This window comes from Streptomyces sp. NBC_00433 (assembly GCA_036015235.1).
Taxonomy (GTDB): Bacteria; Actinomycetota; Actinomycetes; order Streptomycetales; family Streptomycetaceae; genus Actinacidiphila.
Map to the genome: position 1 here is coordinate 7,172,760 of CP107926.1, position 115,343 is coordinate 7,288,102.

The 115,343-nt window shown below is 72.4% G+C and carries 98 protein-coding genes, 1 tRNA gene and 4 pseudogenes (2 of these 103 cut by a window edge); 61 read left to right on the plus strand and 42 right to left on the minus strand.

Annotated elements, in window-relative coordinates; translation table 11 throughout:
• Positions 1-481 carry the end of a SidA/IucD/PvdA family monooxygenase gene (locus OG900_30615; GenBank protein WUH94050.1) on the plus strand. Its footprint begins 986 nt before the window's first position, so only the last 481 of its 1,467 coding nucleotides appear in the window; the start codon falls outside the window, past its left edge; it ends in the stop codon at positions 479-481.
• Here OG900_30615 and OG900_30620 read toward each other — a convergent pair.
• The gene (locus OG900_30620) at positions 450-2,276 is read right to left on the minus strand and encodes a 5'-nucleotidase C-terminal domain-containing protein (GenBank protein WUH94051.1); all 1,827 of its coding nucleotides are present in this window, start codon (positions 2,274-2,276) and stop codon (positions 450-452) included. The two genes, OG900_30615 and OG900_30620, sit on opposite strands and share 32 nt — an antisense overlap.
• Before the next feature lie 289 nt (positions 2,277-2,565).
• Between OG900_30620 and pyk the strand changes: the two genes are divergently transcribed.
• The 6 genes from pyk (at position 2,566) to OG900_30650 (ending at position 10,334) form a co-directional block, all read left to right on the plus strand.
• Entirely contained in the window at positions 2,566-4,002 is a 1,437-nt protein-coding gene (gene pyk, locus OG900_30625) for a pyruvate kinase (GenBank protein ID WUH94052.1), read from the plus strand.
• A gap of 523 nt (positions 4,003-4,525) precedes the next feature.
• A complete protein-coding gene (locus OG900_30630) occupies positions 4,526-5,797 on the plus strand; it encodes a branched-chain amino acid ABC transporter substrate-binding protein (protein WUH94053.1) in 1,272 nt (423 codons plus the stop codon).
• 137 nt (positions 5,798-5,934) lie between these two features.
• Positions 5,935-6,864, plus strand: coding sequence for a branched-chain amino acid ABC transporter permease (locus tag OG900_30635; protein ID WUH94054.1), 930 nt, complete (start codon positions 5,935-5,937; stop codon positions 6,862-6,864).
• Positions 6,865-6,899: 35 nt separating this feature from the next.
• Positions 6,900-8,750 carry a branched-chain amino acid ABC transporter permease gene (locus OG900_30640; protein ID WUH95992.1) on the plus strand — a complete coding sequence of 617 codons (1,851 nt, stop codon included), beginning with the start codon at positions 6,900-6,902 and terminating at the stop codon, positions 8,748-8,750.
• A 7-nt stretch (positions 8,751-8,757) separates the two neighbouring features.
• On the plus strand, positions 8,758-9,621 hold the full coding sequence (locus tag OG900_30645; GenBank protein WUH94055.1) for an ABC transporter ATP-binding protein: 864 nt from the start codon (positions 8,758-8,760) through the stop codon (positions 9,619-9,621).
• Positions 9,618-10,334 carry an ABC transporter ATP-binding protein gene (locus OG900_30650; GenBank protein WUH94056.1) on the plus strand — a complete coding sequence of 239 codons (717 nt, stop codon included), beginning with the start codon at positions 9,618-9,620 and terminating at the stop codon, positions 10,332-10,334. The genes OG900_30645 and OG900_30650 overlap by 4 nt, the downstream gene beginning before the upstream one ends.
• 64 nt (positions 10,335-10,398) lie before the next feature.
• Here the strand turns inward: OG900_30650 and OG900_30655 are convergent, their stop codons facing one another.
• Positions 10,399-10,974, minus strand: coding sequence for a response regulator (locus OG900_30655; GenBank protein ID WUH95993.1), 576 nt, complete (start codon positions 10,972-10,974; stop codon positions 10,399-10,401).
• A 192-nt stretch (positions 10,975-11,166) separates the two neighbouring features.
• Between OG900_30655 and OG900_30660 the strand changes: the two genes are divergently transcribed.
• A tRNA-Leu gene (locus tag OG900_30660) sits at positions 11,167-11,239 on the plus strand.
• Positions 11,240-11,253: 14 nt separating this feature from the next.
• Here OG900_30660 and OG900_30665 read toward each other — a convergent pair.
• Entirely contained in the window at positions 11,254-11,727 is a 474-nt protein-coding gene (locus OG900_30665; protein ID WUH94057.1) for a hotdog fold thioesterase, read from the minus strand.
• A gap of 84 nt (positions 11,728-11,811) precedes the next feature.
• The gene (locus OG900_30670; GenBank protein ID WUH94058.1) at positions 11,812-14,097 is read right to left on the minus strand and encodes an FdhF/YdeP family oxidoreductase; all 2,286 of its coding nucleotides are present in this window, start codon (positions 14,095-14,097) and stop codon (positions 11,812-11,814) included.
• A 163-nt stretch (positions 14,098-14,260) separates the two neighbouring features.
• On the opposite strand from OG900_30670, the gene polA reads away from it, so the two are divergent.
• Positions 14,261-16,975: a DNA polymerase I gene (polA, locus tag OG900_30675; protein ID WUH94059.1), complete on the plus strand. Its 2,715-nt coding sequence runs from the start codon at positions 14,261-14,263 to the stop codon at positions 16,973-16,975.
• Between the two features lie 313 nt (positions 16,976-17,288).
• Complete coding sequence (locus OG900_30680) at positions 17,289-18,581, plus strand: lytic transglycosylase domain-containing protein (GenBank protein WUH94060.1); 1,293 nt, start codon at positions 17,289-17,291, stop codon at positions 18,579-18,581.
• Positions 18,582-18,591: 10 nt separating this feature from the next.
• Here OG900_30680 and hrpB read toward each other — a convergent pair whose 3' ends face one another.
• Positions 18,592-21,195 (minus strand): ATP-dependent helicase HrpB, encoded by a 2,604-nt coding sequence (gene hrpB, locus OG900_30685; GenBank protein WUH94061.1) that lies wholly within the window; start codon positions 21,193-21,195, stop codon positions 18,592-18,594.
• Positions 21,192-22,010 carry a class I SAM-dependent methyltransferase gene (locus OG900_30690; protein WUH94062.1) on the minus strand — a complete coding sequence of 273 codons (819 nt, stop codon included), beginning with the start codon at positions 22,008-22,010 and terminating at the stop codon, positions 21,192-21,194. Before OG900_30690 ends, hrpB begins: the two co-directional genes overlap by 4 nt.
• 283 nt (positions 22,011-22,293) lie before the next feature.
• Here OG900_30690 and rpsA point away from each other — a divergent pair, with 283 nt between their 5' ends.
• The 5 genes from rpsA to OG900_30715 all read left to right on the plus strand — a co-directional run bounded on the left by rpsA (position 22,294) and on the right by OG900_30715 (position 27,061).
• Positions 22,294-23,796 (plus strand): 30S ribosomal protein S1, encoded by a 1,503-nt coding sequence (gene rpsA / locus OG900_30695; GenBank protein WUH94063.1) that lies wholly within the window; start codon positions 22,294-22,296, stop codon positions 23,794-23,796.
• A 156-nt stretch (positions 23,797-23,952) separates the two neighbouring features.
• A complete protein-coding gene (locus OG900_30700; GenBank protein ID WUH94064.1) occupies positions 23,953-24,891 on the plus strand; it encodes a PAC2 family protein in 939 nt (312 codons plus the stop codon).
• Positions 24,892-24,929: 38 nt separating this feature from the next.
• Entirely contained in the window at positions 24,930-25,532 is a 603-nt protein-coding gene (gene coaE / locus OG900_30705) for a dephospho-CoA kinase (GenBank protein WUH94065.1), read from the plus strand.
• A 115-nt stretch (positions 25,533-25,647) separates the two neighbouring features.
• Positions 25,648-26,010: a tetratricopeptide repeat protein gene (locus OG900_30710; protein ID WUH94066.1), complete on the plus strand. Its 363-nt coding sequence runs from the start codon at positions 25,648-25,650 to the stop codon at positions 26,008-26,010.
• Between the two features lie 124 nt (positions 26,011-26,134).
• The gene (locus OG900_30715; GenBank protein WUH94067.1) at positions 26,135-27,061 is read left to right on the plus strand and encodes a slipin family protein; all 927 of its coding nucleotides are present in this window, start codon (positions 26,135-26,137) and stop codon (positions 27,059-27,061) included.
• Positions 27,062-27,173: 112 nt separating this feature from the next.
• On the opposite strand, the gene OG900_30720 is transcribed toward OG900_30715, so the two are convergent.
• Positions 27,174-27,701, minus strand: a complete 528-nt coding sequence (locus OG900_30720; protein ID WUH94068.1) for a methylated-DNA--[protein]-cysteine S-methyltransferase — start codon at positions 27,699-27,701, stop codon at positions 27,174-27,176.
• Positions 27,702-27,840: 139 nt separating this feature from the next.
• On the opposite strand from OG900_30720, the gene uvrB reads away from it, so the two are divergent.
• The 5 genes from uvrB (at position 27,841) to OG900_30745 (ending at position 34,913) form a co-directional block, all read left to right on the plus strand.
• Positions 27,841-29,934, plus strand: coding sequence for an excinuclease ABC subunit UvrB (gene uvrB / locus OG900_30725; GenBank protein ID WUH94069.1), 2,094 nt, complete (start codon positions 27,841-27,843; stop codon positions 29,932-29,934).
• A 110-nt stretch (positions 29,935-30,044) separates the two neighbouring features.
• The gene (locus OG900_30730; GenBank protein ID WUH94070.1) at positions 30,045-30,623 is read left to right on the plus strand and encodes a tellurium resistance TerZ family protein; all 579 of its coding nucleotides are present in this window, start codon (positions 30,045-30,047) and stop codon (positions 30,621-30,623) included.
• A gap of 61 nt (positions 30,624-30,684) precedes the next feature.
• Entirely contained in the window at positions 30,685-32,703 is a 2,019-nt protein-coding gene (locus OG900_30735; protein WUH94071.1) for a TerD family protein, read from the plus strand.
• Positions 32,704-32,787: 84 nt separating this feature from the next.
• Positions 32,788-33,822: a TerC family protein gene (locus tag OG900_30740; GenBank protein ID WUH94072.1), complete on the plus strand. Its 1,035-nt coding sequence runs from the start codon at positions 32,788-32,790 to the stop codon at positions 33,820-33,822.
• A gap of 80 nt (positions 33,823-33,902) precedes the next feature.
• The gene (locus OG900_30745) at positions 33,903-34,913 is read left to right on the plus strand and encodes a cytochrome c oxidase assembly protein (GenBank protein ID WUH94073.1); all 1,011 of its coding nucleotides are present in this window, start codon (positions 33,903-33,905) and stop codon (positions 34,911-34,913) included.
• Between the two features lie 64 nt (positions 34,914-34,977).
• On the opposite strand, the gene OG900_30750 is transcribed toward OG900_30745, so the two are convergent.
• On the minus strand, positions 34,978-35,931 hold the full coding sequence (locus tag OG900_30750) for a WYL domain-containing protein (GenBank protein WUH94074.1): 954 nt from the start codon (positions 35,929-35,931) through the stop codon (positions 34,978-34,980).
• Positions 35,932-35,970: 39 nt separating this feature from the next.
• On the opposite strand from OG900_30750, the gene OG900_30755 reads away from it, so the two are divergent.
• The 3 genes from OG900_30755 (at position 35,971) to OG900_30765 (ending at position 37,404) form a co-directional block, all read left to right on the plus strand.
• Positions 35,971-36,450, plus strand: coding sequence for a hypothetical protein (locus OG900_30755; GenBank protein ID WUH94075.1), 480 nt, complete (start codon positions 35,971-35,973; stop codon positions 36,448-36,450).
• The gene (locus tag OG900_30760) at positions 36,447-36,896 is read left to right on the plus strand and encodes a hypothetical protein (GenBank protein WUH94076.1); all 450 of its coding nucleotides are present in this window, start codon (positions 36,447-36,449) and stop codon (positions 36,894-36,896) included. The genes OG900_30755 and OG900_30760 overlap by 4 nt, the downstream gene beginning before the upstream one ends.
• A gap of 76 nt (positions 36,897-36,972) precedes the next feature.
• The gene (locus tag OG900_30765; protein ID WUH94077.1) at positions 36,973-37,404 is read left to right on the plus strand and encodes a hypothetical protein; all 432 of its coding nucleotides are present in this window, start codon (positions 36,973-36,975) and stop codon (positions 37,402-37,404) included.
• Between the two features lie 21 nt (positions 37,405-37,425).
• On the opposite strand, the gene OG900_30770 is transcribed toward OG900_30765, so the two are convergent.
• On the minus strand, positions 37,426-38,082 hold the full coding sequence (locus OG900_30770; GenBank protein ID WUH94078.1) for an MBL fold metallo-hydrolase: 657 nt from the start codon (positions 38,080-38,082) through the stop codon (positions 37,426-37,428).
• A gap of 4 nt (positions 38,083-38,086) precedes the next feature.
• The gene (locus OG900_30775) at positions 38,087-38,821 is read right to left on the minus strand and encodes a maleylpyruvate isomerase family mycothiol-dependent enzyme (GenBank protein WUH94079.1); all 735 of its coding nucleotides are present in this window, start codon (positions 38,819-38,821) and stop codon (positions 38,087-38,089) included.
• Positions 38,822-39,051: 230 nt separating this feature from the next.
• Between OG900_30775 and uvrA the strand changes: the two genes are divergently transcribed.
• The 12 genes from uvrA (at position 39,052) to pgi (ending at position 53,818) form a co-directional block, all read left to right on the plus strand.
• Positions 39,052-42,030: an excinuclease ABC subunit UvrA gene (gene uvrA / locus OG900_30780; protein WUH94080.1), complete on the plus strand. Its 2,979-nt coding sequence runs from the start codon at positions 39,052-39,054 to the stop codon at positions 42,028-42,030.
• Between the two features lie 67 nt (positions 42,031-42,097).
• A complete protein-coding gene (locus OG900_30785; protein ID WUH94081.1) occupies positions 42,098-42,517 on the plus strand; it encodes a Rieske (2Fe-2S) protein in 420 nt (139 codons plus the stop codon).
• Positions 42,518-42,613: 96 nt separating this feature from the next.
• Positions 42,614-44,695, plus strand: coding sequence for an excinuclease ABC subunit UvrC (uvrC, locus tag OG900_30790; GenBank protein WUH94082.1), 2,082 nt, complete (start codon positions 42,614-42,616; stop codon positions 44,693-44,695).
• A gap of 29 nt (positions 44,696-44,724) precedes the next feature.
• Entirely contained in the window at positions 44,725-45,618 is an 894-nt protein-coding gene (rapZ, locus tag OG900_30795) for an RNase adapter RapZ (GenBank protein ID WUH95994.1), read from the plus strand.
• A 2-nt stretch (positions 45,619-45,620) separates the two neighbouring features.
• A complete protein-coding gene (yvcK, locus tag OG900_30800) occupies positions 45,621-46,637 on the plus strand; it encodes a uridine diphosphate-N-acetylglucosamine-binding protein YvcK (protein WUH94083.1) in 1,017 nt (338 codons plus the stop codon).
• Complete coding sequence (gene whiA / locus OG900_30805; GenBank protein WUH94084.1) at positions 46,628-47,605, plus strand: DNA-binding protein WhiA; 978 nt, start codon at positions 46,628-46,630, stop codon at positions 47,603-47,605. The genes yvcK and whiA overlap by 10 nt, the downstream gene beginning before the upstream one ends.
• A gap of 404 nt (positions 47,606-48,009) precedes the next feature.
• Positions 48,010-49,014 (plus strand): type I glyceraldehyde-3-phosphate dehydrogenase, encoded by a 1,005-nt coding sequence (gap, locus tag OG900_30810; GenBank protein WUH94085.1) that lies wholly within the window; start codon positions 48,010-48,012, stop codon positions 49,012-49,014.
• Positions 49,015-49,164: 150 nt separating this feature from the next.
• Complete coding sequence (locus tag OG900_30815) at positions 49,165-50,388, plus strand: phosphoglycerate kinase (protein ID WUH94086.1); 1,224 nt, start codon at positions 49,165-49,167, stop codon at positions 50,386-50,388.
• Positions 50,389-50,396: 8 nt separating this feature from the next.
• Positions 50,397-51,179, plus strand: coding sequence for a triose-phosphate isomerase (gene tpiA / locus OG900_30820; GenBank protein ID WUH94087.1), 783 nt, complete (start codon positions 50,397-50,399; stop codon positions 51,177-51,179).
• 111 nt (positions 51,180-51,290) lie between these two features.
• Positions 51,291-51,527 (plus strand): preprotein translocase subunit SecG, encoded by a 237-nt coding sequence (secG, locus tag OG900_30825; protein WUH94088.1) that lies wholly within the window; start codon positions 51,291-51,293, stop codon positions 51,525-51,527.
• 182 nt (positions 51,528-51,709) lie between these two features.
• On the plus strand, positions 51,710-52,045 hold the full coding sequence (locus OG900_30830; GenBank protein ID WUH94089.1) for an RNA polymerase-binding protein RbpA: 336 nt from the start codon (positions 51,710-51,712) through the stop codon (positions 52,043-52,045).
• Positions 52,046-52,159: 114 nt separating this feature from the next.
• On the plus strand, positions 52,160-53,818 hold the full coding sequence (pgi, locus tag OG900_30835) for a glucose-6-phosphate isomerase (protein WUH94090.1): 1,659 nt from the start codon (positions 52,160-52,162) through the stop codon (positions 53,816-53,818).
• A 215-nt stretch (positions 53,819-54,033) separates the two neighbouring features.
• Here the strand turns inward: pgi and pgl are convergent, their stop codons facing one another.
• Genes pgl through tkt form a run of 5 tightly spaced genes read right to left on the minus strand, consistent with a single transcriptional unit; the run spans position 54,034 to position 60,640 of the window.
• Positions 54,034-54,813: a 6-phosphogluconolactonase gene (pgl, locus tag OG900_30840; protein WUH94091.1), complete on the minus strand. Its 780-nt coding sequence runs from the start codon at positions 54,811-54,813 to the stop codon at positions 54,034-54,036.
• The gene (gene opcA, locus OG900_30845; protein WUH94092.1) at positions 54,810-55,856 is read right to left on the minus strand and encodes a glucose-6-phosphate dehydrogenase assembly protein OpcA; all 1,047 of its coding nucleotides are present in this window, start codon (positions 55,854-55,856) and stop codon (positions 54,810-54,812) included. The genes pgl and opcA overlap by 4 nt, the downstream gene beginning before the upstream one ends.
• On the minus strand, positions 55,853-57,397 hold the full coding sequence (gene zwf / locus OG900_30850; protein ID WUH94093.1) for a glucose-6-phosphate dehydrogenase: 1,545 nt from the start codon (positions 57,395-57,397) through the stop codon (positions 55,853-55,855). Before zwf ends, opcA begins: the two co-directional genes overlap by 4 nt.
• Position 57,398: 1 nt before the next feature.
• Positions 57,399-58,517 (minus strand): transaldolase, encoded by a 1,119-nt coding sequence (gene tal, locus OG900_30855; protein ID WUH94094.1) that lies wholly within the window; start codon positions 58,515-58,517, stop codon positions 57,399-57,401.
• Between the two features lie 35 nt (positions 58,518-58,552).
• On the minus strand, positions 58,553-60,640 hold the full coding sequence (gene tkt / locus OG900_30860; protein WUH94095.1) for a transketolase: 2,088 nt from the start codon (positions 60,638-60,640) through the stop codon (positions 58,553-58,555).
• Positions 60,641-60,957: 317 nt separating this feature from the next.
• On the opposite strand from tkt, the gene OG900_30865 reads away from it, so the two are divergent.
• From OG900_30865 to OG900_30875, 3 genes are all read left to right on the plus strand, one after another.
• Positions 60,958-61,902 (plus strand): heme o synthase, encoded by a 945-nt coding sequence (locus tag OG900_30865; GenBank protein WUH94096.1) that lies wholly within the window; start codon positions 60,958-60,960, stop codon positions 61,900-61,902.
• 526 nt (positions 61,903-62,428) lie between these two features.
• Complete coding sequence (locus tag OG900_30870; GenBank protein ID WUH94097.1) at positions 62,429-62,746, plus strand: hypothetical protein; 318 nt, start codon at positions 62,429-62,431, stop codon at positions 62,744-62,746.
• Positions 62,747-62,811: 65 nt separating this feature from the next.
• The gene (locus tag OG900_30875; GenBank protein ID WUH94098.1) at positions 62,812-63,876 is read left to right on the plus strand and encodes an amidohydrolase; all 1,065 of its coding nucleotides are present in this window, start codon (positions 62,812-62,814) and stop codon (positions 63,874-63,876) included.
• Here the strand turns inward: OG900_30875 and OG900_30880 are convergent.
• The 3 genes from OG900_30880 to OG900_30890 form a co-directional block, all read right to left on the minus strand.
• A complete protein-coding gene (locus OG900_30880; protein ID WUH94099.1) occupies positions 63,772-64,845 on the minus strand; it encodes a COX15/CtaA family protein in 1,074 nt (357 codons plus the stop codon). The genes OG900_30875 and OG900_30880 overlap by 105 nt on opposite strands.
• Positions 64,846-64,934: 89 nt before the next feature.
• On the minus strand, positions 64,935-65,735 hold the full coding sequence (locus OG900_30885; protein WUH94100.1) for an ABC transporter permease: 801 nt from the start codon (positions 65,733-65,735) through the stop codon (positions 64,935-64,937).
• A complete protein-coding gene (locus OG900_30890) occupies positions 65,732-66,658 on the minus strand; it encodes an ABC transporter ATP-binding protein (protein WUH94101.1) in 927 nt (308 codons plus the stop codon). The genes OG900_30885 and OG900_30890 overlap by 4 nt, the downstream gene beginning before the upstream one ends.
• A gap of 134 nt (positions 66,659-66,792) precedes the next feature.
• On the opposite strand from OG900_30890, the gene OG900_30895 reads away from it, so the two are divergent.
• The 8 genes from OG900_30895 (at position 66,793) to OG900_30930 (ending at position 73,582) form a co-directional block, all read left to right on the plus strand.
• A complete protein-coding gene (locus OG900_30895; GenBank protein WUH94102.1) occupies positions 66,793-67,590 on the plus strand; it encodes a transcriptional regulator in 798 nt (265 codons plus the stop codon).
• Positions 67,587-69,008, plus strand: a complete 1,422-nt coding sequence (gene sufB / locus OG900_30900) for a Fe-S cluster assembly protein SufB (GenBank protein ID WUH94103.1) — start codon at positions 67,587-67,589, stop codon at positions 69,006-69,008. The genes OG900_30895 and sufB overlap by 4 nt, the downstream gene beginning before the upstream one ends.
• Before the next feature lie 198 nt (positions 69,009-69,206).
• Positions 69,207-70,376: a Fe-S cluster assembly protein SufD gene (sufD, locus tag OG900_30905; GenBank protein WUH94104.1), complete on the plus strand. Its 1,170-nt coding sequence runs from the start codon at positions 69,207-69,209 to the stop codon at positions 70,374-70,376.
• A complete protein-coding gene (locus OG900_30910; protein ID WUH94105.1) occupies positions 70,373-70,702 on the plus strand; it encodes a non-heme iron oxygenase ferredoxin subunit in 330 nt (109 codons plus the stop codon). The genes sufD and OG900_30910 overlap by 4 nt, the downstream gene beginning before the upstream one ends.
• Positions 70,703-70,709: 7 nt before the next feature.
• Positions 70,710-71,501 carry a Fe-S cluster assembly ATPase SufC gene (sufC, locus tag OG900_30915; protein ID WUH94106.1) on the plus strand — a complete coding sequence of 264 codons (792 nt, stop codon included), beginning with the start codon at positions 70,710-70,712 and terminating at the stop codon, positions 71,499-71,501.
• On the plus strand, positions 71,498-72,766 hold the full coding sequence (locus OG900_30920; protein WUH94107.1) for a cysteine desulfurase: 1,269 nt from the start codon (positions 71,498-71,500) through the stop codon (positions 72,764-72,766). Before sufC ends, OG900_30920 begins: the two co-directional genes overlap by 4 nt.
• A 16-nt stretch (positions 72,767-72,782) precedes the next feature.
• Positions 72,783-73,247: an SUF system NifU family Fe-S cluster assembly protein gene (locus OG900_30925; protein WUH94108.1), complete on the plus strand. Its 465-nt coding sequence runs from the start codon at positions 72,783-72,785 to the stop codon at positions 73,245-73,247.
• The gene (locus OG900_30930; protein WUH94109.1) at positions 73,244-73,582 is read left to right on the plus strand and encodes a metal-sulfur cluster assembly factor; all 339 of its coding nucleotides are present in this window, start codon (positions 73,244-73,246) and stop codon (positions 73,580-73,582) included. Before OG900_30925 ends, OG900_30930 begins: the two co-directional genes overlap by 4 nt.
• Before the next feature lie 192 nt (positions 73,583-73,774).
• On the opposite strand, the gene OG900_30935 is transcribed toward OG900_30930, so the two are convergent.
• Positions 73,775-74,158, minus strand: coding sequence for a hypothetical protein (locus tag OG900_30935; protein WUH94110.1), 384 nt, complete (start codon positions 74,156-74,158; stop codon positions 73,775-73,777).
• On the opposite strand from OG900_30935, the gene OG900_30940 reads away from it, so the two are divergent.
• Positions 74,151-74,723: a TetR family transcriptional regulator gene (locus OG900_30940; GenBank protein WUH94111.1), complete on the plus strand. Its 573-nt coding sequence runs from the start codon at positions 74,151-74,153 to the stop codon at positions 74,721-74,723. The genes OG900_30935 and OG900_30940 overlap by 8 nt on opposite strands.
• 126 nt (positions 74,724-74,849) lie before the next feature.
• The gene (locus tag OG900_30945; protein ID WUH94112.1) at positions 74,850-76,655 is read left to right on the plus strand and encodes a DUF2264 domain-containing protein; all 1,806 of its coding nucleotides are present in this window, start codon (positions 74,850-74,852) and stop codon (positions 76,653-76,655) included.
• A 5-nt stretch (positions 76,656-76,660) separates the two neighbouring features.
• Here OG900_30945 and OG900_30950 read toward each other — a convergent pair whose 3' ends face one another.
• The gene (locus OG900_30950) at positions 76,661-77,056 is read right to left on the minus strand and encodes a cupin domain-containing protein (GenBank protein ID WUH94113.1); all 396 of its coding nucleotides are present in this window, start codon (positions 77,054-77,056) and stop codon (positions 76,661-76,663) included.
• Positions 77,057-77,148: 92 nt separating this feature from the next.
• Here OG900_30950 and OG900_30955 point away from each other — a divergent pair.
• Both OG900_30955 and dapD read left to right on the plus strand, forming a co-directional pair.
• Positions 77,149-77,514, plus strand: a pseudogene (locus OG900_30955) (hypothetical protein).
• Positions 77,511-78,491, plus strand: a complete 981-nt coding sequence (gene dapD / locus OG900_30960; GenBank protein WUH94114.1) for a 2,3,4,5-tetrahydropyridine-2,6-dicarboxylate N-succinyltransferase — start codon at positions 77,511-77,513, stop codon at positions 78,489-78,491. Before OG900_30955 ends, dapD begins: the two are co-directional and overlap by 4 nt.
• Positions 78,492-78,514: 23 nt before the next feature.
• Here the strand turns inward: dapD and OG900_30965 are convergent, their stop codons facing one another.
• Together OG900_30965 and OG900_30970 are read right to left on the minus strand one after the other, a co-directional pair.
• The gene (locus OG900_30965; GenBank protein WUH94115.1) at positions 78,515-79,132 is read right to left on the minus strand and encodes a pyridoxamine 5'-phosphate oxidase family protein; all 618 of its coding nucleotides are present in this window, start codon (positions 79,130-79,132) and stop codon (positions 78,515-78,517) included.
• A gap of 80 nt (positions 79,133-79,212) precedes the next feature.
• Positions 79,213-80,472, minus strand: a complete 1,260-nt coding sequence (locus OG900_30970) for a hypothetical protein (GenBank protein ID WUH94116.1) — start codon at positions 80,470-80,472, stop codon at positions 79,213-79,215.
• Between the two features lie 748 nt (positions 80,473-81,220).
• Between OG900_30970 and OG900_30975 the strand changes: the two genes are divergently transcribed.
• Complete coding sequence (locus OG900_30975; protein WUH94117.1) at positions 81,221-82,696, plus strand: hypothetical protein; 1,476 nt, start codon at positions 81,221-81,223, stop codon at positions 82,694-82,696.
• Between the two features lie 187 nt (positions 82,697-82,883).
• Positions 82,884-84,392, plus strand: coding sequence for a PhoX family protein (locus OG900_30980; protein WUH94118.1), 1,509 nt, complete (start codon positions 82,884-82,886; stop codon positions 84,390-84,392).
• 79 nt (positions 84,393-84,471) lie between these two features.
• On the opposite strand, the pseudogene OG900_30985 reads toward OG900_30980, so the two are convergent.
• The 6 genes and pseudogenes from OG900_30985 to OG900_31010 form a co-directional block, all read right to left on the minus strand.
• Positions 84,472-84,741, minus strand: a pseudogene (locus OG900_30985) (hypothetical protein).
• Between the two features lie 269 nt (positions 84,742-85,010).
• On the minus strand, positions 85,011-85,541 hold the full coding sequence (locus OG900_30990; GenBank protein WUH94119.1) for a hypothetical protein: 531 nt from the start codon (positions 85,539-85,541) through the stop codon (positions 85,011-85,013).
• Between the two features lie 118 nt (positions 85,542-85,659).
• On the minus strand, positions 85,660-86,184 hold the full coding sequence (locus tag OG900_30995; protein WUH94120.1) for a hypothetical protein: 525 nt from the start codon (positions 86,182-86,184) through the stop codon (positions 85,660-85,662).
• Between the two features lie 232 nt (positions 86,185-86,416).
• Positions 86,417-87,637: a TerD family protein gene (locus OG900_31000; GenBank protein ID WUH94121.1), complete on the minus strand. Its 1,221-nt coding sequence runs from the start codon at positions 87,635-87,637 to the stop codon at positions 86,417-86,419.
• A gap of 35 nt (positions 87,638-87,672) precedes the next feature.
• Positions 87,673-88,374, minus strand: coding sequence for an alpha/beta fold hydrolase (locus OG900_31005; protein ID WUH94122.1), 702 nt, complete (start codon positions 88,372-88,374; stop codon positions 87,673-87,675).
• 26 nt (positions 88,375-88,400) lie between these two features.
• Positions 88,401-89,210 carry an NAD(P)-dependent oxidoreductase gene (locus tag OG900_31010; GenBank protein ID WUH94123.1) on the minus strand — a complete coding sequence of 270 codons (810 nt, stop codon included), beginning with the start codon at positions 89,208-89,210 and terminating at the stop codon, positions 88,401-88,403.
• Positions 89,211-89,481: 271 nt separating this feature from the next.
• On the opposite strand from OG900_31010, the gene OG900_31015 reads away from it, so the two are divergent.
• Both OG900_31015 and OG900_31020 read left to right on the plus strand, forming a co-directional pair.
• Entirely contained in the window at positions 89,482-90,414 is a 933-nt protein-coding gene (locus OG900_31015; GenBank protein WUH94124.1) for a 5-dehydro-4-deoxyglucarate dehydratase, read from the plus strand.
• Position 90,415: 1 nt separating this feature from the next.
• Positions 90,416-91,609, plus strand: coding sequence for a hypothetical protein (locus OG900_31020; protein WUH94125.1), 1,194 nt, complete (start codon positions 90,416-90,418; stop codon positions 91,607-91,609).
• A gap of 204 nt (positions 91,610-91,813) precedes the next feature.
• On the opposite strand, the gene OG900_31025 is transcribed toward OG900_31020, so the two are convergent.
• The 4 genes and pseudogenes from OG900_31025 to OG900_31040 form a co-directional block, all read right to left on the minus strand.
• On the minus strand, positions 91,814-92,716 hold the full coding sequence (locus OG900_31025) for a hypothetical protein (GenBank protein ID WUH94126.1): 903 nt from the start codon (positions 92,714-92,716) through the stop codon (positions 91,814-91,816).
• A gap of 218 nt (positions 92,717-92,934) precedes the next feature.
• Positions 92,935-93,423 (minus strand): annotated as a pseudogene (locus tag OG900_31030) (SigE family RNA polymerase sigma factor).
• A gap of 146 nt (positions 93,424-93,569) precedes the next feature.
• Positions 93,570-94,364, minus strand: a complete 795-nt coding sequence (locus OG900_31035) for a class I SAM-dependent methyltransferase (GenBank protein WUH94127.1) — start codon at positions 94,362-94,364, stop codon at positions 93,570-93,572.
• A gap of 50 nt (positions 94,365-94,414) precedes the next feature.
• Positions 94,415-95,185 carry an IclR family transcriptional regulator gene (locus OG900_31040; protein ID WUH94128.1) on the minus strand — a complete coding sequence of 257 codons (771 nt, stop codon included), beginning with the start codon at positions 95,183-95,185 and terminating at the stop codon, positions 94,415-94,417.
• A 127-nt stretch (positions 95,186-95,312) separates the two neighbouring features.
• Here OG900_31040 and OG900_31045 point away from each other — a divergent pair, with 127 nt between their 5' ends.
• Positions 95,313-96,827 (plus strand): aldehyde dehydrogenase (NADP(+)), encoded by a 1,515-nt coding sequence (locus OG900_31045; protein WUH94129.1) that lies wholly within the window; start codon positions 95,313-95,315, stop codon positions 96,825-96,827.
• Positions 96,828-96,895: 68 nt separating this feature from the next.
• Here OG900_31045 and OG900_31050 read toward each other — a convergent pair whose 3' ends face one another.
• Genes OG900_31050 through OG900_31060 form a run of 3 tightly spaced genes read right to left on the minus strand, consistent with a single transcriptional unit; the run spans position 96,896 to position 98,138 of the window.
• Complete coding sequence (locus OG900_31050; protein ID WUH94130.1) at positions 96,896-97,402, minus strand: ATP-binding protein; 507 nt, start codon at positions 97,400-97,402, stop codon at positions 96,896-96,898.
• Positions 97,399-97,716, minus strand: a complete 318-nt coding sequence (locus tag OG900_31055) for a hypothetical protein (GenBank protein ID WUH94131.1) — start codon at positions 97,714-97,716, stop codon at positions 97,399-97,401. The genes OG900_31050 and OG900_31055 overlap by 4 nt, the downstream gene beginning before the upstream one ends.
• Positions 97,713-98,138 (minus strand): ATP-binding protein, encoded by a 426-nt coding sequence (locus OG900_31060; protein ID WUH94132.1) that lies wholly within the window; start codon positions 98,136-98,138, stop codon positions 97,713-97,715. Before OG900_31060 ends, OG900_31055 begins: the two co-directional genes overlap by 4 nt.
• A gap of 207 nt (positions 98,139-98,345) precedes the next feature.
• Here OG900_31060 and OG900_31065 point away from each other — a divergent pair, with 207 nt between their 5' ends.
• Together OG900_31065 and OG900_31070 are read left to right on the plus strand one after the other, a co-directional pair.
• Positions 98,346-99,209: a helix-turn-helix domain-containing protein gene (locus tag OG900_31065; protein ID WUH94133.1), complete on the plus strand. Its 864-nt coding sequence runs from the start codon at positions 98,346-98,348 to the stop codon at positions 99,207-99,209.
• Positions 99,209-99,430 carry a DUF397 domain-containing protein gene (locus tag OG900_31070; protein ID WUH94134.1) on the plus strand — a complete coding sequence of 74 codons (222 nt, stop codon included), beginning with the start codon at positions 99,209-99,211 and terminating at the stop codon, positions 99,428-99,430. Before OG900_31065 ends, OG900_31070 begins: the two co-directional genes overlap by 1 nt.
• Positions 99,431-99,738: 308 nt before the next feature.
• Here the strand turns inward: OG900_31070 and OG900_31075 are convergent, their stop codons facing one another.
• Together OG900_31075 and OG900_31080 are read right to left on the minus strand one after the other, a co-directional pair.
• Complete coding sequence (locus OG900_31075; protein ID WUH94135.1) at positions 99,739-100,617, minus strand: glycosyltransferase family 2 protein; 879 nt, start codon at positions 100,615-100,617, stop codon at positions 99,739-99,741.
• Between the two features lie 185 nt (positions 100,618-100,802).
• Positions 100,803-102,202: pseudogene (locus tag OG900_31080) on the minus strand (MFS transporter).
• Between the two features lie 71 nt (positions 102,203-102,273).
• On the opposite strand from OG900_31080, the gene OG900_31085 reads away from it, so the two are divergent.
• From OG900_31085 to OG900_31100, 4 genes are all read left to right on the plus strand, one after another.
• Positions 102,274-103,245, plus strand: coding sequence for a DJ-1/PfpI family protein (locus tag OG900_31085; GenBank protein ID WUH94136.1), 972 nt, complete (start codon positions 102,274-102,276; stop codon positions 103,243-103,245).
• Between the two features lie 26 nt (positions 103,246-103,271).
• Positions 103,272-104,351: an amidohydrolase family protein gene (locus OG900_31090; GenBank protein WUH94137.1), complete on the plus strand. Its 1,080-nt coding sequence runs from the start codon at positions 103,272-103,274 to the stop codon at positions 104,349-104,351.
• 369 nt (positions 104,352-104,720) lie between these two features.
• Positions 104,721-106,022, plus strand: coding sequence for a hypothetical protein (locus OG900_31095; protein ID WUH94138.1), 1,302 nt, complete (start codon positions 104,721-104,723; stop codon positions 106,020-106,022).
• A gap of 219 nt (positions 106,023-106,241) precedes the next feature.
• A complete protein-coding gene (locus tag OG900_31100) occupies positions 106,242-109,334 on the plus strand; it encodes an ABC transporter substrate-binding protein (protein ID WUH94139.1) in 3,093 nt (1,030 codons plus the stop codon).
• Here OG900_31100 and cobC read toward each other — a convergent pair.
• The 5 genes in view from cobC to cbiE are tightly spaced (each overlapping or abutting the next) and all read right to left on the minus strand, a layout consistent with a single transcriptional unit that may run on beyond the window.
• Positions 109,309-110,394, minus strand: a complete 1,086-nt coding sequence (gene cobC, locus OG900_31105; protein ID WUH94140.1) for an Rv2231c family pyridoxal phosphate-dependent protein CobC — start codon at positions 110,392-110,394, stop codon at positions 109,309-109,311. The two genes, OG900_31100 and cobC, sit on opposite strands and share 26 nt — an antisense overlap.
• Complete coding sequence (locus OG900_31110; protein WUH94141.1) at positions 110,378-111,277, minus strand: sirohydrochlorin chelatase; 900 nt, start codon at positions 111,275-111,277, stop codon at positions 110,378-110,380. Before OG900_31110 ends, cobC begins: the two co-directional genes overlap by 17 nt.
• On the minus strand, positions 111,274-111,873 hold the full coding sequence (locus OG900_31115) for a precorrin-8X methylmutase (GenBank protein WUH94142.1): 600 nt from the start codon (positions 111,871-111,873) through the stop codon (positions 111,274-111,276). The genes OG900_31110 and OG900_31115 overlap by 4 nt, the downstream gene beginning before the upstream one ends.
• Positions 111,870-114,251 carry a precorrin-3B C(17)-methyltransferase gene (gene cobJ / locus OG900_31120; protein ID WUH94143.1) on the minus strand — a complete coding sequence of 794 codons (2,382 nt, stop codon included), beginning with the start codon at positions 114,249-114,251 and terminating at the stop codon, positions 111,870-111,872. The genes OG900_31115 and cobJ overlap by 4 nt, the downstream gene beginning before the upstream one ends.
• Positions 114,248-115,343 carry the 3' portion of a precorrin-6y C5,15-methyltransferase (decarboxylating) subunit CbiE gene (gene cbiE / locus OG900_31125; protein WUH95995.1) on the minus strand. 143 nt of this gene lie beyond the right edge of the window, so only the last 1,096 of its 1,239 coding nucleotides appear in the window; the start codon falls outside the window, past its right edge — the gene reads right to left on this strand; the stop codon is at positions 114,248-114,250. Before cbiE ends, cobJ begins: the two co-directional genes overlap by 4 nt.

Below are 115,343 nucleotides of genomic sequence, written 5' to 3' on the forward strand. Positions count from 1 at the left end.
GGTGCTGACCCCCGGGGTGAGCGTGCGCACCGCCGGCCGGATCGGCACCACCGGCGTCGAACTGCACCTGGAGCACGCCGACCAGGGCACCCGCACCCGGATGGTGACCAGCGCGGTGGTGCTCGCCACCGGTTACCGCGAGCGCCCGCTCGACCATCTGCTTGGGCCGCTGGACCCTTACGTGCTGCGGGACTCGGCGGGCCGGCCGCGGATCGACGCACGGCACCGGCTCGGACTCGACCGGCGGATCACCGGCCGGATCTACGTCCAGAACGCCGAACGCCACACCCATGGCGTCGGCGCCCCGGACCTCGGCCTCGCCGCCTGGCGGTCCGCGGTGATCCTCAACGACCTGACGGGGCTGCTGACCGGCGCGGAGCACTATCCGCTGCCGGCCAGGACAGCCTTCACCACCTTCGGCCTCGACGGCGCGGGCGCCTGCGACGTGCCTACGAGAACAGCGGCACTCCGGCGCGGGTGAGCCGCCACTGGTCGCCGCCGAAGGTCGCCGGGTCGATCGTGCCGTGCGCCTGCACCCAGGCGATGATGGTGTTGCGGATCTCGTCGGAGCTGGACCACACCTTCGGCGCGGTGGCCACGTGCGGGTAGTTGCTGCCGCCGCTGGAGCGGTAGTTGTTCACCGCGAGCACGAACTGCGCGGCCGGGTCGACCGGGGCGCCGCCCGCGGTGAGGTTGACGATCCGCGAGCCGGCCGGCTGCGAGATGTCGATGTCGTACGAGACCCCGCTGAGCACGTCGTAGCTGAAGTCGGGGGTGTTGTTGGCGTTGGTGATCTTCGTGACGTCGACCGGGGCGTCCGGCGCGGTCTGCACGAAGTAGGCCGCCGACCACTCCAGGTAGTCCTTGACCTGGGCGCCGGTGAGGAGCTTGGCCTCCAGGGTGTTCTCGTAGACGTAGAGCCCGGCCACGTCGCGCAGCGAGACCTGTCCGGCGGGGATCGCGGCGGTCCGCGAGAAGGGCGACGCCTCGGACAGCACCGGCAGCGACGCGTACGAGGTGCCGGCCAGCGCCGCCTTCACCGTGTCGGACTGCACCAGGTTGAGGAAGTCGATGATCGGGGTGTCCTTGTACGTGGCCTCCGCCGCCGACATCGCCACCGTGCAGGTGCCGACGACCTGGTTGACGTAGTCCACGACCTTCTGGTGCTCGGTGCGCACCAGCTTGGCGACCTGCGGGTCCTCGGCGACGGTGTTGGCGTTGCGCACCTCGGCCTTCACCGAGGAGACGTGCCAGCGGCCGTGCTCGAAGGCCAGGTCGATGTCGAAGACCGACAGCCGCATGCCCCAGTACAGCGGCTCGGAGAGCACCACGGTCCTGCCGGTCTGCTCGTTGACGACCAGCGTCTGCGGGCGCTCGACGTGGGTGTGGCCGACCAGGATCGCGTCGATGCCGGGCACCTGGGCGGCGACCTGCGAGGACGCGTTCTCCGGGTAGGGCACCGCGTCGCCGTAGGAGGTGGTGCCGTCAAGGCCCGAGTGGTCGGTGCAGATCACCACGTCGCAGCCGAGGGCGCGCAGCTTCGGCACGTAGACCTTCGCCTGCTCGACCAGGCCGGGGAAGGCCATCTTGCCCTGCACGTTGGCCTTGTCCCACACCGCGATGCCGGGGTTGGTCAGGCCGAGGACGCCGACCTTGACCGGGCGGCCGCCGTGCACCTCGATCTCCTTGACCAGGTAGGGGGGGAAGGCGGGCTTGAGGGTCTTGGCGTCGACGGCGTTCGCGGCCAGCAGCGGGAAGTCGCACTGGTCCTGGAAGGCGCGCAGCAGCGGGATGCCGTAGTTGAACTCGTGGTTGCCCAGCGCCGCCGCGTCGTACTTCATGTGGTTCATGGCCAGCGCCATCGGGTGCTGCGGGCCGCGCCGGGCGCCGGTGATCGGCTCGACCCGGGCGAAGTAGTACGACAGCTGGGTGCCCTGGATGATGTCGCCCGCGTCGATCAGCAGCGTGCGGTCGTGGCCCTTCTCGGCGCGGGCCTGCTCGACCAGGGTGGCGATCTTGGCCAGGCCGACGTCGTTGTGGGTGGCGTCGTCGTATTCGGCGTTGGTGAAGTAGTCCCAGTTCAGGGCGTGGCCGTGCAGGTCGGTGGTGCCGAGCACGCGCAGGCTGAAGGTCTTGGGCTGGTGGCCGTGCCCGTGGTGCTGCTCGGCGGCCTGCGCGGGACCGGCCGCGGCGACCGCGCCCGCGGTGCCCGCCAGCGCCACGCCGGCGCCGGTGGCGGCCGAGCGGTTGATGAAGTCCCTGCGGTTGAGCGGCATTTCGTCTCCTTGACGGTCACGGGCGGGCTGGTGTCCACGGCCGGCGTGCACGAGCCGCTGCGGACACGACGCGCGTAGATTGTGGACCAGGTGGGCACCCGCGCAACAGACCCCGCAGGTTAACGACTGCTGTCGACCGGTCGGGCGCGTCCGCCGGGACCCGCCCGAACGCTCATCCGAGCAGGTGCCCGCACAGTTCGAGAGTTGTCAACAACCGTTAACCCAGACGTCGTTGGGCAGTTGCCTCCAGTGGCCACGGCTACCAACGAGTAAGTCATACGCTCGACACATGCGCCGAGCCAAAATTGTCTGCACACTGGGTCCCGCCACCGACTCCTACGACCAGATCAAGGCACTGGTCGAAGCCGGCATGGACGTGGCACGCCTGAATCTGAGCCATGGAAGTTACGCCGAGCACGAGGACCGCTACCGACGGGTGCGCAAGGCGTCCGACGAGACCGGCCGCAGCGTCGGCATCCTGGTCGACCTTCAGGGCCCGAAGATCAGGCTCGGCCGTTTCGCCGAAGGACCGGTACTGCTTGAACGCGGTGACGAGTTCACCATCACCGCGGACGACATCCAGGGTGACCAGCAGATCTGCGGCACCACCTACAAGGGGCTCCCCGCCGACGTGGCGCGCGGCGAGCGCATCCTGGTGGACGACGGCCGGGTCACCCTGGAGGTGACCGACGTGGAGGGGCCGCGGGTGCACACCATGTGCATCGAGGGCGGCATGGTCTCCGACAACAAGGGCCTGAACCTGCCGGGTGTCGCGGTCTCCGTGCCCGCGCTGTCCGAGAAGGACATCCGCGACCTGCGCTGGGGCCTGCGCACCGGCGCCGACGTGATCGCGCTGTCCTTCGTCCGCTCGGCCCGGGACGTCGACGACGTCCTGCGGATCATGGCGGAGGAGGGCCGCAGGGTCCCGGTGATCGCCAAGATCGAGAAGCCGCAGGCGGTCGACAACCTCGAAGAGATCGTTGACGCCTTCGACGGCATCATGGTCGCCCGCGGCGACCTGGGTGTGGAGATGCCCCTCGAAGCGGTCCCGATGGTGCAGAAGCGCGCCATCACACTCGCCAAGCGCAATGCCAAGCCGGTCATCGTCGCGACCCAGATGCTGGAGTCGATGATCGACAACTCCCGTCCCACCCGCGCGGAGGCCAGCGACGTGGCCAACGCGGTGATGGACGGCACCGACGCGGTCATGCTGTCCGGTGAGACCAGTGTCGGCAAGTATCCGATCGAGACGGTCAAGACGATGTCGCGGATCGTGGCCGCGGCCGAGGAGAGCGTCCTCACCGCCGGGCTGCCGCCGCTGACCGAGCTGAACAAGCCGCGCACCCAGGGCGGCGCGGTGGCCAGGGCCGCCGCCGAGATGGGCGACTTCCTCGAAGCCCGCTTCCTGGTCGCCTTCACCCAGTCCGGCGACACCGTCCGCCGGCTGTCCCGCTACCGCTCGCCGATCCCGGTGCTGGCCTTCACCCCGGAGCCGGCCACCCGCTCGCAGCTGAACCTGACCTGGGGCGTGGAGACCTTCCTCGGCCCGATGGTGCAGACGACCGACGAGATGGTCCAGCAGGTCGACGAGGAGCTGCTGCGGATCGGCCGCTGCAAGAAGGGCGACGTCGTCATCATCACGGCGGGCTCGCCGCCCGGTATGCCGGGCACCACCAACATGGTCCGGGTCCACCACATCGGCGAGGACGACGCGCCGCACGCGTAGGACGCCCCCACGCGTAATGCGTCACCGCGACAACGGTCCTGACTTCACCGCGCCCCCGACGGCAACAGCCGCCGGGGGCGCCGTCTTTCGGTCACCCCGGGAAATGTCTTTCGACAGCAATTAACGCTGCGTAACACGTACGCAATAGGGAAACCCGTTCGGGGCACCAGTGGCCCCTACCCCGGGCGTCCGCCGATATTCCGACCGCCCCGATCCGCCGGGTTCGGGCCGGATCAGGACGGTGACCGGCGACAAGTCGGCTACGCGGCACCGGAAGTGCGGGTTCTCAGCATCCGGACAGGGGAGCAATGTACCCATAAGCCGTGCTCAATCTCAAGAGAAGCTCAAGAGTTTCCGTTTGGCATAACAAGACAGTCACACTCTTCCCCGCACCTCTGCCTCACCCCCCGAACCGGGCCTAGAGTCACGGCCAGTCACCGCGCCACCGGATTTGTCAGTTCGGGTTCCAGCGCGCGACTCGGCCTCTCATCAGAGACGGCCGCGCCAGGGGAAAGGACTGACCGTGCGACACCGTTCCTTGCTGATTCTGACCTCCGTACTCACCACAGGAGCCCTTACTCTCACCGCTTGCGGCTCACGCAGCGACGACGGCGACAAGGGTGGCAGCACCGGCGGATCAGGCGGCAGCGCCACCAGTGCCGCGAAGAACGTCACCGTGGTGATCGGCGTCGACGCCCCCCTGACCGGTCCGAACTCGGCCACCGGCCTCGGGCTCCAGTACGGCGCCCAGATCGCGGTCGACGACGCGAACACCAAGAACCTGGTTCCCGGTGTCACCTTCAAGATCGCGCCGAAGGACGACAAGGCGCAGCCGGCCACCGGCCAGCAGAACGCCACCGCCTTCACCTCGGACGACAGCGTCATCGCCGCGATCGGCCCGCTGAACTCCAGCGTCGCCGTGTCGATGCAGCAGGTCTTCGCGACCGCCAACATGGTGGAAATCTCGCCGGCCAACACCAACCCGGCGCTGACCCAGGGCAAGGACTGGGCCACCGGCAAGAAGGTCCGGCCGTTCCCGACCTACTTCCGCACCGCCACCACCGACGCCAACCAGGGCGGCTTCGCCGGTGACTACGCGTTCAACACCCTGAAGAAGAAGAGCGCCTTCGTCGTCGACGACAAGCAGACCTACGGCGCCGGCCTCGCGGCCATCTTCAAGCAGAAGTTCAACAGCCTCGGCGGCAAGATCGCCGGCACCGACCACGTCAACACCGGTGACACGGACTACTCCACGCTGGTCACCAAGATCAAGAACTCGCACGCCGACCTGGTCTACTACGGCGGCCAGTACGACGAGTCCGAACTGATCACCAAGCAGCTCAAGGCGGCCGGCGTCAAGATCCCGCTGATGGGCGGCGACGGCATGTACTCCGACACGTACATCAAGACCGCGGGTGCCGCCGCGGAAGGCGACCTGGTCACCTCGGTCGGCGTCCCCGTCAGCACCCTGCAGACGGCCACCGACTTCATCAACACGTACAAGTCCAAGGGCTACCCGGGCGACTACGGCACCTACGGCGGCTACACCTACGACGCCACCACCGCGATCATCAAGGCGGTCAAGGTCGTCATGGACGCCAACGGCGGCAAGCTGCCCGCGATGCCCGACGCCCGCAAGGCGCTCATCGACGCCGTCCAGAAGACCGACCTCGACGGCGTCGCCGGCCACGTCTCCTTCGACGAGTTCGGTGACACCACCAACAAGCAGCTGACCGTCTACCAGGTCAAGTCCGCCAAGTGGGTCGCCGTCAAGTCCGGCACCTACACCGGCTGACCTCGCAGCACCCTGGGCCGCGCGGCCGGACGACCTCCGGCCGCGCGGCCCGCCGCACCCCCCCGCGTGTCCCCCTCAGGGGCGCCGCACCACCGTCCCCGCTCCCCACCTGCTCCCAGCGACATGGAGGCCATGCGGTGCACACCCTGCCGCAACAGCTGGCCAACGGGCTGTTCATCGGCTCGATGTACGGGCTCATCGCCATCGGCTACACGATGGTGTACGGCATCGTCCAGCTCATCAACTTCGCCCATGGCGAGATCTACATGACCGGCGCCTTCGGCGCCCTCGCGGTCTACACGAATCTCCCGGACAGCATGTCCATCTGGGCCGCCCTGCCCCTCATGCTGGCCGGCGGCGCCCTCGTGTCCGTGCTCATCGCGGTCGGCGCCGAAAGACTCGCCTACCGGCCGCTGCGCAACGCACCGCGGCTGGCACCGCTGATCACCGCCATCGGCCTCTCGCTCGCACTGCAGCAGGCAGTCTTCCTGTGGTATCCCAACGCCACCAGCGGCAAGCCCTTCCCGCAGCTGCCCGGCGGCCCCTTCCACGTCGGGTCCGTGGACATCCAGAGCGGTGACATCTTCCTGGTCGTCGCCGCCGTGGTCTGCATGGCCGCGCTCGCCGCCTTCGTCCGCACCTCCCGCACCGGCCGCGCCATGCAGGCCACCGCGCAGGACCCGGACACGGCGCAGCTCATGGGTATCGACACCAACCGCATCATCGTGATCGCCTTCGCCATCGGCGGCTTCTTCGCCGCCGTCGCGGGCCTCGCCTCCGGCCTGAAATACGGCCAGATCAAGTACGACATCGGCTTCCAGGCCGGTCTGAAGGCGTTCACCGCCGCCGTGCTCGGCGGCATCGGCAACATCTACGGCGCCATGCTCGGCGGGCTCGTCCTCGGCATCGCCGAATCGTGCGCGTCGGCGTACATCTCCAACATCCCCGGCATGGAACAGCTCGGCGGCGGCAGCTGGAACACCGTCTGGGCCTTCGTGCTGCTCATCATCGTCCTGCTGGTCAGGCCGCAGGGCCTGCTGGGCGAGCGCGTAGCGGACAGGGCGTGATCGCGATGACCGACCTCTCCACCGACGCGGCGGCCATGACCGTCACCCCGCCCGGCGCGCGCAGGACCGAGCGTTACATCCCGCTGCCGCTCAACACGGCGCGGCTGGTGACCCTGGCCGGCGTGGTCGCCTCGATCGCCTCGACCTTCATGTCCTGGACGTACACCACCGACTTCCCCGGCGACCTCACCGTCAGCGGGTATCCCGGCGGCCTCCAGATCATGACGCTGATCGGCGCCGTCATCACCGGCGTCATCGCGCTCGGCGCCTTCCGGGTCAAGGGCCTCGGCTGGCTCAACCCCAGCCGCTCGAACAACTCGGTGCTGCTGCTGGCCCTCGGTGTGCTGGGCACCACCTGGTACACGGTGATCGACATCGCCGCCAAGCTCGGCGGCCTGGCCAACCTCGACCCCGGTGCCTTCGTCGCCGCGATCGGCAGCCTGGTGCTCCTCGCCGGCGCCCTCGCCCTGCCGATCGACCGGCACCCGCGCGAGGAGGAGGACGCCGAATACATCGAACTCGGCTCCCTCGGCGGCGTCGCACCGGTCGCCGCCGCCTACCGCCGGCTGCGCGAACTGCGCTTCAGCCACAGCGACACCACGGTCCCCGACCCGCGCCGGCTCAACGTGTGGCTGCAGCGGCTGGCCATCGTCGTGGTCTTCGCCGCCGGCCTGAAGATCCTCACCTACGGCCTGGCGACCACCTACAGCGACATCTTCCTCGGCTACATGATCGTCGTGTCCTTCGGCTTCTGGGGCCTCGGCGCGTCGGGCCTGCTGCGCCAGTTCCAGCAGCTCACCAGGGAGAACCGGGTCTTCTCCTCCAGCGTCGGCCTGCTGGCGGCCATCGCCTACCCCTTCGCGCAGAACAACGAGCACTGGGCCAACCTCGGCGTCAGCGTCCTCATCGTCGGCACCGTCGCGCTCGGCCTGAACATCGTCGTCGGCCTGACCGGCCTGCTCGACCTCGGCTACGTCGCCTTCCTCGGCGTCGGCGCCTACACCGCCGCCCTGGTCTCCGGCTCCCAGTACTCGATCTGGTCCGGCGTCCAGTTCCCCTTCTGGGCCGCGGCCCTGACCGGCGCCGCCGCCGCCCTGGTCTTCGGCGTCCTGATCGGCGCCCCGACCCTGCGGCTGCGCGGCGACTACCTGGCCATCGTCACCCTCGGCTTCGGTGAGATCTTCCGGATCGTCGTGCGGAACCTCGACGGGGACAGCGGCCCCAAGGTCACCAACGGCCCCAACGGCATCGCGCAGATCCCCGACCTGTCGATCTTCGGGTACAACCTCGGCGAGCAGCACGCCATCGGCTCCTTCACCCTCGGCCGGTTCGCCAACTACTACCTGCTGATGCTGGTCATCACCGTGATCGTGGTGCTCGTCTTCACCCGGGCGTCCGACTCGCGGATCGGCCGCTCCTGGATCGCCATCCGGGAGGACGAGACCGCGGCCACCGCCATGGGCATCAACGGCTTCCGGGTCAAGCTGGTCGCCTTCGCGCTCGGCGCCTCACTGGCCGGCCTCGCCGGCACGGTCAGCGCCCACGTCACCAACAGCGTCGTGCCCGACCCGTACGTCTTCTCCGGCTCCGTACCCCCGAACTCCGCCTTCCTGCTCGCGGCCGTCGTCCTCGGCGGCATGGGCACGGTCAGCGGCCCGATCCTCGGTGCGGCACTGCTCTACGTGATCCCGGAGAAGCTCGACTTCCTCGCCAAGTACGAACTGTTCGCCTTCGGCATCGCGCTGGTCCTGATCATGCGCTTCCGCCCCGAGGGCATCATCGCCAACCGCCGCCGGCAGCTGGAATTCCACGAGGACGAGGCCACCGCGCCGGGCAAACGCACCCTCGGCGACGACACCGTCCCCGCCGGCACGGCAGGGGCGTGAGGACACCATGACCACCACCATTCCGCACCAGCCCACCCCGGAGCAGGCCCCCGACGCCGGCCCGCTGCTCCAGGCCAGCGGCGTCATCATGCGGTTCGGCGGCCTCACCGCCGTCCGCGACGTCGACCTCACCGTCAACACCGGCGAGATCGTCGGCCTGATCGGCCCCAACGGCGCGGGCAAGACCACCTTCTTCAACTGCCTCACCGGCCTGTACGTCCCCACCGAGGGCACCGTCAGCTACCAGGGCACCGTGCTGCCGCCCAAACCGCACCTGGTCACCAAGGCCGGCATCGCCCGCACCTTCCAGAACATCCGGCTGTTCGCCAACATGACCGTGCTGGAGAACGTGCTGGTCGGCCGGCACACCCGCACCCGCGAAGGCCTGCTGTCCGCGCTCATCCGCGGCCCCGGCTACCACCGGGCGGAGGCCGCCTCGCGGGCCAAGGCGATGGAACTGCTGGAATTCACCGGCCTGGCGGCCAAGGCCGACCACCTGGCCCGCAACCTGCCCTACGGCGAGCAGCGCAAGCTGGAGATCGCCAGGGCGCTGGCCAGCGAGCCAGGACTGCTGCTGCTCGACGAACCCACCGCGGGCATGAACCCGCAGGAGACCAGGGCGACCGAGGAACTGGTCTTCGCGGTACGCGACCAGGGCGTCGCCGTCCTGGTCATCGAGCACGACATGCGGTTCATCTTCAACCTGTGCGACCGGGTCGCCGTCCTCGTCCAGGGCGAGAAGCTGGTCGAGGGCACCTCCGAGGTCGTACAGCAGGACGAACGGGTCATCGCCGCCTACCTCGGCGAGCCCTTCGAAGGCACACCCGGGGACGGGCCGACGACGACCGGTGAGCAGGAGAACGACCGATGACCGCACTGCTCGAAGTGGAGAACCTGCGCGTCGCGTACGGCAAGATCGAGGCCGTCAAGGGCATCTCCTTCTCCGTCGAGGCCGGCCAGGTGGTCACCCTGATCGGCACCAACGGCGCCGGCAAGACCACCACCCTGCGCACCCTCAGCGGCCTGCTCAAGCCCACCGGCGGCCGGATCGTCTTCGACGGCAGGCAGCTCAGCAGGGTGCCCGCGCACAAGATCGTCTCCCTCGGCCTGGCCCACTCGCCCGAGGGCCGGCACATCTTCCCCCGGCTGACCATCGAGCAGAACCTTCAGCTCGGCGCGTATCTGCGCAAGGACTCCGCCGGCATCGCCAAGGACATCGCGCGCGCCTACGAGCTCTTCCCGATCCTCGGCGAGCGCCGGCGGCAGGCCGCGGGCACCCTGTCGGGCGGCGAGCAGCAGATGCTCGCCATGGGCCGCGCGCTGATGTGCCAGCCGAAACTGCTCATGCTCGACGAGCCCTCGATGGGCCTGTCGCCGATCATGATGCAGAAGATCATGGCCACCATCGTGGAGCTCAAGAGCCAGGGCACCACGATCCTGCTGGTCGAGCAGAACGCCCAGGCGGCGCTCTCGCTCGCCGACCACGCCCATGTGATGGAGGTCGGCTCCATCAAGATCTCCGGCACCGGCCAGGACCTGCTGCACGACGAGGGCGTCCGCAAGACCTACCTCGGCGAGGACTGAGCCCCCGACCCACGCGTGAGGGGCCGCACCCGGCACCGGGTGCGGCCCCTCACGCATGCCGGGACTACTTGTCCGTGACCTCTTCGATCACGGCCTGCGCGACCGCCTGCATCGACATCCGCCGGTCCATCGACGTCTTCTGGATCCAGCGGAAGGCCGCCGGCTCCGTCAGGCCGTACTTCGTCTGCAGCACGCTCTTCGCGCGGTCCACCAGCTTGCGGGTCTCCAGCCGCAGCGACAGGTCCGCGATCTCCGCCTCCAGCGCCCGCAGCTCCTGGAAGCGGCTCACCGCCATCTCGATGGCCGGCACCACGTCGCTCTTGCTGAAGGGCTTCACCAGATACGCCATCGCCCCGGCGTCCCTGGCCCGCTCCACCAGCTCCCGCTGCGAGAACGCGGTCAGCATCAGCACCGGCGCCAGCTTCTCGCCGGCGATGCGCTCGGCCGCCGAGATCCCGTCGAGCACCGGCATCTTCACGTCGAGGATCACCAGGTCGGGACGGTGCTCCTCGGCGAGCTTCACCGCCGTCTCGCCGTCCCCGGCCTCTCCGACGACGGAGTAGCCCTCTTCCTCCAGCATCTCTTTCAGGTCCAGCCGGATCAGCGCCTCGTCCTCGGCGATGACGACCCGGGTGGTCAGTGGAGGTACGTGTGACTGCTCGGACTGCGCGGACTGCTCCGGCTTCTCGTCGGGCTGCGTCTCGTGCTGAGCGGCGGACTCGTCGGGGGCGCTCACGGTGCTCCTCGTTTCAGGCGGGGTGCTGCTTCTAGAGCCTACCTAGCTCCGCTAAGGTTGGACCACGGAGGCCTGCCGAAGGCCTCCTTCGAGAAGGCCCCGGTAGCCCAGCGGAAGAGGCAGTGCTCTCAAACAGCATCCAGCGTGGGTTCGAATCCCACCCGGGGTACTCCAGCTCGCAGGTCAGGCGGTCGCCGCGGGAGCGGCGGGCCGCAGCATGCAGGTGAGGCGGGCGGTGCAGACCCGCTTGCCCGAGGCGTCGTCGGTGATCACGACCTCGTAGGTGGCCGACGAGCGGCCGCGGTGCACCGGAGTGGCGGTGCCGGTGACCAGGCCCGAGCGCATACCGCGGTGGTGCGTGGCATTGAGGTCGACGCCGACCGCGATCTTGCCGGGGCCGCCGTGCAGCATCGCGCCGACCGAGCCCAGGGTCTCCGCCAGTACGGCCGAGGCGCCGCCGTGCAGCAGTCCGTAAGGCTGCGTGTTGCCCTCGACGGGCATCGTGCCGAGCACCCGGTCGGGGGAGGCCTCCAGGATGCGGATGCCCATCCGCTCACCGAGATGGCCGGCGGAGAAGAGCGCCTGCAGATCGATGCCGAGCCCGGCGTACTGCTCCAGGATCTCCTGCGGGAATCGGGTGACGGTCTGCTCGCCCATACGGTCGGCTCCGATCGGCCTCGGTCGCTGCGGTGTTCGGTGTACCGGACAGCTTTCTACCGGCTTTCTACCGCACCGGCCGGATCAGCGGTGCGTGGGGTCCGCCCGTTCCAGCCGGATGACGACCGACTTCGAGGCGGGGGTGTTGCTGGTGTCCGCGGTGTGGTCCAGCGGGACCAGCACGTTCGTCTCCGGGAAGTAGGACGCGGCGCAGCCCCTCGGGGTGGGGTAGTGCACCACCCGGAAACCCTCGGCCCGCCGCTCGCCGCCGTCGGTCCACTCGCCGACCAGGTCGGCGAGGTCGCCGTCGCCCAGGCCCGCTGCGGCCGCGTCGTCCGGGTGCACCAGGACCACCCGGCGGCCGCCCTTTATGCCGCGGTAGCGGTCGTCCAGGCCGTAGATCGTGGTGTTGTACTGGTCGTGCGAGCGGAGCGTCTGCAGCAGCAGCCGGCCCTCGGGCACCTTCGGGTATTCCAGCGGCGAGGCGGTGAAGTTGGCCTTGCCGGTGGCGGTGGGGAAGGTGCGCGAGTCGCGCGGGCCGTGCGGCAGGGTGAAGCCGCCGGGGCGGCGCACCTTGGCGTTGAAGTCGTCGAAGCCCGGCACGACCCGCGAGATGCGGTCCCGTATCAGGTCGTAGTCCGCCTCGAAGTCCGCCCACGGCACCTTGCTGCGGTCCGCGAAGACCGCTCGGGCCAGCCGGGAGACGATGGCCGGCTCGGACAGCAGGTGCGGGGAGGCGGGCGCCAGGCCGCCGTGCGAGGCGTGCACCATGCCCATGGAGTCCTCGACACTGACGAACTGCTCGCCGCCCGCCTGCCGGTCCTTCTCGGTACGCCCCAGCGTCGGCAGGATCAGCGCGCGGGCGCCGGTCACCACGTGCGAGCGGTTCAGCTTGGTCGACACGTGGACGGTCAGCCGCGCCCGGCGCATCGCGGCCTCCGTCACCGCGGTGTCGGGGGAGGCGGCCACGAAGTTGCCGCCCATCGCGAAGAAGACCTTCGCGTCGCCGTCACGCAGCGCGCGTATCGCCCTGACGACGTCGAAACCGTGCTCGCGGGGCGGCTCGAAGCCGAACTCCGCGCGCAGGGCGTCGAGGAAGGCCGGGGCGGGCCGCTCGAATATGCCCATCGTGCGGTCGCCCTGCACATTGCTGTGCCCGCGCACCGGGCACACCCCGGCGCCGGGGCGGCCCACATTGCCGCGCAGCAGCAGGAAGTTGACGACCTCGCGGATGGTGGGCACCGCGTGCTTGTGCTGGGTCAGGCCCATCGCCCAGCACACCACGGTGCTCTTCGCCCCGCGCACCAGCTCGAACAGCCTGTCGATGTCGGCGCGCTCCAGGCCGGTGGCGCGCAGCACCTCGTCCCAGTCCGCGGCGAGGGCCGCGGCCTCGTAGCCGGCGAAGCCGTGGGTGTGCTCGGCGATGAAGTCCCGGTCCAGGGCGTCCGCCTCGATGAGCAGCCGGCCCAGCGCACGGAAGAGCGCCTGGTCGCCGCCGAGCCGCACCGGCAGGAACAGGTCGGTCAGCACGGTGCCGGCGCCGACCAGCCCCGCGGCGTTCTGCGGGTTGCGGAAGCGCTCCAGGCCCGCTTCGGGCAGCGGGTTGACGGTGACGATCGTCGCGCCGCCGCGCTTGGCCTTCTCCAGCGCCGAGAGCATCCGTGGGTGGTTGGTGCCCGGATTCTGCCCGGCCACGATGATCAGCTCGGCCTGGTAGAGGTCGTCGAGCAGCACGCTGCCCTTGCCGACGCCCAGCGTCTCGGTCAGCGCGGAGCCCGACGACTCGTGGCACATGTTGGAGCAGTCCGGCAGGTTGTTGGTGCCGAACTCCCGGGCGAAGAGCTGGAAGAGGAAGGCGGCCTCGTTGCTGGTGCGGCCCGAGGTGTAGAAGACCGCCTCGTCGGGGCCGCCGAGGGCGTGCAGCTCGTCGGCGACCAGCTCGAAGGCCCGCTCCCAGGGCACCGCCTCGTAGCGCTCGGCGCCCTCGGCCAGGTACATCGGCTGGGTGATCCTGCCCTGCTGGCCCAGCCAGTAGCCGCTGCGGCGGGCCAGGTCGGCGACCGGGTGCTCGGCGAAGAAGTCCGGGGTGACCCGGCGCAGCGTCGCCTCCTCGGCGACGGCCTTGGCGCCGTTCTCGCAGAATTCGAACGTGTGCCGGTGCTCCGGCTCGGGCCACGCGCACCCGGGGCAGTCGAAACCGCTCTTCTGGTTGACCTTGAGCAGTGTCAGCGCCGCCCGCCCGGCCCCCATCTGCGCGCCGGCCGCCTTCACGCTGTGCCCGACCGCCGGCAGCCCGGCGGCAGCCCGCTTCGGCGCGCTGACACGCGGTGCGTCCTGTACGGGGTCCCCTACGGGCGGCTTCTTTGCCATGGGCGCCATTATCGCCCTCCCCCCGACCGTGGGAGCCGGGGCGTCGGGTGCCGGCCGGAAGCCGGTAGCCGGCGAGCCGAAGGGCGCGTCGACACCGGGTCGAAAGCGCCCGGAGGCGAGCCGGCGCGATATAGCTGTCAGTGGGGCGTGGGAGGATCGCTGTGTGGCAAAGAACGCATCGAAGACGACGACCGACCGCCCCCGGCTGATGCTCCTGGACGGGCACTCGCTGGCGTACCGGGCGTTCTACGCGCTGCCCGTGGAGAATTTCAGCACCGCCACGGGCCAGCCGACGAACGCGATCTACGGCTTCACGTCCATGCTGTCGAATACCTTGCGTGACGAGCAGCCGACGCATCTGGCGGTCGCCTTCGACGTCTCGCGCAAGACCTGGCGCTTCGACGAGTATCCGGAGTACAAGGCGACGCGCTCCAAGACGCCCGACGAATTCCGCAGCCAGGTGGAGCTGATCGGCGAGCTGCTGGACGCGATGGGCGTCAACCGCTTCGCCGTCGACGGCTACGAGGCGGACGACATCATCGCCACGCTCGCCACCCAGGCCGAGGAGCTGGGGTACGACGTCCTGATCGTCACCGGCGACCGGGATGCGTTCCAGCTGGTCAGCGACCATGTCACCGTGCTGTACCCGACCAAGGGCGTCTCCGAGCTGACGCGTTACACCCCGGAGAAGGTCGAGGAGAAGTACGGCCTGACCCCGCGGCAGTATCCGGACTTCGCGGCGCTGCGCGGCGACCCGTCGGACAATCTGCCCGGCATTCCCGGCGTGGGGGAGAAGACCGCGGCCAAGTGGATCACCCAGTTCGGGTCGTTCGCCGACCTGGTCGAGCGGGTCGACGAGGTCAAGGGCAAGGTGGGCGAGAATCTGCGGGCCCACCTGGACGCGGTCAAGCTCAACCGGCGGCTGACCGAGATGGTGCGGGACGTGGCGCTGCCGCTGACCCCCGAAGGCCTGGCGCGGGTGCCGTACGACCGGGAGACCCTGGTCGGGGTGCTCGACGTGCTGGAATTCCGCAATGCCAACTTCCGGGAGCGGCTGTTCGCCGCCGACCCCGGCGCCGAGGAGGAAGTGGTCGAGGTCGCCGAGGGCGTCGCCGTCGAGGGCACGGTGCTCGCGGCCGGCGACCTGCCTGACTGGCTGGCCGCGCACAGCGGGGCGCCGCTGGGCCTCGCCAGCGTGGACACCTGGGCGCTGGGCGCCGGGAGCGTCACCCAGATCGCGCTGGCCTCCGCGGAGGACGCCGCCTGGTTCGACCCGGCCCAGCTCGACGAGGCCGACGAGCGGGCCTTCGCCGAATGGCTCGCCGACCCCGAGCTCCCCAAGGTGCTGCACAACACGAAGAATGTCGCCCGGGTCTTCGCCGAGCACGGCTGGTCGGTCGCCGGCGTCTCGATGGACACCGCGCTGGCGGCGTATCTGATCAAGCCGGGCCGCCGCTCCTTCGCGCTCGACGTGCTGTCGGTGGAGTATCTGGGCCGCGAGCTGGCGCCGGTGGACTCCGGCAGCGGGCAGCTGGCCTTCGGCGAGGAGAGCGCGGACGAGGGCGCGGCCGCCGCCGGCGCGCTGATGGTCCAGGCGCGGACCGTACTCGACCTCGGCGAGGTCTTCACCGAGCGGCTGCCCGAGGTCGGCGCGGCCGAGCTGCTGCATGACGTGGAGCTGCCCACCTCGGCGCTGCTGGCCCGCATGGAGCGGGCCGGGATCGCCGCGGACCGGGCCCATCTGGAGGGCCTGGAGCAGCAGTTCGCCGCCGCGGTGCAGCATGCGGTGGGCGAGGCGCACTCCTCGGTGGGCCACGAGTTCAACCTGGGCTCGCCCAAGCAGCTCCAGGAGGTGCTGTTCGGCGAGCTGGCGCTGCCCAAGACCAAGAAGACCAAGACCGGTTACACGACGGACGCCGACGCGCTGGCGTGGCTGGCCGCCCAGACCGACCACGAGCTGCCGGTGATCATGCTGCGGCACCGGGAGCAGGCCAAGCTGCGGGTCACCGTGGAGGGCCTGGTCAAGACGATCGCCCCGGACGGGCGGATCCACACCACCTTCAGCCAGATCGTGGCCGCGACCGGCCGGCTGTCGTCCACCGACCCGAATCTGCAGAACGTACCGGTCCGCACCGACGAGGGCCGGGCGATCCGCCGCGGCTTCGTCGTCGGGGAGGGGTACGACTCGCTGCTGACCGCCGACTACAGCCAGATCGAGCTGCGGGTGATGGCCCATCTGTCCGAGGACGAAGGCCTGATCGCGGCCTTCACCACGGGCGAGGACCTGCACACCACGGTCGGCTCGCAGGTCTTCGGGGTGGGCAGGGACGCGGTCGACGCGGAGATGCGCCGCAAGATCAAGGCGATGTCGTACGGCCTGGCGTACGGTCTGTCGGCCTTCGGGCTGTCCCAGCAGCTGGGGATCGAGGCGGCCGAGGCGCGGGTGCTGATGGAGACGTACTTCGAGCGGTTCGGCGGGGTGCGGGACTATCTGCACCGGGTGGTGGAGGAGGCCCGCGCCACCGGCTACACCGAGACGCTGCTCGGCCGCCGCCGCTATCTGCCCGACCTCAACAGCGACAACCGGCAGCGCCGCGAGATGGCCGAGCGGATGGCGCTGAACGCACCGATCCAGGGCTCCGCGGCCGACATCGTGAAGATCGCGATGCTGCGGGTGGACGAGGCGATGGCCAAGGAGGGCCTGGCGTCCCGGATGCTGCTCCAGGTGCATGACGAGATCGTGCTCGAAGTGGCCCCCGGCGAGCGGAAGACCGTCGAGGCGCTGGTGCGCCGCGAGATGGCCGGGGCGTATCCGCTGCGGGCGCCGCTGGACGTGTCGGTGGGTGACGGCGCGGACTGGGAGTCGGCCGCGCACTGACCGCGGCGCCGCCGCCGGCCGGTGGCCGGAAGACGCGGTGGCGCGGGGCGTTCGCGAGGGCACGCCGCCCTGCCGTACGGGCACCGCATGCTGCCCGTACGGCGCCGGTCCGTGATCCGGCCGCGGCCGGAGCACGGGCTGTCGACGCGCGGATGACCTGCGGGGAAACGCTGCGCGGTGACAAGCGGAGACTGCCCGTTTGCGCATATTTTGAGCGTGTCGGCGCGGTGGTCACGTGGTCCAAGTTGCCGTAGGGTCGACCGAGTTGTGGCGCCGGAAACGGCGCGTTCGGGCACTGGGAGGGGACCGCTCTATGGCAGCGCGGCGTTATGGCCGGAGGCTACGCAGGGGAGCGGCGGGCACCGCGGTGGCCGCGGCGGCGATGGCGGCGCTCAGCGCGTCGCAGGCACCGGGCTTCCTGCCGGTGGCCCACGCCGCCGCCGAGCAGCACGAGACCGCGCCGGCGGTGGCGCCCCCGCCGGGAGCGGCCATAGACGGCGGTTCGCCGTACATCACCGACCTGCCGCCGCTCAACACCCCGACAGGACCGCCGCTCGCCTCCCCGTCGGCCACCCCCGGCAGCCCCGGGGCCACCGTGCCGGGCAGCAGCGGCGGACTGCCCGCCACCGTGCTCGCCGCGTACCAGCGCGCCGAGGCGTCCGTCGCCCAGAGCGACCCCGGCTGCCACCTGCCGTGGCAACTGCTGGCCGCCATCGGGCAGGTGGAGTCGGGACAGGCCCGCCACGGCGCGGTCGACGCGAACGGCACCACGTACACCCCGATCCTCGGGCCGGTCCTCAACGGCGACGGCTTCGCGAACATCAGCGACACCGACGGCGGCCGCTACGACGGCGACGCGGTGCACGACCGGGCGGTCGGCCCCATGCAGTTCATCCCCTCGACGTGGGAGCACTGGGGCGCGGACGGCAACGGCGACGGGGTCGACAACCCGAACAACGTCTTCGACGCCGCGCTCGCCGCCGCCCACTACCTGTGCGCCGACGGCCGCGACCTGGCGGTGCCGAAGGAGATGGACCGGGCGATCCTCGGCTACAACCACTCGCAGGCCTACCTGGCCCTGGTGAGGTCCTGGTACGAGCACTTCGTGCAGGGCGGCGCCGTGTCGGTGCCCGACAGCCCGCCCACGCCCGTCAACAGCGGCAATCCCATCTCGCCGACCGGCACTCCGACCGCGCCGCCCACCGCGCCCGGCCTGCCGGGGCCCACGGTGAGCCAGCCGCCGGCCGTGCCCGGCACCCCGCCGTCGACGCCGCCGACGACCGGCGGGCCGTCCACGCCTCCGACGACCCCGCCGACGACCGGCACGGGCGAGCCCTCCACGCCGCCGACCGACCCGTCGACGCCGCCGACCGGGACACCCACGGACCCGCCCACCGACCCGCCGACGACGCCCGGTTGCCCCACCGAGTCGCCGACGCCCACGCCGAGCGACACCGCCACGCCCACGCCGACGGACACCCCGACGGACACGCCCACCGGCGACCCGTGCGGCACGCCGACCCCGACCCCCTCGGACTCGGCGACGCCCGACCCGGCGGCCGGCGGCGCCGCCACGCCCGATGAAGCGCTGACCCCGGCACCCTGACGGACCGGGGTCAGCTCCGCCGCGCGTTGGTGCGGCGGGTCGGCGCGGCCGTCGACGGATCCTCCGGCCACGGGTGCCGGGGGTAGCGGCCGCGCAGCTCGGCCCGCACCGCCCGGTAGCCCTCCCGCCAGAAGGACGCCAGGTCCGCGGTCACCGCGGCCGGGCGCCCTGCGGGGGACAGCAGATGGACCAGGACGGGCACCCCGGCGACCCGCGGGGTGTCCGCCAGGCCGAACAACTCCTGGAGCTTCACGGCCAGTACGGGCTGCTCGCCGCCGTAGTCCACCCGGATACGCGAACCGCTGGGCACCTCGAAGCGCTCGGGCGCCAGCTCGCCGAACCGCGCCGCCTCGCCGGTCGCCCACGGCAGCAGCCGCGGCAGGGCCGCGCCCGCGTCGATCCGCTCCAGGTCGGCGCGGCGGCGGGCGGCGGCCAGCTCGGGGCCCAGCCACTCGCCGGCCCGGTCCAGCAGCGCGTCCTCCGCGACATCCGGCCAGGGCGCCCCCAGCACCCGGTGCACGAACGCCATCCGCTGCCGCAGCTCCCGGGCGTCCCTGGTCCAGCGCAGCAGCCCGGTGCCCTCGGCCGCGAGCCCGTCGAGCAGCGCCGCCCGCACCGCGTCCCGGTCCGGCGACCGCAGCGGTACGGCGGCCAGCTCCACCGCGCCCAGCCGCTCCACCCGTCTGGCGACGACGTCGCCCTGCGCCCAGCGCACCTCCTCGTAGCGCTCCAGCGCCCACGCGGCGGCCTCGCGCGCCGTCTCCTCGTCCACCACCGCGGCCAGCCGCACCCGCGCCGCCGCCCGCCCCACCCCGCGGTCGGCCACCGCCACCGCGACCCACTCGGCCCCGCCGAGCCCGGCCCCGACCTCGGCCCCGGTCCCCGACACCATCAGGTACCCCCCTTCCCCGCGCCGCCGCGCGAGCCGCTCGGGAAAGGCCAGCGCCACGACGAGCCCGGCGGCGGCGTCGTCACCGAGCGGGGCCGCCCCGCCCCGCCCGCCGGCCCCGCCTCGCACGGCTGCGGGTTCCCGCCCATGGGCGGCCGCTCCGCTGCCGGGCGCCCCGCCCGCGGCGTCGTCCCCGGCCGTCGCCGTGTGCAGTGCCGCCTCAAGGCGGCGGGTCTCGGTGCGCCAGCGCGGGGCGTAGGAGTCGGTGGCGCGGCGCGCGGTGTGCCAGGCGCTGGTCAGGTCGGGGCCGTAGGCGGTGGGGACCTCCTCGGACAGCAGGGCGGTCACCTCGGCGGCGCGGGCGGCGCCCAGGGTGGGGGCCGCGTCGAGGAGGGCGCGGGCCAGGCGGGGGTGCAGGCCGAGCAGGGCCAGCCGGCGGCCGCGCGGGGTGGCGCGGCCCGCCGCGTCGACGGCGCCCAGCGTGCGCAGGGTCGTACGGGCCGCGGCCAGCGCGCCTGGGGGCGGCGGGTCGAGGAGGGCGAGCCCGGTGGTGTCGGGTTCGCCCCAGCAGGCGGCTTGCAGGGCGAAGCCGGTGAGGTCGGCCAGCATGATCTCCGGCGCGGGCTGCCGGGCCAGCCGGTCGTGCTCGCCCTGCGCCCAGCAGCGGTGGACCGTGCCCGGCGCCTCGCGGCCGGCGCGGCCGGCCCGCTGCTCTGCCGCGGCACGCGACACGCGGACGGTGGTCAGCGCCCCCAGACCCCTGGCGTGGTCCGTCCGCGGCTCCCGGGCCAGGCCGCTGTCGACCACCACCCGCACCCCAGGCACGGTCAGGCTGGACTCGGCGACCGACGTGGCCAGCAGCACCCGGCGCCGCTCGCCGGGCGCCAGCGCCGCGTCCTGGACGGCGGCCGGGGCCCGGCCGTGCAGTTGCAGGACGTCGGCCCCGACCCCGGACAGCATGCCGGCCACCCGGGCGATCTCCCCGACGCCGGGCAGGAAGCACAGCACGTCGCCCTCGTCCTCGGCCAGCGCCCGGCGGACGACGGCCGCGACATGGTCGAGCAGCGCGGGGTCCACCTGCATGCCGTGCGGCGGGCGCACCTGCCGCGGCGGCGGCGCCCACCGCACGGCCACCGGGTGCAGCACCCCCGCCGCCTCCACGACCGGGGCGTCGAGCAGCGCGGCCCACGCGGCGGTGTCGGTCGTCGCGGACGCCGCGACCAGCCGCAGCTCGGGCCGCAGCGTGGCGCGTACGTCCAGCAGGAAGGCCATCGCGGTGTCCGCGTCGAGGTGCCGCTCGTGGCACTCGTCGAGGACGACGGTGCCGACGCCGGCCAACTCGGGGTCGCGCTGGAGGCGTTGCAGCAGCACACCGGTGGTCACCACCTCCACGGCGGTGGCCGCGGACACCCGCCGCTCGCCGCGCACGGTGAAGCCGACCGTCCCGCCGACCTGCTCGCCCAGCAGCCAGGCCATCCGCCGGGCGGCGGCCCTGGCCGCCATCCGCCGCGGCTCGGCGACCAGCACCCGGCCCGGCGGGCGCCCTTCCGCCCCGGCCAGCAGCAGCGGCACCAGCGTGGTCTTCCCGGTGCCCGGCGGCGCGGCCAGCACCGCGCTGCCGCGGTCCGCGAGCGCGGCGAGCAGCGCGGGGACGACCGCGGCCACCGGCAGCGCGCGCCCCTCGGGACGTACCGCGGCCCCGCCGGGGCCGCCGCCTGCCGTCATTCCGCGACGCACACGAAGACCGCCGTGCCCGGCAGCAGCCGGCCGCGCAGCGGGGACCAGCCGCCCCACTCCTGCTCGTTCCACCGCGGCCACTCGGGTTCGACCAGGTCGACCAGGCGCAGCCCGGCCGCGGCGATCTCGCGGACCCGGTCGCCCAGGGTGCGGTGGTGCTCGACGTAGACCGCGAGGCCGCGGTCGTCCTGCTCGACGTACGGCGTCCGGTCGAAGTAAGAGGAGACGGCGGTCAGGCCCTCGGGGCCCGGCTCGTCGGGGAAGGCCCAGCGCACCGGGTGGGTGACCGAGAAGACCCAGCGGCCGCCGGGCCGCAGCACCCGGCGCACCTCGCGCTGCACCCTGGCGGTGTCGGCGACGAAGGGCAGCGCGCCGTAGGCGGAGCAGGCCAGGTCGAAGGAGGCGTCGGCGAAGGGCAGGAATCCGGCGTCGGCCTGCACCAGCGGCAGCGGGGCGCGGCCGGGCTCCTGGTCGATCCGCCGGGCGTGCTGGAGCTGTCGCCGCGACAGGTCGAGGGCCACCGGCAGCGCGCCCCGCGCGGCCAGCCAGCGCGAGCACTGGGCCGCGCCGGCGCCGATCTCCAGCACCGCCCGGCCCTTGAGGTCGTCCGCGGGGCCGAGCAGCCCGGCCTCCGCCTCGTCCAGCCCCTCGGGGCCCCAGACGAACCGGTCGTCGCCGAGGAAGTCGCCGTGCTCGATCTGGTAGTCGTCGGCGTTGCGGTCCCACCAGCCACGGCTGGCCCGGCTGCTCTCGGTGATCCCGGCCTTGCGCCGGGTTGCTTCGGGTTCAGGTCCTTGGATCATCGCGGCAGTCGTCGTACTCTCTGGAAAGACCTGCGGTCGGGGGACTTGCGCCGGTTTGGTTCGTTACGCGCCCGGTGCGCTCTTCGTGCATTGACCGTGCCCGGCTGCCCCCGTATGCTACAAGTTGCGCTGCGAGCCTGCGCGCCTCAGACGGAGCAGGCCACGCTCGAATCTGCTGACCGATCCCACGGCCTCTCGGCCGCGGGTGCCGCGGCAGGATTGAAAAAGGCTCCCGGCGTAGCTGTACCTACGACTTACTGTCCGTACCGGAGTCCTTTCCCTAATGACGAGCAGCACCGAGGCCCCTCGTACCACCCCGCAGGTGGCGGTCAACGACATCGGCAACGAGGAAGCCTTCCTCGCCGCGATCGACGAGACGATCAAGTACTTCAACGACGGCGACATCGTCGACGGCGTCATCGTGAAGGTCGACCGGGACGAGGTCCTGCTCGACATCGGTTACAAGACCGAAGGCGTCATCCCTTCACGCGAGCTGTCGATCAAGCACGACGTCGACCCCAACGAGGTCGTCAAGGTCGGCGACGAGATCGAGGCCCTGGTCCTCCAGAAGGAGGACAAGGAAGGCCGCCTGATCCTCTCGAAGAAGCGTGCGCAGTACGAGCGCGCGTGGGGCACCATCGAGAAGATCAAGGAAGAGGACGGCATCGTCACCGGTACCGTCATCGAGGTCGTCAAGGGCGGTCTCATCCTCGACATCGGCCTGCGCGGCTTCCTGCCCGCGTCGCTGGTCGAGATGCGGCGCGTGCGCGACCTGCAGCCCTACGTGGGCAAGGAGCTCGAAGCCAAGATCATCGAGCTGGACAAGAACCGCAACAACGTGGTCCTGTCCCGCCGTGCCTGGCTGGAGCAGACCCAGAGCGAGGTCCGCCAGACCTTCCTCACCACCCTGCAGAAGGGCCAGGTGCGCTCCGGCGTCGTCTCCTCCATCGTCAACTTCGGTGCGTTCGTGGACCTCGGCGGCGTCGACGGTCTGGTGCACGTGTCCGAGCTGTCCTGGAAGCACATCGACCACCCCTCCGAGGTCGTCGAGGTCGGCCAGGAGGTCACGGTCGAGGTCCTGGACGTCGACATGGACCGCGAGCGCGTCTCCCTGTCGCTGAAGGCGACCCAGGAAGACCCGTGGCAGCAGTTCGCCCGGACCCACCAGATCGGGCAGGTCGTGCCCGGCAAGGTCACCAAGCTCGTTCCGTTCGGTGCGTTCGTGCGCGTCGACGAGGGCATCGAGGGCCTGGTCCACATCTCCGAGCTGGCCGAGCGCCACGTGGAGATCCCGGAGCAGGTCGTCCAGGTCAACGACGAGATCTTCGTCAAGGTCATCGACATCGACCTGGAGCGCCGCCGGATCTCGCTGTCCCTCAAGCAGGCCAACGAGTCCTTCGGTGCCGACCCGGCCTCGGTCGAGTTCGACCCGACGCTCTACGGCATGGCCGCGTCGTACGACGACCAGGGGAATTACATCTACCCCGAGGGCTTCGACCCCGAGACGAACGACTGGCTCGAGGGCTACGACAAGCAGCGCGAGGAGTGGGAGGGCCAGTACGCCACGGCCCAGACCCGCTTCGAGCAGCACCAGGCCCAGGTCATCAAGTCCCGCGAGGCCGACGAGCAGGCGGCGGCCGAGGCCGGCACCGCGGCTCCGGCTCCCGGCGGCACCGGCACCGGCGGCGGTTCGTACTCCTCGGAGTCCGACGACACCTCCGGCGCCCTCGCCTCCGACGAGGCCCTGGCGGCCCTGCGCGAGAAGCTGGCCGGCGGCCAGAGCTGACCGCTGACCACCGGCTGTCGCGGCCCCGCCCCCCTGTCCGGGGGGCGGGGCCGCACTGCGTGGTGAGGTCCCGGACGGCCGGGATCCGCGGCCCGGGTGGGAATGGGGGGCCGTGGTTGTTCGTTGTGGTGACAGAGAACGAGGAGGACGATCATCGTGCTGGATCCGCAAGGGCTGTATGAGTACGTGCCGGGCGGGGCCGAGGCCGTGGACGAAGCGGTCGGGGACACAGGGCCCGTGCTGCTGTACCACTTCGAGGGTTTCATGGACGCCGGCGAGACCGGCGAACAGATCAGCCAGCAGCTGCTCGATCGGCTGGACAACCAGCTCATCGCGCGTTTCGACGCCGACCGGCTGGTGGACTACCGGGCCCGCCGCCCGCTGATGACCTTCGAACGGGACCACTGGACTTCCTACGAAGCACCGGAGATCGACCTCTATCTGGTGCGTGACACCACCGGCACCCCGTTCCTGCTGCTCACCGGCTCCGAGCCGGACGTGGAGTGGGAGCGCTTCGCCACCGCCGTGCTCCAGGTCATCGAGCGCCTCGGCGTGCGGCTCGCCATCAACTTCCACGGCATCCCGATGGGCGTCCCGCACACCCGCCCGGTCGGCCTGACGCCGCACGGCAACCGGGTGGACCTGATGCCCGGTCACCGCGCCTGGTTCGACGAGGCCCAGGTGCCCGGCAGCGCGTCCGCGCTGGTCGAGCTGCGGCTTGCCGAGGCCGGGCGCGACGTGCTCGGGGTCGCCGCCCACGTGCCGCACTACCTGGCCCGCTCCCCGTATCCGGACGCGGCCCTGGCCGTCCTTGAGGCGATCACCGCCGCGACCGGCCTGGTCCTGCCCGAGATCGCGCACGCCCTGCGCAATGAGGCGCACACCGTGCGGGTCGAGATCGACCGGCAGGTCGCCGAGGGCGACGGCGAGCTGGTGTCCGTGGTGCGCGGCCTGGAGAGCCAGTACGACGCGGTCGAGGGGTCGCAGTCCCGCGAGAGCCTGATCGCCGAGCCCGTCGACCTGCCCACGGCCGACGACCTCGCGGCGGAGTTCGAGCGCTTCCTCGCCGACCGGGAGGACGACGGCGGGCGCTGAGCGGGTGGCCGGGCGGACCGCCCAGTAGGCTGGCCGGCATGCTGACAGTGGGTCTGACCGGCGGTATCGGGGCCGGCAAGAGCGAGGTGGCACGGCTGTTCGCCTCGTACGGCGCGGTGCTGATCGACTCCGACCGGATCGCCCGCGAGGTGGTGGCGCCCGGCACCGCCGGGCTGGCCGCGGTGGTCGCCGAGTTCGGTGACGGCGTGCTGGCCCCCGACGGGTCGCTCGACCGGCCGAAGCTCGGCGCGATCGTCTTCGCAGACGACGAGTGCCGCAAGGTGCTCAACGCGATCGTGCACCCGCTGGTCGGCGCGCGCTCCGCCGAGATGCAGCGGTCCGCGAAACCCGACGACATCGTGCTGCACGATGTACCGCTGCTCACCGAGAACGGCCTGGCATCCGCCTACGACCTGGTCGTCGTGGTGGACGTCGACCCCGCCACCCAGCTGGAGCGGCTGGTGCGGCTGCGCGGCATGACGGAGGACGAGGCCCGGTCCCGGATGGCCGCCCAGGCCACCAGGGCGCAGCGGCTCGCGATCGCCGACCTGGTGATCGACAACGACGGCCCGCTCGACGCCCTGGAGGCGCAGGCGCGGGCCGTGTGGCGGCGGCTGCGCGACCGGCTCCGCGACCAGTAGGGCGCGGTCGGGCCCCCGGTAGGCCGTACGCGGGGGAATGCGATTGGCGACCGGCGTGTTGGGTATGTCTGACCAGACGATCATTCGTCGCCGGCCCGATGTCAGGGAGGCGGACTTGCCTGAGCGCAGCCCCGAGACCGATGTGATCAACTTCCGCGCCGCCGAGCAGCTGCTCGCCGCGCGCGACCCGCGCGGCGCGGTCAAGCTGCTCGACCCGGTCATCGCCGCGCACCCGGACAACACCGCGGCCCGCCTGCTGCGGGCCCGCGCGTTCTTCCTCGCCGCGCAACTGCGCCCGGCCGAGCTGGAATTCCAGATCGTGCTGGAGCGCGAGCCGGACAACGCGTTCGCCCACTTCGCGCTCGGCCGCACCCTGGAGCGCGCCGACCGGGCCGACGAGGCGAAGCGGCACTTCCGGCTGGCCGCGGCACTCGACCCGCAGCCCGACTACCTCGCCGCGGCCCGCTTCGACGCCTGACCGGCCCGCGCCGGCGCCGTCCGCCGACGACTCGTCAAACTCCTGTCAAGAAAGCCCCCCCGCCGGTGCGGCCGGCGGGGGCTGCCGTTATCTTCACACCCTTGACCGAGGGGAGCGGGGGGACATGGAAGCCGTCGTGGTGCTGCTGGTCGTGGCAGCGGTGATCGGCCTGATAGGGCTGATGAGCAGTGTCCGGGTCGTCAAGCAGTACGAGCGCGGTGTCGTCTACCGCTTCGGCCGGGTCAACCGGCTGCCCAAGGAGCCCGGACCGCGGGTCCTGGTGCCCTTCATGGACCGGATGACCAAGGTCAACATGCAGGTCGTCACCATGCCGGTGCCCTCGCAGGAGGGCATCACCCGTGACAACGTGTCGGTCCGGGTGGACGCGGTGCTCTACTTCCGGGTCGTGGACCCGGTCCGGGCGACCGTGGACGTGCAGAACTACCAGTTCGCGATGCTCCAGGTCGCGCAGACCTCGCTGCGGTCGATCATCGGCAAGAGCGACCTGGACGACCTGCTGTCCGGCCGGGAGAAGCTGCACGAGGGCCTGGAGCTGATGCTGTCCACCCCCGCCACCGGCTGGGGTGTGCACATCGACCGCGTCGAGATCAAGGACGTGGCGCTGCCGGAGTCCATGAAGCGCTCCATGGCGCGGCAGGCGGAGGCGGACCGGGAGCGGCGCGCCAGGATCATCACCGCCGACGGCGAGCTGCAGGCCTCGCACAAGCTCTCCGAGGCGGCCAGGACCATGGACGCCAACCCGGCGGCCCTCCAGCTGCGCATGCTGCAGACCGTGGTGGAGGTCGCCGCCGAGAAGAACTCGACGCTGGTGCTGCCCTTCCCGGTGGAGCTGCTGCGCTTCTTCGACCGCGCGGCCCAGGGCTCGGGCGCCACCCCGCCCGCGGCGCCGGAGGCCGGCAGCGCGCCGGCCGCCGACCCCGGGATCGCGGCGGCGGACGAGCCGGGCGAGGTCGGGCCGGCCGGCCGCACCGAGCTGCCGAGCCCCGCGTCACCGCTGCAGATCCCCGACCCGCGGACCTCCGAGGAATGACCCGCTCCTGCGACCGCGCCCCGCGGGATGCCCGGGAATGACCGGCCGCCGCGACCGCGCCCCGCGGCCGTAGCGCACCCACGGTCCCGGGGCCCTCCTGCCCGCGCCGCCGTCAGAACAGCGGCGCGGGCAGCACGCCTTCGAGCGCCAGCAGTGTCCGCTTGATCTCCAGGCCGCCGCCGAAGCCGCCTATGCCGCCGCCGCTCTCGATCACCCGGTGGCAGGGAACCACCACGGGCAGCGGATTCGCACCCATCGCGCCGCCCACCGCACGGGCCGCGTCCGGCTCGCCGACCCGGTCCGCCAGGTCCTGGTAGCCGACCACCGTGCCGTACGGCACGCCCTCGGCCAGCTCGCGCAGCACCCGCCGCTGGAATCCGGTGATCAGCGACCAGTCAAGCGGCAGGTCGAAGTCCTTGAGAGCGCCCGCGAAATAGCCGTCGAGCTGGGCCGTCACCGGGGCCAGCCGCGCGGCGTCCTCGACCGGGGCGCAGCCCAGCCGCCGCCCCGCGGCCGCGACCGCCCGCGCGGCGGTCTCCTCGTCGGCCCTGAAGGCGACGAGCACCAGGCCCTCGTCTGTGGCCGCGAGCAGCAGCGGTCCGATGGGCGCGTCGTAAAGGGTCCAGGCAGCACCGGTCATGCGCGCAAGCCTAGGCGGGGGGTCCGACAGCGTACCCGTGCCGTCACCGAGGGTGGCCGTAAGGCGGTGGCCTGCCGCCCGGGTGCCCGCGGCCCGGCGGTCGCGGCCGATTGTCGGTGGGTGGTCGTACCGTGGTGACATGCGGCCCGTATCAGACATCGAACGAACTGTGGCGCCCTTCGAGGTCGTCAGTCCCTTCCAGCCCAGCGGTGACCAGCCCGCGGCCATCGACGACCTGGAGCGGCGGATCCGCGCGGGGGAGCAGGACGTGGTGCTGCTCGGTGCCACCGGCACCGGCAAGTCCGCCACGACGGCCTGGATGATCGAGCGGCTGCAGCGCCCCACCCTGGTGATGGCGCCCAACAAGACCCTCGCGGCACAGCTGGCCAACGAATTCCGCGAGCTGCTGCCGAACAACGCGGTCGAATACTTCGTCTCGTACTACGACTATTACCAGCCCGAGGCGTACGTCCCGCAGACCGACACCTACATCGAGAAGGACTCCTCGATCAACGAGGAGGTGGAGCGGCTCCGGCACTCCGCCACCAATTCCCTGCTGACCAGGCGGGACGTCGTCGTGGTCGCCTCGGTGTCCTGCATCTACGGCCTGGGCACCCCGCAGGAGTACATCGACCGCATGGTGCGGCTCAAGGTCGGCGACGTGATCGACCGCGACCAGCTGCTGCGCCGCTTCGTCGACATCCAGTACACGCGCAACGACCTGGCCTTCACCCGCGGCACCTTCCGGGTGCGCGGCGACACCGTGGAGATCTTCCCGGTCTACGAGCAGCTGGCCGTGCGGATCGAGATGTTCGGCGACGAGATCGAGGCGCTCTACACGCTGCACCCGCTCACCGGCGAGGTCATCACGGAGGACGAGCAGATCTACGTCTTCCCCGCGACGCACTACGTGGCGGGTCCCGAGCGGATGGAGCGGGCCATCGCCGGCATCGAGAAGGAGCTGGAGGGCCAGCTCGCGACGATGGAGAAGCAGGGCAAGCTGCTGGAGGCCCAGCGGCTGCGGATGCGCACCACGTACGACATCGAGATGATGCGGCAGATCGGCAGCTGCTCCGGCATCGAGAACTACTCGCGGCACATCGACGGCCGCGAGCAGGGCAGCGCTCCCGACACCCTCATCGACTACTTCCCCGAGGACTTCCTGCTGGTCATCGACGAGTCGCATGTCACCGTGCCGCAGATCGGCGCGATGTACGAAGGTGACGCGTCCCGCAAGCGCACCCTGGTCGACCACGGCTTCCGGCTGCCGTCCGCGCTGGACAACCGGCCGCTGAAGTGGGAGGAGTTCCTGACCCGGGTCGGCCAGAGCGTCTACCTGTCGGCGACCCCCGGTCCTTACGAGCTGTCCCGCGGCGACGGCGTGGTCGAGCAGATCATCCGCCCGACCGGCCTGATCGACCCGGAGGTCGTGGTCAAGCCCACCGAGGGCCAGATCGACGACCTGGTGCACGAGATCAGGCTGCGCACCGAGAAGGACGAGCGCGTCCTGGTGACCACGCTGACCAAGAAGATGTCCGAGGACCTCACCGACTACCTGCTGGAGCTGGGCATCCAGGTCCGCTATCTGCACAGCGACATCGACACCCTGCGCCGGGTCGAGCTGCTGCACGAGCTGCGGGCCGGGGAGTACGACGTGCTGGTCGGCATCAACCTGCTGCGCGAGGGGCTCGACCTGCCCGAGGTGTCGCTGGTGGCGATCCTGGACGCCGACAAGGAGGGCTTCCTGCGGTCCGGCACCTCGCTGATCCAGACCATCGGCCGCGCGGCCCGGAATGTGTCGGGCCAGGTGCACATGTACGCCGACCGGATCACCCCCGGCATGGAGCGGGCGATCGAGGAGACCAACCGCCGCCGCGAGAAGCAGATCGCGTACAACACCGAGCGCGGGGTCGATCCGCAGCCGCTGCGGAAGAAGATCGCCGGCATCCTGGACTCCTTCGCCCGCGAGGACGCCGACACCGAGGAGCTGCTCGGCTCCGGGCGGCAGCGCTCGCGCGGCAAGGCGCCGGTCCCCGGCCTGTCGGCGAAGCCCGGCAAGCGCACCACGGGCCCGCTGCCGGCCGAGGAACTGGCCGACCTCATCGGGCAGCTGACCGACCAGATGCACTCGGCGGCGGCGGAGCTCCAGTTCGAGGTGGCCGCCAGGATCCGGGACGAACTGGGGGACCTGAAGAAGGAGTTGCGCCAGATGCGGGAGGCGGGAATGGCGTGACACCGGCGTAAATCGGCACCGGACGAACCGGGATACGGTCGGGCCGCGTCTTGTTAGGGTGCGGGGCAACAAACCGCACACATCAGGTGACGGGTGAGAGGGGCAAGCGCGTGACGGTCAACATGACCAAGGGCCAGAAGATCAGCCTGAGCAAGGCCGACGGAGGCTCGTTGACGGCGGTCAGGATGGGGCTGGGCTGGAAGGCGGCACCGCGTCGCGGGCTGTTCGGCAGCCGTACCAGGGAGATCGACCTGGACGCCTCCGCGGTGCTCTTCGCCGACAAGCAGCCGGTTGACGTGGTCTTCTTCCGCCACCTCACCAGCGACGACGGCTCCGTCCGGCACACCGGCGACAACCTGGTCGGCGGTGTCGGCCAGGGCGGTGACGACGAGTCGATCGTCGTGGACCTGTCCCGGGTCCCGGTGCACGTCGACCAGATCATCTTCACCGTCAACTCCTTCACCGGCCAGACCTTCGCCGAGGTGGAGAACGCGTTCTGCCGCCTGGTGGACGAGACCAACGGCCAGGAGCTGGCCCGCTACACGCTGACCGGCGGCGGCGCGTACACCGCGCAGATCATGGCGAAGGTGCAGCGCGGCGCGACCGGCTGGTCGATGACGGCGATCGGCACCCCGGCCAACGGCCGGACGTTCCAGGACCTGATCCCGGCCATACTCCCCGCGCTCTGACGGCGGGTCCGGCCGTACGGCCGTAGCAGTTCACCTACACAGGAAGACGGGGGCGGCGGACATGACGGCCGAACTGGTCCGGGGCCAGAACCATCCGCTGCCCGGCAACCGGCTGGAGATCCGGGTGTCGGCGGGCACACCGGTGGTGGCCGCGGTGACCCTGGGGGACGAGGCGGGCCGGGTCGTCGGCGACGGCGAATGGCTCGCCCACCCCGGAGTGCCGCAGCTCGCGGGTGTCGAGGTGCCGCGGCAGGCCGCCGCTGACCACCGGCTCGCCGTGGACCTCGGCGCGATGCCGCCCCCCGTGCACCGGGTGCACGTGCTGCTCGCGCTGCCCGGCGCCGCGGCCCGCCCGGGTGCCCCCGCCGACTTCGGCGCCGCCCCCGTCCCCCGGCTCGCCGTCACCACGCCGGACGGCGCCGCCATCGCCGGCTTCAGCATCACCGGCCTCGGCGCCGAGACCGCCCTGCTGGCCGTCGAGCTCTACCGCCGCCAGTCCGCCTGGAAGGTCCGCGCGGTCGGCCAGGGCTACGGTGGCGGCCTGCCCGCCCTCTTCCTCGACCAGGGCGTCCCCGACCCGTCGGGCGCGGCCGCGGCCATCCACACGGCGGTCGACCGCGAGCAGGCCCGCGCCATCACCCCGCCACCGGCCCCTCCGGCCACGGGCGGCGGCCACGCGGGCCGTGTCGACCTGGGCGGTACGGCCGCGGGTCCGGCGTCCGGTGCGGGCATGTCGGGGACGGGCGGCGTCCGGTACGAGCGCGGGCCGGCGGGCGCCGGCGGCGGGCAGCCGCCGGGAGCCTCCGCGACCGCGAGCGGTGCCCAGCCGTCCGCGACCGGCGGGCCCGTGGACTACCGGCACCCCAGGCGGCGCACCGCGCCCGCCGCGCCGCCGCCTGCTGCCGCGCCGCCGCGGTCCGGGCAGGTGCCGCCGCCGCGGGCCGCCGGTCCGGTGCCCCCGCCGCCGCCCGCTGACGCGCCGCGCGTGCCGATCGCCGGGGATGCCGCCGGGCGGTCCATGGAGGAGCGGCTCTACAACCAGGTCTGGGGCATGTTCGAGGACCTGTCGCGGACCGTGGCGGCCTACCGCAGCGCCGCCGACTTCGCCGAGTCGCGGTTCGAGCAGGAGCTCGACCGGCTGCTGGCAGACCCGCGGACCCGGGGCGGCCCGGCGGCCGAGGCGGCCCGCGAGGCCGCGCAGGCCAAGCAGGCCGCGCTGGTCGACCAGGCACGGGCGGTGCTCGACCGGGACCTGGCGCAGCTCGCCGCCGAGTCCGAGGCCGTCGAGCCGGCGCTGCCGCCGGAATTCGCCGGCTGGGAGAATCCGGTGTGGCACGCCTACCGGGTGCCCGCCCGGCTGCCGCTCGCGGTGCGCCTGGGCAGCCTGAGCCTGCCGGAGGCGCCCGAGCTGCGCATCCCGCTGCTGAGCAGGCTCCCGCTGGAGCGCGGCCTGTGGCTGGACAGCGCGGAGAACCGCAGGGCGGCCATGGAGGCCGCGGTCGCCGTCGCGGCCCGGCTGCTCGCCTCCCACCCGGTGGGCACCTTCGCGGTGCACGCCCTGGACCCGGCGGGCTCCGGCGCGGCCGCGCTGGCCCCGCTGCACGCCGGCGGCGCGCTCGTGCTGCCGCCGCCCGCCGCGGGCGCGGCCGGGGTCAGCGACCTGCTGACCCGGCTCACCGAGCGGGTCGACCTGATACAGATGGCCAGGCGCGGCGGCGCGGCCGAGGACCTGCCGCCCGGCTTCGACACAGCGGAGCAGCTGCTGATCGTCAACGAGTTCCCGTACGGCTTCGACGACCGCTCGGTCAACCAGCTGCGCTATCTCGCCGACGAGGGCCCGTCGGCGGGCGTGCACCTGCTGGTGGTGGCCGACCGGGAGGACGCGGCGGCCTACGGCCCGGTGCTCGACCCGCTGTGGCGCTCGCTGCTGCGGCTGACCCCACTGCCCAGCGACCATCTGGCCGACCCGTGGGTGGGCCACGCCTGGACCTACGAGCCGCCGCTGGTGCCGCCGGGCAGCCGCGTCCTGGCCGACGTGCTCAGGCAGCTGGCCGCGGCACGCCCGGCGTACGGCACCTGACCTGCGCTTGGTGTCGCCTTTACCATTTTTTGGTTATTCGTGTACGGTTCTTTGACTGAGTCATTTCGACCCGCCGGAGGACCTGTGGACGTCTCCCTCGCCCTCTGGGTGCTGACCATCGCTGGGCTGTGCGCGCTGATCGGCGCGGACTTCCTGGTCGGCCGCACCCCCCACGACGTGTCCGTCCGGGAGGCGGGCCTGTGGACCGCCGTCTGGGTGGTGCTCGCCGCGCTCTTCGGCCTCGGCCTGCTGCTCTTCTCGGGCGGACAGCCCGCGGGAGAGTTCTTCGCGGGCTACATCACCGAGAAGTCCCTCAGCGTCGACAACCTCTTCGTCTTCGTGCTGATCATGGGCAAGTTCGCGGTGCCCACGCACTACCAGCAGCGCGTGCTGCTGGTCGGTGTGCTGATAGCGCTGGTGCTGCGCGCGGTCTTCATCGCCGCCGGCGCCACGATCGTCGCCAGCTTCTCCTGGGTGTTCTTCATCTTCGGCGCCTTCCTGATCTGGACGGCGTGGAAGCTGATCAAGGAGGCCCGCACCGAGCAGGAGGACGACGCCGAGTTCGAGGAGAACCGGCTGATGAAGATGGTCGAGAAGCGGATCCCCGCGACCGACCGCTACCACGGCACCCGGCTCTTCATCACCCAGAACGGCAAGCGGCTGATGACGCCGATGCTGGTCGTGATGCTGGCCATCGGCACCACCGACGTGCTGTTCGCCATGGACTCCATCCCGGCGATCTTCGGCCTGACCCAGGACCCGTACATCGTCTTCACCGCCAACGCCTTCGCCCTGATGGGCCTGCGGCAGCTGTACTTCCTGATCGGCGGGCTGCTCAAGAAGCTGGTCCACCTGTCCTACGGCCTGTCGGTGATCCTCGGCTTCATCGGCGTGAAGCTGCTGCTGCACGCGCTGCACGAGGCAGGCGTCCACGTCCCCGAAATCTCCATCCCGGTCTCGCTGGGCGTCATCGTCGCCGTCCTGGCCGTCACCACGGCCACCAGCCTGCTGGCCGTCCGCGGCAAGGAGCCCGAGGCGGGGAAGGACACGGAGGGCGACCAGGGCGCCGACGACCACGACACGCCGACCGGTACGTCCGACCAGCGCATAGGCGCCTGACCTCCCCCTGCGTGCCGCGCACCGCCCGCCGGGGTCTACCGTGGCCCCGTTGCGGACGGTAGACGTGGAAAGGCGCGGATGTGGCGAGCCCCCAGGCCCTCCCCGAGCTGACCGGAGCCCGGTATCTCGACGCCTGGCAGCTCGACGCGGCGGCCCTCGCCGTCGTCCTGCTGCTCGGCGCCGGCTACGCCTACGGGGTACGCCGCCGGCGGCGCGCGGGGGAGCGGTGGCCGCTGTGGCGTACCGCCGCCTTCTTCGTCCTGGGCCTGGGCACCCTGGTGGTCGCCACGATGTCCTCACTCGCGGTCTACGACCGGGTCCTCTTCTGGCCCGCGGCCGTGCAGAACATCCTGCTCGACCTCTTCGCCCCGCTCGGCCTGGCACTCGGCGACCCGCTGGGGCTCGCCGACCCGGACGGACGGCTGCACCGGGCCTTCACCTCCCGGCCGGTGCGCGCCCTGACCTATCCGCTGGTCAGCTCGCTGCTGGTGCTCGCCTCCGAGCTGACCATCTACTTCACCCCGTATTTCGCCACCGCGCTGGGCAATCCGCTGGTCCGCCAGCTGATGCACCTGCAACTGCTCCTGACCGGCAGCCTGTTCGTCCTGCCCATGCTCAGCCGGCAGGAACTGCTGCCGCGCTGGTGCACCCACCCGGTGCGGGCGGCCCTGGTCTTCCTCGACGGGCTCTTCGACTCGGTGCCCGGCATCGTGGTGATGACCAGCGGCACCCTGGTCGCCGGCCACTGGTACACCGACCACCCGCGCGGCTGGGGGCCCAGCGTGCAGCACGACCAGATGCTCGGCGGCGGGCTGATGCTGACGCTGGCCGAACTCGTCGGGCTGCCCTTCATCCTGCTGGTCTTCATGGAGTGGTGGCGGGCCGAGCGCGGCAAGACCGCGGAGCTGGACGCCCGGCTCGACCGCGAGGCCGCCCTCGCCGCGCCCACCCCCTCGGCGCCCGCCTCCGCGGTGCCGCCCGCCTCCGCGGAGGCCGCTCCCGCTGCCGCCCCCGCCGTGCCAGGGATGACCAGGCCCTGGTGGGAGACCGACCAGGGCGAGGTCGGCGAGCGGATGCGCCGGGGCCGCTGACGCCTGCTTCGGGCGGCGCCCTTCCCCGGGGCCACCCCAGCAGGTCGGCCCCCGCAGGGGAGCGTCAGTCCTGGTAGGCGGCGGCCAGCGCGCGGGCGGTCGCGGCGAGCCGGTCCCGCAGCTCCGGCGGTTCCAGCACCTCCGCCTCGGCGCCCAGCGACAGGAAGTAAGCGTGCGCCTGGTCCAGCGACTCGGTCGGCAGCGTCGCGCGGACCCAGCCGTCCGGTTCTGTGCCGCCGGTCGTGGCCAGCGCCCGCGCCGCGGGCCCGGTCAGCCCCGCGGCCGCCCGCGGCGAGAGCCGTACCACCGCCTCGCCGCGCCGCAGCCGAGCGTGGAAGTCCTCCTGGTAGCGCCGCCAGTGGTCGGCCAGGTCGAAGTCCGCGGGCACCTCGAAGCGCTCCTCGGCCACCGACAGCCGCAGGATCTGGTCGACCCGGTAGGTGCGCGGCCCGGGGCCCGCCACCGCGTACCAGCGGCCCGCCTTGAGCACCAGGCCGTACGGTTCGAGCCGCCGGTCGACGTCGGTCGGCTCCTTCCAGCGGCGGTAGCGCACCTGGAGGACCCTGCCGTGCCACACCGCGTCGGCGACCTGCGGCAGATACGGCACCTCGGCGTCGGCGGCGTACCAGCCGGGCGCGTCCAGGTGGAAGCGGGTGCGCATCCGGTCGGCCTGCTCGCGCAGCTCGGGCGGCAGCGCGGCCCGCAGCTTGAGCTGGGCGGCGGCCAGCGCGGGCCCCAGGCCCAACTCCGCGGCCGGGCCCGGCACGCCCGCGAGGAACAGCGCCTCGGCCTCGCCGGCGTTCAGCCCGGTCAGCCGGGTCCGGTAGCCGGCCAGCAGCTGGTAGCCGCCGCGGTGCCCGGCGTCGCCGTAGAGCGGCACACCGGCCGCGTGCAGCGACTCCACGTCCCGGTAGACGGTGCGCGGCGAGACCTCCAGCTCCGCCGCCAGCTCGGCGGCGGTCATCCGGCCGCGGGTCTGGAGCAGCAGCAGGATCGACAGCAGGCGGCTGGACTTCACTGACACAGGGTGTCAGGGAATCGGCCTTACGGTCCAGCCATGGCTTTCCGCGAGAAGTTCCTCACCGTGCCGCCGCCGATCGACGTGGCCGGCAGGCGCGTCAAGCGCTACCACGTCACCGCAGACCCTGCCGGGATCGCGCCCGACGTCGAGAAGTCGGCGTACGCGCTCCTGCCCGATCTGCTGCCGGAAGCCGACGGCACACCCGGCGCGGCCTTCGTCGTCCTGCACAGGGGAGAGGACGACGGGGCATATCTCAACGCCTACACCTGGGCATGGGACAACGCGCTGCACTTCGCGGGAGCCGCGGCGGGGCAGCCCGTCCTGGGCTGCCCCGACCAGGACCCGACCCATTTCGTCCGCATCGAGCCGCGCTTGATCGGCTGCGTGTGGGAGCTGCCGCCGATCCGCCACGAGCGCGACGCCTGGGTCCGCCACGTCCTCAGCCCCGACCGGCCCGACCTGGCCGGCTACGTCAACGACTCGCTGCCCGCGGGCAGCACGGGAGACCGCGCGTGAACGACTTCGACTTCCTCACCGGCACCTGGGACGTCGCCAACCACCGGCGCACCGACTTCCTCGACCCCGACAGCGGGTGGGAGGACTTCCCCGGTGTCAGCACCGCCTCACGGCACTTCGGCGGCGGCGCCAACTTCGACGAGATCGCCTTCCCCACCCTGGGCACGTCGGGCCTGACGCTGCGGCTTTACGACGTGGAGCGCGAGGAGTGGTCGCTGTACTGGTCGAGCAGCCGTACGGGCCTTCTCTTCCCGCCGGTGACCGGCCGCTTCGCCGACGGCACGGGAATCTTCCACGGCGACGACACCCACCACGGCAAGGACGTCAAGGCGCGCTTCGTGTGGTCAGGCATCACCGCCGGCGCCGCCCGCTGGGAGCAGGCCTTCTCGGTGGACGGCGGCGACAGCTGGCTGACCAACTGGGTCATGGAGCTGACCCGGCGCTGACGGGGCCGCCCCGGGCTGTCATCATCACCCCTTTGAGCGAGCGTCAGCTGACGCACTGTGAACCCAGGGGGACCCTTTGCCATACGCCCGGAAGTCCGCGGCCCGCCTCGCCACCGTGGCCGCCGCCGTCGCGGTGGTGGCGCTCACCGGCTGCGGCGGTGGATCGCCCTACAAGAAGACGGGTGTCACCAGGACGCTCCCCAGCCTGACGGGGAACACCCTGGCGGCCGCACGGTCCGCCGCTTCGGCCGCGGGCTTCGGCAATGTCAGCGTGAGCGACGCCACCGGTGCGAAGCGCACGGCCTCGTCGGGCGCGGACTGGCAGGTCTGCTTCCAGAACCCCGCGTCCGGCAGCGCCGACACCGGCATACCCGTGCGCCTGTCCGTGGCGAAGGTCACCGAGAGCTGTCCGGCCGAGGACGGCGGCAGGTCGGCGACCACCAGCCACGGCTCGACCACGACCCGCCATGTGACGAAGTCCCACCGGAGCCGTACCCGCCGCCACTGACGCCGCCGCCCGCCGGGCGCCTCACCAGCCGCGTTCGCGCCACTCCGGCAGGTGCGGGCGCTCGGTGCCCAGGGTGGTGTCGTCGCCGTGGCCCGGGTAGACCCAGGTCTCGTCGGGGAGCGGGTCGAAGAGTTTGCTGGTGACGCCGTCGAAGAGGGAGGTGAAGGCGGCGGCGTCCTCGTGGGTGTTGCCGACCCCGCCGGGGAAGAGGCAGTCGCCGGTGAAGATGTGCGGGTGCCCGTGCGGGTCGTCGTAGACCAGGGCGATGCTGCCCGGGGTGTGGCCGACGAGGTGCCGGGCGGTCAGGGTGATCCGGCCGACCTCGACGGTGCCGAGGTCGTCCACCGGCACGTCGGTGGGGACCGGGATGCCCTCCACGTCGTCGCGGCCCGCGTAGGTGCGGGCGCCGGTCGCCGCGACCACCTCCCGCAGGGCCTGCCAGTGGTCGGGGTGCCTGTGGGTGGTCACCACCGAGGTCAGGCCGTCGGGGCCGACCAGGTCGAGCAGCGTGTCCGGCTCGGCTGCCGCGTCGATGAGCAGCTGCTCACCGGTGGCGCGGCAGCGCAGCAGATACACGTTGTTGTTGTACTTCCCGACCGCGACCTTGCTGATGATCAGATCGCTCAGTTCGTGCACGTCGGGGGCTCCGCCCACCGTCACCTGTCCGCTGTACGCCATGCCGTCAGCCTAGCGGCGGCAGCACCGGCAGCGGGCGTCCTTCCGGGCTCACGTCGAGCCCGTCGCCCCGGCCGCGGCCGCTGACCCAGGCCAGCAGGGCGCGGGTCGGGCCCGACACGGTCAGCTCGGGCTGCTCGGCGGCCCCCAGGTCCCAGGAGAGGTCGGAGCCGGTGTCGCGCAGCCGTACGGGTGCCACGCCCTCGTGGGCGGTCAGGTCGCCGATGATCCAGGACAGCTCGCGGTCCGCGAAGCCGGCCGGCAGGTCGTCCGCGGTGTGGCCGGTGCCGAGGTCGACGTGGTGCAGCCGCACCTCGATCAGCCGCCGCCAGGGGATCTCGGCGGCCGCGATCACCCGCCCCGAGCGCATCGCGACCTGGGCCGCCCAGGCCGCGGGCGGCAGCGCGCCGACGGCCGCGGCGAGACGGTCCGCGGACTCCCGCAGGTCGTCGAGCTGCTCGGCCGGCGGCCTGGCGGCGCCGGCCTCGATGTCGCGGTCGCGGGTGGCCGCGTCGGCGTACATCGGGGTCTCCTCGCCGGTCTCCGCCCAGGTCAGCAGGTTCACCAGCGCGTCGGCATTGCGGGCGACGTGGGACAGCACGTGGCCGCGGGTCCAGCCGGGCAGCAGGGAGGGTCCCGCCAGGTCCTCCGCGGACAGCCCGGCCACGGCGTCGAGCAGCTGCCCGGTCGCCTCCGCCACGTCGGCCGCATCGCGCTCGGGGTCGGGTCGTTGGACGGTCACAGGCGCTCCCGGTGGTTCGTCGGCGGTACGGGCATCAGGTTTCCGTATGCCCCGCGGTACGGACAGCGATGCGCACCACACGATCGGGTGAACCTGGCAGGACGACCCCGGAAATCGAATGCACGTGCTATATGGTCGTTGTGTCGCAACCGCAGCGACAGGAAGAAATCCCGAGCGCACCCCGTTTAGGCTGACTGGGGGGTGACGTCTCTCCCCCGCTTCTAGGAAAGGTGCGCACTGGCGTGGCCGATCGACTCATCGTCCGTGGGGCTCGCGAGCACAATCTGAAGAACGTCTCGCTGGAGCTGCCCAGGGACTCGCTCATCGTGTTCACCGGTCTGTCCGGTTCCGGCAAGTCCTCGCTGGCTTTCGACACGATCTTCGCCGAGGGCCAGCGCCGGTACGTCGAGTCGCTCTCGTCCTACGCGCGGCAGTTCCTCGGCCAGATGGACAAGCCGGACGTGGACTTCATCGAGGGCCTGTCGCCGGCCGTCTCCATCGACCAGAAATCCACCTCGCGCAACCCGCGGTCCACCGTCGGCACCATCACCGAGGTCTACGACTACCTGCGGCTGCTCTTCGCGCGGATCGGCAAGCCGCACTGCCCCGAGTGCGGCCGCCCGATCTCCCGGCAGTCGCCGCAGGCGATCGTGGACCGGGTGCTGGAGCTGGAGGAGGGCAGCCGCTTCCAGGTGCTCTCGCCGCTGGCCCGCGAGCGCAAGGGCGAGTTCGTCGACCTCTTCGCGGATCTGCAGACCAAGGGGTACAGCCGGGCCAGGGTGGACGGCGCGACCGTCCAGCTCACCGACCCGCCGAAGCTCAAGAAGCAGGAGAAGCACACCATCGAGGTGGTCGTCGACCGCCTCACGGTGAAGGACTCCGCCAAGCGCCGGCTCACCGACTCGGTCGAGACCGCGCTCGGGCTGTCCGGCGGCATGGTGATCCTGGACTTCGTGGACCTGCCCGAGGACGACCCGCAGCGCGAGCGGATGTTCTCCGAGCACCTGTACTGCCCGTACGACGACCTGTCCTTCGAGGAGCTGGAGCCGCGCTCCTTCTCCTTCAACTCGCCCTTCGGCGCCTGCCCCGACTGCACCGGCATCGGCTCGCGGATGGAGGTCGACCCGGAGCTGATCGTCCCCGACGACCAGAAGTCGCTGCGGGAGGGTGCCATCGCGCCCTGGACCGGCGGCATGTCGAAGGGGTATTTCGAGCGGCTGGTCGACGGCCTGGCCACCGAGCTGGGCTTCCGTACGGACATCCCGTTCGCCGGGCTGCCGGCCAGGGCCAAGAAGGCCCTGCTCTACGGCCACAAGTCCGAGGTCCGCGTCGCGTACAAGAACCGCTACGGCCGCGACCGGGTGTACAACGCGCAGTTCGAGGGCGCGGTGCCGTTCGTCAAGCGCCGGCACCAGGACTCCGAGAGCGACTCCAGCCGGGAGCGCTTCGAGGGCTACATGCGCGAGGTGCCCTGCCCGACCTGCGAGGGCAGCAGGCTCAAGCCGATCGTGCTGGCCGTCACCGTGCAGGACCGCTCCATCGCCGATGTCGCCGCGATGTCGATCAGCGACTGCGCCGAGTTCCTGGGCGCGATGAGGCTGGACGCCAGGGACCGCAAGATCGCCGAGCGGGTGCTCAAGGAGGTCAACGAGCGGCTGAGGTTCCTGGTCGACGTCGGCCTGGACTACCTGTCGCTCAACCGGGCGGCCGGCACCCTGTCCGGCGGCGAGGCCCAGCGCATCCGGCTGGCCACCCAGATCGGCTCCGGCCTGGTCGGCGTGCTCTACGTGCTGGACGAGCCGTCCATCGGCCTGCACCAGCGGGACAACCACCGGCTGATCGAGACCCTGGTCCGGCTGCGGGACCTGGGCAACACGCTGATCGTGGTGGAGCACGACGAGGACACCATCAAGACCGCCGACTGGGTGGTCGACATCGGCCCCGGCGCCGGCGAGCACGGCGGCAAGGTCGTGCACTCCGGGTCGCTCAAGGAGCTGCTGGGCAACGAGGAGTCGCTGACCGGGCAGTATCTGGCCGGCAAGCGGTCCATCCCCACGCCGGACGTCCGCCGTCCGATCGACCGCAAGCGGCAGCTGACCGTGCACGGCGCCCGCGAGCACAATCTGCAGGACATCGACGTGTCCTTCCCGCTCGGGGTGCTCACCGCGGTCACCGGTGTGTCGGGCTCCGGCAAGTCCACCCTGGTCAACGACATCCTCTACACCCACCTGGCCCGCGAGCTGAACGGCGCGCGCAGCGTGCCCGGCCGCCACACCCGGGTGGACGGCGACGACCTGGTGGACAAGGTCGTGCATGTCGACCAGTCGCCGATCGGCCGCACCCCGCGCTCCAACCCGGCGACGTACACCGGGGTGTTCGACCATGTGCGGCGGCTCTTCGCCGAGACGATGGAGGCCAAGGTCCGCGGCTATCTGCCGGGCCGGTTCTCCTTCAACGTCAAGGGCGGCCGCTGCGAGAACTGCGCGGGCGACGGCACGATCAAGATCGAGATGAACTTCCTGCCGGACGTGTACGTGCCGTGCGAGGTCTGCCACGGGGCGCGCTACAACCGGGAGACCCTGGAGGTGCACTACAAGGGCAAGTCCATCGCCGAGGTGCTCGACATGCCCATCGAGGAGGCGCTGGACTTCTTCGAGGCGGTGCCCACCATCGCCCGCCACCTGCGCACCCTGCACGAGGTCGGCCTGGGATACGTCAGGCTCGGCCAGTCCGCGCCGACGCTGTCCGGCGGTGAGGCGCAGCGCGTCAAGCTCGCCTCCGAGCTGCAGAAGCGCTCCACCGGGCGGACGGTCTACGTCCTGGACGAGCCGACCACCGGGCTGCACTTCGAGGACATCAGCAAACTGATCAAGGTGCTGTCCGGGCTGGTCGACAAGGGCAACTCGGTGATCGTCATCGAGCACAACCTGGACGTCATCAAGACCGCCGACTGGGTCATCGACATGGGCCCCGAGGGTGGCAACGGCGGCGGTCTCGTGGTCGCCGAGGGCACCCCCGAGCAGATCGCGGGCGTCCCGGCCAGCCACACCGGCAAGTTCCTGCGCGACGTGCTGGCGGCCGAGCGGATCAGCGACGCCGCCGTGCCGGCGCCCAGGAAGCGCGCGGCGAGCAGGACGGCGGCCAAGGCCCCGGCCAAGACGGCCGCCAAGAAGACCGCGGCGGCCAGGAAGCGGGCGGCCAAAGCGTAGGCACAGCCAGGGGACGTAAGGTACGGGTCGCACACGCACGAGCGGACCCGTACCACCTGGAGCACGTATGACCAGCGACATGCCCGCCTGCCGCCGTACCGTCCTGCGGGGCGCGGCACTGGCCGGGGCCGCCGGAGTCGGACTGACCGCCTGCGGCGGCAAGAACGGCTCGGCGGCCGGCCCCGGCAAGGCCGTGGAGCTGGGCGCCGCCAGCGAGGTGCCGGTCGGCGGCGCCAAGCTCTACCGCGACGACAAGGTCGTGGTGTCGCAGCCGCAGCAGGGCACCTTCAAGGCCTTCAGCGCGGTCTGCACCCACCAGGGCTGCGTGGTCGACTCGGTGGAGGGCACGACCATCTCCTGCCCCTGCCACGGCAGCCAGTTCGACGCCGGGACCGGGGCCGTCGTCCAGGGACCGGCGACCAAGGCGCTGCCCGCCGTCCACGTCACGGTGGCGGGCGGCAGGATCACCGCGGGACCCGCGAGCTGACCCGTCGGCCGGGCCGTCCCGGATGCCCGGACTCCCGGGTTCCGGGACCCCGAGCCTGACCCCGGTTTGTCGTATCCCGCCAGTAGGGTGGGAAGCATGGCAGACCCCAGCAGCTACCGACCGAAGCCGGGCCAGATCCCCGACTCTCCCGGGGTCTACAAATTCCGGGACGAGCACGGCAGGGTGATCTACGTCGGCAAGGCGAAGAGCCTGCGCCAGCGCCTGTCGTCGTACTTCCAGGACATCACCAACCTGCACCAGCGCACCGCCACCATGGTGACGACCGCCGCCGCCGTGGAGTGGACGGTGGTCTCCACCGAGGTCGAGGCGCTGCAGCTCGAGTATTCCTGGATCAAGGAGTTCGACCCGCGGTTCAACGTCAAATACCGCGACGACAAGAGCTATCCGTCCCTCGCCGTCACCATGAACGAGGAATTCCCCCGCGTCCAGGTGATGCGCGGCCCCAAGCGCAAGGGCGTGCGCTACTTCGGCCCCTACGCCCACGCCTGGGCGATCCGCGAGACCGTCGACCTGCTGCTGCGGGTCTTCCCGGTCCGCACCTGCTCCGCCGGGGTCTTCAAGCGCTCCGCCCAGATCGGCCGGCCCTGCCTGCTCGGCTACATCGGCAAGTGCTCCGCGCCCTGCGTCGGCCGGATCAGCGAGCCCGACCACCGCGAACTGGCCGAGGAGTTCTGCGACTTCATGGCCGGCCACACGGGCACGTATCTGCGCAGGCTCGAACAGCGCATGAAGGACGCCGCGTCCGCCATGGAGTACGAGCAGGCGGCCCGGCTGCGCGACGACCTGGAGGCGCTGCGCCGCGCCATGGAGAAGAACGCGGTGGTGCTCGCCGACGCCACCGACGCCGACCTGATCGCGGTCGCCGAGGACGAGCTGGAGGCCGCCGTCCAGATCTTCCACGTCCGCGGCGGCCGGGTCCGCGGCCAGCGCGGCTGGGTCACCGACAAGGTCGAGGCGGTCGACACCGCGGACCTGGTCGAGCACGCGCTCCAGCAGCTCTACGGCGAGGAGTCCGGCGACGCGGAGCAGTCCGGCGGCAGCGGCGGAGTGCCCAAGGAGGTGCTGGTCCCCGCGCTGCCCTCGCCCGCGGAGCCGGTCGCCCAGTGGCTGTCGGACCGGCGCGGCTCCCAGGTGAGCCTGCGGGTGCCGCAGCGCGGCGACAAGAAGGACCTGATGGCCACCGTGCAGCGCAATGCGCAGCAGGCGCTGGCGCTGCACAAGACCCGGCGGGCCTCCGACCTGACCACCCGCTCGCGGGCGCTGGAGGAGATCGCCCAGGCCCTGGACCTGGACACCGCGCCGCTGCGCATCGAGTGCTACGACATCAGCCATCTGCAGGGCGACGACGTGGTCGCCTCGATGGTGGTCTTCGAGGACGGCCTGGCCCGCAAGAGCGAATACCGCCGCTTCCAGATCAAGTCCTTCGCCGGGCAGGACGACGTCCGCTCCATGCACGAGGTGATCTCCCGGCGCTTCCGCCGCTATCTGCTGGAGAAGCAGAAGACCGGCGAGTGGGAGCCCGACCAGCCGCGCAGCGGCGAGGTCGCCGCGGACGAGCCGGTCGGCGGGCCCATCGACCCGGACACCGGGCGGCCGCGCAAGTTCGCCTATCCGCCGCAGCTGGTCGTGGTCGACGGCGGGCAGCCGCAGGTCGCCGCCGCCCGGCGGGCGCTGGACGAGCTGGGGATAGCCGACGTCTTCGTCTGCGGCCTGGCCAAGCGGCTCGAAGAGGTCTGGGTGCCGGGCGACGACGACCCGGTGATCCTGCCGCGCAGCAGCGAGGGCCTCTACCTGCTCCAGCGGGTCCGCGACGAGGCGCACCGCTTCGCCATCGGCTACCAGCGCAGCAAGCGCTCCAAGTCGATGAAGGCCGGCGCCCTGGACGACGTGCCGGGCCTGGGCGGGACGCGCAGGCAGGCACTGCTCAAGCACTTCGGTTCGCTCAAGCGGCTGCGCGCGGCGACCGTCGAGGAGATCTGCCAGGTCCCGGGGATCGGCCGCCACACGGCGGAGACGGTCGCCGCGGCCCTGGCGTCCGCGGCCCCGGCCGCACCCGCGGTGAACACCGCGACCGGAGAGATCATCGAAGAGGACGACCGTACGGCCGCCGGCGCACCGCCGGCGGACGGCCGACAACATCGGGGGAAGAGCACATGAGCGAGCAGGACGAACAGGACAGTACGCATATGAGCGGCGCAGGAGCGGGTGAGGCCGGCGAGGCCATCCCGGAACTGGTGATCATCTCCGGCATGTCGGGAGCGGGCCGCAGCACCGCGGCGAAATGCCTGGAGGACCTGGGCTGGTTCGTGGTGGACAACATGCCGCCCGCCCTCATCCCGACCATGGTGGACCTCGGCGCCCGCTCCCAGGGCAATGTGGCGCGGATCGCCGTCGTGGTGGACGTACGCGGCCGGCAGTTCTTCGACAACCTCAGGGAGTCCCTCGCGGACCTGGAGGCCAAGCACGTCAAGCGCCGGGTGATCTTCCTTGAGGCCTCCGACGACGTGCTGGTGCGCCGCTTCGAGTCCGTGCGCCGCCCGCATCCGCTCCAGGGCCAGGGCCGCATCGTGGACGGCATCGGGGCGGAGCGGGACCTGCTGCGCGAGCTGCGCGGCGACGCCGACCTGGTGGTCGACACCTCCAGTCTGAACGTGCACGAGCTGCGCGCCAAGCTCGACGCGCAGTTCGCCGGCGAGGAGGAGCAGGAACTTCGGGCGACCGTGATGTCGTTCGGATTCAAGTACGGGCTGCCGGTCGACGCCGACCTGGTGGTGGACTGCCGCTTCCTGCCGAATCCGCACTGGGTTCCCGAGCTGCGCCCCTTCACCGGGCTCAACGACGAGGTGGCCACGTATGTGTTCAACCAGCCCGGCGCCAAGGAGTTCCTCGACCGGTATGCCGAGCTGCTGCACATCATCGCCGCCGGCTACCGCCGCGAGGGCAAGCGGTATGTGACGATCGCCGTCGGCTGTACGGGCGGCAAGCACCGCAGCGTGGCGATGTCGGAAAGGCTGGCCGCACGGCTGGCGGCGGACGGAGTGGAGACGGTGACGGTGCATCGGGACATGGGGCGCGAGTGATCATGACGGGTCGGCGGCAGCGCCGCACCGGCCGTACGGGCACGGGCCGCGGCCGCGGTGTGCCGCCGAAGGTGGTCGCCCTGGGCGGCGGCCACGGACTGGCCGCCTCACTGGCGGCGCTGCGCCGGATCACCGGCGACCTCACCGCGGTGGTCACCGTCGCCGACGACGGCGGCTCCAGCGGCCGGCTGCGCAGCGAGATGGGGGTGCTGCCGCCCGGTGACCTGCGCAAGGCGCTGGCCGCGCTGTGCGGGGACGACGAGTGGGGCAGGACCTGGTCCCAGGTGGTGCAGCACCGTTTCGTCAGCAGCGGCGACCTGCACGGCCACGCGGTCGGCAATCTGCTGATCGTCGCACTGTGGGAGCAGCTGAACGACGAGGTCGCCGCCCTGGAGTGGGTCGGCCGGCTGCTCGGCGCGCACGGCCGGGTGCTGCCGATGTCCGCCGTCCCGCTGGACCTGCACGCCCTCGTCCGCGGCCACGACCCCGCCGCGCCCGACGAGCTGTCGACCGTGCGGGGCCAGGCCACCGTCGCCCTCACGCCCGGCGAGGTGCAGGAGGTGATGCTGGAGCCCGCCGACCCGCCGGCCGTGCCGGAGGCCGTCCAGGCGGTGCTCGACGCCGACTGGGTGGTGCTCGGCCCCGGCTCCTGGTTCTCCTCGGTGATACCGCACCTGCTGGTGCCGGAATTGGCCGACGCGCTGATGACCACCAGGGCGCGGCGCGTCCTCACCCTCAACCTCGCGCCGCAACCCGGCGAAACCGCCGGATTTTCTCCGCAGCGTCACTTGGAGGTTTTGGGGCGACACGCCCCTAAACTCACCATTGACGTGGTTCTCGCCGACGAGGCCGCCGTCCCGGACCGTGACAGCCTCGACGAGGCCGCGCTGCGGCTGGGCGGCACGGTCGAACTGGCCCCGGTCGCCGCCCCCGACGGGCCGCGGCACGACCCGGAGCTGTTGGCCGCCGCGTATGACCGGATTTTTCGTATGCGTGGAAGGATCGGCCCATGGCGATGACGGCAGCGGTGAAGGACGAGATTTCCCGGCTCCCCGTCACCCGGACCTGCTGCCGCAAGGCGGAGGTCTCGTCGATCCTCCGCTTCGCCGGCGGCCTGCACCTGGTGAGCGGCCGGATCGTGATCGAGGCGGAGCTGGACACCGGGATCGCGGCGAGGCGGCTCCGCAAGGACATCCTGGAGATCTTCGGCCACTCCTCCGACCTGGTCGTGATGGCGCCCGGCGGGCTGCGCCGCGGCAGCCGGTATGTGGTCAGGGTGGTCGCCGGCGGCGACCAGCTGGCCCGGCAGACCGGCCTGGTGGACGGCCGCGGGCGCCCCATCCGCGGGCTGCCCCCGCAGGTCGTCTCCGGCGCCACCTGCGACGCGGAGGCCGCCTGGCGCGGGGCCTTCCTCGCGCACGGCTCGCTGACCGAGCCGGGCCGCTCGTCCTCGCTGGAGGTCACCTGCCCCGGCCCCGAGGCCGCCCTCGCCCTGGTCGGCGCCGCCCGCCGGCTGCAGATCCCGGCCAAGGCGCGCGAGGTGCGCAATGTCGACCGGGTCGTCGTACGCGACGGCGACGCCATCGGCGCGCTGCTGACCCGGCTGGGCGCGCACGACTCCGTGCTGGCCTGGGAGGAGCGCCGCATGCGGCGCGAGGTCAGGGCGACCGCCAACCGGCTCGCCAACTTCGACGACGCCAACCTGCGGCGGTCGGCGCGGGCCGCCGTCGCGGCGGGCGCGCGGGTCCAGCGGGCGCTGGAGATCCTCGGCGACGAGGTGCCCGAGCACCTCGCTGCCGCCGGGCGGCTGCGGATGGACCACAAGCAGGCCTCGCTGGAGGAGCTGGGCTCCCTGGCGGAGCCGCCGCTGACCAAGGACGCGGTCGCGGGAAGGATCAGGCGCCTTCTGGCGATGGCCGACAAGCGGGCGTCCGACCTGGGGCTGCCCGGCACCGAGGCCAGCCTCACCGACGAGATGGTCGGCTGACAGCTCGGCCGCTCTCCCCGGGGTGCGCCCCGGGGCCCGCCGCCGCGCTGCCGCGTGAGGCGGCGCTCCCTCAGAGGCGCTGGAAGCCGCGCGCCCGGCAGCCGACCCACTCGACCCGCTGCACGCCGGCACCGGCCCGAAGGGGCCGTTGCTGTCGTATACGGACCACCGGGCGGTGGGTGGTTGCTCGCGCCGTTCCCCGCGCCCCCCATGGCGTGCCTCCCGCCGCGTGGCCCGCGCGGGGCATGCCTTTCCGGGCGGGCGCGGGCGGCCCGGAAACAGGCCGGAGGCAGGTGGGTGATGTCACCGGGGGGACACGGGCGAGGTAGGGTCGGGGGTGGTCGGGGACATCCCATATTTCGCAGCCGGAATGGATTCCGGCCACTGAGCGAGGAGATCGGTTCGTGACGATCCGGGTAGGCATCAACGGCTTCGGCCGCATCGGGCGTAACTTCTTCCGCGCCGCCCTGGAGCAGGGCGCGGACATCGAGATCGTGGCTGTCAACGACCTGGGTGACACCGCGACCACGGCGCACCTGCTGAAGTACGACACCATTCTTGGGCGCCTCAAGGCCGAGGTCACCCACACCGCGGACTCCATCACCGTCGACGGCAAGACGATCAAGGTGCTGGCCGAGCGCGACCCCGCGGCGATCAACTGGGGCGAGCTGGGCGTCGACATCGTCGTCGAGTCGACCGGCATCTTCACCAAGGCCGCCGACGCGGGCAAGCACATCGCGGGCGGTGCCAAGAAGGTCATCATCTCGGCGCCCGCCACCGACGAGGACATCACCATCGTCATGGGCGTCAACCAGGACGCGTACGACCCGGCGAACCACAACATCATCTCGAACGCCTCGTGCACCACGAACTGTGTGGCGCCGATGGCGAAGGTGCTGCTGGAGAACTTCGGCATCGTCAAGGGCCTGATGACGACGGTCCACGCGTACACCAACGACCAGCGCATCCTGGACTTCCCGCACAAGGACCTGCGCCGTGCCCGCGCCGCCGCGGAGAACATCATCCCGACCACCACGGGTGCCGCCAAGGCGACCGCCCTGGTCATCCCGCAGCTCAAGGGCAAGCTGGACGGCATCGCGATGCGCGTGCCCGTCCCCACCGGCTCGGTCACCGACCTGGTCATCGACCTGGAGCGCGAGGTCACCAAGGACGAGGTCAACGCCGCGTTCCTGAAGGCCGCGCAGGGCCAGCTCAAGGGCATCCTGGAGTACACCGAGGACCCGATCGTGTCCTCCGACATCGTGAACTGGCCGGCCTCCTGCACCTTCGACTCCTCGCTGACCATGGCGCAGGGCAAGACGGTCAAGGTCATCGGCTGGTACGACAACGAGTGGGGCTACTCCAACCGCCTGGTGGACCTCACGGTCTTCGTCGGCAACCAGCTCTGACCGGGCGACCGGCAGGCCGGCCAAGCAGCCGACACCGCACAGCGATGTGAGAGACAGGGTCCGGACCGGGCGCGACGGAGCGCCCGGCCGGACCCTGTCCCCGTGCCAGCCCACTCGTAGCCAGACCGCAGACCGGAGAAACCGCAGAAGATGAAGACGATCGACGACCTCATCGCCCAGGGGCAGGTGACGGGCAAGCGGGTGTTCGTCCGCGCCGACCTGAACGTGCCGCTCGCCGGGCAGACCATCACCGACGACGGCCGGATCCGGGCCGCCGTACCGACCATCACCAAGCTCGCCGCGGCCGGTGCGCGGGTGATCGTCGCCTCGCACCTGGGCCGTCCCAAGGGCGAGCCCGACCCGCAGTTCTCGCTCGCGCCGGTCGCCGCGCGGCTGGGCGAGCTGCTGAGCCGGGACGGCATCAGCACGGCCTTCGCCGCCGACACCGTCGGCGACAGCGCCCGCGCCACCGTGGAGGGCCTGGCGGACGGCCAGGTGGCCCTGCTGGAGAACCTGCGCTTCAACGCAGGCGAGACCGCCAAGGACGACGCCGAGCGCGGCACCTTCGCGGACGAGCTGGCGGCACTGGCCGACACCTACGTCGGCGACGGCTTCGGCGCGGTGCACCGCAAGCACGCCTCGGTCTACGACCTGCCGGCCCGCCTGCCGCACGCGGCGGGCCTGCTGATCGCCACCGAGGTCGGGGTGCTCAGGAAGCTCACCGAGGACGTCACACGGCCGTACGCGGTGGTGCTCGGCGGCTCCAAGGTGTCCGACAAGCTCGGCGTGATCGACCACCTGCTGGAGAAGGCCGACCGGATCCTGGTCGGCGGCGGCATGGTCTTCACCTTCCTCAAGGCCCAGGGCCACGAGGTGGGCAAGAGCCTGCTGCAGGAGGACCAGCTCCCCGTGGTGCGCGAGTACCTGGAGCGGGCCGCGGCCAAGGGCGTGGAATTCGTGCTGCCGGTCGACGTGGTCGGCGCCACCGAATTCCCCGACCTGAAGACCAAGGCGCCGTCCTCGCCGGTCACCGCGGCGGTGGACGCCATTCCTGCCGACGTGATCGGCCTGGACATCGGCCCGGAGTCCCGCAAGCTCTTCGCCGCCAAGCTGGCCGACACCGCCACCGTCTTCTGGAACGGCCCGATGGGCGTCTTCGAGCACCCCGACTACGCCGAGGGCACCCGCGCGGTCGCCCAGGCGCTGATCGACTCCCCGGCCTTCACGGTCGTCGGCGGCGGCGACTCGGCGGCGGCTGTCCGCATTCTGGGCTTCGACGAGGATGCTTTCGGCCATATTTCCACCGGCGGCGGCGCGAGCCTGGAATACCTAGAGGGCAAGACCCTGCCGGGTCTGGCCGCACTGGAGAAGTGACGAATCCGATGACAGAGCAGAGCCGTACCCCGCTGATGGCGGGCAACTGGAAGATGAACCTCAACCACCTCGAGGCCATCGCGCACACCCAGAAGCTCGCCTTCGGCCTCACCGACAAGGACTTCGCGGCCGTCGAGGTCGCCATCCTGGTGCCCTTCACCGACCTGCGGTCGGTGCAGACGCTGGTCGACGGCGACCGGCTGAAGATCAAGTACGGCGCCCAGGACATCTCGGCGCACGACTCCGGCGCCTACACCGGCGAGATTTCCGGGCCGATGCTGGCCAAGCTCAAGTGCAGCTACGTGGCCATCGGTCACTCCGAGCGACGGCAGTACCACGGTGAGGACGAGGAGATCGTCAACGCCAAGGTCAAGGCCGCCTTCCGCAACGGCCTGACCCCCATCGTGTGCGTCGGCGAGGGCCTGGACGTCCGCAAGGCCGGGCGGCAGGTCCCGCACACCCTGGCGCAGCTGGACGGGGCGCTCAAGGACATCCCCGTGGCGCAGGCCGCCACCGTCGTGATCGCCTACGAGCCGGTCTGGGCGATCGGCACCGGCGAGGTGGCCACCCCGGAGGACGCCCAGGAGGTCTGCGGCGCGATCAGGGGCAGGCTGGCCGAGCTGTACGACCAGGAGACCGCCGACGCCGTCCGTATCCAGTACGGCGGCTCGGTCAAGGCCTCGAACGTGGCCGCGATCATGGCCCAGCCGGACGTCGACGGGGCGCTGGTCGGCGGCGCGGCACTGGACGCGGACGAGTTCGTGAAGATCGTCCGCTTCCGCGACCAGTGATGTCCGCAGCGGTGTGAAGTACCCTGGCGGGGCCGAGCCGTGCAGCCGCACCGTTCGGCCCCGCCGTTGTCATGTATTCGATGTCATGTCGTCGAGAGAGTTGGTCCAGCCGTGGTCATCGGGTTCTCCATCGCCCTCATCATCTTCAGCCTGCTGCTCCTGCTGCTGGTGCTGATGCACAAGGGGAAGGGCGGCGGCCTGTCGGACATGTTCGGCGGTGGCATGCAGTCCTCCGTCGGCGGCTCCTCGGTGGCCGAGCGCAACCTCGACCGGATCACCGTCGTGGTCGGTCTGCTGTGGTTCGTGTGCATTGTCGTACTCGGCCTGGTGATGAAGTACCAGAACTGAGGCGGCCCCCGGCTCCGCGTCCGACTCCCGCGCATCCAGGGTGAACTGACGCCTCGTCGCCACTGCGGCTTACTATGGGAGGACGTCATCGGGGGGCGGGTCGTGCGCCTGCCACTGGACGGCACGTAAGGTCCCCGTAAACTGGGCGATCTGGCAGCACCATCACGCAGGGAGTTACGACCGTGGCAAGTGGCAACGCGATCCGTGGCAGTCGGGTCGGAGCGGGGCCGATGGGAGAGGCCGAGCGCGGCGAGTCCGCGCCGCGCCTCCGCATCTCCTTCTGGTGCTCCAACGGGCATGAGACCCAGCCGAGCTTCGCCAGCGACGCGCAGATCCCGGAGACCTGGGACTGCCCGCGCTGCGGCTTCCCGGCCGGCCAGGACGAGGAGAACCCGCCGGCGCCGCCGCGGACCGAGCCGTACAAGACCCACCTCGCCTACGTGCGCGAGCGGCGCTCCGCCGCCGACGGCGAGGCGATCCTCGCCGAGGCGCTGGCGAAGCTGCGCGGAGAGATCTGACCGCTCGGCGCGGCAGCCCACCACCGGGTCCGCTCCTCCCGGGTGCCGCAGCCTCGTTCCGCCGCGTCATCAACTAGCGTTGATCCCGCAGCGAGGACGAGGAGAAGTGGACTGATGTCGGTAACCAACGCGCAGGGCCAGAACCGTCTTGACCAGCGCCCCGAATGGCATGCGCTCGGCAAGCACCGTGAGGAGTCGGCGGGCGCCCACCTGCGGGAGCTGTTCGACGCCGACCCCGGCAGGGCCGACCGCTACACCCTCCGGGTGGGGGATCTCCACCTGGACTACTCCAAGCAGCTGGTGACCGACGAGACGCTCCGGCTGCTGCGCGAACTGGCCGCGGCGACCGGGGTGTTCGAGCTGCGGGACGCGATGTTCCGCGGCGATCGGATCAACACCACCGAGGACCGGGCGGTGCTGCACACCGCGCTGCGCGCCCCGCAGTCCGCGACGATCGAGCTCGACGGATACAACGTGGTGCCGGCCGTGCACGCGGTCCTCACCAAGATGTGCGTCTTCGCCGACCGCATCCGCTCCGGCGAGTGGACCGGCCACACCGGCAAGCGGATCAAGAACGTCGTCAACATCGGCATCGGCGGCTCCGACCTGGGCCCCGCGATGGCCTACGAGGCGCTGCGCGCCTTCACCGACCGCGACATGACCGTCCGGTTCGTGTCCAACGTCGACGGCGCCGACCTGCACGAGGCGGTACGCGACCTGGACGCGGCCGAGACGCTGTTCGTCATCGCCTCCAAGACCTTCACCACCATCGAGACCATCACCAATGCCACGTCCGCCCGGCAGTGGCTGCTGGGGCGGCTCGGCGCGGGCGACGACGCGGTGGCGAAGCACTTCGTGGCGCTGTCGACCAACGCGGAGAAGGTCGCCGACTTCGGCATCGACCCGACCAACATGTTCGAGTTCTGGGACTGGGTCGGCGGCCGCTACTCGTACGACTCGGCCATCGGCCTGTCGCTGATGCTGGCGATCGGCCCGGACGCCTTCCGGGACATGCTGGCCGGCTTCCACCTGGTCGACGAGCACTTCAGGACCGCCCCGCCGGAGCGGAACGCTCCGCTGCTGCTGGGCCTGCTCGGCGTCTGGTACGGCGGCTTCCACGACGCCCAGTCGCACGCGGTGCTGCCCTACAGCCACTACCTGAGCAAGTTCACGGCGTATCTCCAGCAGCTGGACATGGAGTCCAACGGCAAGTCCGTCGACCGGGACGGCAACCCGGTCAGCTGGCAGACCGGCCCTGTCGTGTGGGGCACGCCCGGCACCAACGGGCAGCACGCGTATTACCAGTTGCTGCACCAGGGCACGAAGGTCATCCCGGCGGACTTCATCGGCTTCGCCCGGCCGCTCGCCGAACTCGGCCCGCTGGCGGGCCAGCACGACCTGCTGATGGCCAACTTCTTCGCCCAGACGCAGGCACTGGCCTTCGGCAAGACCCCCGAGGAGGTCAGGGCGGAGGGTGTGCCCGAGGAGCTGGTGCCGCACAAGACCTTCCGCGGCAACCACCCGACGACGACGATCCTGGCCACCGAGCTGACGCCGTCCGTGCTGGGGCAGCTCATCGCCCTCTACGAGCACAAGGTGTTCGTGCAGGGGGCGATCTGGAACATCGACTCGTTCGACCAGTGGGGTGTCGAGCTCGGCAAGGTGCTCGCCAAGCGGGTCGAGCCCGCCCTCACGGAGGGCGTCGAGGTCCCCGGGCTCGACCCCTCGACCCGCGCGCTCGTCTCGACCTACCGCGCCCTGCGCGGCCGCTGAGCCGTCCGCGAAGGGCGGTAGGCCAAGGGGCGCGGGGAACTGCGCGCTCAGCCACCCACCGGCCGGTGGTCCGGATCGCACCGAACAGCCCCTTCGGGCCGGTGACGGCCCGCGCCCCGGTGGTGGGTTGCTCGCGCCCACGCGGCGCCAGCCGCGGATGAGACACAGCCCCGCGCCCCTGTAGGCGCCGCCTTACGCGGAGGTAAGGCGCCGCCTTACGCGGAGGCGGGCGGGTACAGGTCGCGGGGGAGTTTGGTGGCTGCGGACCGGTCCAGCAGCCACAACGTGCGGGACAGACCGTGCGCACCGGAGGCCGGGGCCTGGAGCTCGCCCGGGGCGGACAGGGCCAGGGCCACAGCCCCGGCCTTGTCCTCGCCCGCGGCGAGCAGCCAGACCTCGTGGGCCGCGCGGATCGCCGGCAGGGTGAGGGAGATCCGGGTGGGCGGCGGCTTCGGGGAGCCGTGGACGCCGACCACCGTACGGGTCTGCTCGCGCACCGCCGGGTGCTCGGGGAAGAGCGACGCGACATGCGTGTCCGGTCCGACGCCGAGCATCAGCACGTCGAAGGCCGGCACCCTGCCGTGGTCGCCGGGCCCCGCGGCGGCGGCCAGCTCCGCCGCGTAGGCCTCGGCCGCCGCCTCCACGTCGGAGCCGTACGGGCCGTCGGACGCCGCCATCGGGTGGACCCTGGCCGGGTCCAGCGGGACGGTGTCCAGCAGGCCGGCCGCCTGCGTGACATTGCGCTCGGGGTCGCCGTCCGGCAGGAACCGCTCGTCGCCCCACCACACGTCGAGCCGCGCCCAGTCCACCGCGTCGCGCGCGGGGGACTCGGCGAGCGCGGCCAGCAGCGCGTTGCCGTTGCGGCCGCCGGTGAGCACCACCGAGGCGGAGCCCCGGGCGGCCTGGGCGTCCACGATCTTCGTGATCAGCCGGGCCGCCGCGGCGCGCGCCATCAGTCCTTTGTCACGGTGGACGACCACCTGCGGGGTGCTCACTTCGACGTCGCCGCCTTGCCCCCCGGGGCCGCCTTCTTCGCGGCCGACGGCGTGGCACCGGCGGCGGCGGTCGGACCGCTGTCCTTGCCGCCCTTGCCGCCCTTGCCGGAACCGTTGTTGCTGACCAGGTGCGTGACCCCGAACTGCACCGTGGAGCGGTATATGTCGTCGGGGTCGAGCCTGCGCAGCTCCTCCGCGATCAGCTCGGCGGTCTCCCGCCGCTTGAGCGCCACGTGCCGGTCCGGCTGTCCCGGAACCGACAGCTCGGCGAGCCGGCCGTCGGAGCGGTCCAGGGCGATGTCGCCGTCGGTGGTCACCAGCCGCACCGCGGTGATGCCGGGGCCGTCGGAGACCTTGCGCTCCACCTCGATGCCAAGCCGATCGGCGAGCCACAGCGCGAGCAGCTCGGTGCTCGCGTTGTACGCCTCGCCCTCGACGGCCGCGGCGGTGATCGTGGAGTGCTTCTGGTCCAGGGCCGCCGCCAGCATGGAGCGCCACGGGGTCAGCCGTGTCCAGGCCAGGTCGGTGTCACCGGGGGTGTAGCTCTCGGCGCGCAGCACCAGCGAGCCGACCGGGTCCTCGGCCGACGACGCGTCGGTGATACGGCGCTGGGCGAGCCGCCCCAGCGGGTCGGTGCCGGCCTTCTGCGGTGCCTGGTCGGGCCACCAGCACACCACGGGGGCGTCAGGCAGCAGCAGCGGCAGCACGACGGACTCGGCGTGGTTGGCCAGCTCGCCGTGCATGCGCAGCACCACGGTCTCGCCGGTGCCCGCCTCGTCGCCCACCACCACCTCGGCGTCGAGCCGCGCGCCCGCCCGCTCCCGGGGGGAGCGGCCGGGCCGCTTGATGACGGCCAGGATCCGCGACGGGTGCTCCGTGGAGGCCTCGTGCGCCGACTTGAGCGCGTCGTAGGCGCTGCCCTCGTCGGTGACGATGACCAGGGTCAGCACCATGCCCACCGCGGGGGTGCCGCTGGCCCGCCGGGCGTCGATCAGTCCGGCGTTGATTCGTGCGGACGTGGTGTCCGTGAGGTCGATCTTCATGGCCGGCGCCAGCTCCTGCCGTCTCGTGCGAGCATCTCGTCCGCCTCGACCGGTCCCCAGGTGCCGGACGCGTACTGGGCGGGCTTGCCGTGCTTGTCCCAGTAGGCCTCGATCGGGTCGAGGATGGTCCAGGACAGTTCGACCTCCTGGTGGCGTGGGAAGAGGTTCGCGTCGCCCAGGAGCACGTCGAGGATCAGCCGCTCGTAGGCCTCGGGGCTGGACTCGGTGAAGGACTCGCCGTAGGCGAAGTCCATCGTCACGTCCCGCACCTCGGTGGAGGTGCCCGGCACCTTGGAGCCGAACCGCACGGTCACGCCCTCGTCCGGCTGCACCCGGATGACCAGGGCGTTCTGCCCCAGCTCCTCGGTGGCCCCGGACTCGAAGGGCAGATACGGCGCCCGCTTGAAGATCACCGCGATCTCGGTGACCCGGCGGCCCAGCCGCTTGCCGGTGCGCAGGTAGAACGGCACTCCGGCCCAGCGGCGGTTGTTGATCTCCAGCTTGACCGCGGCGTAGGTGTCGGTCTTGGACTTGGGGTCGATCCCGTCCTCCTCCAGGTAGCCGAGCACCTCCTCGCCGCCCTGCCACGCGTGCGCGTACTGCCCGCGCACGGTGTCCTTGCCGAGGTCGTCGGGCAGTTCGACCGCGCCCAGCACCTTGAGCTTCTCCGCGGTGAGCGCCTTGGGGTGGAAGGAGCCGGGCTCCTCCATCGCGGTCAGCGCCAGCAGCTGGAGCAGGTGGTTCTGGATGACGTCGCGGGCCGCGCCGATGCCGTCGTAGTAGCCGGCCCGGCCGCCGATGCCGATGTCCTCGGCCATCGTGATCTGCACGTGGTCGACGTACGACCGGTTCCAGATCGGCTCGTACATCGTGTTGGCGAAGCGCAGCGCCAGGATGTTCTGGACCGTCTCCTTGCCCAGGTAGTGGTCGATCCTGAAGACCTCGTTGGGCGGGAAGACGTCGTGCACGATCCGGTTGAGGTCCTGCGCGCTGGCCAGGTCGTGTCCGAACGGCTTCTCGATGACGGCACGCCGCCACGACTCGCCGGTGCCCTGCGACAGGCCGTGCTTCTTGAGCTGCTGCACCACGTTGGGGAAGAACTTCGGCGGCACCGACAGGTAGAAGGCGAAGTTGCCGCCCGTACCGCGGGCCTTGTCCAGCTCCTCGATGGTCGACTTCAGCGTCTCGAAGGCGGTGTCGTCGTCGAAGTTGCCCTGCACGAAGCGGCAGCCCTCGGCGAGCTGCTGCCACACCTCCTCGCGGAAGGGCGTGCGCGCGTGCTCCTTGACGGCGTCGTGCACCTCCTGCGCGAAGTCCTCGTTCTCCCAGCTCCTGCGGGCGAAGCCGACCAGGGCGAAGCCCGGCGGCAGCAGCCCGCGGTTGGCGAGGTCGTACACGGCAGGCATCAGCTTCTTGCGGGACAGGTCGCCCGTCACGCCGAAGATGACCAGCCCTGACGGGCCGGCGATGCGTGGCAGCCGGCGGTCCAGCGGGTCCCGCAGCGGGTTGCCGCTCCGGGCGGATGTGTCTTCTGTGGTCACCTCAGGCCTCCGAAGGAGAGAGCCGTTCGAGTTCCGCCTTGGTGGAGTCCAGCAGTTCGTTCCAGGCCGTCTCGAACTTCTCGACGCCCTCGTCCTCCAGCAGCTGGACGACGTCGTCGTACGAGATGCCGATCGCCTCGATGGCGTCCAGCTCGGCCCGCGACTGCTCGTAGGTGCCGCGGATGGTGTCGCCGGTGACCCGGCCCTGCTCGGCGGTGGCCTCCAGGGTCGCCTCCGGCATCGTGTTCACCGTGTTCGGCGCGACCAGCTCGGTCACGTACAGCGTCGCGGGGTAGGCCGGGTCCTTGACGCCGGTCGAGGCCCACAGCGGGCGCTGCTTGTTCGCGCCGGCCTTCTCCAGGGCCTGCCAGCGGTCGGAGGAGAAGACCTCCTCGTAGGCCTGGTAGGCCAGCCGCGCGTTGGCGACGGCGGCCTTGCCCTTGAGTGCCTTGGCCGGGTCGGTGCCGATCTTCTCCAGCCGCTTGTCGATCTCGGTGTCCACGCGGGACACGAAGAAGGACGCGACGGAGTGGATCCGCGACACGTCCAGGCCGCCCGCCTTGGCCTTCTCCAGGCCGGTCAGGTAGGCGTCCATCACCTCGCGGTAGCGCTCCAGCGAGAAGATCAGCGTGACGTTGACGCTGATGCCGCGGGAGGTGACGTCGGCGATGGCCGGCAGGCCCGCCTTGGTCGCGGGGATCTTGATCAGGGTGTTCGGCCGGTCCACCAGCCAGGCCAGCTGCTTGGCCTCGGCGATGGTCGCCCGGGTGTTGTGCGCCAGGCGCGGGTCGACCTCGATGGACACCCGGCCGTCCTGGCCGTCGGTGGCGTCGAAGACCGGGCGGAAGATGTCCGCCGCGTCGCGCACGTCGGCGGTGGTGATCATCCGCACCGCCTCGTCAGGGGTGAGGCCGCGCGCGGCGAGGTCGGAGACCTGCGGGTCGTACAGCGCGTCGCCGGAGATCGCCTTCTGGAAGATCGACGGGTTGGTGGTCGCGCCCACCACATGCTGCTGGTCGATCAGTTCGGCCAGGTTCCCGGTCGTGATGCGCTTGCGGGACATGTCGTCCAGCCAGATCGCGACGCCTTCGTCGGAGAGGCGCTTGAGTGCGTCTGTCATGAGAGTTGCATCTCCTGATGTGTCGTGTGCCTGCGTCAGCGATCAGCGGCGGCGAGAGATTCCCGCGCCGCGGCGGCCACCGCCTCCGCGGTGAACCCGAACTCACGGAAGAGCACCTTCGCGTCGGCCGAGGCACCGAAGTGCTCAAGGCTGACGATGCGTCCCGCGTCACCCACGAAGCGGTGCCAGGTCAGCCCGATGCCGGCCTCCACCGCGACGCGGGCCTTCACCGAGGGCGGCAGCACGCCGTCCCGGTACGCCTGGTCCTGCTCGTCGAACCACTCCACGCACGGCATCGACACGACCCGGGTGGGGATGCCCGCGGCCTGCAGCTCCTCGCGGGCGCCGACGGCCAGCTGCACCTCGGAGCCGGTGCCGATCAGGATGATCCGCGCGGGGCCGCCCTCGGCCTCGAACAGCACGTAGCCGCCGCGGGCCGCGTCCTCGTTGCGCTCGTAGGTCGGCACGCCCTGCCGGGTGAGCGCCAGGCCGTGCGGGGCGCCCTTGCCGAACACCTTGGTCCAGCGCTTCTGGATCTCCTGCCACGCCACGACCGTCTCGTTGGCGTCCGCCGGGCGCACCACGTTCAGCCCGGGGATGGCGCGCAGCGAGGCCAGGTGCTCCACCGGCTGGTGGGTCGGGCCGTCCTCGCCGAGGCCGATCGAGTCGTGCGTCCACACGTACGTCACCGGCAGGTGCATCAGCGCGGACAACCGCACCGCGTTGCGCATGTAGTCGGAGAAGACCAGGAACGTACCGCCGTAGACACGGGTGTTGCCGTGCAGCGTGATCCCGTTCATCTCGGCGGCCATCGAGTGCTCGCGGATGCCGAAGTGGATCGTGCGGCCGTACGGGTTCGCACCCGGCAGCGGATTGCCCTCGGGCAGGAACGACGAGGTCTTGTCGATCGTGGTGTTGTTCGAGCCCGCGAGGTCGGCGGAGCCGCCCCACAGCTCGGGGACGACCGCGCCCAGCGCCTCCAGGATCTTGCCGGACGCCGCCCTGGTGGCCAGCGACTTGCCGACCTCGAAGGCCGGCAGGTGCGACTCCCAGCCGGCGGGCAGCTCGGCCGCGGCGATGCGGTCGAAGGTCTCGGCGCGCTCCGGGTTCGCGGTGCGCCAGGCCGAGAAGGACTTCTCCCAGGCCGACTTGGCCTCGCGGCCGCGGTCGCCGACGGCCCGGGTGTGTGCGATCACATCGGCGGACACCTCGAAGTGCTGGTCGGGGTCGAAGCCCAGCACCTCCTTGGTGGCGCGGACCTCGTCCTCGCCCAGAGCCGAGCCGTGCGCGGCCTCGGTGTTCTGCGCGTGCGGGGCGGGCCAGGCGATGATCGAGCGGGCCGCGATGAAGGACGGCCGGCCCGTCTCCGCCTTGGCGGCGAGCAGCGCCTCGTAGAGCGCGTGCGGGTCGAGGTCGCCGCTCGGCAGCGGCTCGACGCGCTGCACGTGCCAGCCGTACGCCTCGTAGCGCCTGACGGTGTCCTCGGAGACCGCGGTCTCGGTGTCGCCCTCGATGGAGATGTGGTTGTCGTCCCACAGCAGCACCAGATTGCCGAGCTTCTGGTGGCCGGCCATCGAGGACGCCTCGGCGGAGATGCCCTCCTGCAGGCAGCCGTCGCCGGCGATCGCCCAGACGGTGTGGTCGAACGGCGAGGTGCCGGGCGCCGCGTCCGGGTCGAACAGGCCTCGCTCGTAACGGGAGGCCATCGCCATGCCCACCGCGTTGGCGACACCCTGGCCCAGCGGGCCCGTGGTCGTCTCGACACCGGTGGTGTGGCCGTACTCCGGGTGGCCGGGGGTGCGCGAGCCCCAGGTGCGGAAGGCCTCCAGGTCGTCCACTTCGAGGCCGTACCCGGCCAGGAACAGCTGGCAGTAGAGAGTCAGGCTGCTGTGGCCGGCGGAGAGCACGAAACGGTCGCGGCCGGTCCAGTCGGCGTCCGCGGGGTCGTGCCGCATCACCTTCTGGAACAGCAGGTACGCGGCAGGGGCCAGGCTCATCGCCGTGCCGGGGTGGCCGTTGCCGACCCTCTGCACGGAGTCCATGGCCAGGACGCGAGCGGTGTCAACGGCCCGCCGGTCCAGTTCTGTCCATTCAAGGTCTGCGGTGGTCGGCTGCTTGCTCACCCTGGGTCAGGGCTCCTCTCAACAAATACGTCGAAACGCGCCGGTGACGTGGTGCCTACCCGACATGCCTGAGCCTACCGTCGTGTACGCGCACCTTTTCGATCCTGCCCCCGTACGTCCCACTTCGCCTCCCGAGCGCTCGTTAACGCCTGGTGAACGAGTGCAGGGCAACACGATCCACCCCCGGGAGCAGCCGGGGTATTCCCTGCGTCTAGAGTGGCGTGGTACGCGCAGGCCGCACCGTGGCCTAGCCCGCTCGGCGAAGCCGGCGGCCAGGTGCTCGGCAACCTGCTTGACTCATCTCTCTTGGGGTGTTCGTGACGGCCGTCGAATCCCGACCCGCAGGGGTCATCGGGACGGGCTCAGGTCATCGGCCGCTGCAGGCCCGTGTCATGGGGTTCGTGGCACTGACCAAACCGCGGATCATCGAGCTGTTGCTCATCACGACGGTTCCGGTGATGTTCCTGGCGGCCGGCGGGGTGCCCGACCTGTGGCTGGTGCTGGCGACCGTGGTCGGCGGCTACCTGTCCGCGGGGGGCGCGAACGCGCTCAACATGTACATCGACCGCGACATCGACGCGCTGATGCACCGCACCGAGCAGCGGCCGCTGGTCACCGGACTGGTCTCGCCGCGCGAGGGCCTGGTCTTCGGCATCACGCTGTCGGTGGTCTCCACGGTCTGGTTCGCGCTGCTGGTCAACCCGCTGTCCGCGGGCCTGTCGCTGACCGCGATCCTCTACTACGTCTTCGTCTACACCCTCGGCCTCAAGCGCCGCACCTCCCAGAACATCGTCTGGGGAGGCGTCGCAGGCTGCCTCCAGGTCTTCATCGGCTGGTCCGCGGTCCGCGACGAGCTGGCCTGGGCGCCCTTCGTCCTCTTCCTGGTCCTCTTCTTCTGGACGCCGCCGCATTACTGGCCGCTGTCGATGAAGGTCAAGGACGACTACGAGCGCGTCGGCGTCCCGATGCTCCCGGTGGTCGCGGGCAACCAGGTCGTGGCCCGCCAGATCGTCCTCTACAGCTGGGTGATGGTGCTGACCTCCCTCACCCTGTGGTGGCCGCTGGGCGAGACGTCCTGGTTCTACCCCGTGGTGGCCGCGGTCCTCGGCGCCTTCTGGCTCAAGGAGGCGCATGCACTGCACTCCCGGGCCAAGGCCGGTCTGACCGGGGCCAAGCTCAAGGAGATGCGGCTCTTCCACTGGTCGATCACCTACGCCACGCTCCTCTTCGTCGCCGTGGCGATCGACCCCTTCCTCCACTAGCCCCTGCGGGCGGCTTTTGGGCGCCCTCTGCGTAGGGCGGTGCTTTTCAGGGGCGCGGGGAACGGCGCGCGCAACCCACCACGGCCGGTGGTCCGGCTCGGACCGAACTGCCCCTTTCGGCCGGTGGCGGCCCGCGCCCCGGTGGGGGCCGGTCGCGCAGTTCCCCGCGCCCCTGAAAAACGGTCACCCTCTGCGAAGAGGGCACCCACCCAGGGGCGCGGGGCTGTGTCCGATCTGCGGCTGGCGCCGCGTGGGCGCGTCACATGGCGACGGACCGCCACCACCTCGGGGGCGCGGGGCCGTGTCCGATCTGCGGCTGGCGCCGCGTGGGCGCGTCACATGGCGACGGACCGCCACCACCTCGGGGGCGCGGGGAACGGCGCGCGCAACCCACCACCGGCCGGTGGTCCGGCACGGACCGAACTGCCCCTTTCGGCCGGTGGCGACCCGCGCCCCGGGGAAAGCACCGCCCTACGCGGCGGGCACCCCGGGACGTGCAGACCTACCGGCGGGTAATGTGCTGCTCATGAGCGAGAAGAGTGAGGCACGCAGGGTCGGGCGGCTCGTCCGGGAGATCCGGAGGTTCGGGAAGGCCCATGGTGAGCTCGACGCCAGCGTCGAATACCTCGGCCAGCGGGGGGCGCGGATCGTGATGGTCGGGGAGGACGGGGCGTGGGGCGACCTCGTGGCGCCGACGTATGCCATGGCCCAGGAAGCAGCGCGCAGCGCGGACGTGGCCGTCAAGGACGACTTCGCCGGCGAGATGGCGGCCCGGGTGCGCACCGGGCGCTACGAGTGGCGGCGCATGGCCGGAACGCAGATCGGCGGCAGGGCCAACACCTGACGCCGCCGCCCACCGTTAGGACCATGGCAGGGTCGTGACGGACGCAGGGCGGCGGGAGGGCGGCGATGGCCGGGGTGCGGGGACACGTGGTGGACGCGTATTGCCACGGGGTGCTGCCCGGTGACCTGGGGATCGGCGCCTTCGAGGCCCGGCTGCCCGGCGCCGCGGCGCCGGGCACCACGCTCTTCGACAGCCCCGCGGGCTTCGCGGTACGCCGCTGGTGCCCGCCGCTGCTCGGCCTGGAGGCGCACTGCGCCCCGGCCCGCTATCTGGCCCGCCGCCGGGAGCTGGGCGCCTACGAGGCGGCCCGGCTGCTGCTGCGCGGCACCGGCATCCGGGCGTATCTGGTCGACACCGGCGAGCCGGGCGACCTGACCCCGCCCAAGGAGCTGGGCGCGGCGGGCGGCGCGGCGGCGTACGAGATCGTGCGGCTCGAACCGCTGGCCCAGCAGGTGGCCGACACGTCGGGCACGGTGGACGGTTTTCTGGCCAATCTCGCCCAGTCCGTGCACGGCGCCGCCTTCAGCGCCGTCGGCTTCTCCTGCGCCGCCGAGCCGCTGGGCGACGGCTGTGCGCCGACGCCGGCCGAGGTGCGGTGCGCGGCCGCGTACTGGCTGGCGAACCGGCGGGTCGGCGAGCGAGCGGCGGACCCGGTGCTGCTGCGCCATCTGCTGTGGCACGCGGTCGAGTCCGGCCTGCCGCTGGTGCTGCGGCACCGCCAGGACGGTCCCGGGCCCGCAGCGGTCGCGGCCTTCCTGCGGGCCACCGCGGGCCACGGCACGGACGTCGTGCTGCTGCCGGGGCCCGCGCACGAGAGCGCCGCCGCCCGGCTGGCCGCGGACCTGCCGCACGTCTGTCTGGCGATCGGCACCGACCCGGCCGCGGTGCTGGCCCGTGTCCCCTTCGGCAAGGTGCTCTACGCCGGGGGCGCGGTCGGGCTGCCCGAGCTGTACGTCACCGGGTCGCGCGGCTTCCTGGCCGCGCTGGACCGGGCGGTCGGCGAGCGGGTGGCGGCGGGGGAGTGGTCAGCGGCGGACGGACAGCGGGTCGCCGCCCTGGTCGCCGAGGGGAACGCGCGCCGCGTCTACCGGCTGCCTGACGACGCCGACCGACTCGGCGGCGGCCGCTGAGACCGCCCCCGGCTCGGTCCCGGGCTCGGCCTGCGGCCGCTCCCGGAAGGACAGCAGCACCCGCAGGGTCGCGATCCACACCAGGCAGGCGCCGAACATGTGCAGGTCGACCAGCGCCGCGGGCAGGTGGGTGAAGTACTGGACGTAGCCGATGACGCCCTGGCCCATCAGGACCGCGAACAGCTCGGCGGACCTGCGCTGGGGCCCGCGCGGCGCGTCCACCGCCCGCAGTACGAACCACAGCGCGGCGGTCAGCCCGACCACCACCCAGGCGAAGTCGGCGTGCAGCTGGGCGATCGTCCGCCAGTCGACGTCGATGCGCTGCACCTTGTGCGCGGCGCTGGAGTCGCCCGGGTGCGGGCCCGCCCCGGTGACCAGGGTGCCCACCACGATCAGCGCCGCGGCGGCGCCGGCCAGCAGCTGCCCCAGCTGCCGCACCGGCTTGCCCACCAGGGGCCGCGGCGGGGCGTCGCCTTCCGCGACCCGCTGCCAGGTCAGCACCGCGACGGTGATGAGCGCCGCGGAGAGCAGGAAGTGCAGCGACACCACGTAGGGGTTGAGCTTGGTGAGCACGGTCAGGCCGCCCCACACCGCGTTGCCCACCACGACCCAGAACTGCGCCCAGGCCAGCCGGTAGAGGCCGGTGCGGTGGGGCCGCATCGCGCGGATCGCCACGATGGCCCAGCCGACGGCGGCGCACAGGACGTAGGTCAGCATGCGGTTGCTGATCTCGATCGCGTGGTGGACGCCCATCTCGCGGGTGCCGAGCAGGCTGTCGCCGCTGCACGTCGGCCAGGTGGGGCAGCCGAGGCCGGACGCGGTCAGCCGGACCGCGCCGCCGGTGATCACGATGACCACCGACATCACCAGGGCGGCGAGCGTCGCCCGGCGGACCGTGACCGGGTCCGGGGTGTACCGGGCGGCGATCCAGGCGAACGGGTTTCGCGCGATTTCGGGGAGCTTGGGCACGGGGACATGGTAGGCGCCGGCCTTGTGCGCGTTTTCACGAGGGGTGTGCGCCATGGCGGGCCCGCGGCTCGGCGGGGGAGCCGGGGGCGCTACTCCCAGCGGAAGAAGCGGCCCGCGGCCGCCAGCCCGACCGCCGCCCACACCGCGAGGATGCCCAGGTCGCCCCACGGCATCGCGGCGCCGTGCTGGAGCACGTCGCGCAGGCCGTCGGACAGGGCGGAGACCGGCAGCAGCTCCAGCGCCGACCGCACCGGGCCGGGGAATTTGTCCATCGGCACGATCACCCCGCCGCCGACCAGCAGCAGCAGGAAGACCAGGTTCGCCGCCGCCAGCGTCGCCTCGGCCTTCAGGGTGCCCGCCATGAGCAGCCCGAGTCCGGAGAAGGCGGCGGTGCCGAGCAGCAGCAGGACCAGCACCGCCAGCGGGTTGCCGTGCGGCGACCAGCCGAGCGCGAAGGCGATCACCGTCAGCAGCACGATCTGGAGCAGCTCGGTGACCAGCACCGAGCAGGTCTTCGCGGCCAGCAGCGCCCAGCGCGGCAGCGGCGAGGCGCCCAGCCGCTTCAGCACGCCGTAGCGCCGCTCGAAGCCGGTGGCGATGGCCTGCCCGGTGAAGGCGGTGGAGAGCACCGCGAGCGCCAGGATGCCGGGGGTCAGGAAGTCCACCGACTTGCCGGCGCCGGTGTCCACGATGTCGACGCCGCTGAAGACCACCAGCAGCAGCGCCGGGATGACCACCGTCAGCAGCAGCTGCTCGCCGTTGCGCAGCAGCATCCTCGTCTCCAGGACGGCCTGGGCGCGGATCATCGCGGGTGTGCGGGCGGCGCCGGGCGACGGGGTGAAGGACCCGGCCGCGTAGGCCGACCCCGTGCTGGTGTCCGTGGCGGTCATCGGCGCAGCTCCCTGCCGGTCAGTTCCAAGAAGACGTCCTCCAGGGTGCGGCGCTCCACCGCGAGCCGGTCGGGCATGACGCCGTGCTGGGCGCACCAGGAGGCGACGGTGGCCAGCAGTTGCGGGTCGACCTTCCCCTCGATGCGGTAGCTGCCGGGGCTCAGCTCGGCGGCCAGGCTGTCCACGGGCAGCGCCTTGAGCAGCGACGCCAGGTCCAGGCCGGGCCGTCCGGAGAAGCGCAGGGTGCCCTCGGCGCCGCCGCGGCACAGCTCCTCCGGGGTGCCGCGGGCTATGGACCGGCCGCCGTCGATGATCACGACCTGGTCGGCGAGCTGCTCGGCCTCGTCCATGAAGTGCGTGGTCAGCACGACGGTGGCGCCGTCCGCCCGCAACTCGCGGACCAGGTCCCAGGTGGCGTGCCTGGCCTGCGGGTCGAGGCCGGCGGTGGGCTCGTCGAGGAAGACCAGCTCGGGCCGGCCGACCACGGCCATCGCCAGCGCGAGCCGCTGCTGCTGGCCGCCGGACAGCCGCCGGTAGGCCGTACGGCCGCAGGACTCCAGGCCGAGGCGTTCGATGAGCAGTGCCGGGTCGATGGGGTGGGCGTGCAGCGAGGCCGTGTGCCGCAGCATCTCCTCGGCGTGCGCGCCGGGGTAGACCCCGCCGGCCTGGAGCATCACGCCGATCCTGGGCCGCAGCTGCGCGCCCTGGGTGACCGGGTCGAGCCCGAGCACCCTGACACGGCCGCCGTCGGGGCGCCGGTAGCCCTCGCAGACCTCGACGGTGGTGGTCTTCCCCGCGCCGTTGGGGCCGAGCACGGCGGTGACGCTGCCGTAGGGCACCGCGAGGTCGAGGCCGTCGACCGCGGCCCTGGTCCCGTACCGCTTGACCAGAGCGGTCACCTCGACCGCGGGCTCGATTCGCATGCGCACGAGTCTAGGGAGCCGTGGCGGCGGTTTTGGCGGCAGGGCGGAATTAGGTGACCCTAAGTGATGCAGCACACCGTGTCCGGCGGCCGGGCCGCTTGCCCGTGCCTGATGAATTACGCAACAATGGGGTTGTGAAATACGTCGGTGGTGCCGCTCAAGGGGCGGCGGAGGAGCAGACGACCGGGGAGCGGCGCACCCGCAACCGGGTCGCCCGGTCCATCCTGGACCACGGACCCTCCACCGCCGCCGACCTGGCGCAGCGGCTGGGCCTGACCCAGGCCGCCGTCCGCCGCCATCTGGACGCACTCGTCGCGGACAATACCGTCGAGCCCCGCGACCAGCGGGTCTACGGGCACCGCGGCCGCGGCAGACCCGCCAAGGTCTTCGCACTGACCGACTGCGGCCGGGACGCGTTCGACCAGGCCTACGACGTACTCGCCGCCGACGCGCTGCGCTGGATCGCCGAGTCCGCCGGGGGAGGGCCGGACGGCCAGGCCGCCGTGTCGGCTTTCGCCCGAGCCCGCGTCGCTGCGCAGGCCGAGCGCTACCGTGCGATCGTGGACGCGGCGGCCCCCGAGGACCGCACCCGGGCACTTGCCCGTGCGCTGTCCGCCGACGGGTACGCTGCGACGACCCGCAGCGCCCCGGGACCCGCGGGGGAGCAGCTGTGCCAGCACCACTGCCCGGTCGCCCATACGGCCGAGCAGTTCCCTGAGCTGTGCGAGGCGGAGGCCGAGGTCTTCTCCCGCCTGCTCGGGACGCATGTCCAGCGGCTGGCCACCATCGCGCACGGCGACGGCGTATGCACCACCTTCGTCCCGAAGGCCCCGCACCCCACCGGCCAGGACAGCGACGCCCGACCGGCGCAACCCCAGACCCCGACCACCGACCAGGCATCTGCCAGCAAGTCCGGGAGGAACCCCGCATGACTGCTCCCACGGAGACCACTCACCCGGAGCTCGAAGGCATCGGCACGTACGAGTACGGCTGGGCCGACTCCGACGTCGCGGGCGCGGCCGCACAGCGCGGCCTGTCCGAGGCCGTCGTCCGTGACATCTCCGCGAAGAAGTCCGAGCCCGAGTGGATGCTCAAGCTCCGGCTCAAGGGTCTGCGGCTGTTCGACAAGAAGCCCATGCCCACCTGGGGCTCGGACCTGTCCGGCATCGACTTCGACAACATCAAGTACTTCGTGCGGTCCACCGAGAAGAAGGCGGAGTCCTGGGAGGACCTGCCCGAGGACATCAAGAACACCTACGACAAGCTCGGCATCCCCGAGGCGGAGAAGCAGCGCCTCGTCGCCGGTGTCGCGGCGCAGTACGAGTCCGAGGTCGTCTACCACCAGATCCGCGAGGACCTGGAGGAGCAGGGCGTCATCTTCCTGGACACCGACACCGCGCTGCGCGAGCACCCCGAGCTCTTCCAGGAGTATTACGGCACGGTCATCCCGGCCGGCGACAACAAGTTCGCGTCGCTGAACACGGCGGTGTGGTCCGGCGGTTCGTTCATCTACGTGCCGAAGGGCGTGCACGTCGACATCCCGCTGCAGGCCTACTTCCGCATCAACACCGAGAACATGGGCCAGTTCGAGCGGACGCTGATCATCGTCGACGAGGACGCGTACGTCCACTACGTCGAGGGCTGCACCGCGCCGATCTACAAGTCCGACTCGCTGCACTCGGCGGTCGTCGAGATCATCGTGAAGAAGGGCGGCCGCTGCCGCTACACGACGATCCAGAACTGGTCGAACAACGTCTACAACCTGGTGACCAAGCGCGCCGTCGCCTACGAGGGCGCCACGATGGAGTGGGTCGACGGCAACATCGGCTCCAAGGTCACCATGAAGTACCCGGCGGTCTACCTGATGGGTGAGCACGCCAAGGGCGAGACGCTGTCCATCGCCTTCGCCGGCGAGGGCCAGCACCAGGACGCCGGCGCCAAGATGGTGCACATGGCGCCGAACACCTCGTCCAACATCGTCTCCAAGTCGGTGGCCCGCGGCGGCGGCCGCACCTCCTACCGCGGCCTCATCGAGATCGGCGAGGGCTCGGCCGGATCGAAGTCGAACGTGCTGTGCGACGCGCTGCTGATCGACACGATCTCCCGCTCGGACACCTACCCGTACGTGGACGTCCGCGAGGACGACGTGTCGATGGGCCACGAGGCGACCGTCTCCAAGGTCTCCGACGACCAGCTCTTCTACCTGATGAGCCGCGGCATGACCGAGTTCGAGGCCATGGCGATGATCGTGCGCGGCTTCGTCGAGCCGATCGCCAAGGAGCTCCCGATGGAGTACGCCCTGGAGCTGAACCGCCTGATCGAGCTGCAGATGGAGGGCGCCGTGGGCTAGCCGCCCCGGCCTCCCCCTCGTCCACCATCCCCCCGGCTGAACCGGTGAGCGAGCCAAAGGCCGCGCCGGTGTCGAAAGGGAGAACGCGCGGAGGTCGCGAGGAACGAGCGACCGAGCACGATCGACCGTCGACACCGGATCGAAGCGGCCGGAGGCGAGCGAACACAACAAGGCAGAGAGAGAGCTGTACGACAAGCCATGGCTGACAACACCCCTGCGGGCAGCACCACGGATGGTGCCATCACGGTGGGGCATCCCGCCGACGCCCGGGTCAGCGCGGCCCCGTCCTACGACGTGGCCGACTTCCCGGTGCCGCACGGCCGCGAGGAGGAGTGGCGCTTCACTCCGCTGGAACGGCTGCGCGGTCTGCACGACGGCACCGCCGAGGCCACCGGCGCCCTGCGGGTCGAGGTGACCGCCCCCGACGGCGTCACGGTGCAGACCGTGGACCGCACCGACCCGCGGGTCGGCAGGGCGGGCAAGCCGGTCGACCGGGTCGCCGCCCAGGCGTACAGCTCCTTCGAGAAGGCCTCGGTCGTCAGCATCCCCAAGGAAGCGATCCTGACCGAGCCGGTCAGGATCGCCGTGCACGGCGAGGGCGGCACCGTCTACGGCCACCAGGTGGTCGAGGTCGGCGCCTTCGCCGAGGCCGTCGTGGTCATCGACCACACCGGTGACTCCGTCATGGCGGGCAATGTCGAGTACCTGGTGGGCGACGGCGCCAAGCTCACCGTGGTCTCCGTGCAGGACTGGGACGACACCGCCGTGCACGCCGCCCAGCACACCGCGCTGATCGGCCGGGACGCCACCTTCAAGTCCGTGGTCGTCACCTTCGGCGGCGACCTGGTCCGGCTGAGCCCGCGGGTCGTCTACGGCGCCCCCGGCGGCGAGGCCGAGATGTACGGGCTGTACTTCACCGACGAGGGCCAGCACCAGGAGCACCGGCTCTTCATCGACCACGACACCCCGCACTGCCGGTCCAACGTGGCCTACAAGGGCGCGCTCCAGGGCCAGGACGCCCACGCGGTGTGGATCGGCGACGTGCTGATCCAGGCCGCGGCCGAGGGCACCGACACCTACGAGCTGAACCGGAACCTCGTCCTCACCGACGGCGCCCGGGTCGACTCGGTGCCGAACCTGGAGATCGAGACCGGCGAGATCGTCGGCGCGGGACACGCCTCGGCGACCGGCCGCTTCGACGACGAGCAGCTCTTCTACCTGCAGTCCCGCGGCATCCGCGACGAGGACGCCCGCCGCCTGGTGGTCCGCGGCTTCTTCGGCGAGCTGGTGCAGCAGATCGGCCTGCCCGACCTCGAAGAGCGGCTGATGGCGAAGATCGACGCCGAACTGGAGGCGTCCGTCGGATGACCGCCACCGACTCGTACGTACGCGTCTGCGCGCTCGGGGACCTCGCCGAGGACACCCCGCAGCGCGTCGAGATCGACGGTGTGCCGGTCTCCGTGGTCCGTACCGCGGGCGATGTCTTCGCGATCAACGACATCTGCTCGCACGCCAACGTCTCGCTCTCCGAGGGCGAGGTCGAGGACTGCCAGATCGAGTGCTGGCTGCACGGGTCGAGTTTCGACCTGCGCACCGGCAAGCCGTCCGGGCTGCCCGCCACGCGGCCCGTCCCCGTATACCCCGTCAAGATCGTTGGGGACGACGTGCTCGTCTCCGTCACCCAGGAGTCCTGAGTCACCCATGGCCACGCTTGAAATCAACGACCTGCGCGTCACCGTCGAAGCCGACAACTCCACCAAGGAGATCCTCAAAGGCGTCGACCTGACCGTGAAGCAGGGCGAGACCCACGCCATCATGGGCCCCAACGGCTCCGGCAAGTCCACGCTCGCGTACTCGCTGGCCGGACACCCCAAGTACACCGTCACCGGCGGCACCGTCACCCTCGACGGTGAGGACGTGCTGGCGATGACCGTGGACGAGCGGGCCAGGGCCGGCCTCTTCCTCGCCATGCAGTACCCGGTCGAGGTGCCCGGGGTGTCCGTCTCCAACTTCCTGCGCACCTCCGCCACCGCCATCCGCGGCGAGGCCCCCAAGCTGCGCACCTGGGTGAAGGAGGTCAGGGAGGCCATGGAGCGGCTGAACATGGACCCCGCCTTCGCCGAGCGCAATGTCAACGAGGGCTTCTCCGGCGGTGAGAAGAAGCGCCACGAGATCCTGCAGCTCGAACTGCTCAAGCCGCATATCGCGATCCTCGACGAGACCGACTCCGGCCTCGACGTGGACGCGCTGCGCGTGGTCTCCGAGGGCGTCAACCGGGTCCGCGAGGGCGGCGAGGTCGGCACCCTGCTGATCACCCACTACACGCGCATCCTGCGGTACATCAAGCCCGACTTCGTCCACGTCTTCGCGGCCGGCCGCATCGCCGAGTCCGGCGGCGCCGAACTGGCCGACAAGCTGGAGGAAGAGGGCTACGAGTCCTACGTGAAGGGCGGCCCCGTGAGCGGAGCGAACTCAGAGGGGAATGTCGCGTGACCGCTGCCGGCCGGGCGCTCCCCGGCCTCCTCGACACCGAGGCGATCCGCAAGGACTTCCCCGCGCTGGACCGGCTGGTCCACGACGGGAAGAAGCTGGTGTACCTGGACAACGCGGCGACCTCGCAGAAGCCGCGCCAGGTGCTCGACACCCTCAACTCCTACTACGAGCGGTCCAACGCCAACGTGCACCGCGGTGTGCACGTGCTCGCCGAGGAGGCCACCGCGCTGTACGAAGGCGCCCGCGACAAGGTCGCCGCCTTCATCAACGCGCCCAGCCGCGACGAGGTGATCTTCACCAAGAACGCCTCGGAGTCGCTGAACCTGGTGGCGAACATGCTCGGCTGGGCCGATGAGCCCTACCGGGTGGACCGCGAGACCGAGATCGTCATCACCGAGATGGAGCACCACTCCAACATCGTGCCGTGGCAGCTGCTCTCGCAGCGCACCGGCGCGACGCTGAAGTGGTTCGGCCTGACCGACGACGGGCGGCTCGACCTGTCCGACATCGAGCAGGTCATCACCGAGAAGACGAAGATCGTCTCCTTCGTGCTGGTCTCCAACATCCTCGGCACCGTCAACCCGGTCGAGGCCATCGTGCGCCGCGCCCAGGACGTCGGCGCGCTGGTGCTGATCGACGCCTCGCAGGCCGCCCCGCACATGGCGCTCGACGTGCAGGCGCTCGGCGCCGACTTCGTGGCCTTCACCGGCCACAAGATGGTCGGCCCGACCGGCATCGGGGTGCTGTGGGGCCGCCAGGAGCTGCTGGAGGACCTGCCGCCCTTCCTGGGCGGCGGCGAGATGATCGAGACCGTCTCGATGCACTCCTCCACCTACGCCCCCGCGCCGCACAAGTTCGAGGCCGGCACCCCGCCGATCGCCCAGGCCATCGGGCTCGGCGCGGCCGTGGACTACCTGACCGCGATCGGTATGGACAAGATCGCCGCGCACGAGCACGCGCTGACCGAGTACGCGCTTGAGCGGTTGCACGAGATCCCCGACCTGCGGATCATCGGTCCTGAGACGTCGCTGGACCGGGCCGCCGCGATCTCCTTCGTGCTGGGCGACATCCACCCGCACGACGTCGGCCAGGTGCTCGACGAGCAGGGCATCGCGGTCCGGGTCGGCCACCACTGCGCCCGGCCGGTCTGCCTGCGGTACGGAATTCCCGCGACCACCCGGGCGTCGTTCTATCTGTATTCCACCCCGGCCGAGGTCGACGCCCTGGCCGAGGGCCTGGAACAGGTCAGGAACTTCTTCGGGTGATGATGGTGGTGCTGCTGTGAAGCTCGACTCGATGTACCAGGACGTGATCCTGGACCATTACAAGCACCCGCACGGGCGGGGCCTGCGCGACGGCCAGTCCGAGGTGCACCACGTCAACCCCACCTGCGGTGACGAGATCACCCTGCGGGTGCGGCTGGACGGCACCGTCATCGGCGACGTGTCGTACGAGGGCCAGGGCTGTTCGATCAGCCAGGCCAGTGCCTCGGTCCTGAACGACCTGCTGGTCGGCAAGGACGTGGCGGACGCGCAGAAGATCCAGGAGACCTTCCTGGAGCTGATGCAGTCCCGCGGGCGGATCGAGCCCGACGAGGCGATGGAGGAGGTGCTGGAGGACGCGGTCGCGTTCGCCGGCGTCTCGAAGTACCCGGCGCGGGTCAAGTGCGCGCTGCTGAGCTGGATGGCCTGGAAGGACGCCACGGCGAAGGCCCTGTCCGGCACCACACCCGAGGAGACCGCATGACTGACAGCACCGACGTCGCTCTCAAGCCGGCCTCCGAGGAGGAGATCCGCGAGGCGCTCTACGACGTGGTCGACCCCGAGCTGGGCATCGACGTCGTCAACCTGGGCCTGATCTACGGCATCCACGTCGACGACACCAACGTCGCGACCCTCGACATGACCCTCACCTCCGCCGCCTGCCCGCTCACCGACGTGATCGAGGAGCAGGCCCAGACGGCGACGGAGGGCATCGTCAGCGCCCTGAAGATCAACTGGGTCTGGATGCCGCCGTGGGGCCCGGAGAAGATCACCGACGACGGGCGCGACCAGCTGCGTGCCCTGGGCTTCAACGTCTGACGGTCCGCTCCCGCGAGCCCCGGCCCTGCCGGCGGCGCGAGCGGTGCGTCTCAAGCGCGCGGGCACGCACACCGGCCGGTCCGGGCAGGATCGCCCGGACCGGCCGGTGTGGGGGTCCCGGTACAGCGCAGTCCTCCCCTCCCCTGGGGCCAGTGGCTCCGGACTGCGTCGAACCGGGGGTCTTGGGTGGCCTCAGGTCGGCTCGCGCACCGACGTGAGCGGATCGGCGGGCAGGGAGCCGGGCGGGCTCGCGGGCCGGCGCCTGGTGGCGCCCTTCTCGCGGATGACCAGGGCCAGCAGGCCGGCCGCCAGGCAGACCACCCCCGCGACGACGAAGACGATGTCGACGGCGTGGATGAACACGCCCACCGCGGAGCGGTACTGGGCGGGCGGCAGATGCTTCAGCACGCCAGGGTCCAGATTGCCGTCGATGTCCGCGGCGCCCGCCGCACCCGACGGGTGGGCGTCCAGGTAGCGGGCCACGATGGTGCTGTAGAGCGCGAAGCCGAACGCGGTGCCGAGCTGCTGGCTGGAACGCAGTGAGGTGGTCGCGACCCCGAGGTCCGCGGTGTCCACCGAACTCTGGCTGTCGGCGATCAGTCCGCCCAGCGTCGGGCCGAGCGCCGATGTCGCGGCCGCCGCGGACGTGTCCAAGAAGACCGTCTTCAACTACTTCCCCGCCATGGAGGACCTGGTCTTCCACCCGATCCGCGACCACGTGGACGAAGCCGCGCAGGTGGTCAGGTCGCGGGAGCCCGGCGAGTCGCCGCTGGCCGCGCTGCACCGCCGCTTCATGGCCGGGCTCGCCTCCGGCGACCCGAACACCGGGCTCGCCGACTACCCCGAATTCCTGGACTTCCAGCGCATGGTCACGCGGACGCCCAGCCTCAAGCTGCGGCTGATGGAGCAGTGGGTCAGGAGCGAGGACAGCCTCGCCCAGGCGCTCGCCGAGGCCCTGGGTGTCGCGCCGGACGGCGTCGTGCCGCGGGTGCTCGCCTGCCAGGTCGTCGCGACGCAGCGCACCTTGACCGTGCGCAATGTCGAGCGGATGCTCGCCGGCGAGCGCCCCGCCGACGTGCTGGCGCGGTGTGCGGCCGAGGCGGACGAGGGCTTCGGCCTGCTGGAGAAAGCCCTGCCCTGACCCGGGTGCGGGCCTGCCCCGAAGCTCGGGGGGAAACCGGTTACATCCGGGGGTCAAAGAGCGTTGACGTGGGCCGATCGGGTTGCGAAGGTGGTCGCGACATCGACTTCTGGAGGGGCGGTCCACATGGGCGGCGGCAAGGACGGCGGGTCGGCACGCGCCGAGATGCGGGCGTACGCGACCGAACTGGCCGACGCGCTGCCGCCGTACGCCACCGCGGGCGGCGCCCGTATCCGGCTCGGCGTCAACATCGCGCACCACGACGACACCGCCGCCGACCTGGAGGGCTACGCCCGCCCCCTGTGGGGCCTGGCCCCGCTGGCCGCAGGCGGCGGCGACTTCGGGCACTGGGACGTGTGGGCGCGCGGCCTGGCCGCGGGCACCGACCCCGGGCACCCCGGATACTGGGGCGCCCCCGAGGGGATCGACCAGCGCACCGTCGAGTCCGCCGCCTTCGGCTTCGCCCTGGCACTGGCGCCCGAGCAGCTCTGGGACCCGCTCAGCGGCCCGGAGAAGGACCGGGTCGGCGCCTGGCTCACCCGCTTCCTGACCGCCGACACCCCGGACAACAACTGGAACTTCTTCCCCGTCATGGTCTCCCTCGGCCTGGACAGGGTCGGCTACGCCCACGACCGCGACGCCCGGCACGCCCGCCTGGAGCGCCTGGAGACCTACGCGCTGGCCGACGGCTGGTACAGCGACGGGCCCACCGAGCAGCGCGACTACTACATCCCCTGGGCCATGCACTTCTACGGCCTGATCTACGCGGCCCTGGCCGGCGGGGAGGACCCGGCGCGCACCGCCCGCTTCCGGCAGCGGGCCGGCGAATTCGCCCTCGGCTTCCGGCACTGGTTCGCCGACGACGGCTCCGCCGTGCCCTACGGGCGCAGCCTCACCTACCGCTTCGCCCAGGGGTCCTTCTGGGGCGCGCTCGGCTATGCCGACGTCGGCGCGCTGCCCGCCGGCGAGGTCAAGGGCCTGCTGATGCGGCACCTGCGCTGGTGGCGCGACCGTTCCGCCGCGACCTCGCCCGACGGCCTGCTGAGCATCGGCTACGGCTACCCGCAGCCCGCCGTCGCCGAGCAGTACAACGGACCGGCGTCGCCCTACTGGGCGATGAAGGCCTTCCTGCCGCTCGCACTGCCCGCAGCCCACCGCTTCTGGGCCGCCGACGAGCAGCCGCCGCCCGACCTGCCCGACACCCTCGTGCAACCGCCCGCCGGCGCCGTCCTGCTGCGCTCCGGCGGCGACGTGACCCTGCTCAGCGGGCGCCAGCACAACACCTGGGCGCGCGGCGGCCCGGCCAAATACGCCAAGTTCGCCTACTCCACCCGCTTCGGCTTCAGCCTGCCCGTCGGCGACCTGGGCCTCGTGCCCGGGGCGTACGACTCGGTGCTCGCCCTCAGCGACGACGAGGGCGACGAACCGGTGCACTTCCGGGTGCGGGAGACCTGCGAGGACCCGGCCGCCTCGGGCGACGGCATCGAGGAGGACGGCACCGTCCGCAGCACCTGGCGGCCGTGGGCCGACGTGGAGATCACCACCTGGCTGACCGCCGCCGCGCCCTGGCACCTGCGCACCCACCGCATCCGCACCGGGCGCGCCCTGCACACCGCCGAGGGCGGCTTCGCCGTCGACCGCGACGGCGGCACCGCCGACCGGGAGGAGGGCGCGGGCCGGGCGCTGGCCGTCAGCGCGGGCGGCGACCTCAGCGGCCTCGTCGACCTGGCCCCCGACGACGGCGCCCTCCCGCGCGAGGGCCGGGTGATCGAGCCGCTGCCCGGCACCAACGTCCTCGCCCGCCGCACCGCCCTGCCCACCCTGGTCGGCCAACTCCCGCCGGGCGAGCACTGGTTGCGCTGCGCCGTGCTGGGCACGGGCCCGGCGGGCGCCACCGCCTGGCAGGACCCCCCGCCGGCCCCGCGCCACTGACCCCCTCAGGCCTCCAACGGGTGCCCCGTCGTGGCGTCCACATGGTCGGGGACCTCGTCGTGGCTGTCCCCGACCGTCAGGGTGCCGGTCGGCTCGAAGAGCAGGATCGACGCGCCCGACGGCGACGACGGCCGGTGCCCGGTGCCCCGAGGCACGGTGAAGACCGAGCCGCGGGGGAGCAGCACCTCGCGCTCGCCGTCCGGTTCGCGCAGCTCGATCCGCAACTCGCCGTCCAGGACCAGGAAGAACTCGTCGGTGCTGTCGTGGGTGTGCCACACGTGCTCGCCCGCGACCTTCGCGACCCGTACGTCGTAGTCGTTGACGCGGGTGACGATACGCGGGCTCCACAGGTCGTCGAAGGTCGCCAAAGCAGCGGCAAGGGCTGTCGGTTCAGTGCGCATGCCTCATTTTCACCCGGCCCGCGGGACCGGCGGGAGCGATCACGCCCATCCGCTCCCACCGCCTCGAACGCCGAGCCGGACCTCCTCCCCACGGGTGGGCGGAGGTGCGCGACCGGTCCGGCGCCCCCCGGCGGGCCACGATGCGGCCGGCCGGCCGCGAGGCCCTGCACCGCAGCGCCGTCCACCTCACCCGCGGCACCACCCCCGCGCTGCTCCAGGACCTGGCCCTTCCCCGCACGCTGCTGCCGCCGCAGGCCCGCGGGCCGCTGCCGGGCGCGGGCGCGCTCACCGCGGCCGGGGTGTCCGTCCTCGCGGTCCCCGACTGCGGGCACCACGTCGTGCGGGACGATCCCGTGGGCTTCGCCCGCGCCGGCGCCGCGGGCGCTCGCCGCGCGGGCGCACCCGCGGCGGGCCGGGTGCACGGATGGTCCGGCGACGCGTTAGCGTCATGCGTATGAATGACTCCCGTGCCTCCGGCGCCATCGGCGTCGGACTTGCGACCGTCGCCGACGACGGCACCGTGCTCGACACCTGGTACCCCGCCCCGCAGCTCGCCGCGGAGCCGGGCCCCGCGGGCACCGCGCGGCTGACCGCCGAGGAGGCCGCGCAGGCCCTGGGGAGCGCGGCCCCCGCCGCGCTGGGTCCCGACCCGCGCCGCGGCGTCGAGGTGGTCGCCGTCAGGACCACCATCGCCTCCACCGACGACAAGCCGCTGGACGCGCACGACGCGTACCTGCGGCTGCACCTGCTCAGCCACCGCCTGGTCCGCCCCAACGAGCAGAACCTCGAAGGGCTGTTCGGTGTGCTGGCGAACGTCGCCTGGACCTCGATCGGCCCGGTCCCGGTCCCGAACCTGGATGCCGCCCGGCTCGCCGCCCGCGCCGAGGGCCTGCACCTGTCCGTCCACGGCGTCGACAAATTCCCCCGGATGACGGACTACGTCGCACCGGCCGGCGTCCGTATCGCCGACGCCGACCGCGTCCGGCTCGGCGCGCACCTCGCCGAAGGCACCACCGTCATGCACGAGGGCTTCTGCAACTTCAACGCCGGCACCCTGGGCACCTCCATGGTCGAGGGCCGCATCTCGCAGGGCGTGGTCATCGGCGACGGCTCCGACATCGGCGGCGGCGCGTCCATCATGGGCACGCTGTCCGGCGGCGGTACGCAGATCGTCTCGGTCGGCGAACGCTGCCTGCTCGGCGCGGAGTCGGGCCTGGGCATCGCCCTCGGCGACGACTGCGTGATCGAGGCCGGCCTCTACGTCACCGCGGGCACCCGGGTGACGCTGCCCGACGGCGAGATCGTCAAGGCCGTCGAGCTGTCCGGCGGCGACAACCTGCTCTTCCGCCGCAACTCCACCACCGGCAAGGTGGAGGTGCTCCAGCGCACCGGCTCCTGGGGGGGCCTCAACGCGGTGCTGCACAGCCACAACTGACGTCGTACGTCCCCCGGTTGCGGTCAGCTGTACATGGAGTCCAGACCGTAACCGGGGCCGTAGTAGGCCTCCAGCTCCGCGAGGTCCTCGCCCTTGCGGTCCTGCGCGTGCGCGATCGCGGCCCGGGAGGGCGCCGCGTCCGGCCGCCAGCCCTCCGGCCTCCACAGGGCGCTGCGCAGGAAGGCCTTCGAGCAGTGGTAGAAGACCTCCTCGACGTCCACCAGCACCGCCAGCGACGGGCGATGCCCCTCGACCGTCATCCGGTCGAAGAAGTCCGCGTCCCGCACGAGCCGGGCCCGCCCGTTGATCCGCAGCGTGTCGCCGCGGCCGGGGACCAGGAAGATCAGCCCGACCCGCGGATTGCCCAGGATGTTGCGGAAGCCGTCCGCCCTGCGGTTGCCCGGCCGCTCCGGCACCGCGATCGTCCGCTCGTCCAGCACGAGCGTGAACCCGGCGGGGTCGCCCTTCGGCGACACGTCGCACGACCCGTCCGCCCCGGCTGTCGCCATCAGCAGGAACGGTGAGGCCGCCAGCCACGCCCGGTCCATCGCGTCCAACTCCCGCCGAACCTTGGCCGCGTTCCGCGCGGTCGGCTCCCCGACCACCTCGCGCAACTCGGCCTCGCTGCTGATCTCCCGCATTCCGCCACCCCCGGCGCCGCCCTGTCCCTCGACCCTACCTGCGGTCTTGCCCCGCGAGGGGGCGCCCGACGCGTACGCGCTCAGCGCCGCCGCGGCCCGCCGCGCAGCGAGGAGACGACGAGCCGGCCGTAGCGCGTGGTGAGCGCGGCCGCCGTCGCGCCGAGCGACGCGGTCAGGGCGAATGCCAGGTGCCACGGGTCGGAGTCGCCGAGCACCTGCAGGACGGACAGCGCGGTGCCGAGCGGCAGCCCGAGGACGGTCAGCACGCCGAGCGCCCCGGCGATCTGCTGGCTCTCCTGGGTCTGCACCAGCCGCGCGTAGTCCGCGGCCTCGGCGAGGATCAACTCGAAGCGCTCAGGCAGCCGGTGCTTGTCCTGGAAGGCGAGCAGCAGGCCGTTGGCGGGGCCGTGGGCACTGAGGTGCTGGCGCCAGTACGTACTGCGGAAGTGCGCGATGCGCTGTTCGAGCGCGGCGACCCGGCGGGCGAGGCCGGGGCCCTCGAAGACGGCGGACAGGTCGTCGGTCAGCTCGTCGACGTGGTTGCGCTGGACGGTGCCCAGCAGCAGCGCGTCGAGGTAGACCGTACGCGCGTTGTGCGCGGCCCAGTCGTAGAAGTCGCCGGGGCCGGTGTCGGCCCGGTGGCCGAGGAAGGCGGCGCCCTGGCGCAGGACGAGCGCGCTCCAGTCCGCCGATATCCGCCGGACCTCCGCCCGGTGGGCCGGCACGGACTCCGGGGCCGCCGGAATGTCGTCCGGCACCGCTCGCGACGCGAGCGAACGCAGGAACTCGTCCGCTTCCGGAGGGACTTCCCCGGTCGCCGCGTCGCGCAGGGCCAGCGGGCCGAGTGCCGGGCCCGGGGCCACGAAGGCCACGGTGTACGGCCGCGACAGCGCGAACGGCGCCGCGGCGGCCGTGGTGTCCGCCACCCCGCTCAGCAGCGCCGCCGGCGCCAGCGCTCCCGCGAGCGGGTCGGACCGCCCGGCCTGCCGCCGGTGGCTGACGGCCCGCAGCAGCGGCATGATCGGCGTGCCGTCGGCGACGGTGAAGTGCAGTACCGCGAGGGCCTGCTGGGCGGCCCTCGCGGTGGGCGTACGCAGCAGCTCCATCCCGTCGAGGCGCAATGCCCCCTCCGAGCGGGACTCCCACGTGTGCCACCGGCGGTCGTACAGTGCGCGGGCCGCCGCGGTCGTGAACAACCCCCGCCGCCGGTCCGCGTCAGCGGCCTGCCCGCCCACCTCGAAGGGCAGCGGCCCCGCCGCCCACGGCGGATCCGCCCCCAGCCCGACCGGCACCACGACGGCCACGTGCTGCCGCGTCCCCACCGCGGCGCCTTGCGCCACCGACGCATGGCGCCTCCGCGCGTCACTCCCCCCACTCACCCCCGTACCTTCCCGCGCCGACGCCCGGCACGCAATCCACGCCCCCCTTGCGCCGGGGATGCGCTTCCGCCGGCCGCGGGGGCTTGCGGGGGTGCCCCGTGCGCGGGGCGGTGCTCTTCGGGGGCGTGGGGAACGGTGCGATCAGCCCCTGCTGGGCGTGTGGGTCGTCACCGGTTGTGAGGGGCTGTTCGGTCGGTGCCGGGCCGCCGGCTGGTGGGTGGTTGCGCGCGCAGTTCCTCGCGCCCCTGGGTGGGGCCCCCTTGCCGGAAGGGAGCGGCGTGCCTTCGCGCGGTAGCGGTAGGGCGGCCCCTTGCTCGGGGGTGCGGGGAATGGTGCGATCAGCCCCTGCTGGGCGTGTGGGCGTCACCGGTCGTGAGGGGCTGTTCGGTCGGTGCCGGGCCACCGGCTGGTGGGTGGTTGCGCGCGCAGTTCCTCGCGCCCCTGGGTGGGGCCCCCTTGCCGGAAGGGAACGGCGTGCCCCACCGCGACCGGGGGAAGCGTGCCCCCTGCGGGAGGGGAACCGAACAGCCCCGCGGCAGCGGATGGGCACCCCCTTGCCGGAAGGGAACCGCACGCCCCCCCGCGCGGTAGCGGATGCGCACCCCCTGCGGAAGGGGAGGCGGGGGCGGGGAGGGCCTACGCTGAGTGGGGCGGGCGGCGCGGGCCGCTCGCGTCGTCGAGCCCGACGTGTCGAATGGGAGCTGTCCCGATGTCCGCAAGTCCTCTCGTCCTGCCGCCCGTACGGCTGCTGTCCCCGGACGAACTGGCGCAACTGGCGCTGGCCGTGCCACTGCTCGACCGCGCGCTGCGGCTGGCCCGGTGGGCGGCGCCGGAGCGCGCGGTGGACGCGATGGGGGGGCTGACGGACGCCGATCTGGTGGCCGCCGCCGAGGAGTTGGGCGGGGGAGAGGACGCGGACGACGTCTGGCTCGTGGAGACCGCGCAGGCGTGGGCCGTCGCCGTGGACACCGGGCTGGTCGAGCTGGAGATCGAGGAGGAGGCGGAGGAGTCCACCCCGCCGGGTGAGGTGGCCGGGCGGGCGGTGCCGGGCGAGGCGGCCGAGCGGCTGGCCGCGGGGGAGCCGCAGGATGTGCTGGACGTGTGGCTCGCCGCGGCCGAGGCCACGCTCGCGGAGGCCGCGTCGCCGGACCTGGAGCAGCTGCCGGACGACCTGGGCGACGTGGACGAGCACGAGTGGGACCCGGAGGAGGAGGCCGAGTTCCTCGACACCGCGCTGGCCAACCTCTACACCCTGATGGCGCTGGACGACGGCTCGGAGGCCACCCAGGGCGCGGTGCCGCTGCCGGTGCTGGCCGCGTCGCTGGTGGTGCCCGAGGAGATGGAGCAGCCGAGTGACGCGGTGCTCGAAGAGGTCACCGAGGTCATGATGCGGCTGGACGACCACTTCCGGGTGCTGGCGCCGTCGGGACTGGTGGACTACCAGCCGGTGGACGAGGCGCTGATCGAGGAGGACGAGGAGCCGGGGCCGCAGGCGCAGGGCGGCGAGCTGGACCCGGAGGAGCTTTCCCGCTACGGGCTGGTGCGGCTCACCCCGCTCGGCGTGCACGGCCTGCGCGAGCTGCTCATGGACGCGGGCGCGGTGGCGCCGGTGGTGGGCGACCTCGCGGGCGCGACCGGCACCGACCTGCTGGACGCGCTGGCCGGCTACCCGGACCACACGGCCCGCGCGGAGGCGGAGCTGTGGCTCCTCGACCGCAAACCGGTGGACGCGGCGAAGGAGTTGCTGGCGGCGGCCCGCGGTGACGACGACGGCGCCCCGAGCCGGCGGCTGATGTGCCAGCAGACCCTGACCCTGGTGGGCACCGAGGCCGAGCCCGCCCTGCGCGAGGTGCTCGACGACCGGCAGCTCGGCGGTCTGGCCCGGGTGTGGCTCACCGAGAGCGGCGCGTCCGACGTCCCGACGCCCGACGCGGACATGATCTTCTGGCTGACCATCGACACCCTGGCCGCCCAGCTGGCCGCGGACGACGACCCGGAGCTGCTGTCGGACCTGGTCCGCGACCTGGTCGCGCGGCACGACGGCTTCTTCGACGCGGCCTGGCGGGTGGAGCACCCGGCGACCGCCGACGTGCTGGAGGCGATGGGCCGGCTGCACCCGGACCGCAAGGCCGCCAAGGACGCCCGCAAGGCCGCCTTCAAGGCCCGCTCCCGCGACGGGGTCTGAGGACCGCCGGTCGGGGAGGGCGGCACCGTCCGCCCTCCCCGACCCGCCCTTTGGGTCTCCCTTTGCGAATTCTTGGGGTCACCAGGAAGCCGCCCCTCTCCGTATCCGCTCCGTTCACCGGCAGTTGGCCGCCGGCCGGGAGCGTGGCCGCTGTATGCACGCGACATCGCGACATGAGGGAGCCACCGTGCCGCTCAGCCGGAGAGACTTCGTCCACCGTTCCGCGGCCACCGGCGCGGGGATCGCCCTCGCCGGCGCTGTCGACGTGCTGGCCACCGCGCCTGGCGCGCTCGCCGCGGGGGCGCCCGCGGGCCACGGCGACCACGACCACGATCACGGCCACCAGCACGGCCACTGCCCCGAGTTGGGCTACGGGCCGCTGATCGCCGACCCGGCGGGCCTGCTCGCGCTGCCGGCCGGCTTCGCCTACCGGGTCGTCACCCGTACGGGTACGACCACGCTGGAGTCCGGTGAGACGACCCCGTCCAACCACGACGGCACCGCCGCCTTCGCGGGCGAGCGCGGCGCCACCCTGCTGGTCAACAACCACGAGATCGGCGGCCCGCTGACCGCCGCGGCGCACCCCGTACCGCATGTCGCGGGGCTCGTATACGACCCCGCCGCGGCCGGCGGCTGCACGGTCGTCGAGGTGCCGAAGCACTGGCGCGGCGACGAGGACGGCCGCGGCAGGGGCCACGCGGAGCCGGTCACCGAGTGGGTCGGCATCGCCGGCACCGCCACCAACTGCGCTGGCGGCGCGACCCCTTGGGGCACCTGGCTGACCTGCGAGGAGACCGAGGACCGGGCCGGCTCCAACGGCATGACCAAGGACCACGGCTACGTCTTCGAGGTCGACCCGCACGACCGGCACGCGAACCGTGATCCCAAGCCCGTCAAGGCACTGGGCCGTTACGCGCACGAGGCCGTCGTGGTGGACCCCAAGCGCGGCCACCTCTACCTCACCGAGGACGCGTCGGGCCCCAACGGCCTGCTCTACCGCTGGACTCCGCCGCACGGCTTCCACCACGGCCGCGGCCGGCTCGCCGGGCTCGGCGACACCGACGGTGTGCTGCAGGCCTTCCGCTGCTTCGACTCCCTCGGCCGCTTCGTGGACGACCTGTCCCGCGCGACGAGGATCGGCACCCGCTACGGCGTGGACTGGGTCGACGTCCCGGACCGCGACGCGCGGACCACCTCGGTCCGCAAGCAGTTCAGGGACGGCGAGGTCACCAGGGCGCGCAAGCTGGAGGGCATGTGGTGGGCCGACGGCGGCACTTACGTCGTGTCGTCCTTCGCCCGCGAGGAGAGCCCGGTCCAGCACGACGGCGCCGTGTGGTTCTACGATCCGGCCCGCCGCACCCTGACCCTCAAGGTGCTGCTCGGCGTCAACACCGCGCCGGAGCAGGACGGCCCCTTCGACGGCCCCGACAACATCACGGTGTCGCCGTACGGCGGCCTGATCATCGCCGAGGACGGCGTCGGCGTGCAGCACCTGTTCGGCGCGCTGGACGACGGCCGCACCTACCCGCTGGCGCGCAACGAGCTGAACATCGGCAGCGAAGCGGAGCCGGAGTACAGCGAGTTCACCGGCGTGACCTTCTCGCCCGACGGCGAGACGCTCTTCGCCAACATCCAGACGCCGGGCATCATGGTCGCCGTCACCGGCCCCTGGCGGCGCCAGAGTGCCCGCCGCTGAGAGTCCACCCCCGGACGAACGGGGGCGAACGGCCGCCCGGGAGCACGGCTCCCGGGCGGCCGTATCGTTTCCGCGCGGGTCAGCAGCCGTTGAGTATCGAGCTGAGCGCCGACTTCTCCGCGCTGTCCACGGTCAGCCCGTAGTAGTGCTTGACCTGCACCCAGGCGCGGGCATAGGTGCACTGGTACGACGCGCGCGGCAGCCACTCGGCCGGGTCGTCGTCGCCCTTGGAGCGGTTGGACGACGCCGAGACGGCGATGAGCTGCGGACGGGTCACGTCGTTGGCCAGGCCCTGCCGCTGGGCGGTGGTCCACGCCCACGCGCCGGAGTCCCACGCCTCGGCCAGCGGCGAACGGCACCGAGCCAAGAGTGGACCGGCTTCCGCAATTCCCGCGGATCGTCCGACCGACTCCTCGACCTCGGCCGCTGTGCGAGCGCTGACTACACGCCTGACGCGGCAAAGGCAGGCTCACCGCGAGGAGGTGGCAAGGCTCCGTAAGGCCCTGGAAGTCGCGCAAGGCGAGAACCTCGCTCTGCGGCGAGCGCTCGCCCAGTACGAGTGGCAGGCACTGGCTGGTGACGTCTGATACCAGACAAACGTCACCAGCCAGTTCCCTTCTAACCGATGCCGGTGACGCTGAGAGCCGTGGTCCAGTTCGCCTTGATCGCGGTGCGGGCAGCGTTGAGGGTGATGGTGCCCTTGCACACCGCGTTCTTCAGTTTCGTCTCCACACCGTCCTTGGTGGTGGAGTTCTTGGTGCCGGAGTGCGGCTCGGGCCACAGGTTGTTCGGATCCCGCGGTGATCCGCCGAGTTCGAGGGGGATCTGGTGGTCTTCCTCGTAGTCGGACATGTTCGTGTCGCTGTACCCGTAGTCGATGATCCCCTGTGCTTTGAGCGCGTTGGTGTAGGAGGTGGGCGGGCGGACGGTCGCCGTCCAGCCGGACACGCAGATCGTGGAGCCGATCGTCGACTGGGTGACAGCAGAGTTGTACACACCGGGAGTACACGACCGGTCCGGCAGCGGCAGGTAGGACTGGGAGCAGGTGCTGGCCTGTGCGGTGCCGGCGCTGACGCCGAGGATGAGGCCGCTGATCGCCAAGGCGAGAGCAGAACCGGTGGCAGTCGCTATCCGTATTCGGGAAGACATGGGAATCTCGATCTCCTCAGATAGTCAGGCTCATGACAGGAATGTTTCGAGGACGTTGGGCAGCGCTCTGTCGTCCGGGCCGTGCCGCCGATCGTTGGGCTCCGCGGCACAGTCCGGGCTACAGACCGCGGGTGGCCTGGGTGGGAAGATTCGTCGCCGTATCAGGAGCGGCCGGCCGGTCGGTCCGAAGGGCCATCGCATGTGTGAGCGGTATGCCGTCGACGTCTTGAACTGCTGCTTCAGGCACCTGGTTCATCACGGGTGCAGATAAGAGGTGGTCGACGTCGAACGTCGACGGGTTGGTGGTGGTCGCCCCGTCGTAGGCGCTGGTCCAACTGCCCGACGTGGACTTGCAGGAGCTGTCGGTCACCACACCGCTGCCGTCGCGCTTGAGGACGTACTCGCGGGTGTCACAGGTCCCGGAGATGGTGATCCAGGTCGGGAAGAGGTCGCGGTTGTAGGTGGAGGCGTGCGTCTCGGGGGTCGCCGCCATCCCGGCGAGGTAAGTGCGGGCGGTGGAGGCGGCGATGGGGGTGGGCAGCGCGGCCTGTGCGGTGCCGCTGCTCGCCAGCAGGGCGGTGGCGGCGAGTGCGGCGGCGCCGGCGATCGAGCCTATTCGGAGTGCGGGACGGTTTGCGGGCATGGCTGAGCGCTCCCGTGGCTAGGGGTGAGGATGGTGCGGACATGCCACTCCAGCGTCCCGGCCAGGGGTCTATGCGGGTAGATGGTCAGCGGTAAAATCTAGGTGACCATGACAAAAACGCCCGCGCGCGTGATGCGGTGAACGGACACGCGGACGGCCCGGCTCCGCAAGGGAGTCGGGCCCGTCCGCCGCGCCGCGGGTGAGCCGGGCCGCTCGCCGCGCCCGGGTCGGCTCAGAGGGCCGCGGCCCCCGGCTTGACGAGGGACTTCGCGGTGCGCGCGTCCACGAACGAACCGAGCGCGGTCATCTCCCACTCGCCCGAGAACTGCTTGACCAGCTTGGCCATCAGCACACCCGTCTTGGCCTCGCCGCTGGTGAGGTCGAAGCGCACCAGCTCCTCGCCGGAAGCGGCGTCAAGCAGCCGGCAGTACGCCTTCGCGACCTTGTTGAACTTCTGCCCCGAATACGAGTTGACGGTGAAGAGCAGGCCGGTGGCCTCCGGCGGCAGCCCGCCGAGGTGGACGGTGATCGACTCGTCGTCGCCCGAGCCGTCGCCGGTGAGGTTGTCCCCGGAGTGCTGGATCGCGCCGTTCAGCACGGTGAGCCGGCCGAAGTAGCAGGTGTCCAGGTGGTTGCGCTGCGGGCCGTAGACGATGACCGACGCGTCGAGGTCGATGTCCCGGCCGCCGAAGGCCGGCTCCCAGCCCAGGCCCATACGGACCGAGGACAGCAGCGGCTTGCCGCCCTTGACCAGCGACACCGTCTCGTTCTTCCGCAGGTTGACCCGGCCCTTGTCCAGGTTGATCCGGCCGGACGCGGCGGACGCGGCCGCCGGGGGCTGGGCCGGCGGCGCGGCGGGCGGCGGGGGCGGCAGGTGGGTGGCCGCGGGTCCGGTCGGCGCGGCCTGCGGCGCCTGGGGTGCCTGCGCGGCCTGCGGCGCCGGTGCGGCGGGCTCGTCGACATTCACCCCGAAGTCGGTGGCGATGCCCGCCAGCCCGTTGGAATAGCCCTGCCCGACCGCGCGGACCTTCCAGGCGCCGCCCCTGCGGTAGACCTCGACCACCACCAGGGCGGTCTCCGGGCCGAGCCCGGCCGGGGCGAAGGTGGCGATCGCCGAACCGTCGTCGGCATTGCGCACGGTGGCCGTCGGCACCGTCCCCGCGAAGGCGGCGCCGCCGTCCAGGCTCGCCGTCACCACGATCTTCTCGATACCGGCGGGCACCGCCTCGGTGTCCACCGTGATGGCGTCAGGGCCGGAACCGCCGCCGGAGCGGTAGGTCACCCCCGGGCCGCCCTGCGGCTGGTTGTAGAAGACGAAGTCGTCGTCGGAGCGCACCTTGCCGTCGGCGGTGAGGAGCAGGCCCGAGACGTCGAGCCGCGCCGGCGCGGCCACCTCGACGGCCACGCGGGGGACGGACAGCGGCACGTTCGAGCCAGGTGTCATTGCGGTCATGTCCGGCTAACGACCGACTCCGCTTTGCGGTTCCATTACCCGGCCGCCCGGGGGACGGCCCGTACGTCGAGGCCGTCGGTGGAGCGTGCGGGCAGCGCGAAGGCGGACACGGTCTCCGGCGGCAGCGGGCGCAGACCGAGCAGGCCGTGGACCGCCGCGGCGGTCAGCGTGTGCCACAGCCCGGCCTGCCGCAGCATGGCGTGGTCCCCGCCGGGCACCACGAAGCGGCACACCTGCGCGCCCGCGGCCCGTGCCCGTACCGCCGTCATCAGCGACTCGCGCGGCGAGGTGATCCGGTCGGCCGCCGCGTGCACGAACACCAGCCGCACACCGGCCAGCTGCTCGACCGGGTCCTCCGGCGGGCACCACGCGGCGAGCGCGACCACCCCCGCGACCCCCGGCTCCGCCGCGATCCGCAGCGCGGCCCTGGCCCCCATCGAATGGCCGACCAGCACGGTGGGAAGCCCCCCGGTGCGCTCCCGCAGCGCGGCCAGCGCCTCGGCGGCGTCCCGCGCGGCGTCCGCGCGCTCCCCGTTCCAGCCGCGGTGCCGGTAGCGCGCCTCGGCGACCGCCAGGCCGCCGCCCCTGCCGACGGCCGCCACGAACGGCCGCATCCGCCGCGACGGCGGATTCAGCCACGAGGGGCGGCGCAGGCCGTGCTCCGCACCGCCGTGCAGCAGCAGCACGGCGCCCTCGGCGCCCGGCGCCGCCTCGCGCATCACGATCCGGGGGTCCACCTCCGTACGATCCCACGGCTCCCGGGTCAGTACGGCCAGATCGGCGGGTCGGTGCAGAAGGCGCCGCCCAGGTTGGCGTGGGCAGGGTCGGCCGGGTCGAGTTCGCCCTGGGCGGCGACGAGGGCGGCGGCGAAGGGCTCGGAGTCGTCCTGGGGCTCGTAGCCGAGCGCGCGGGCCGGGCCGAGGTCCCACCACAGCCGGGTGTTGGCCGAGCTGCCGTGGACGACGGTGTGCCCGGTCACGTCGGCGGTGAGGGCGGCGTGGAGGAGGCGGGCGCCGTCCTCGGGGCTCATCCAGACCGACAGCATGCGGACCGTGGTGGGTTCGGGGAAGCAGGAGCCGATCCGGATCGACACCGTGTCGATGCCGTGCCGGTCGGCGTAGAGCTGCGCCAGGTCCTCGCCGAAGCACTTGGACAGGCCGTAGTAGGTGTCGGGGCGGCGCGGGGTGCCGACCGGGATGAGCGGGTCGCCGCCCTGCGGGCGCGGGGTGAAGCCGACGGCGTGGTTGCTGGACGCGAAGACGATCCGCCGCACCCCTTCCTCGCGCGCCGCCTCGTAGAGGTTGTAGGTGCCCTCGATGTTGGCCCGCAGGATCTTCTCGAAGGTGGACTCCAGCGAGATTCCGGCCAGGTGGACGACGGCGTCGACCCCGCGTACGGCGGCGCGCAGCGCGTCGCGGTCGGCGAGGTCCGCGGTGATCGCGTCGGGCTCGCCGTCGATCGGCAGCATGTCCAGCAGCCGCAGCCGGTAGCCGTAGGACGGCAGGAGTCCGCGCATGAGGGTGCCGAGTCCTCCGGCGGCGCCGGTGAGCAGAATGGTGCGGGGAGCGGGCATGGGGAGGCCTCCTCGGTCTCACCGGCCCCAGGGGGCCACTGACGTGACGGACGCGCCGGCGGGTGCCGCCGGAGCGGTGGGCCGGCGGCGCCGCGGCGAGTATATCCGTGGCCGAGGTTCAGGTATATGGACGAGAGTGGCCCAGTGCGGGTACGTGTGAGCCGCGCTCGGCGGCTTGACCCGTATGTGCATGCTCGCTTAGCGTGGCAGCGTTCATGAATATAGACGTGAATCATATGAGCGCACAGACCGGACCTCCAGGGGGAACCCGATGACCGCACCCTCACTCGCCGAGCGTCTCGACGGCCTGCTGTTCTTCCCCGTGACGGCCTTCGGCCCCGACGGCGGTCTCGACCTCGACGCCTTCCGCGCGCACGTGCGCGCGGGGGTGGACGCGGGCGCGGCGGCCGTCTTCGCCTGCTGCGGCACCGGCGAATTCCACGCCCTGTCGCCCGCGGAGTTCGGCGCGTGCGTGGCCGCCGCGGTCGAGGAGACCGCGGGCAGGGTGCCGGTCGTCGCGGGCGCGGGCTACGGCACCGCGCTGGCCCTCGAATACGCCGGCATCGCGGAGCGGGCCGGCGCCGACGGGCTGCTGGCGATGCCGCCGTATCTGGTCGTCCCCGACCAGGAGGGCCTGCTGCGCCACTATTCCGCGCTCGCGGCGGGCACCGCGCTCGACGTCATCGTCTACCAGCGCGACAACGCGGTCTTCACGCCCGCCACCGTCGTCGAACTCGCCAGGGTGCCCAACATCATCGGCCTCAAGGACGGGCACGGCGACCTCGACCTGATGCAGCGCATCGTCAGCGCGGTCCGCACCGAACTGCCCGGCGACGGCTTCCTCTACTTCAACGGCCTGCCCACCGCGGAACTGACCGGGCTCGCCTACCGCGGCCTGGGCGTGACCCTCTACTCCTCGGCCGTCTACGCCTTCTCCCCGGAGATCGCCCTCGCCTTCCACCGGGCGCTGACCACCGGCGACGACGCGACCGTCGACCGGCTGATCGACGGCTTCTACCGCCCGCTGGTCAACCTCCGCAACCAGGGCCGGGGTTACGCCGTGTCGCTGGTCAAGGCGGCAGTGCGGCTGCGCGGCCTGGACGTCGGCGAGGTCCGGCCGCCGCTGTCGGAGCCGTCACCCGCGCACATCAAGGAACTGGCCGAACTGATCGAGCGCGGGCTCGCGTTGCTGGGAGAGCGCTGACATGCGGACCTCCGCCTTCGTCTACCCCTGGGACGTTCTCGGCGACCCCGCCGCCGCCGGGCGGATCGCCGCACTCGGCGTGCGGCAGGTCACCCTCGCCGCCGCCTACCACTCCACCCGGGCCCTCACCCCGCGCCACCCGCGGCACCGGGTGGTCACCGCCGAATACGCCGCCGCGCTCTACCCGCCGGACGAGAAGCGCTGGCAGGGAAGGGAGTTGCGGCCGTACGCGGCAGGGCCGTGGGCCGCGGCCGACGACGCCTGGGCCGCCGCGGCGGCCGAACTGCGGGCCGCCGGGCTCGACGTGCACAGCTGGGTGGTGCTCGCCCACAACTCCCGGCTGGGCGCGGAGCACCCGGAGACCAACGTCGTCAACGCCTACGGCGACCGCTACCCCTGGGCGCCCTGCATCGCCCAGGACGCCGTCCGCGGCTACCTGCTCGACCTCGCCGCCGAGGCCGCCGCGCGCCCCGGCGCGGCCGGCACCGAGCTGGAGTCGCTCGGCTGGTACGGGCTCGCGCACCTGCACGCGCACGACAAGATCGGCGGGGTGCCGCTCGGCGACGCCGCCCACTACCTGATGTCGCTCTGCTTCTGCCCGCGCTGCCGCGACGGCTACGCGGGCCTCGGCGCCGACCCCGAGGAGCTGGCCGCGGCCGTCCGCAGCGCGCTGGCGCCGGTGTGGTCGGGCGGCGGCGGCGACGCGGCGGGACTGCCCGGCATCGAGCGGCTGCTCGGCGCCCGGTGGACCGAACTGACCCTGGCCTGGCGTACGGAGACCGCCGGCTCGCTCCAGGAGCAGGCCGTCGCGGCGGTGCGGGCCGCGGCCGAACCCGGCTTCCAGGTGCTGATGCACGCCGATCCGGCCGTCCACCGCTGCGGCGCCAACGCCGGTGTGCGGCCCGCCAGGATCCTCGCCCACGCCGACGGCCTGGTGCTGCCCTGCCCGGGAGGCCCCGCCGGAGCGGCCGGCCGCGAGGCGGTGCTCGCCCCGGTCGCCGCGCACGCGGGTCCGCACACCGTCGTCGCCGCCAACTTCACGGTGGTGTCCGGCATGGGCGGGAGCCCCGGCACCCTCGCCGCCGACGCCGCGCACGCCGCGGAGTTGGGCGCCACCCAACTGCGGCTCTACCACGCGGGACTCGCCTCGGACGCCGACCTGGCCGCGGTCCGCGCGGCACTGTCCACCGGTTGACCGGAGCGCGGCGATCATGGGGGTACCGCCGCGCCCCGGAGCATCACCGGTCGGGTGAGGCAGGAGGGTGGTGCATACCCAAGTCGCCACCGGTGCATGGGAGGTTGCCGTGTTTCCCGGATTTATTTCCGGGAGATTTCCCGGCGTCGCGTCCCGGCGGCCCGCCGCCGCCCGAGGGCGTGCGGAAGGGGCGCTGACCGCGGTTCAGAAGATGCCGCTGACCTGGGCGGAGCTGCCCGAGCCGTACCGGGCGGTGACCGTGTAGCCGTCGCCGTCCGTACCGCCCTGTCCCGGGTCGTGGCTGAACTGGCCGGAGAAGGTGTAAGTGCCCGGCGCGAGGGTCTGCCCGGCGTTGAGCGTCCAGCGGTAGACCAGGTCCTGTCCCTCCACGGTGACCTGGGCGGCGGGGCCGCCCGGTACCGTCGTCCACGAGTTGGTGCTGGTCTCGTGGCTGTTCCTGGCGATCCGCAGCTCCACCGTCAGCGACGTCAGCGTCTGGGTCGTCGCCAGGTCGACGTCGCTCTGCGTCCAGTAGTCGTTGCTGCCGGAGCCGATGACGCCGTTGGACGACAGCGGGCCGTCGCTGGTCGGTGCCTGGGCGCCGCTGTCGTGCCCGCCCGACGGCCCCGGCGTGGTGCCCGGCGCGCTGGCGCTCGGCGGCTTCGAGGGGAGCGCGGCCGGGGGTTTGCGGCCGGGTGTGCCGTGCGGGGTGGTGGCGGCCCTGCGGTGCCCGGGGGCCGGAGGGGTGTGCCGCGGCACCGGCGCCCGCGTGCCGGTGCTGCCCGAGGTGGCGCTCTGGGCGGCCGGCGACGTCGCGGTGTCCGTGTCGCCCGACGTGACGACCGTGCCGGTCGGCTGGTTGTCGCCGGTCACGGCGCCCACCGCGAGGCCGCCGATACCGATCGCGCCCGCCACCGCCGCCGTCACCGCGGTCACCCGCATCCAGGGCGCCGCGGGCGGCCGGTCGTGGCCCCGGGCACCGGAGCCGTGCACTCCCGGCCTGGTGTCGTCGGCGGCCATCGCGTGCTCGACCCTGGCCAGCATCCGTTCCCTGTCGGGCCGGTGGGCGTCGGCCGCGTTCCGCAGCCGCTCCGGCAGATCGGTCATCGCATTCCCCGTCCCGTACGAGTACGAGCACGAGTCACAGGACCCGCCGCACCCAGCAATCGCTGTGCACCCGGGCCGATTTCACCCGCAGCGCCGTCTGCCGCGCCGGCCGCGCCGTCCGATTGCCCGGCGCGCGGCAGGCGTTCGGGACCGGCGGCCCTTCGTCCGGCCGCCGATCCGGCCTCCTGCACCGTATCGGCTTCCGCTGTCCACGGTTCGAGCAGCCTTTCCAACTCCGCGATGCCCCGGGAGGTCTGGCTCTTGACCGTGCCGACCGAGATGCCCAGCGCCGCCGCGGTGTCGCGCTCGGACAGGTCGAACGCGTGCCGCAGCACCACGCAGGCCCGCTTGCGGAACGGCAGCCGCTGCAGCGCCTCCCGCAGGTCGAGCACCGCGGGCAGGTCGGGCCCTTCGGTGCGCTCCGGGCGCTGCGACCAGAACAGCGCGACCCGGCGCCGCTCGCGCACCGCGCTGCGTATCCGGGAGCGTGCCAGGTTCGCCACCACACCGCGCGCGTACGCCACCGGGTGGTCGGCGGTCCGCACCCGGTCCCAGCGCCGCCACAGGGCCACCAGGGCGTCCGCCGCGAGGTCGTCGGCGGCGTCCGCCTCGCCGGTCAACAGATGGGCGAGACGGGCGAGTTCGGCGTAATGCCGTTCGAAGAACGCGTGGAACGCGGCGGCATCGTCGTCGACGGCAGTGCCCACGGTCACCTCTTCCTGCCCGGACCTCCCCGCCACGGCGCGGCGAGAGCGTAGCAGCGGGGAAAGGCTATGGGCAGAGGTCGGGAATCATCTTTCTTTCCCGCGGTAACCGCTGGTCGACGGGTTGTGACCGGAGAATGCCGGTGGCATCAGCCGCCGGCACGCACGCAGCGCTGCACCCGGGTCACCAGCGGCAGGCCGAACTCGCCCGCGGACGTCTCGGGACGCGAGCGCAGGTAGTCCCTGATGCCTTCGAGGACAGCCGCCCGCTCTGCGGCCTCCATCACCAGGATGTGCGAGTGCGTCGCCACCGTGGCGGCCAGCGACTCGACCGAGCGCCGCATGGTGTGCGGGAAGTCCGCGTCCACCGCGGCGGAGAAGTCCGGGTGCGGCGCGATCCTGCGGCCCGGGTTGGTCGCCCAGCTCAGGTAGGACACCTGGGTCGGCGAGACCGCGGAGAGCCCGGCGACCCACTCGACCCGGTCGTCCTCGGCGTTGGACAGCGTCGCCAGCGGGCCGCCGGGCCGCAGCACCCGGGCGATCTCGGGCAGCGCCCGGTCCTGGTCGAACCAGTGGATCGCCTGCCCGACCAGCACCGCGTCCACCGACGCGTCCGGCAGCGGGATGCTCTCGGCGGAGCCGCCGAGCGCGGTGGCCGCCGGCACCTGGCGGCGTAGCTCGTCGAGCATGGCCGGGTCGGGTTCCACCGCGGTCACCCGGTGGCCGAGCGCGACCAGGCCGCGGGTCAGCTTGCCGGTGCCTGCCGCCAGGTCGAGCACGTCGAGGCCCGCTCCATCGGCCTTGGCGGCGGGCGCCAGCGCCCAGGCGAGGGCTTCCGCCGGATAGTCGGGCCGGTGGGCGGCGTATTCGGCGGCGACCGCGCCGAAGGAGGCGGCCCTCTTCGCGTACAGCTCCGGGTCGTACCCGGTCCCGTGAGTGCTCATGCCGCGACCCTACGGCCGGTGCCGTCGCGGGTAGGCGCGGGGCCGGGGGGTCAGAGGTGCCTGGTGGCGAGCAGCAGGCGGTCGCGGGCGTCGAAGAGGGCGTCCTTGATCATCTGCTCGTGGCCGGCCGTGAGCCTGGCCACCGGGACCGAGCAGCTCACCGCGTCGCGCGCGGGCGTCCGGTAGGGGACCGCGATGCCGAAGCAGCGCAGCCCCAGGGTGTTCTCCTCGCGGTCCACCGCGAAGCCCTGCTCGCGGATGACCGCGAGCTCCGCGATCAGCTTCTCCCGGTCGGTGTGGGTGTGCTCGGTGAGCGGCTCCAGCGTCTCCGGCAGCAGCTTGCGCACCTGCTCGTCCGTATACGTGGCGAGCAGCGCCTTGCCCAGCGACGTGGAGTGCGCGGGCAGCCGCCGGCCGACCCGGGTGAAGGGGCGCAGGTAGTGCTGCGACTGCCGGGTCGCCAGGTAGACCACGCTCGTGCCGTCGAGGCGCGCGAGGTGGATGGTCTCGCTGGTGTCGTCCGACATCCGGTCCAGCGTCGGCCGGGCCGCGGCCACCACCTCGTCACCGTCGATGTAGGAGGTGCCGACGAGCAGCGCGCGCACACCGATGCCGTACCGCGTGCCGGTCGCGTCGGTCTCGATCCAGCCCAGGTCGACCAGGGTGCGCAGCAGCATGTAGAGGCTGGACTTGGGGTAGCCGACCGATTCCTGCACGGAGGCGAGGCTGTGCATGCCGGGCCGGCCCGCGAAGAACTCCAGCAGTTCCACCGTGCGGACGGCGGACTTGACCTGGGAACCGGCTCCCTCGGCAGCACTCATGGCGCTCGACCCCTCTTGTTCGGCCGGGAGGCCCGGACGTAGGCTCCCCTGAGATTCACATGTGAAGACGTCGTTCAGTATATAGAACGATGACGGTATGCAGGACGGAAATGTGGAGGTTATTCCGGTGGCAGTTCCAGTCTGGAGCGTCGACCCCCGTAGCGGGAAGCAGCGCGAGCAGGTCGCCGTCGAGGCTGCGGCGGCCGATGTCGACGCCGCCGTCCGCGCCGCCGCCGGGGCGATCCCCGCCCTCGCCGACCGCAGCGTACGCTCCCGGCTGCTGCGGGCCGCTGCCGGGGCGCTGGAGGGATCGGCGGCCGAAGTCGTCGCCGCCGCCGACGCCGAGACCGCGCTCGGCGTGCCCCGGCTCACCGGCGAACTGGCACGTACCGCCTACCAGCTGCGCGCCTTCGCCGAGGTCGTGGACGAGGGCGCCTTCCTCGACGTGATCATCGACCACGCCGACCCGGCCGCGCAGCCGATCCCGCGGCCCGACCTGCGCCGGATGAAGATCCCGCTCGGCGTCGTCGCCGTCTACGCGGCCAGCAACTTCCCGCTCGCCTTCTCCGTCCCCGGCGGCGACACCGCCAGCGCGCTGGCCGCCGGCTGCCCGGTCGTGGTCAAGGCGCACCCCGACCACCCGGCCACCTCCGCGCTGTGCGCCGAACTGCTGCGCGGCGCCGCCGTCTCCGTCGGCCTGCCCGCCGACACCGTCGTCCTGCTGCACGGCTTCCAGGCCGGCGTCGAGCTGGTACGCCACCCGCTGGTCGCCGCCGCGGGCTTCACCGGCTCCGTCCCCGGCGGCCGCGCCCTCTACGACGCGGCGGCCGCCCGCCCGCAGCCGATCCCCTTCTACGGCGAGCTGGGCAGCCTCAACCCGGTCGTCGTCACCGAGGCCGCCGCCGCCGAGCGCGCCGAGCAGATCGGCACCGGGCTCGCCGGGTCCTTCACCCTCGGGGTCGGCCAGTTCTGCACCAAGCCCGGCCTGGTGCTCGCCCCGGCCGGACAGGACGGCGACCGGCTGGTGGCCGCGCTCACCGCCGCCGCGGGCGAGGCTGCGCCCGGCGTGCTGCTCGACTCCCGCATGCGGGACACCTTCCTCAAGGGCGCCGCCGCCCGTGCCGCGCTGCCCGGCGTGTCCGCGCCGGTCGTCCCTGCGGGGGAGGGGGAGACCGGGGTGCGCCCCGGCTTCGTCACCGTCGCGGCGCCCGAGCTGGACGAGTCCCTGCTGGAGGAGTGCTTCGGCCCGCTGACCGTGGTCGTACGCTACGGGTCCGCGGCCGAGCTTGCCGCCGTCCTCGACCGGCTCCCCGGCAACCTCACCGCGACCGCGCACCTCGGCTCCGCCGAGGCCGAGCAGGAGGGCGGTCCCGCGGCGGCCCTGCTGGCCCGCCTCACCGCGCTGGCCGGCCGCGTCCTGGTCAACGGCTGGCCCACCGGCGTCGCCGTCGCCCCCGCCCAGCACCACGGCGGCCCCTACCCGGCCACCACCTCGACCTCCACCTCGGTGGGCGCCACCGCCATCGAACGCTGGCTCCGCCCGGTCGCCTACCAGGACACCCCGCCGGCCCTGCTGCCCGCCGAACTCCGCGAGTCCAACCCGCTGGGCATCCCCCGTCGCGTGGACGGCACCCGGTCGTAAGGGCCCGCCCGCCGATACGCGGTGGCCCGCCGGCAGCTCCCCCGCCCCGGCCGGCCACCCGCGTACGGTCACGGCGTGCGGCCGTACGGAAAGCCGTCCAGGGCGCGCTGCATGAGCGCCAGGTCCGCCGTCCCCATGTCCTGATCGGCCTCGGCCTGCCGCGACAGCGCCAACTCGGCCCAGACGATCTTCCCGCCGACCGCGGAACGCTGGACTCCGAGGCGCGTACTCATCGACTCCACGAGGAAGAGCCCCCTGCCGCCCTCCGCGTCGAAAGTCGGCGCCGCGATGACCGGTGATCCGGCGCCCCGGTCCCACACCTCGATGTACAGCCCGCCGCCGACGAGACGCAATTGCACCCCGACATGACACGGGTAGCCCTGCCCTGCGCTGTTCTTCACCGCGTTGGTGACCAGCTCCGAGACGATCAGTTCGGCGGAGTCGATCTGCTCGGGCAGCCCCCAGGCCGGGAGCGTCCCCCGGACGAACTCCCGCGACAGGCGGACCGCCGCGGTCTCCGCGGCCAGACGGATGCTGGAGACGCACATGCTCCTGGGCGTCGGTGAGGTGATCATTTCCGGCTCACCGCCTCGTGCACCTCGGCGTCGGCGGTGTGCACGACGTACGCCCAGAGGTGCTCCTGGAGCAGGGCGTGGGTCCCGAAGTGCTCGACGGACGGTACGACGACAGCGCCGTCGCCCGTGTTCCGCAACTCCCCGACCAGCTCGGTTAACTCGGCGATGCTGCCTTCGTCGACCTCCTGGTAAATAGCCGCCAGGAAGTACCCTTCGACCTGTGCCCAGCGGAACAGCAGCAGCTCGTCGTTGGTGATCTCCTCTTCCGACCGGCCCTCGTGCGCGAGCATGTAGCCGTAGATATGACGCCTCATGGCTTCCTCCCTGGTCCCGGCGCCAGCCGGATCTCGAACCACACGCTCTTGCCGATGACCCGGGGGATCACGCCCCACCGGTCGGCCAGGCCCGCCACGACGCGAAGCCCCCGGCCGCTCTCGTGCACCGCGTCGTCGCCCGGCGCGCGCCGGACCGTTCTGGGCATACCGGTCGCCCAGTCGCGCACCTCGACGCGAAGGCGCTCCCCGTCCAGGTGGTAGCCGACGCTGACCCGGCTCCCCCTGGCCGCACGCCCATGAACGACGGCGTTGGTGACCAGTTCGGAGACGATCGACGCTACGGCGTCCGCTACTTCGGTGAGTCCCCACTCGTTGGATAATCGGCGAGCAGTCGCGCGAGCGGCGGCTATCGCAGGTCGATACCGCCGGTAGTGCGCCAGCTCCGTCCGCTGGACGGTCATGTGGCCCCCTTCGTAAGGGTGTTCGGTGGCCGTACGCGGTCCGGTGGGTGCCGTACATTAGTCGCGTATTGCCACTGTGAGTAGTGTGCACCCTGACAAACCCGAAGTGTCAAGTCCTCACTTTGCGTACGCGTGAAGCCTGTTGCTCTCACAGTCGGCGGGCGGCACACTTGGCCAGCAAGAAGGACCAGGAAGGCGACACCTCCCGTGCCCATCAACAGCAACCCGACGATCCGCGAGCGACGCCTTGCGCGACGTCTCCGAGAACTCCGGACGGCCGCGGGCCTGACCCACGCGGACACCGCACAGGTACTGGGGTCGGCCGAGTCGAAGGTCGGCCGCATCGAGAACGCCCAGTCAGGCATCCGACTCCCCGACCTGCGCGCGCTGTTGGACGCCTACGGCGTGACCGATCCGGCCGAACGCCACGCGATCGAGGTGCTGTCGCGCGAGGCCAAGAAGAAGGGTTGGTGGTCGCAGTACGCGAAGGCCGTCGACTCGGACTATGCCGCGTTCGTGGCGATCGAGTCAGACGCCGCCGAGCTGTACAACGTCCAGACCAACTTGGTGCCCGGCCTGCTGCAAACTGCGGAGTACACCTCGGCGCTGATCGAGCTGCAGGCTCCCGACTCCACTCCCGAGCAAGTGGAAGCGCAGATCAGCGTTCGACGGGAGCGCCGCCAACTCATCACCAGGGATGTGCCGTTGCAGCTCTGGGTGATCATCTCGGAGAGCGTGCTCTACCACCGTGTCGGCGACTCGGGAGTGATGCGGACGCAGTTGGAAGCGCTGGCCGAGGACAGCCGCAGGCCGAACGTCCAATTGCAGGTGCTCCCGCGGGAAGACCCCATGAACGCGTGCCTGTTCGGTCCGTTCGTGATCATCAGCTTCGCGGCGTCGGCCGAGACGGACATCATCTACACCGAGTCGCCGACCAGCACGGTCTTCTACGAGGAGCCGGAGGACGTGGAGACGTACACCACGCTTTTCCGTCGACTCAACGTGGCCGCAGCCAGCGTCAGCAAGTCACGGGCGCTCATCCAGGACGCCCTCAAGGAAGTGAGTAAGTGATGAAGCCGTACATCGAGTCCGCCTCGGCCCCCACGCTGGAGTGGGTGAAGTCCTCCTACTCCGGCAACAACGGCGACTGCGTCGAGGTCGCCGCCCTCCCGGACGGCAGCCGCGCCCTGCGCGACAGCAAAGACCCCCACGGCCCGGCGCTGGTCTTCCCCGCCGGCGCGTTCGCCGCTTTCGTCAGCGCCGCGATAGCCGGCGACCTCGCCGAGCGGTAGCCGCAGCACGCATCGGGTCGGCTGTGCGGGCACGATCGCAGGCGGCGGAGCCGGTGACGGCTCAGCTCAGGTCCGGGTGAGTGCGGCTGCTCGCTGCGCGAGTTCGGGTGCGCCGGGGATTCCTCGCTTGCTGTAGACGGCCATCGTCGAGCGGACTGTCATCAGCTCCTTCCGATTGCGGTCAGAGACCACGCCGTCCATGAGGTCCATGCACTGGCTGCTACCCGGCAATGACCAGCACGGACAGTCAGCGGGTCATCGACGCCCTCCACGCCATCTGGTCCTGACCCGGCGGGGTGGGCCGGCCGTCAGATCACGGGCGGGCGGCCCAGCCGCGCCATCTGCCACACCGTGCTCCACCGCATCGGCCGCCGCGGAGGGCACGACACCCGGACACCCTCGAAGAACCCGGACCACCACGCCTTGAGCCCGGCAACCGGCGGCCGCCGGACCAGCGTGTAGACGGCCCACGTCGCCAGATAAACCGGCACCAGAAGAGCGGGAAGATGACGCTTGGCCAGCCACACCCGATTCCGGGCCGTCATCCGGAAGTAGGCCGCGTGCCGAGCCGGATCGGTGCGGGGATGCTGCAGCACCATGTCGGCGCGATAGTCGATCCGCCAGCCGCCGTCCAGCGCACGCCAGGCGAAGTCGGTCTCCTCATGCGCGTAGAAGAACTCGGCAGGGAACAGGCCGACCTGGTCGATCACGCTCACGCGGATCGCGTGCCCCCCACCCAGGAACGTGGTGACCGCACCGGACTGCAGCGGGTCATTGCCACCGAGGCGAGGCACGTGGCGACGCTGGGTGACCCCGAGTTCGTCGGCGATCCGAAAGCTGACGACGCCCAGCTTCGCATCCTCCTCGAAGGCATCCCGGATCAGCCGGAACGTATCGGTACGGGGTAGCAGCCCGTCGTCGTCCAGGACCACCAGCACGTCGGTGCCGGTCGTCTCTCGCAGCCGCTCGACCCCGGCATTGCGCCCGCCTGGGATGCCCAGGTTCTCCGGCAGCTCCACGGCATCCACCCAGTCCGGCAGCTCAGGCAGCTTCGCCCCCTGCCCGAGTACGACGGTCCGCACGCCGCTGCCGCCGCCGTCCTGGGCTCGTACCGATTCCAGCAGCGCCGTCAGCTCCGCAGGGCGGTTTCCCATCGTCAGTACCACCACGCCCAGCGTGAGGCCCATCGCACCGTTCCTTCAAGAAGGCTTCATCACTTCGCCGACGACCGCCCTCGCGGGAGGCAAGCGCAGCGCGACCTGGCCAACACCGGTCGTTCACCGGACCATAAGGTGAACTCCAGGTGTCCGATCCAGATTGCCACACCTGCCGCCGCCGCACGTACCGAGTGCTCGTCGGGAAGATCCGTGGCTCAGGGGGCGGCCGGGGTCGGGCGGGGGGCGAGCGCGGTTGCCAGGGCCGTCAGGGAGACCAGGGCGGCCGCGATCAGGATGCTCAGGCGCATGCCGGTCATGAAGTGCGCCCGGTCGGCGACCAGCGAGCCGAAGAGGGCGACGCTCAGGCCGCCCGCGACCTGGCGGGCCGCGTTGAGCACGCCGGCCGCCAGGCCCGCGCGCTCCGCGGGGACGGCGCCCATCGCCGCGGCGGTCAGCGGCGGCACCGCCAGCGCGCCGCCCAGGCCCAGCGGGATCATCGCGAAGGCCAGCAGCGCGGCCGGCGTGCCGGCGCCGACCGGGAGCAGCAGGAGCAGGCCCGCGGCCATCAGGAGCTGGCCGGCGATCATCGGCAGGCGCGGGCCGTAGCGGTTGCTGAGCCGGCCGGAGACGACGTTGACCGTGGAGATCAGCACCGTCATCGGCAGGAACATCAGCCCCGCGGTGAGCGCGGACTGCCCGCGCACCTGCTGGAAGTACAGCCCGAGGACGAAGAACATCCCGAAGAAGCCGACGCTGAGCGCCGAGCCCGCCGCGATGGAGACGGTGACGACGGGGTTGCGGAACAGGCCGAGCGGCACCACCGGGTGCGGGTGCCGGGACTCGATCGCGAAGAAGGCCGCGGTCGCGACGACCGCCACCCCCGCCGCGGCCCATCCGGCGGAGCCGCCCTCGACCACCGCGAAGGTCAGCGCGGCCAGCGCCAGCACCGCGGTGAGCTGGCCGGGGACGTCCAGCGGCACCCGGCGGCGCTCCGTACGCCCGGTGCGGGAGGTGAGCAGCAGGGCGACCGCCGCGAAGGGGAGGTTGACCAGGAAGATGCCCCGCCAATTCCACGCCGTGGTCAGCGCGCCGCCGGCGACCGGGCCGAGCGCGATGGCGGACGAACCGCCCACCGCCCACAGCGAGATGGCCCTGGCCCGCCGGGCGGCGTCGGGTAGGCCTGCCTGACCAGGGCGAGCGAGGACGGCAGGACGACCGCGGCGGCCACGCCCTGCAGGACCCTGGCGCTGATCAGGACGCCGAGTCCGGGCGCCGCGCCGCAGGCCAGCGAGGCGGCGGCGAAGACCGCGACACCGCCGGTGAAGGCCCGCCCGGCGCCGATCCGGTCGGACAGCGCGCCGGTGGACAGCATCAGCGCGGCGAAGGCCAGCGTGTAGCCGTCCACCACCCATTGCAGCGCGGACAGTCCGCCGTGCAGGTCGCCGCCGATCGCGGGCAGCGCCACGTTGACGACGGAGGCGTCGAGGGTGATGAGGAAGAAGCCGAGCAGCGCGGCGGCCAGGGTGCGGCCGGCGGGCGCGGGGCGCGCGGCGGGCGCCGAATCCCCGGTGGGGGAGGGGAGTTGCCCGGTGCGTGCGGTGAGGTCCTGTGGCATGTCCACCAGCCTGGCGGTGCCCGGCGGCGTACAGTAGTGGCCGGAATGCCAAACACCCGGAGGTTCTGGCCATGACGGTCGCCGCTCGCCGCCCGCACCGCGTGGTGGTCATCGGGCACCAGCCGGTGTCGATGTTCAACCTCGCCGTGCCCGACATGCTCTTCGCCAAGGTCGAGGTCGACGGACTGCCCGGCTACGAGGTGGAGTTGTGCACCCCGGAGCCCGGCGTGGTCCGCACCAGCGGCGGCGCGGACGTGGTGATCCGCAGCGGGCTCGACGCCGTGGACCGGGCCGACACGGTGATCGTGGCGGGCACCGGCTCCAAGGAGGAGCCCGACCCGCGGGTGCTCGCGGCGCTGCGCGCTGCCGCGGCGGCCGGCAAGCGCGTCGCGTCGATCTGCACCGGGGCCTTCCTGCTCGCCGAGGCGGGCCTGCTCGACGGCCGCCGGGCGACCACGTATTGGACCTACACCAGCGAGTTCACCGACCGCTTCCCGGCCGTCGACGTCCAGCCCGACGTGCTGTTCGTGCAGGACGGCCAGCTGGTGACCTCGTCGGGATACGCGGCGGGCATCGACCTGTGCCTGCACATCATCCGCACCGACTTCGGCGCCGCCGTCGCCAACAGCGTGGCCCGGCTCGCCCTGGTGGCACCCGTACGGCCGGGCGGGCAGGCGCAGTTCACCGAGACGCCGCTGCCCGCGGAGACCGGCACGTCCTTCGCCGACACCCGCGCCTGGGCGATGACCCGGCTCGACCAGCCGCTCACCCTCACCGACCTGGCCCGGCACGCGGCGGTCAGCGTGCGCACCCTCACCCGGCGCTTCCACGCCGAGACCGGGCTCAGCCCGCTGCAATGGCTGCTGCACCAGCGCCTGGACCGGGCCCGCGAACTGCTGGAGACCACCACGCTGCCGGTCGACCAGGTCGCCAGGGCCAGCGGCCTGGGCACGTCGGACTCGCTGCGCCAGCACCTGCTGCGCCGGGTCGGCCTGACCCCCAGCGACTACCGCAGCAGCTTCAGCCGCCTGACGACCGCCTGACCGCCGCGACCTCGTAAAGTGCCGTCATGGGCGACGTGCTGCACATCAAGGGCCGGATCCTGGCCGGACCGGACGACGTACGCGACGAGCTGTGGGTGGTCGGCGGCCGGATCAGCTACCGGCGGCCCGCCGCGGAGGCGGTGGAGGTCGGCGGCTGGGTGCTGCCCGGCCTGGTCGACGCGCACTGCCACGTCGGCCTGGACCAGCACGGCGCCGTCGACCGGGACACCGCGGAGAAGCAGGCACTCGCCGACCGGGAGGCCGGGGCGCTGCTGCTGCGCGACGCCGGGTCGCCCAGCGACACCCGCTGGACCGACGAGCGCGACGACCTGCCGCGGATCATCAGGGCCGGCCGCCACATCGCCCGCACCCGCCGCTACATCCGCAACTACGCCCACGAGGTCGAGCCCGGCGACCTGACCGCCTACGTCCGCGGGGAGGCCAGGCGCGGCGACGGCTGGGTCAAGCTGGTCGGCGACTGGATCGACCGGGACAAGGGCGATCTGGCGCCGTGCTGGCCCAAGGACGCGGTGGCCGAGGCGATCGCCGCCGCCCACCAGGAGGGCGCCCGTGTCACCGCGCACTGCTTCGCCGAGGACTCGCTCGCCGACCTGGTGACCGCCGGCATCGACTGCGTCGAGCACGCCACCGGGCTCACTGACGAGACGATCCCGCTCTTCGCCGAGCACGGCGTCGCCATCGTGCCGACCCTGGTCAACATCGCCACCTTCCCGCGGCTCGCGGACTCCGGCGAGGCCAAATTCCCGCGCTGGTCCGACCACTTGCGCCGGCTGCACGCCCGCCGCCACGAGACCGTGCGCGATGCCTACGACGCCGGCATCGCCGTCTACACCGGTACGGACGCGGGCGGCAGCCTGCCGCACGGGCTGATCGCGGCCGAGGTCGAGGAGCTGGTCACCGCGGGCCTGCCGGTCGGGGCGGCACTGTCCGCCGCGACCTGGGGCGCCCGCAAATGGCTGGGGCGCCCGGGTCTGACCGAGGGAGCACCGGCCGACCTGGTCGTCTACGACGCGGACCCGCGCGAGGACGTACGGGTGCTCGCCGCGCCGCGCCGGATCGTGCTGCGCGGCAAGGTCGTGGGCTGACCCGCGGGACGGTGAGCGCGCCGGCCGGGGCGGTGCGTACGGTACGCCGCTGCCGCCGTGCGCGGGCGCGCTGTTGACCTGCCCGTGACGGCCCGCGCCGCCGGGCGTTGAACTCGTCCTGGCTACCCGGCACGTCAACAGGGGTGCAGCCGTGCTCCTGCCGGGAGAGTGACGCGCGGGAACTGCCGTGCCACGGAATTCGAAGATGTTCACGAAAACCACCCTTATGGGTGAACTGGCTGCGCGTAGCCGCGGATTCACTCTCAGTGCGTAAACATGGCTGCCCTGACGCCCCGGCGGCTGTCCCCAACGACACCCTGCCGCGCGGCAATCCGTCTTCTCCGATGTCACCCGTGGGGGTCCCACACCGTGTACCGCACCATCAACTTCCGCTCTTCCACCCGCCGTTCCGCTGCCGTCGGCGCCGCCGTCGCGCTCGCCGCGGGAGCCGCGGTCCTTGCCCCCGCCGCGCAGGCGGCGCCCGCAGGAGCGGCGGGCGGCGGCACGTCGAGCGCGGCGGTGCTGCGCGCGGGCCTGGACGTCTCGCTGCTCGGCAGGGCCGTGGACGTCCCGGTGAACGTGTCGCTCAACGATGTGCACGCGCCCGCCGACGCCCGGCGGACCGCGCTCACCGTGAAGGTCGGCGGCGGCGTGGAGAACGGGCGCGGCGTCACCATGCTGCGGGCCGATGTGGCCACCGCGAAGGCCACCGCCGACGCGCACGAGGCCGAGGGATACGCCAACGTCGTGAACGCCCAGGTCCATGTGCCCGGTCTGCCACTGCTCGCCCTGGTCAACGTCCGCGCGATCACCTCCACGGCCACCTGCGAGGCCGGCCACCGGCCCACCGCGCACTCCGAACTGCTCGGCCTGACCGTGCTCGGCCGGCACATCGCGCTCAGCACGGTCGGCACGACGGACCTGTCCGTGCCCGGGGTCGGCCGGGTGAGCCTGGACCTCACCAGGACCTCGACCACCTCGAACACGGCGGCCGCGACCGCTCTGCGGCTCTCCCTGCGCCTCAACCCGCTGAGCCTGGGCGTGGCCGAGGTCGGCGGCTCGGTGACGCTGGCGCAGGCCGCCTGCAAGACCCCGCACAAGGGCGGCTCCGGGTCGGGCGGTTCGACGACGGGTTCGACCTCGGGGTCGACGGCCGGGTCCACGAGCGGCTCCACGGCCGGTTCCACCACCGGCTCCACGAGGGGGTCAACGAGCGGGTCCACGGCGGGCTCGACGGCCGGGTCCACGAGCGGCTCCACGGCCGGTTCCACCAGCGGGTCCACCACCGGCGGGAGCACCAAGGGGACCACCGACGGCGGAGCCGCGACCGGCGGTTCGACGGCCGGAGGCACCGCAGGAAGCACCTCGGGCAGCACGTCCGGTGGGACCGCGGGCAGCACCGCCGGCGCCTCGGGCGGCAGCGGTTCCGGCGGGCCTACCGACGCCACCGCCTCCGGCGGGTCGACGGGCGCCGCGTCCGGCGCCACCGGCGGCGGCGACGCGCTCACCCAGACCGGCCCCGACACCGGCGACCTCGCGGAGACCGGGGCCAGTTCCTCCACCCCCTACCTGGCGATCGGCGCCGCGGGCCTGGTGACCGCCGGAGCGGCGACGTATCTGCTGACCGCCCGCCGCCGCAGGACCGCGGCCGCGGCGGACCCGCGGGACTGACGGGAAACAGCGACAGTTCCGTAGCAAGGTCACAGGGAAGGTCACAAGGGGGGAACGAAAGCCTCCAGGGCGGCGCCGTACCACGGACGCCGCCCTCTAGGCTTGCCCGGGACCAGCAACTCGTCCGCGGTCCGGGGGAGTTGGCGGAGGTCCATCTCAGCTCGGCGCTGGGGGCTACGACATGGTGGGCGCTGAGCGCACTGGCAGGCGGGGCGGGGCATGACGGACGGGCTTTTCGCGGGACGCTACGAACTGGCCGAGCTGCTCGGCCACGGAGGCATGGCCCGCGTCCACCGCGCCCGGGACACCCGGATGGGCCGGACCGTCGCCGTCAAGACGCTGCTGCCCGAGCTGGCCGGCGACCCCGACGCCCGGCGCCGCTTCGCCCGCGAGGCCCAGGCGGCGGGCGCGCTCAACCACCCCGGCATCGTCACCGTCCACGACCAGGACGAGGTCCGCGACGGCGACGAGGTGGTGCCCTACCTCGTCATGGAGTACGTCCGCGGTGCGACGCTGTCCCAACTCACCCGGCAGGCGGTCTACTTCGCGCCGGAGCGGGCGGTGCGCATCGCCTGCGACATCCTCGACGCGCTCGCCCACGCGCACAGCCGCGGCACCGTCCACCGCGACGTGAAGCCCGCGAACGTGATGGTCACCAGCGAAGGCGTCATCAAGGTCGCCGACTTCGGTATCGCGCGCGTCCTGGCCAGCGACTCCCGGCTGACCACCACCGGGTCCGCGATCGGCACCCCCAGCTACATGTCGCCCGAGCAGATCAACGGCGCCGAGGTCGACGCCCGCAGCGACGTCTACGCGGTCGGCTGCGTCCTGACCGAACTGCTCACCGGCAGGCCGCCTTTCACCGACGGCAACCCGCTCAACCTGATGTATTGGCACGTCCACACCCCGCCGCCCGCCCCGTCGGCCCGCAACCCGCGGGTGCCGCGGGAAGTGGACGAGCTGGTGCTCACGGCGCTCGCCAAGGACCCGGCGGCCCGGCATTTCGACGCCGCGGTCTTCCGCGACCGGCTGCGCTCCTGGCTGACCGTCTCCGGGCACTCGGCGCTGCTGGCCGGCCCCGCGGTGCCGCCCGGCGAGGACAGCGCGACCCGCCCGCTGGGCGGCGGCGCCGACCCGAGGGCCACCTTCGGCGCGGGCGGCGGCCTCCCGGCCCTCCCCGCCGCATCCGGCCCGCGCACCCCGCCCGGTCCCGGCGCCCAGACCCCGCCCGCCCCCGCCACGCCTCCCGCCGCGTCCACACCGCCCTCCACACCCTCCGCCCCCGCCACGCCGCCGCCCCGCACGCCGAACCCCTTCGGCGCCGCCCCGGAGTCCACACCGCTGCCGTCCGGCCCCGCCGAGCACCCGGCGTACGCGCTCAAGCCGCAGGTGCCGCTGCCGCCGCCTTACCACCCCGGCACCCCGCCGCCGCTCAACGGGCCCAGCGGCACCGGGGAGTTCGACCCGGCCCGGCGTGCCAGACGGCGCTGGATCGCGGGGGTGTCCGGCTTCGCGGTGGTCGCCGTCGCGGCGACCGTGACCTTCGTCTTCGTCCCCATGGGCGGGGGCGGCGGCGACCCGTCGCCCACCTCGCCCACCGGCAGCCACCGGCCGACCGGCACCGCCGTCAAGGAAGCCGCGCTGAAGCTGCACGGCGGCAAGGAGGGCACGGGCTACGACGGCGGCCTCGACGGGGTGGTGAAGCCGTCGTCCACGAAGGGCGGCACGCTGCAACTGGCCGCGTCCTCCGCCGAGGACGGCATGCTCGACCCGGCGCGCACCTACGTCCAGCCGTCGTGGAATCTGCAACGCCTCTACCTGCGCAAGCTGGTGGACTACGCGCCCGTGCCGGGGCCGGGCGGGCGCAAGCTGGTGGCCGACCTCGCCACCGACACCGGCCGCGTCAGCTCCGACGGCCGCACCTGGACCTTCACCCTCAAGTCCGGTCTCAGCTACGAGAACGGCGCCCCCATCACGTCCCAGGACATCAAATACGGCATCGAGCGGACCTTCGACCGGTCGGTCTTCGGCAGCGGGCCCAGCTACTTCGTCGACCTGCTCGACCAGGGCCAGCACTACCCGGGCCCCTACAAGGACTCCGACCCTGACAAGCTGGGCCTGCGCTCGGTCCACACCCCCGACGCGTCCACCATCGTCTTCACCCTCGCCAAGCCCTTCGCCGACTTCCGCTACGTGCTGGCGATGTCCATCGCCGCGCCCGTGCCGCGCACCGCGGACAAGAACGACGGCAAGGACTTCCAGGACCACCCGCTCAGCAGCGGCCCTTACCGGGTCGCCAGCTACGTCGAGAACAACTCGCTGCACCTGATCCGCAATCCCCAGTGGAAGCAGTCGACCGACCCCATCCGCTCCGCCCTTCCCGACGCGATCGACCTGCGCGTCTACAACAGCCAGGACGCCGTCGAGGACGCGCTGCTGACCGGCTCCGCCGACCTGGACCTCAACGGGCAGACGCTGTCCGACGGCGCCGAGGCCAGAGTGCTCAACGACGCGTCGCTGAAGAACCGGTCCGACCTCGTCTACACCGGCGCCACCCGCTATCTGACCCTGCAGACGGACATCCCGCCGTTCAACAACCAGGCCTGCCGCACGGCCGTCCAATACGCCGTCGACCGCTCGCAGGTACGGGCCGCGCTCGGCGGGGAGTACGAGGGCGGCGACATCGCGAGCACGATGCTGCCGCCGGTCGTCGACGGCTACGACCCGAACGCCCACCCCTTCGGCTACGACGACGGCGCCGCCTACCCGACGCTGGCCAAGCAGCAGTTGACCGCCTGCGGAAAGGCGGGCGGCTTCGACGTCACCCTCGCGGGACCCGCCAACTCGCCGCGGCTGGTGGAGGCGATGGTGGCCGTCCAGCACACGCTGGCCGCGGTCGGCATCAAGGTCAAGATCCAGCAGGTGGAGACGGGGACCTACTACGCGACCCTGGGCTCGCCCAGCAAACTCAAGCAGGCCGGCTGGGGCATGGCCCTGACCGTCTGGGCGGCCGACTGGCCCACCGGCGGCGGCTTCCTGCGCACCCTCATCCAGCCCGGCAGCCCCAGCAACTACGCGGGCCTCGACGACTCCGAGCTCAACGCCATCGCCGGCAAGGCCGACACCCTCACCGACCCCGCCGAGGCCGCCGACCAGTGGAAGGCCGCGGACGCCGCCCTGATGCGCGACTCCGTGATGGTGCCGCTGGTCTACACCCGCCACCTGGTCTACCGCGGCAGCCGGCTCACCAACGCCTACCAGCAGCAGGTGATCGGCGGGATCGACCTCACCGCGCTGGGGGTTCAGCCATAGCGGTGGCCAGCGCACTGGCGAAGCCGTCGACCGTACGGCGGTCGCGCACCGCCACCCGCAGCCAGTCGGGACCCAGACCGGGGAAGGTGTCGGCCCTGCGCACCGCGTAGCCCAACGCCCGCAGCCGCTTCCTGACCTGCGCCGCGCCCGGCAACCGCAGCAGCACGAAGGGCGCGGCGGGCGCGTCGCCCGCGACCTCCACCGCGGGGAAGTCCCGCAGCCGGGACAGCAGGTAGTCCCGGTCGGCCGCCACCTCCACCGCCGCCGCGGCCGCCTCCGCGAGCGCGTCCGCGCCCACGCACGCGCGGGCCGCCGCGAGCGCGGGCGTCGAGACCGCCCACAGCGGCTGCGCGCGCTCCAGCGCCGCGACCTGCTCCCGGGCGCCGAGGACATAGCCGATCCGCAGCCCGGCGAGCCCCCAGGTCTTGGTGAGGCTGCGCAGCACCAGCAGTCCCGGTACGTCCCGGGCCGCCGCCAGCGACTCCGGCTCGCCCGGCACCGCGTCCATGAAGGCCTCGTCCACCACCAGCGTCCGCCCGGCCCGCGCCAACTCCCGCACGAGCGCCGCCGGATGCAGCACCGACGTCGGATTCGTCGGATTGCCGAGCACCACCAGGTCGGCGTCCCGCGGCACCGCCGCCGGGTCGAGCCGGAAGCCGTCCGCCGCCGCCAGCAGCACCCGTTCCACGTCGTGGCCCGCGGCCCGCAGCGCCGCCTCCGGCTCGGTGAACTGCGGGTGCACCACCACCGCGTGCCGCGGCCGCAGCGCCCTGGCCAGCAGGACGAAGGCCTCCGCCGCGCCCGCCGTCAGCAGCACCTCCCGCTCGTCCGCCCTGCCGTGCCGCAGCGCCACCGCCCGCCGGGCGGCCCGCCCGTCCGGGTAGGCGGCAAGTCCCGTCAGCGAGGCGGCGATCCGCTCGGCCAGCCACGAAGGCGGCGTGCCCGTACGCACGTTGACCGCCAGGTCCACCAGGCCGCCGCCGACCTCCGCGTCACCGTGGTGCGCCAGGTCGTAGCCGTCCGCGGCGGCCGGTGTGCCGCGCTCAGTGGGTGTGAGCATGGGGGTGCCCGTGGCCGCCGTGCGCGTGGGACGGGTCGTCCGGGTGGTGGTGCGGCTGCTGCGGCAGGCCCACCCGGTCCTCGAAACCGGGCATCCGCACCCGGTAGACGCAGCTGTCGCAGTTCATCCGCAGGTCGCCGCCCACCGCCTCGCGGTAGCGCTCCATCACCAGCTGCGCCAGCTCGGGCGCCGCGCCGATCACCTCCGCGCACCGCACCTCGACGCCGTCCTGCCCGGCCGCCCACCCCGCGGCCTGCTCCCGCACCCGGTCCGGCAGCACCCCGCTGAAGAGGAAGTACGGCAGCACCACGACCGTCCGCGCGCCCAGCCGCCGGCAGCGCTCCAGGCCCGCGGCGACCGACGGCTCGGCCAGCGACACGAAAGCGGTCTCCACCCCCGCGTAGCCGCGGCCCTCCCACAGCAGCCTGGCCGCCTTGAAGACCTCGGCATTGGCGTCCGGATCGGTCGAACCGCGACCGACCAGCAGCACCGTCGCGCCCGCCCGGTCCGCCCCCGCGAGGGCCTCGTCCACCCGCCGCTCCAGCACCGAGAGCAGCCCCGGATGCGGCCCCAGCGGGCGCCCGTAGGCGAACGACGTGCCCGGATGGCGCCGCTCCTCCCGGGCCAGCGCCGCCGGTATGTCGCCCTTCGCGTGTCCGGCGGAGACCAGCACCAGCGGCACCGCGGCGAAGTGCCGCACGCCCGCGCCGGCCATCGCCGCGACCGAGTCCGCCAACGGCGGCGGCGACAACTCGATGAAGCCGCCGCCGACCGCCAACTCCGGGTTCGCGTCGCCCAGTTGCGCCACGAAGTCGCGGAAGGCGGCCGCACCGGCCGCATCGCGGGTGCCATGGCCGACGAGGAGGAGTGCGGGGGGTGTCACAGGACGTTCTCCTTGGGATCTTGTACGGCGGCGGGGGTGTAGAGCAGCGCGTTGAGCGCGGCGGCGGCCACCGCGGAGCCGCCCTTCTCCGAGATGTTGCTGACCGAGGGCAGCCCCGAGGCCCGCAGGTGCGCCTTGCTCTCCGCGGCACCCACGAAACCGACCGGCAGGCCGATCACCAGCGCCGGCGCCGCGTCCAGCACGAGCAGTTCCTCCAGCGCGGTCGGCGCGCAGCCGATCACCCACAGCGCGCCGGGACCCACCTGCTCGTACGCCAGCCGCACCGCGTGCGCGCTGCGGGTCAGCCCAGGACCCGCGACGGCGTCCCCCAGCCGGCAGACCGCGCGGCGGCCCGTGATGCCCGCCGCGACCATCGCGACGTCGGCGACGACCGGGGCGCCCGCGTGCAAGGCGGCGTGTGCGGCGGCCAGTTCGGCCTCGTCGGCGACCAGGTCGTCGGCGTACGCCAGATCCGCACTCGAGTGGATCACCCGCTCCAGCACCGCGCGGTGCAGGCGGGGGAGCCCCGAGGTGTCCAGGCGGGACCGCAGGATGCGGAAGGACTCCTGCTCGATGGGGTGGACGGTGCGGCTCATGCGCCGCCCTCCTGCCACCGGTAGCCGCGCGGGGTGACCATCCGGCCCGCGACGACGCGGGACGCGGTATTTCCGACGGTGACCACCGACACCATGTCGACGGTGGACGGGTCCACGTCCGCGAGCGTGGTGACGGTGACCTCCTCGTCCGGCCGGGACGCGGCCCGTACGACACCGACGGGTGTGCCCGGGTCGCGGTGCTCCGCCAGCAGGGCCAGCGCCTTGGGCAACTGCCAGTGCCTGCCGCGGCTGCGCGGGTTGTAGAAGGTCACCACCAGGTCCGCCTCGGCCGCCGCCCGCACCCGCCGCTCGATCACCTCCCACGGGGTGTGCAGGTCCGACAGGCTGATCGACACATGGTCGTGCCCGAGCGGCGCGCCCAGCAGCGACGCCGCCGCCAGGGCTGCGGTCACGCCCGGCACGCCGACCACGTCGATGTCGTCCGCGGCCTCCGCGAGGGCCGGCGAGGCCATCGCGTACACCCCGGCGTCGCCGCTGCCGATCAGCGCGACCGCGTGCCCCGCGCGGGCCTCGGCCACCGCGGTGCGCGCCCGCTCCTCCTCGGCGCCCAGCCCCGACTCCAGCACCCGGGTGCCGGGCAGCAGCAGATCCCGGATCTGCGCCACGTACTGGTCGAGCCCGACGACCACCGACGCGCGCCGCAATTCCGCGGTGGCCCGCGGCGTCAGCAGATCCCGGGCCCCGGGCCCGAGCCCCACCACCGCCAGCCGCCCACGCGGCCTGCGCCGCGCCACCGCGACGGTGGCCATCGCCGACTTCCGCTTCTCGACGACGAGTTCGCCCCCCGAGCCGGCCGCAAGCAGCGCCGCGGCCTCGGCGACCGACGGCGTACCGACCGCGCGCAGCGGCGCCGCCGACGGGTTGGGCACGCTCACCCCCGCGAGGGCCTCCGCCCCGAAGGTCACGAGCGGCACCCCCAGTCGTGCCGCCGCCGCCACGATCCCCGCCTCCTGCGCCTTGGCGTCCACGGTGGCCATCCGCCACACACTCCCCTCGGCGACCCCGCCCGCCGCCAACGCCGCCCTGACCAGCCCCACCACTTCCTCCACGGCCACCCCCCGACTCCCCCCGACCCCCACGACCAGCCCCGGCGGCCGCACCACCACGACGCGCTCCGCGGGCTCCACGACCCGATCCGTGACCCACACCCAATACCCGTCCCGGGCGCGGACATCGAAGGAGGACCCTTCCCCCACCCGGCGGAGGTGGCCTGCCTCGGCGTCGTGCGGCTCCCCGTATTCCGCGACGGGGTCGCGGGGTGCGCCCGTGAGGTGCGGGCGTTCCCCCGCCCGGGGGTGGGCGCCTGCGTCGGCGGAGTGCGCAGCGCTCCATTCCGCCGCGGCGGCGGGGTCGCGGGGTTCGCTTGTGCCAGCGAGGTGCGGGGCACCCGATTCCGCCGCCGCGGCGGGAAGCGAAGTGGGCGTGTTCGGCGGTGCCGAGCCGTCCTCCGCGGGGCTGGGTTGGGCACCACCGGGTTGCGTCGCTTCGCGTCCCGCCGTTGCGGCGGTGTGGGGGGCGGGGTCGTCGCCCGTCCAGGGGCGGGCGTCCTCGCCGTCGTGCGGCTCCCCGTATCCCGCGACGGGGTCGCGGGGTGCGCCTGCGCTGGTGAGGTGCGGGCGTTCCCCCGCCCGGGAGTGGGCGCCTGCGTCGGCGGTGTGCGGGGCACTCCGTTCCGCCGCCGCGGCGGGAAGCGGGATGGTCGTGTTCGGCGGTGCCGAGTCGGCCTGGCCACCGCCGGGTTGCGTCGTGTCGCGTCCCGCCGTTGCGGCGGTGTGGGGGGCGCCTGCGTCAGGGGAGTGCGGGGCACTCCGTTCCGCCGCCGCGGTGGGAAGCGGAGTGGGCGGGGCCGAGTCGGGGGCTGGCGGGGCGAGGGGGAGTGGGGGGAGAGGCCAGGTCGAGTCGGCGTGGAGGTGGACGGGGGTGCCGTCCAGGAGGGCGCGGGTGACGGCGGGGAGGGCGCCCTCGGCGGGGTAGGGGAGGGCGTCCAGGGCGGGAGTGGAGGTCGTGTCGGTCGCTGTGGTGATGACCGGCACGGTCGTCAGGACCGTCGAGACCGCCTGCGCGAGCGCGTTGGCCCCGGCGGCGTGCCCGCCGAGGAGGGCGATCGCGTGGCGGTGGGCCTCGTCCACCGTCACGACGGCCGGGTCGGACGCCTTGCTCACCAGCAGCGGGGCGAGCAGGCGGACGGCGGCGCCGGTGGCGAGGAAGACGACCAGCTGGTCGCACTCGGTGAAGGCGGTGCGGAGGAGGTCGCGGACGGGGGCGCCGCCGTAGTGGCGGGTGCGGTCCGGCCATGCGGCGGCGAGCCGGTCGCAGCCGGTCCTGCCCGCAGCCGTGGTGGAGATGAGGCCGATCACGCGGGTGCTCCTTCGGTACGGGGGGCGGCGGGCCGGGTGGCCCACAGGACGAAGACGGGGTTGGCCGCGGCGAGCCGTGTGACGTCGCCGGGCAGCGGGGCGAGCCGGGAGGACTGCAGGAGGACGCCGTCCGCCGTGAGCCCCGCCGCCCCGAGGGCGGCGCGGACGGCGCCGACCCGGTCGACCGCGGCGAGCGTCACGACGACGGCCCGCCGCGCGCGCAGCGCGCACGCGGCCACGACGTCCGCCACGTCCGAGCCGCCGCCGCCGACGAAGACGGCGTCGGGGTCCGGCAGTTGCCCGAGCACGCCGGGCGCGCGGCCGACCACCGCCTCGACGTCCACCCCGTGGGCCGCGGCATTGGCCCGCACCCGGGCCACCGCGTCCGCGGACTTGTCGACGGCGACGACGGCCGCCCCGAACCGCGCGCATTCGACGGCCACCGACCCGGACCCGGCCCCGATGTCCCAGACCAGCTCACCCGTACGCGGTCCGAGCCGCGCCAGCGCCAGGGCCCGCACCTCGAATTTCGTGACCATGGAGTCCCGGTGCGCGAAGTCCGCCTCGGGCAGCGCCCAACCGGCCGGCGCCGTACGCGGACCGGCGACCGTACCGGCGGCGGACGCCACCGAGGCGCCGGGCCGCAGGCACAGCACGACGCCGACCGCCTCGCCCCAGTCCCGCCCCGCGGCCTCTTCCGGGGAGACGGAGACCACCCTCTCCCCGGGGGAGCCGAGCCCGGTGGCGACGACCAGCGTGCGGGACAGTCCGCTACGGGCCAGGGCCGCGCCCAATTCCGCGGGACCGGCGCCGGGTCCGGTCAGGACGGCCGCTTTCGGGGCGGCGCGGCAGACGTTCACCGCGGCCCGCAGATCCCGCCCGTGCGCGCTGACCACGACGGCGTCGTCCCAGCTCAGCCCGGTCCGGGCGAAGGCGACCGCGACGGACGGCGCCGACGGCCGTACGTCGAGCGCCGCCGCGCCGAACCGCGCGCCCAGCGCCCGTACGATCCCGAAGAAGCCGGGGTCGCCGGAGGCCAGCACCACCACCCGGCCGCCGGCGGCCGCGCACGCGCCGATCTCGTCGAGCGCG

Excerpts from the sequence above, each read along its gene's own strand:
- uvrB (WUH94069.1), top strand. The coding sequence starts at position 27,841 with ATGCGGCCCGTATCAGACATCGAACGAACTGTGGCGCCCTTCGAGGTC.
- OG900_31085 (WUH94136.1), top strand. The coding sequence starts at position 102,274 with ATGACGGTCGCCGCTCGCCGCCCGCACCGCGTGGTGGTCATCGGGCAC.
- OG900_31020 (WUH94125.1), top strand. The coding sequence starts at position 90,416 with ATGCGGACCTCCGCCTTCGTCTACCCCTGGGACGTTCTCGGCGACCCC.
- OG900_31070 (WUH94134.1), top strand. The coding sequence starts at position 99,209 with ATGAAGCCGTACATCGAGTCCGCCTCGGCCCCCACGCTGGAGTGGGTG.
- OG900_30870 (WUH94097.1), top strand. The coding sequence starts at position 62,429 with ATGAGCGAGAAGAGTGAGGCACGCAGGGTCGGGCGGCTCGTCCGGGAG.
- OG900_30965 (WUH94115.1), bottom strand. The coding sequence starts at position 79,132 with ATGCGGGAGATCAGCAGCGAGGCCGAGTTGCGCGAGGTGGTCGGGGAG.
- OG900_30690 (WUH94062.1), bottom strand. The coding sequence starts at position 22,010 with ATGATCCAAGGACCTGAACCCGAAGCAACCCGGCGCAAGGCCGGGATC.
- OG900_31050 (WUH94130.1), bottom strand. The coding sequence starts at position 97,402 with ATGATCACCTCACCGACGCCCAGGAGCATGTGCGTCTCCAGCATCCGT.
- OG900_30950 (WUH94113.1), bottom strand. The coding sequence starts at position 77,056 with ATGCGCACTGAACCGACAGCCCTTGCCGCTGCTTTGGCGACCTTCGAC.
- OG900_31100 (WUH94139.1), top strand. The coding sequence starts at position 106,242 with ATGACGGACGGGCTTTTCGCGGGACGCTACGAACTGGCCGAGCTGCTC.
- OG900_30815 (WUH94086.1), top strand. The coding sequence starts at position 49,165 with ATGAAGACGATCGACGACCTCATCGCCCAGGGGCAGGTGACGGGCAAG.
- cobC (WUH94140.1), bottom strand. The coding sequence starts at position 110,394 with ATGCTCACACCCACTGAGCGCGGCACACCGGCCGCCGCGGACGGCTAC.
- OG900_30665 (WUH94057.1), bottom strand. The coding sequence starts at position 11,727 with ATGGGCGAGCAGACCGTCACCCGATTCCCGCAGGAGATCCTGGAGCAG.
- OG900_30995 (WUH94120.1), bottom strand. The coding sequence starts at position 86,184 with ATGCCCGCAAACCGTCCCGCACTCCGAATAGGCTCGATCGCCGGCGCC.
- OG900_30650 (WUH94056.1), top strand. The coding sequence starts at position 9,618 with ATGACCGCACTGCTCGAAGTGGAGAACCTGCGCGTCGCGTACGGCAAG.
- yvcK (WUH94083.1), top strand. The coding sequence starts at position 45,621 with ATGACGGGTCGGCGGCAGCGCCGCACCGGCCGTACGGGCACGGGCCGC.
- OG900_30975 (WUH94117.1), top strand. The coding sequence starts at position 81,221 with ATGTCCGCAAGTCCTCTCGTCCTGCCGCCCGTACGGCTGCTGTCCCCG.
- sufD (WUH94104.1), top strand. The coding sequence starts at position 69,207 with ATGGCTGACAACACCCCTGCGGGCAGCACCACGGATGGTGCCATCACG.
- OG900_31025 (WUH94126.1), bottom strand. The coding sequence starts at position 92,716 with ATGACCGATCTGCCGGAGCGGCTGCGGAACGCGGCCGACGCCCACCGG.
- uvrC (WUH94082.1), top strand. The coding sequence starts at position 42,614 with ATGGCAGACCCCAGCAGCTACCGACCGAAGCCGGGCCAGATCCCCGAC.
- OG900_31040 (WUH94128.1), bottom strand. The coding sequence starts at position 95,185 with ATGAGTGCTGCCGAGGGAGCCGGTTCCCAGGTCAAGTCCGCCGTCCGC.
- coaE (WUH94065.1), top strand. The coding sequence starts at position 24,930 with ATGCTGACAGTGGGTCTGACCGGCGGTATCGGGGCCGGCAAGAGCGAG.
- OG900_30680 (WUH94060.1), top strand. The coding sequence starts at position 17,289 with ATGGCAGCGCGGCGTTATGGCCGGAGGCTACGCAGGGGAGCGGCGGGC.
- OG900_30645 (WUH94055.1), top strand. The coding sequence starts at position 8,758 with ATGACCACCACCATTCCGCACCAGCCCACCCCGGAGCAGGCCCCCGAC.
- OG900_30930 (WUH94109.1), top strand. The coding sequence starts at position 73,244 with ATGACTGACAGCACCGACGTCGCTCTCAAGCCGGCCTCCGAGGAGGAG.
- pgi (WUH94090.1), top strand. The coding sequence starts at position 52,160 with ATGTCGGTAACCAACGCGCAGGGCCAGAACCGTCTTGACCAGCGCCCC.
- sufC (WUH94106.1), top strand. The coding sequence starts at position 70,710 with ATGGCCACGCTTGAAATCAACGACCTGCGCGTCACCGTCGAAGCCGAC.
- tpiA (WUH94087.1), top strand. The coding sequence starts at position 50,397 with ATGACAGAGCAGAGCCGTACCCCGCTGATGGCGGGCAACTGGAAGATG.
- OG900_30640 (WUH95992.1), top strand. The coding sequence starts at position 6,900 with ATGACCGTCACCCCGCCCGGCGCGCGCAGGACCGAGCGTTACATCCCG.
- OG900_30885 (WUH94100.1), bottom strand. The coding sequence starts at position 65,735 with ATGACCGCCACGGACACCAGCACGGGGTCGGCCTACGCGGCCGGGTCC.
- OG900_30670 (WUH94058.1), bottom strand. The coding sequence starts at position 14,097 with ATGGCAAAGAAGCCGCCCGTAGGGGACCCCGTACAGGACGCACCGCGT.
- OG900_31090 (WUH94137.1), top strand. The coding sequence starts at position 103,272 with ATGGGCGACGTGCTGCACATCAAGGGCCGGATCCTGGCCGGACCGGAC.
- OG900_30990 (WUH94119.1), bottom strand. The coding sequence starts at position 85,541 with ATGTCTTCCCGAATACGGATAGCGACTGCCACCGGTTCTGCTCTCGCC.
- opcA (WUH94092.1), bottom strand. The coding sequence starts at position 55,856 with ATGAAGATCGACCTCACGGACACCACGTCCGCACGAATCAACGCCGGA.
- rapZ (WUH95994.1), top strand. The coding sequence starts at position 44,725 with ATGAGCGGCGCAGGAGCGGGTGAGGCCGGCGAGGCCATCCCGGAACTG.
- OG900_30945 (WUH94112.1), top strand. The coding sequence starts at position 74,850 with ATGGGCGGCGGCAAGGACGGCGGGTCGGCACGCGCCGAGATGCGGGCG.
- OG900_30620 (WUH94051.1), bottom strand. The coding sequence starts at position 2,276 with ATGCCGCTCAACCGCAGGGACTTCATCAACCGCTCGGCCGCCACCGGC.
- sufB (WUH94103.1), top strand. The coding sequence starts at position 67,587 with ATGACTGCTCCCACGGAGACCACTCACCCGGAGCTCGAAGGCATCGGC.
- OG900_31035 (WUH94127.1), bottom strand. The coding sequence starts at position 94,364 with ATGAGCACTCACGGGACCGGGTACGACCCGGAGCTGTACGCGAAGAGG.
- OG900_31060 (WUH94132.1), bottom strand. The coding sequence starts at position 98,138 with ATGACCGTCCAGCGGACGGAGCTGGCGCACTACCGGCGGTATCGACCT.
- OG900_30875 (WUH94098.1), top strand. The coding sequence starts at position 62,812 with ATGGCCGGGGTGCGGGGACACGTGGTGGACGCGTATTGCCACGGGGTG.
- OG900_30755 (WUH94075.1), top strand. The coding sequence starts at position 35,971 with ATGGCTTTCCGCGAGAAGTTCCTCACCGTGCCGCCGCCGATCGACGTG.
- whiA (WUH94084.1), top strand. The coding sequence starts at position 46,628 with ATGGCGATGACGGCAGCGGTGAAGGACGAGATTTCCCGGCTCCCCGTC.
- OG900_30715 (WUH94067.1), top strand. The coding sequence starts at position 26,135 with ATGGAAGCCGTCGTGGTGCTGCTGGTCGTGGCAGCGGTGATCGGCCTG.
- OG900_31010 (WUH94123.1), bottom strand. The coding sequence starts at position 89,210 with ATGCCCGCTCCCCGCACCATTCTGCTCACCGGCGCCGCCGGAGGACTC.
- OG900_30890 (WUH94101.1), bottom strand. The coding sequence starts at position 66,658 with ATGCGAATCGAGCCCGCGGTCGAGGTGACCGCTCTGGTCAAGCGGTAC.
- OG900_31000 (WUH94121.1), bottom strand. The coding sequence starts at position 87,637 with ATGACCGCAATGACACCTGGCTCGAACGTGCCGCTGTCCGTCCCCCGC.
- OG900_31055 (WUH94131.1), bottom strand. The coding sequence starts at position 97,716 with ATGAGGCGTCATATCTACGGCTACATGCTCGCGCACGAGGGCCGGTCG.
- OG900_31015 (WUH94124.1), top strand. The coding sequence starts at position 89,482 with ATGACCGCACCCTCACTCGCCGAGCGTCTCGACGGCCTGCTGTTCTTC.
- pyk (WUH94052.1), top strand. The coding sequence starts at position 2,566 with ATGCGCCGAGCCAAAATTGTCTGCACACTGGGTCCCGCCACCGACTCC.
- OG900_30770 (WUH94078.1), bottom strand. The coding sequence starts at position 38,082 with ATGGCGTACAGCGGACAGGTGACGGTGGGCGGAGCCCCCGACGTGCAC.
- OG900_30785 (WUH94081.1), top strand. The coding sequence starts at position 42,098 with ATGACCAGCGACATGCCCGCCTGCCGCCGTACCGTCCTGCGGGGCGCG.
- tal (WUH94094.1), bottom strand. The coding sequence starts at position 58,517 with ATGACAGACGCACTCAAGCGCCTCTCCGACGAAGGCGTCGCGATCTGG.
- OG900_30910 (WUH94105.1), top strand. The coding sequence starts at position 70,373 with ATGACCGCCACCGACTCGTACGTACGCGTCTGCGCGCTCGGGGACCTC.
- dapD (WUH94114.1), top strand. The coding sequence starts at position 77,511 with ATGAATGACTCCCGTGCCTCCGGCGCCATCGGCGTCGGACTTGCGACC.
- hrpB (WUH94061.1), bottom strand. The coding sequence starts at position 21,195 with ATGACGGCAGGCGGCGGCCCCGGCGGGGCCGCGGTACGTCCCGAGGGG.
- OG900_30720 (WUH94068.1), bottom strand. The coding sequence starts at position 27,701 with ATGACCGGTGCTGCCTGGACCCTTTACGACGCGCCCATCGGACCGCTG.
- OG900_31115 (WUH94142.1), bottom strand. The coding sequence starts at position 111,873 with ATGAGCCGCACCGTCCACCCCATCGAGCAGGAGTCCTTCCGCATCCTG.
- rpsA (WUH94063.1), top strand. The coding sequence starts at position 22,294 with ATGACGAGCAGCACCGAGGCCCCTCGTACCACCCCGCAGGTGGCGGTC.
- OG900_31075 (WUH94135.1), bottom strand. The coding sequence starts at position 100,617 with ATGGGCCTCACGCTGGGCGTGGTGGTACTGACGATGGGAAACCGCCCT.
- OG900_30735 (WUH94071.1), top strand. The coding sequence starts at position 30,685 with ATGACGGCCGAACTGGTCCGGGGCCAGAACCATCCGCTGCCCGGCAAC.